Source organism: Lysinibacter sp. HNR (assembly GCF_029760935.1).
Classification (GTDB): domain Bacteria; phylum Actinomycetota; class Actinomycetes; order Actinomycetales; family Microbacteriaceae; genus HNR.
The window spans coordinates 2,246,145-2,361,487 of the sequence record NZ_CP121684.1; the positions used below are offsets into that span (position 1 = coordinate 2,246,145).

The window sequence follows — 115,343 nt, forward strand, 5'->3', positions numbered from 1 at the left end:
CCAAATGCAAAAAATGTCGCGGTCGGTAAGCCGCAAGCTAAAGGTGCGATCTTCGTAGCCCCCGACGGAACAGCTGTTCCCACTGACGCGATAGCCCCCCTGAGCCCATCATTCGCGGGCCTGGGGTATATCCATACTGACGGGCTAAACAACTCCATTACCACTGAAAACACGAGTGTGCTCGCCTGGGGAGGTGACGAAGTTCTCAATGAACGCACTAGTCGATCTGAGACGTTCTCTTTCCAGGCAATCGAGAACAGCGTGGAGGTCATGAAACAGGTTTTCGGCCCTGAAAACGTGACCGGAACCGGCAACACAATCACGGTCAGGCACAACAACAAAGAATTCCCCGAGCATGTTTACGTGTTTGAGCTTGGTCTTGGCCCCGACCGCGTGCGTCGCATCGTCGTGCCTCGCGCAAAAGTCACCGAGGTGGGCGAAATGATCTACATCGATGGCGAGCCGATTGGGTACCCGATCACGCTGTCAGCTCTTCCCGATGCGAATGGAGACACGGCCATTGTGTACGATGCCGCCGTAATCGCAGTCGCCCCCGAGGGCGAAAGCTCCTAACCCACTGACCGGTGGGGTGAGGCAATACCGCCGTGCCCACCTCACCCCACCACCCTTTCCTGTTATCACTGGGCGCGGCACCCACGTCACACTATTGAGAGGCACAGCCATGACATTCGTCGTACCAAAGCACGCACCGACCGCAGCGCCGTTTGAGGTTAAACTCCCCTCCCGCAAGACACCGATCGCTATCGCATCCGCTGAGGACGTGCTGACCGGAGAAACCATGGCCCAGATGAGCGCCGGTGATTTCTCGTTTTTCTACGATCTTTTTGACGAAAAAGACAGGGCCGCGGTACGCGCTCTTCACATCAAAACCCAACTTGTACCCTTGGTTAAGGCGTGGAGCGGTGACGAGGGAAAATCAGACAGCTAGCCTACCTCCTAGCAACATACCCCACAGAGGTAGAGTACGAACTCATAAAAGCCCGGGGACGCATCCGATATATTGGAACCCCCGGTTTCTCGTGGCATGATGCCTGGGTAATATGCGTCATGTGCTCTGAGGAGTCTGCGCTGTATAGCAAGCTCGCTGACAGTGAGGGGTGGACGCGCAGCCAACATCTGCTGGCTCTCATTTTCGATGCGATCCAGTACAACACCTTCTCGCGCCATGCTAAACGCGGTGCGCGCAAACCCGACCCGATGCCACGCCCGGGCGTTACAAGCCCTCACGAAAAAACTACGGTGCGCTCAGTAGCAATGACCTCCGAGGACTATGACAATTTCCTCGCGAGACCGCGCCACACACTCACTACCTAGCCCCACCCCGAGTGGGGCTCTTTTACACCCACGGGGGATGATCGATGTCTACAAAAATCGCAGCGGCCTATATTCCTGTGGTCCCCTCTATGAAGGGTGTCGCATCCACAGTCACCCGTGAGCTGAGTCGTATCAATACCACTGCAATCGGCCGCAAAATGGGTAAACAACTCAGTCGGGGTATTGGACAATCACTGAAAGGTGTTGGGAAGATTCTCTCAGACACCGGCAGTGAGGTCACCAGCAAGATAACAAAACCTGCGCTTGCGGCAGGGAAGGCAGTGGCCACGATCGCTGAAGGACTCAGCCTCAAAAGCCTCGTTGACATTGATAACGCCCGGGAAAAGCTCACCGGTCTTGGACATGATGCTGCCACTGTACAGCGCATCATGGACAACGCTCTTGCTTCTGTCCAAGGGACCAGCTTCGGAGTCGGAGAGGCGGCTAGTGCTGCGGCTGGCGCTGTGGCCGCAGGAATTACGCCGGGACAAGACCTCGCTCGAATTTTGATGCTTACCGCGGATGCGGCAATTATCGCCGGAACCGACCTGGCATCGATGGGATTGGTCTTCAACCAGGTTGCAGCCTCGAGCGCTCTTCTGGGCAATGCAATGAGTCAACTACAGGACGAGGGTATCCCAGTCCTACAATTTGTGGCGAAAGAAATGGGAGTTACCGCTGGGGAAGCTCGAAGGCTCGCATCTGAGGGTGCGGTCTCCTTCGAAATTTTTGCTAGCGCAATGGAGAATGGGCTTGGTGGTGCAGCCCTCGCAGCGGGCGATACCTTTATCAGTGCCTTCACAAGCATGATTGCCGCTGTTGATCAGATTGGAGTAGCCCTTCTCTCAGGAGTATTCCCACAAATTCGCGATGGCTTTACAACTATCGCCTCCGCGATGGAGCAACCCGAAGCTCAGGCAAAAGTCTGGGGTGGTTCGCTTGGCGAAACCCTCTTCACAGTGATAGGTCATATCCAAACTGTCATTTCATGGTGGAAAACCCTGTTCACCGTGATCGGTGATATCCAAACTGTCATTTCGTGGTGGCAAACCCTCTCCGCTGGAATACAGGACTCAATCGGCAAAACCACCGCAGCACTGGGAACAGTGGCTGGAGCCATCGGACCGGTTGTGAACGAGACCGGAGCGCTTACCAGCGGCCTCGGGGCTGCCTCTACCGCGTTCAAACCGGGACCAACCACGGGCGCGCTCTCAATGCTCCTCAGCCCTATCGGGCTTGCAGTGGGTGCCTTTGCGGGTCTCATTGCGCTCTCACCAGAGCTTCAATCCTCCTTGGGAGTGGTCTTTGGCATGCTCGGGGAAGTTTTTGCAGAAATTGGGCAGTATCTGGGGCCCATTATTGCTGATATTGGCTCAACCCTGATGCCCATAATAAATCAACTCGGCAAGGCCGTGGGGGATCTCATTGTGGCTTTTATGCCCTTGATTGTCGAAGTTTTTGCTGCGCTCGGCCCGATTATCGGGGTGATCGTGCAGGTTCTCGGAGAACTGCTGGCAGCCCTGATTCCGGTAGCAACCGAAATCGTAGCTTCGGTCACACCCATCGTGACGCAGCTTGTCGGAGCTTTTCTGCCTCTGATCCCGGTTATTGGCGACCTCGCAGTACAGCTCGTTGGCGCACTCGTGCCCATCATTCAGCAACTCGCGCCCGTCATCATGCAAGTAATCGAAGCGTTTCTGCCCCTTCTCGGGGTAATTATGGAGCCGCTCATTGAGCTGGTGGCAGCGCTGATCCCAGCTATCGTACCTCTCATTGGTGTCTTTATGGAATTACTGGATCCCATTCTGGCGCTCCTGACACCACTGCTTGATTTGGTCGGTCCTGTTCTGGGGGTTCTCGCCCCGTTAATCACGGCACTCATCGGTACTGCGCTCGGACCTCTCCAGACTGCGTTTCAAGCCATCGTGCCGATCATTGACGCGGTTGTGAACATGTTTGGCACTAACCTCAAAACCGCAGTGGAAAGCATCACAAAGGTTTTGGGCGGCATTATCGAGTTCATCACCGGGGTTTTCACCGGTGATTGGGCGCGTGCGTGGGGCGGGATTGTCGGTATCGTCACAGGACTGTGGGAGGGGGTCACCGGCATCATCAAGAATGTCATCAATGGGATCATCGACGCTGTTAACGGGATGATCGGTGGCATTAACGACATGATCGGTGGCATCGGCGATGTGATCGGCATCAAAGTGAAAATCGGAAAAATCCCACGCATGGCCCAGGGCGGAACGGTACTACCAACACCGGGCGGAACACTAGCTGTTTTGGCTGAGGCAGGACGAGCCGAGACAGTGGTTGATACCGGAAAAATGAACGCACTGATGGATATGGTGCTACAGCGCAGAGGAGACCCCGGGGAGCAATCCGTTGTGGTCAATCAGCATATTACGACAGTGCAGGATGACCCACGTATTCAAATGCGTATGTGGGGCAGAGAGGCAGGACGGGCGGTGAGAAGCATATGACCACAATCATTGAGCTTGATAATCTGATATTCCCGGAAAAACCCGTGGACAATCACGGATGGTTTTTCAACAACCTGATTGATTGGTACAGCCTATCCTCAGATAAAAACGACCTGGTGGAACGCAAGCGGAGGCATGGAGCATTTCGCACATCGAAATCTTTTCGTGCCTCTGCCGCTCCCAGTTTCCAGGCGGGGTATCGGGGTAAGAACGAGGCGGAGCTTTTAGCCGCCACCGAGAAGATCACCGGGATCGGGGCTGAGGGTCCGGTAGTGATGCGTGTCACTAACGCCCTCGGAACCACAGAGCGGATCGTCTCGGTACGCGTTGTGGACGTGCAAGACCATCACGGGAAGACCTGGAACTATTTTTCGGTCGATTGTCTCGCCCGTGATCCGCGCCGCTACTCTGTGGGTGACGACTGGGTGGCCACTCGCCCCGCACGGGACGGCACCGGCCTGGTGTGGCCCGCTGTATGGCCTGCACAGTGGCCCGGGGATGGCGGATCAGACGGGCGCATTGTACTCACCAACCGGGGCACGAAACCCTCTAGTCCCGTTTTTCGGGTGTATGGTGCGGTGACCGCTGCCACTCTGGTTCATGTCGAGTCTCAGAGCCGCGTAGGGCTGGAATTTCCCATTGACGCGGGGCGATATGTGGAGTTTGATTTCGCGCGACGTACCGCCCATCTGGACGGCGAAGCGGATATCTCCCGGTACCTGACCGATCGCGAATGGTGGGAAATCGGCGGTGGAGAAACCGTTTCTATTCAGTTTGAAGTCGAGGGCGGCGCAGGCGATCCCTGGGCAGCAGGCTTAGTCAGGAGCGCATGGTGACAACCTGGTACATTTTTGAAACCCTCACGGGCCGTATTCTCGCAGAGTTTGAGCCGGTTACTGGTTCCTGGTCGGCGCGTATTAACGAGCCGGAGACGGTCGACGTCACAATCGATTTGTCATCGCCGGACGAGGCGGGAAGAGACTGGCGAAATCTCGCGACTCCCTGGAAACACGCGTTAGCGATGGAAGAGTCTGGCAGGTGGTTTGGAGGGCCGATCCAGCCCCATGATTACGAAGCTGACGAAGCTCGACTCTCGGTCACTGCACGAGGAATTCGATCAATTTTTAAAAAACGTTATGCACTGCCACCAGCAGCACTCACCCAACCCCTCGTAGGGTCGGATGGTGTGCCGAATGCTGCAATGGACACAAATCTTGCCGGGCTGGACCTAGGGTCTATCGGCATGCGGATCGTGCAGCAGGCGTGTGAATGGCCCGCATCGAATTTCCCGATAGTATTTCCGCCCGCTCGAAAAGGAACGCGCGTGAGAAACTATACGGCCGTGAAATTCCCGAACATCAGTGACACCCTCGATAGCCTTTCTGACGTAATCAACGGCCCAGATTTTTCTTTTGGGTTACGTCGCAAATCGTCCACTCATCTCGAGTGGGTTTTTGAATCCGGCACTGAGGAAAATCCCCGCCTGATTTCACCCGAGGTTTTCACCTGGGATATCTCGGCAGAGGACTCGGCAGGGTCGGCCCCCACCATACTCACCGACCCCACTAACATGGCCTCACTGTCCTGGGCGACCGGAGGGAAAGGCTCGAATGAAGATAACAGCGTTTTAGTGTCGCGGCAGTACGACCCAGCCCTCATTGACGCAGGGATGCCACTCCTAGAAACTCTAGACACCTCTCGCACAAGCGTATCTGAACAAGAAACGCTCGACGGTTGGGCCGCTGAACCGCTACGCACAGGCAAGACACCAGCCCAGTTTTGGGCTTTTAAAGCCTCCCTGCTGCTGCCTCCGTTTTTATCGGAGTACCGAATAGGGGATATGTGCGAGATCGTGCTTCAGGATGATCTTTTTATCCCGGATGGGATCTATCGCCGCCGCATCGTAGAGATGTCTGGAGACGAAGCTGGGGAATGGGTTACGATCACCTGCGGGGAGGCGTACGATGGCTGATCCAAGACCACCGAGAGAAGACTACCAATTTTTGGCGGATCAGCTCGCCGGATTGCGACGTGAAATCGCGTCAGGTCAGGAAGCGGACGGGCAGCAGCTTGCTCAGAGCTTGAAAAAGCTCCGTGAGCAGGTTGCGGCACAGGCCACGGTTATTGAGACGCTGACCGCCATCGCCGATTCGAAATACGCTGAATTTACCACCCATGTAGGGGGGTTTGTAGGGTGGGCAGACTCGGTATCTGTTGCTCTGACCTCTCCCACGGGCCGTATTGAAATCCACTGGGGTGGGGCGCTCAATGGCGGGGAAGGCTATTTTTGCTACAGCGTGAGAGGTGACCGGTCGGGCACGATTGTCTCACGTGAGAGTCTCCTACAAAACCCCGCGCGGCGTGTAGCGGTGACAGGTGGCGCGAGCTTTGCGCCGTCAGGGTCGGCAGCGGCGATAGTGGATGTTCCACGGGGTGAGTCTCTCACTGTCCAGCTACATTTGTGCTCAAGTCTTAGCTTTACAACATTTTTTGGCGGCTGGGTTTTAGCCCGTGTCGCACCCTAATGAGGAGGTAAAAATTGGTAATTAGGAATTCTTTTCCGACGGGACTCCCCACCGGATTACCGGTGCTGGATACCCGGCAGGCTCTCGCTGGTCTGATCGCGCGAGACACACAGGGCAGAGTCCGTGCCGGGGTGCTCCCGGTGCACCTCAATGCCTTGGTAACGGGGCGATCGACGATGGCCTACAGTGTCGCTGATATGACCCTAGTGACCTCCCGTGTTGCGGGCGGGTCGGAGCTATGGCGGGTAGACGGCACCGAAGTTGTCACTACAACCGCAGCCCCGACCGCAAACGCGCGGCTGGATGTTATCTATGCCCGCGCAAGGTTTTCGTCCAGTGCCGATACGTCAAACGCCCCGGAATTGGGGGTAGCACAGGGCACGGTTGCACCGATAAATTCCCTAGTAAAACCTGCGATCCCACCGGGTGCGGTAGAACTGGCGATGGCTCAGGTGTCAGCAGGGGCTACCTCGACACAGGGTACAGGTGTCGTGATCACTCAAAGCGCTCCGTATACATCTACGGCGGGTGGCGTAGTGATTGTGCGTACAGCTATGGAACTAGCGGCGTGGTCACCCCCGGAGGGGTCGCTAGCGTACTGTATCGCTGATACGAGCACCTATCGGCGCGCATCTGGGGTATGGAACCCAGTATTTCATGAGCGCGAGATCACGATCACGCCCCACGCCTACTACAACCTCCACGAGGGGGTATACCGGGCATCTGCCTACACAGACGGGCCACGCGTGTACCTGGAAGGTTTGGTACGAAACTCAATTGTTCTCACCGTAAATGCTGGTGCGCGGTATGCGCTCGCTACGATCCCAGCGGCTGATGCTCCCGCAAGAACCTTGCGATTTGGCACATCATCCCGAGAAACCGCGTTCGCTATGATCGAGGTGACTACCACAGGCGAGATTTCATACTGGCTTGAGACGGGATTTACAACAGCCTCAGTAGGGGTTTTTCACATCAGTCTATCCGGCATTAGTTGGAGACGAAAGCGATAGTAATCTAAATAATATTATCTAGCGCAATCTATAAAACTGTGACATAGGCAAACGCTCGGAGCCGCAGAGGCACAAAGCCCACCACGCTTATACTTCACGTCGCGTGCCTGATTCTGCCAGTCTACACTCGTTCTTAATAACCCGGCGGACGGGGTGTGCTCACACTTCATTTTGACGGTGACGCACGGCCTGAGTGAGGTGTCTGAGTGGGGTCAGGTGACTCTCTGGCAGCAGGTCGGAGAACCCCAAAATCTTGAGTACAGGATGATTATTTGGGCGATGACCCCCACGACGGTAACAGCGTGACTTTATCGCACAGGCGCTACAGGATATCGCAGAAACCACCCGCTAAATTTTTATCTCTTAATCGGCAAAAGAATGGAAATATTATGGTTTTTTCGCATCTCGCTACACGAACCGCACCCTCGCAGAAACATAGTACTCGCACAAAATCCATATCACGGATGATTGTACATCACACGGCGGGCGGCACAAACGAGGGCAACATCGCACTACTATCCACGGACGCGCGCCAGGTGTCCGCAAATTACTGTTTACTCACCACGGGCCAACTCGTTGGTATCGTACCCGAGGAGCGCAGAGCCTGGACGAGCGGATCGGATGCCGCCGATTCACCGTCAATCACCATCGAGACGGTCAACACGGGCGGGGAAGCCGCTGGGTGGCCGGTATCAGACGTGCAGATCGAGATGTTGGCGCACCTCGCAGCAGACCTCTCTACCCGCTACCAGTGGGGGCCACTGGATCGAAACCGCATTATCGGGCACCGCCAAGTGGCAGCGACAGCATGCCCGGGACCGTATCTATATCCGCGTTTAGAGCAGATTGTGACACGAGCAAATTACATTTTACACAACACTGGCACAACGCCAGCTATACCGGGAATAGGAGACAGAGAAATGATACGAATTCAGTCACCAGGCCGCGGCTTCGCGATTATCGGCGCAGGCTATGTCCGACAGCTCACCACACAGGAGGAGGTCGAGAACGCCGAGGCGCTTGTAACACGGAGACTAGTAGGCAGCGATCGCGAGTTTGACCTCTGGGTTAGCATAGCGAACGGCGGCAAGAGTGCGGCCTCATAGGGGAAGGTCTGATGGTTGATTCTCAGTCTGGTTTTGGTCACGTCGTCACGCTCGGAGATATCTACCAACAAGGCCAGCAAACCGAGCGTCGCCTCGATCGTCTAGAGGCTGCGGTCGAGGCTCTAGCACGGGTCGATGAGCGAATGGATGCCCATAGTGCACGCATCCGCATATTGGAAACCCGCATCACCGAGCAGGCTCGTGACACCGAGGATATCGGGCACCTGCGCCAAGCCCTGACGGATCAGGCCGAGGAAACCCGCCGCCTCTCCGTCCTCGTACACCGCATGGCCTGGATGCCTGTAGCAGGCATGGCCATAATCACCTCCGTAGGCGGCGTGGTCATCACACGCGTACTCGGCTAACAATGAGGAAGAAAAATATGTGGATCAAGTCAGAAGCAACCCGCCTTTGGATATACGGCATCACCGCTGCACTCCTACCGCTTCTCATCGCAATCGGTGTGTTAACAGCCGAGCACGGGGGACTGTGGCTCAACCTCGTCGCCGCCGTGCTTGGTACAGGGGCGCCAGCACTCGCAGGAGCAAACACGCCGCGTGGGAAATGATCACTGCTCCTAATTGGAGTGCGTTTGCCCTGTCTCGCGCTGAGGCATGGCAGTGCACCTAGTAGTAGCGAAGGCCAACACAACCATCCCTTCAATTGGAGCTATCTCAAATGTCACTTACATCTATATATCCGTTTCCTCAGTCCCGTATTACTTCCTGTTACGGACCACGTCCCCTCAACCACGGCAGTGGCTGGAAGCAATTTCCATCAGGGTATCGACTTCTCGGCCACACGGGGTGAAGCTGTTCCGGCTGTAGTCGAGGGTAAGGTTTCTTATGCCGGTCGCGATGCCATCAGCGGTGCACTATATGTCCGCATCTATCATGGAATCAATTTGCAGACATACTATTTCCATCTAGCTAGTCTCACTGTGCGTGTTGGCCAGCACGTTACGACCGGTCAAACGCTTGGCGGTGCGGGTACTACTGGTTGGTCAACTGGCGTGCATCTGCACCTTGAAGTGCGCCTTTCCGGACGCCACGTTGATCCAACCCCATATCTCTCTACGACCACGCATCAACCCAACCGTCCCTAATAGGAAGATGACAAAATGATACGCATACAGAAAATCGCCGATCCCAGTAAAACTGATCAATATTGGATTTTTGGCCCGCGCGGTCGAGTTCATATCACGACCGCTGCCGACCTTGCTCTCGTAAACCGGTTCATTGCGAATGATCGGCTGCTCTTGCAGGAGTACGACATTGTGATCAACCATTACATCTCACAGGTTTCGTAAAGGTTAGTTCCTATAGAAGATTAACCATGCAGACGGGTTGCTTTGTCCACATTTTCCCGCAAGATTGCAAAAACCAGCCCTAGACAACCTGTGCTCACTTGAAGCAAATAATGCATAAGCCCCTGGAATCTCGGTAAATACCCGAGATTCCAGGGGCTTTTTGGCGAGTACGGCGGGCTCAAACCCATTTTCTCACTCATAATCCAGACTGCCTGAGAGGCCTTTTAACCTTGTACATTTGATAGTTCTCGGGGTTTACTCGGGCCTCGGTAGCTAGACTGTTGGAGGCCGCATCTATCCGCAACACGAAATGAGATAACTACGTGCTTCCCTTCCTCTTCGGAATCGATTGGCTCGACCCCGACTGGCTTATTCACTGGCTTGGACCCTTCGTTCTCATCGGAGTTTGCGCCATCGTCTTCCTTGAGACGGCAGTACTTGTCCTCTCTTTTCTTCCCGGCGACTCGCTCCTCTTCACGGTGGGTCTCCTCACCGCCACAGGTTTTATCCAATACCCCATATGGGTCACCGCACCCGCGATCTTTATCGCGGCTTTCCTTGGTGACCAGGTAGCGTACACTCTCGGGCGCAAAATCGGCCCCTCCATCTTTAACCGCGAGAAAAGTCGCTTTTTCAATCCCGAAAATGTTGCTCGAACCCACGCCTTTTTTGACAAATACGGGGGCAAAGCAATCATTATTGCCCGGTTCCTGCCCGTCTTCCGCGCGTTCGTTCCAGCGGCCGCCGGCGTGGGGAAAATGCCGCGTCGACGCTTCGCCCTGTTTAACGTTATCGGCGCCCTTCTCTGGGGTGTCGGCGTCACACTACTGGGATATTTCCTGGGCCAGGTTGAGTTTGTCGCAAACTATGCGGAATACTTCATTATCGGCATTGTCCTCATCTCGGGCATTCCACTGCTTGTCGAGATTTCTAAGGCCTTTCTCCGCAGTCGAGCAAAGGGCAAAGAGCCTGTGACGAACGTGGGGGTCGAGTCTTCGGACCCGACAAAGACCGATATCCACTCCTGATCACCGTTAGACCCTATCCCGACGCGTGACGGTGCCGGGGTTCGGAACGAACACCCCGATGCGCACTGTTCATCCGCCCAGGCCCTGAACGAGTGTCCCTTCGCACACCGTTGGTTCGCTCGGTCTCGGGCGGGACACTAACATCCCTACGCGTGCAGTTGATCCTCGTGGCTCGCGTGGGAGTTCGGTTCAAGCTGGAACGTCGAGTGCGCAACGTCAAAATGGTCTGACAGACACCTATCAAGAGTATCTAAAAGACCCCCGGCCCGACCCTCTTCCAGAATATGAGGCTCCACAACAATATGAGCGGTAAAAACAGGCAGTCCCGATGTAATTGACCACACGTGGACATCGTGCACGTCAACAACCCCGGGAACCTCCAGTACGTGTTTTCTGATCTCGGCCACGCTCGTATCCTGTGGCGCAGATTCAGAGAGTACCCTAAACACGTCTCGCAGCAGCAAATACGCTCGCGGAGCGATCATGGCCGCAATCACAAACGACGCGATTGTGTCAGCCAGGGGGAAACCTGTCACAAGGATCACAAGACCCGCAATAACAACCGCGACAGAACCCAACAGATCGCCCATAACCTCCAGGTAAGCCCCGCGCATATTGATCGTCTGCTTTGCTGCGGGCCGGAGGATTCGCAGCGAAATAAAGTTTGCAAGTAAACCAATTGTTGCCACGACCAACATCAAGACGCTCTGAATCTCGACCTCGCTGGGTGTGATGAGCCGCCTTATCCCCTCAATGGTGATGGTGACGGCGATCACCATCAGAATAACGCTGTTGATCAAGGCTCCAAAAACCTCAAACCGTCTAAACCCGAAGGTGTGCCGATCGCTGGCTGGACGCGCCGCGATAATCGATGCAACTAGCGCCACACACAAGCCCATCAGATCTGAGAACATATGACCCGAATCCGCTAACAGGGCGAGCGATCCACTGAAGATCGCACCCACTACCTGAGTGATCATAACTGTACTCGTTATACAGATAACAATAATGAGTTTCTTGCGTCCCGCTTGAGCTGCTGAGTGTGAGTGATCATGTCCCATAACACTCGACAATACGCACATTTTTTTCGCAAATCCAGCGATTTTCCCTATAACAAATGATGGCGGTTATCACTTAGTTTCTTGAGAGGTCGCCCCAATAGATGGCTCCTACTAGCGCAACCTCTAAGCTCAGCTTTGTCCGTCTCAACAACAAAGACGCACGAAGATAGGTGAAAGTATTGAGAGCAAACAGCCAAAGCTACATCCGGGGATCAACCCAAAGTTCTGCGGTAGAAAAATTACAAGAGAATTCCCGCTGAAAACGCTTAAGAGAGTGGTACCAGAGAGCGTTACTCTTCGAGGCGGGCAATCAATCCGGGAACCAGAGTACGAAAAGCTCGCGCGCGATGTGAGGTCAGGTTTTTCTCCCCGGAACTGAGCCCGGCCGACGAGCGTTCCTCCCCCTCGGGCGCAAAGATCGGATCGTAGCCAAACCCGTTCTCACCGTCGGGCTCGGTCAATACTCGACCCGGCCACACACCCAGTTCGGCGTGTTCGCTACCATCGGGGAGAACATATGCTGCCGCACACACAAATTGGGCCGCCCGATGTGCCGGTGCAACATCTTTGAGCTGCCACAGGAGCAGCTCAAGATTTTGCCTATCGTCCCGGGCGGGGCCACCCCAGCGCGCAGAAAAGATGCCCGGTGATCCGCCAAGAATATCCACCGCGATACCCGAGTCATCGGCCAGTGCCGGCAGCCCGGTGTGGGCAGCCGCGGCTCGAGCCTTGATCAAGGCGTTCTCGGCGAACGTGGTTCCATCTTCAACCGGCGCAGGACCGTCGTAGCCGATTAACTGGTGAACGCCAAGCTCCGAGCCAATAATCGCGCGCAATTCTTGGAGCTTATGGGAGTTATGACTCGCCAAAACGATCCGGGCCACGAGCGTCACGCCCCGTCCAGTCGACCCACAGCCAGCGCAGTCGCCTGCACGACACTCAGCTCAGACGCACCGGTAACCGCCAGGTCAAGAAGAGCATCCAACTCTTGGCGATCAAACGGTGCCCCCTCTGCCGTTCCCTGCACCTCAATAAAACGGCCCTGACCCGTGACAACAACGTTCATGTCCGTCTCAGCCCGAGAGTCTTCCCTGTACTCAAGATCAAGCCGAGGTTCGCCATCCACGATTCCCACAGACACCGCCGCAACGCTGTCTGCCAGGGGGACCGCTTTTTTCCCGATGAATCCTTTGCCGCGTGCCCACTCAATCGCATCAAACATTGCAACGTAGGCTCCCGTAATAGCGGCGGTTCGTGTTCCCCCGTCTGCCTGAAGCACATCACAGTCAATCACGATAGTGTTCTCTCCCAGCGCCTTCATATCAACCACCGCGCGCAAACTGCGCCCGATGAGGCGTGAAATCTCGTGGGTGCGACCACCTATTTTTCCCTTAACTGATTCGCGAGCCATGCGTTCGTTTGTGGAGCGAGGTAGCATGGAGTACTCTGCCGTGACCCAACCTTTGCCCTCGCCCATCATCCATCGCGGAACCCCGTTAGTAAAGGATGCCGTACACAGAACGCGGGTACGCCCGAAAGAGATGAGCGCGGAGCCCTCAGCCTGTTCACTCCATCCTCGCTCAATGGTCACTGCACGCAATTGAGATGCGGTGCGTCCGTCTGGACGGGTACCGTGGCGAGGCGTACTGGCGTTTTTGGTCATGAAGCTTCTTTCTCTCAAAGGTTTCTTGTGTGATTATGGATCATCTTGGCGCTACATCAGTCCTGAATAATATCTATTCCCCGAGTTCCCGTCGTAATCAAATCTACCGATGGCACACCACTTCCCAACAACCTCTCAGCCAGCAGCAGAAAGGTATCAGCGTTATCTCCTGTGGCCTTGTATCGATACTCGGCGGGGTGAGAGTCACCGCGCATCAGGCCGTGCTCGGCGAGGACACGGTAGACGTCGTTGGCGGTTTCAATATCACTGGACACCAGGCGAACACCGGAACCCATCACACGGGAAATAGCTCCACGAAGAAATGGATAGTGTGTGCACCCCAGCACGAGAGTATCGATGTTAGCCTCTTTAAGCTCTGTAAGATATTCGATGGCAACTCGATGAAGCTCCGGCCCCGCTGTCACGCCTTCCTCAACAAACTCAACAAATCGCGGGCAAGCCCGGGTAAAAAGAGTAATGTCATCGCGAATGCTAAAGAGATCATCGTAGGCACGAGACTTAATCGTTCCCACCGTTCCGATCAGACCAACCCGCCCGTTCTTAGTGATCGAAACCGCACTGCGAACCGCGGGCTGAATAACCTCTAACACGGGGACATCATAGCGTTCGTGTGCGTCACGGAGCATTGCCGCGGAAGCGGTGTTACAGGCGATGACCAACATTTTTACGCCCTGCTCGACCATATCATCGAGCACGGAGAGAGCATACTCTCGAACCCGCGCGATCGGTTTGGGTCCGTACGGAGTGTGTGCGGTATCGCCGACATAGGTAATGGACTCGTGCGGCAATTGGTCACGCACCGCCCGCGCAACGGTCAGTCCCCCAACACCCGAGTCGAAGATTCCAATTGGCAAATTATTCATCCCCACTAGCCTAACCCGCATCGGGCTCCCACAAAGAAGAGATAAACTTTCGCTGTGAACACGTCTTCAGCTTTCCTGACCGACCGGTACGAACTCACAATGGTGGATGCCGCACTCACCGCAGGCACAGCCCACCGCCGCTGCTCCTTTGAACTCTTTTCTCGTAGGCTCTCGGGAGCACGACGATACGGTGTGGTAGCGGGGATGGGCAGGCTGCTCGACCTGATCGATAATTTTCACTTCGGCACCGCAGAGCTCAACTGGCTCAGCGATAATCGTGTGGTGAGTGATCACACCCTCGAGTGGCTATCCCGCTTCCGCTTCAGCGGTAATATTCTGGGTTATCCCGAGGGTGAGGTTTTCTTTCCGGGTTCACCGGTACTCGTGGTCGAGGCGACTTTTGCGGAGGCCGTCCTGCTCGAAACCCTCGCCCTCAGTGTTCTCAACTATGATTCAGCGGTGGCCACCGCGGCCTCACGTATGGTCTCGGCCGCGGGGAATCGCCCCCTCGCGGAAATGGGTTCCCGTCGCACCCATGAGGAATCTGCCGTTGCAGCCGCCCGCGCCGCCTATATCGCGGGCTTCTCTGCAACATCAAACCTTGAGGCCGGTCGTCGCTGGGGGGTCCCCACGATGGGAACAGCGGCGCACGCATTCACCCTCCTGCACGACACCGAAGACGATGCTTTTCACGCGCAGATCACAACCCTCGGGACAGGAACAACCCTGCTCGTAGACACCTATGACATTGCAGAAGCCGTGAGGAAAGCCGTTGCCATCGCCGGACCCGAGCTGGGTGCAGTGCGCATCGATTCGGGTGACCTCCCCGTTGTTGTAGCCCAGGTGCGTGCCCAGCTAGATTCGCTAGGGGCACACAATACTCGTATCACGGTAACTAACGATCTGGATGAACACGCTGTGGCCTCGCTCGCGGCGTCCCCCGTGGATTCCTACGGAGTAGGTACCTCTGTGGTGGTTGGTTCGGGTTCACCAACAATGGGTATGGTGTATAAGCTTGTTGCGCGTCAAGACGATAGCGGGTCGTGGATATCTACCGCAAAAAAGTCGCAGGACAAAGCGTCTATTGGCGGTCGCAAACAGGCGTTTCGCCAATTTGATAGCTGCGATACGGCCAGCGCAGAGATCCTGGTTGTTGCGAATGAGGATACGGAGGCCTCTCCCGAAACCCCCGAAAACACACGGGAAATCCTGGTGCCCCTGGTTCTCGCGGGGAGCATCGATACGCAGTATCGAGGAACGGAGGGGGTTTCTCTCGCTCGTCACCGCCACTCGGCAAGCGTTGCCGAGCTGCCGGCCGAGGCTATGCGCCTCACCCGCGGAGACCCGGTCATCCCCACCCTCTACCGGTAACGCCCGCAATCCGCTAGCACCCGCATCCCGCTCTCAGTGCCCGCAGACCCACGGCCCACGGCCCTGTGTCCGCCGTCCGGAAGCAAACCTAATCCGTTCTTTCTAACCGTCAGGCCGCGTCGGAGGAGCGATAGGGTTGGAGGTGTTAAACTGGACCGCCCTGATCTTCGGGGCCCGCAAAGAGAAAGCACCCCCGTGAACAGAAACATTCTCACAGCCGCAACGTTGACAATTGCCGTTTCCCTCACTCTCGCGGGGTGCACAGCCGGCACCGAGCCACAGAGCGTCACGCAGGCGTGTGATGCTATCGCCCAGAAAATTGAGCCGCTCAATGAACAGGTGGCAGAGGCTATGAACGAGGTCGCGACCGATCCGGCTGCTGCGGTATCAGCCCTGAGCGACCTCGAGAGCAGTCTCAAGGATGCTGCTAATAACGTCGAAAACGAGGAGGTGAAGAAGGCCGTTGGCTCTCTTGCCGCGAGCTTTTCCACGGTACGCTCTCTCTTCGAAGAGAGCGGAAACAACGTCTCAGCCGTGGATATCACCGCGCTCACCTCGGCAAGCACCACCCTGAGTGCGGCAAGCACCGATCTTCTTGAGCTGTGCGGTTAAAACCAGAGAATCTGTTGACCAGCGCGCGACCGACGACGCTGAACACTACCGGAATATTACGCAAAAAACTGATAGAATTCAACGATTTTTATTATCGGCATTCTCCAACGGCTTATGGTGGGTGCGGGTGGGTATCCTGATTCAGGCACCCTGAAAAGTTCAGGACGTTCAAACAAGAAAGCACCCCCCTCTCGTGAACAAAAACATTCTAAAAACCGCAACGCTGGCAGCTGCACTCTCCCTCACTCTCGTGGGCTGCGGAACCACTAACGCGGGAGACTCCTCTGCTGCCGGATCGCAGAGCGTAAGGGAGGCGTGTGACTCCGTTACCAAGGAAATCGAGCCTATGGGCTCGCGTATGACGGAGGCTATGTCTGAGCTGGCGACAAATCCCGAGCTTGCACTATCGGTTTTGCTGGAGTTAGAAACCGGCCTGGTTGATGCCGCAAACGGTGTTAAGAACGAAGAGGTTAAGACCCAGGTGAACGCCCTGGCCTCGGGTCTCGGCACAATACGTGAACTCACCGAGCAGGCCGGAGACGACCTCACCTCGATAGACGTTGATGCATTTACCACGGCAAGCACCGAGATTGCCGCGGTCAGCACCGAAATCTCCGCGCTGTGCAGCTAACACTCTAAGAAATTAGGGCCACTACTCGCAGAATCTTTGGATGCGGGTTATCTGTCTCACCCATCCGTTACGCGCGCTGTATTGCTGGGAGGGCACGATGAGATAACCCGCATCAATCCGATCTATTTCTTTTTCTCGGTGGTCTCCTCGATCGAATGATGGCCTCTCGAACGGAAGCAATCGAAACGGATGAGTATGCTGGGTGAAATGTTCTAAAAGCTCAGAACCCGCAAAGAAGAAAGTACCCCCCCTTGAAGAAAAACATTTTTACAATGGCGACACTGGCAGTTGCCATTTCTCTTACGCTCATGGGCTGCGCAACCGTCACTGCTATCGATACTGCGGATTCACCCACAAGCACCCCACGTACCGCCCCGTCCACTCAGGCTCCTGCAGGGTCGCAAAGCGTGGCGGAAGCGTGTGACGCAGTGAACCAGGAATTTGAAGCGGTGAGCGCGGGCATGCTGGAGATGCTCTCCACACTGGCGGAAGACCCCGAGAGCGCAATGACGCTCCTGGACGATTTTAATAACACCCTGACAACCATTGCCGACGGTGTCGAGAATGAAGAGGTCAAGACAGAGTTGAGCACTTTTGCTTTGAGCTTCGGCACACTCATGAGCCTCTCCCAGCAGATGGAAGAAGACATCGCCTCGATAGATATCGAAGCTCTCACCACGGCAAACTACAACCTCGAGACGGCAAGCGCCAACCTTGAGGAGCTGTGTGGTTTCTAATCCTGCCGGGTCCCTATATCGCCGCACCGAGATAGGCTGTCGCAAAGGTTGCGTGAGCCGACTCGTCGTCTGACGGATGATACAGTCCGGCCAGCACATCCCGGTAGAGTCGGGTGAGTTCGCTCTCTTTCTGGTACGCGCGCCCGCCGCTCACACGAATCGCGGCCTCTACCGACTCTCTGGCAATCTCGGTGGCCCGGATCTTGGGGCCCACCAGCTTGGGGAACCAGGCCGTTCCGTGATCAATCAGGTCGTCTACGTCTTGAGCTACGGAGAGGATGTGTGGTTGCACCGACTCCTGGCTAATCGCGGCGTGCGCAATGCGCCAGCGGATGTCCGGGTCGTTTGCGTAGCTCTCCCCCGTTTTCTTGGACATTCGCGACAGCGCAGCGCTGCTAGCAAGCTCAAGGGCTCGATTACCTATTCCCGCGTATACGGAAGCAAGCAGCAACTCAAAGTTTGCAAATATGGCAAAGATGAGTGGGTCGGCGTTGGGGCCAACAGGAATTTTACGAACTATACGGTCTGTGGGAACAAAGACTTTATCGAGCACGGTGCTCCGACTCTGCGTTGCGCGCATCCCCAGCGGATCCCAATCATCCGCGATGGAATATCCCTCCGTCTGCCTGGTAATAAAGCCAAAAACGAGCGTGGGATTGTCCGGGTCGCTATCGTCACGACCAAAAATTCCCAGGCGAGTCCAGACGGGTGAGAGCGATGTAAAGATTTTGGTGCCGCTAAATTGATACCCTTCCGCAGTTGGAACAGCGCTTGTGCTCGAGTCAAAAAGCACCTGATCGTTACCGGCCTCACTAATACCAAAAGCAAATATCTCTCCCGCCGCGGCCTCGTGAAGCAGCCAGTCGAGGTCGGTAATGCCCCGCTCGCTTAAAGCCCTCGCCACCCCCGCCCAAACCAGGTGCATGTTAATACCGAGTGCCGTGGCGGGCGCGGCCTGAGCCAATCGAGTTTGGAGCCTCGAAACCTGCTCCAAGCTCAGATTTTTGCCGCCTTCTTGCTCGCGGGAAAACAGGGAGAGGTAACCCGCCTGGCGAAGATCCTCTAGATCCTCGGTAAAGAACGCGTTGCGCCTGTCGTAATCGGCGGCGCGTCCACGAAACCGTTCAAGAAGATCATTCGGAAGTATGCTGTCGACAATGCTGTCCTGTATATTGCTCACGCATCCACCATACGCCTCAATATCGAGCAGGTCGAGACTCACTCAGCACCCCACAAAAACACGACACCCCACAGCACAGCAGCACCCCACAATCCGATAAGCAACGGCACCCCAAACGGCACTCCGCGTGCCCTCAGGGCTGCTCCCCCGGTTGCTGCCTCCCGCCGACCCGCCGAACGCCACAGGACAGTGTATCCGGCAACTCCGCCTACGGCCCCTGCAAGAGTTATTGCCACGAATGCAGCCCACCAAGAAAGCAATCCGAGAGACATCACTATAAGAGTGGCAAGTTTCACATCGCCCATGCCAAAACCTCCCAAAGCCGCACCGCAGTAGAAGATAAGCACCACCACCAACCCACCGAGCAAGGAGGCAATCGGCGGTGCAGAATCGTGAATCCAACAAACAGCAATTGCCCAAAAAACGATCACAAACCCCGGTAAAACGTAGGAATTAGGTAGCCTACGCTCTCTGACATCACTATAGGCCAGCGGAATCGTGACGCACGCCAAATACCCAAAGAGTACCCAAATAACGAGAGAACCCATTATGTTTTTGTCTTCTGCATCACGCCCACCGTCTTTCGTCTCGTCACGAGACTATTGATAATCTCCGGCACGCGTTACTAATCGTCCACAGACGAAGCCCGAGTGTCATTGCCAAGGATCAAAGGCGATGACAACCCCGGCAATCGCCCTCGGAGCAGGGCCACATCAACTCAACACCGCACGGGGAGCTAGCAGGGTCTTTACTCGGGCCCGGGATCGCATCGGCTCAACCCTGTTGATCCGTGGCCTATAGTTATGATCCTCTGGGCTCCACGCCTACATCGGTTCGACATCCTCAAGAAGTTCCGTGACCAAAGCGGCAATCTTACTGCGCTCCGATCGGGTAAGAGTGATGTGGCCAAAGAGCCGGTGTCCTTTGAGCGTCTCAATAACGGATGCAACACCGTCGTGCCGCCCCACCCGAAGATTATCTCGCTGCGCGATATCGTGGGTGAGAACCACTCTTGAGTGTTGCCCAATACGGCTCAGGACCGTGAGTAAAACGTTTCTTTCCAGAGACTGCGCCTCATCCACAATCACAAAAGCATCGTGCAGGGAACGCCCTCGAATATGAGTCAGAGGCAAAACCTCAATGAGCCCCCTGGCCTCGATCTCATCAAGCACATTCTGCGAAATAACGGATCCAAGCACATCGTAAACCGCCTGGCCCCAGGGGTTCATCTTCTCACCCTGGTCCCCCGGCAGGTAGCCGAGTTCCTGTCCTCCTACCGCATAGAGGGGGCGAAACACCATAATCTTCTTGTGTTGCTTCCTCTCCAACACGGCCTCAAGACCCGCGGCCAACGCAAGAGCAGACTTACCCGTACCGGCTCGACCTCCCAGGGAGACAATGCCAACCTCGGAATCAAGCAGCAGATCTATCGCTAGCCTCTGCTCCGCCGAGCGCCCATTCACACCAAAAACGTCACGATCCCCCCGAACCAGTCGGAACTCCCCGGGTTCGTCCACCCGCCCAAGAGCGGAACCGCGATCTGAGTGCACAATGAGACCCGTGTTCAACGGCACATCAAGAACCTGGGCCGTAGCGAGCCGTTCACGGTCATAAAGCTCACTCATCTGTTCGCCGGAAAGATGAATCTCCACCAAGCCCGTATAACTCGTATCAACAGCCTGTTCGGCACGGTATTCTTCGGCCGCCAACCCGATCGAAGCGGCCTTGACCCGCATCGGCAAATCTTTGGAAACAACCGTCACAGCAAGCCCCTCACTCGCCAGGTTCTGCGCTACGGCAAGAATCCGAGAGTCGTTGTCCCCCAGTTGTATCCCGCTCGGCAGGGTAGAGGTGTTGGAGTGGTTGAGCTCCACCCGGAGGGACCCTCCTTCACCTACGGGGATGGGAAAGTCTAAGCGCTCGTGACGGGTTCTGAGATCGTCCAGGGTTCGTAGCGCCGATCGCGCAAAATATCCTAGCTCGGGGTCGTGACGTTTACGCTCTAGCTCACTAATAACCACGATGGGCAGCACAACCGCGTGTTCAGCAAAACGGAAGATGGCCCGGGGGTCGGAGAGCAGCACCGAGGTGTCCAGCACATAGGTTCGCTCTGCCTGTTTCAGAGGTGTATTGAGATTTTTGGTCTCGTTGAGCGCGTTGCTCGGTGCCTGATCTGAGTATTGATTGTTCACAACCACTCCTGTCGCGAGCGACTTACCGCTCGACTAGTCAAGCGATTCAACCACGCTGGCTCTCGTGTGCGATAAGCCGTAAGTGGCCGCCTCGATCGAACTTTGATGTCCGATACAACACAACATATGGTGCAGCACTGAGATTAATCTAGAGCGACACGCAAAAAAATCTGAGGTTCACTCAAAACCAAACAGTCATGCACCAAAGCCAATCTCGCACAGGCCGTCCAGCAAACTTCCTCTCGGCTACTCGCCGTAGCGGCGTTGCCGTCGCGAGTAGTCACGTAGGGCCCGCAAGAAATCTACCTCCCGCAGATCCGGATAGAGAGCCTCCACAAAATAAAATTCGCTGTAGGCACTCTGCCACAGCATGAAGTCACTGATACGCTGCTCTCCCGACGTCCTAATCACCAGATCGGGATCAGCCTGCCCCCGGGTATAAAGATGCTCTTCGATGAGCTCCGGGGTAAGAGTGTCTGCAAGCTCGTCAAGCCCCCGACCAGCAGCCTGATGCTGATCAATGATGCTACGAACCGCGGCCGCAATCTCGCTCCGCCCGCCGTATCCTACGGCCAGGTTGACGTGCATCCCAGTGTTGTGCGCCGTCTTCTTTTCGGCGGTGCGCAAAGCATCAGCAAGCTCGGAGGGTAACCCTTCGCATGTCCCCACGTGCCTCACCCGCCACCCTCCATGACTCGAAAGATCTTCTGCTAAGGTCGCAATGATGTCGCAGAGTTCGTCAAGTTCTGACCCCTGCCTCCCAGTGAGATTGTCTGTCGAAAGCAGGTACAGGGTGACCACGCTGATTCCACGCTGTTCGCACCAACCCAGAAATTCTGGAATCTTGCGGGCCCCGGCGCGGTGTCCCTGAGCAGCACTTTCCAGAAGCCGCTGCTTCGCCCAGCGTCGATTACCGTCGACAATGATAGCGACGTGATGGGGCATCTGCGCAGCATCAATCTCGCGTCGAAGACGATGCTCATACAGGCGGTAGAGAAATTTCACCCCGCCGCGCGAATCTTGGTTAGTCACTTCACACACGATATCCGATGTTTATGCCGCTGGGGTACAGATCAATGTTCTACCATGGGCTGTATGGGTAACTCACAGCCAAAAAACCATCAAAAAGTTTCTTCGTTGCCCCACAATACCAAAACAACACAGGAACCAAACGAGGATGATCCGGGCGTTTCCCTCCCCAACATTCCGTTTCTGGCCGCCTCCAAAAAAAGCCGCTCACAACCCCCCTCAGATATAAAGCCCTCGTGGCGCGGCTGGATTCACGCGGGCATGTTTCCCGTGACGGTCGCCGCGGGCACCGTGCTCATTGTGCTGGCACACGGAACGACAGCCCGCTGGGCCACCGCTATCTTCACTCTGACAAGCATGCTGCTCTTTGGTAATTCTGCCCTGTATCACCGGTTTAACTGGCGCCCCACCGTAAAGATGCTGTTTAAGCGGATTGATCACGCCAACATTTTTTTGCTCATCGCGGGAACCTACACACCTCTCGCTCTTTTAGCGCTGCCCCCCGATAAGGGAATTGTGCTGCTTATTCTCGTGTGGTCAGGAGCCACTCTGGGAATCGGCTTCCGCGTTTTCTGGGTGGGTGCACCCCGCTGGCTCTACGTGGCCATCTACATCCTTCTCGGATGGGTTGCCGTTATGTATATGCCCGACCTCTACCGGGCAAGTCCCGCCATGATGATCCTGGTGATTGTGGGCGGTCTCTGCTACACGGCTGGGGCTGTATTTTACGGGCTCAAAAAGCCCAATCCCTGGCCCGGTCACTTTGGGTTTCACGAGATCTTTCACACGCTGACAGTATTGGCGTTCCTCTGCCACTGGACCGCAACCCTCCTTATCGCACTCAACCCGGTGTATAACTCGATCTAGTCTTCTAGCGACGACGATATCTCGGGGTTCCGCCCCGCCAATACACTCAGCACCGCCTCCCCATAGCGCGCCAGCTTTTGGTCTCCCACCCCGCTGATACCACGAAGCTCGGTAAGCGTCTGCGGGGCCTCCGTAGCACAGGCGCGAAGAGTCGCGTCGTTAAAAACGATATACGCGGGTAAGCCCTGTGCTCGAGCCTCCGCGGCTCGCCACGCTCGAAGCGACTCAAACATCACCCGCTGCTCCTCATTGAGATCTGCAACCACAGGTGCCTGGGTGGGCGCACGGCGCTCCGGTCGAGTAACCCGCAGCGGGTCGTGGCGAAGCGGCACGGATAAACGCCCGGACAGCACCTCAACGCTTCCCTCTGTAAGAATAAGCACGCCGTAGTCACCGTGTGCAGCGAGAAGCTGACGGGCCAGCAATTGACGTACAATGCTGCGCCACTGTTGATCGCTGAGATCCGCGCCGATGCCCCAGGTGCTGAGCTCTTGATGCCGAGACTGGGCGCTTCGCGCGTTTTCTTTCCCACGCAGAATATCGATAATTTGGCCCGCACCAAACCTCTGATTACGCTCGTTCTTCAAACGGTGCACGGTGGATAACAGTTTCTGGGCGGGGACGGTTCCGTCCCACACCTCTGGCGGGCTTGTACAGGTGTCGCAGTTACCGCACGGCTTGTCTTGCCTCTCGCCAAAATACGCCAGGAGTCCCCTGCGACGGCACTCCGTTGTTTCGCAGAGCGCAAGCATGGCATCCAGATGCAGGGTCTGCGCCCGCTTGTGGGCGAAGTCCCCCGTGGACTGCTCAATCATACGCCTCTGTTGCACAACATCCTGCAGACCGTACGCGAGCCAGGCCTCCGAGGGCAGTCCGTCACGACCCGCACGTCCGGTCTCCTGGTAGTAGCCCTCAACCGACTTGGGAAGGTCTATGTGCGCCACAAAACGGACATCGGGTTTGTCGATACCCATGCCAAATGCAATCGTTGCCACAATCACGATTCCCTCCTCTCGAAGAAATTGTGATTGCACGCGCGAGCGCTCGCGAGGATCCATGCCCGCGTGGTAGGCAAGCGCATTAACACCGGCGCCCCTCAGGTATTCCGCTGTTTTCTCCACCGTGTTTCGGCTCAGCCCGTAAACAATTCCCGCCTCGCCCGGGTGCTCTTTTGTGATAAAGGAGACCAATTGGGTGCGCACGGAAGATTTATTCACAATGCGGTAGGTAATATTAGGCCGATCAAAACTCGAGACAAAAACCTCGGCTTTTTCCAGAGATAATCGCTCAATGATCTCAGATCGGGTGGCCTCGGTTGCGGTTGCGGTAAGAGCTATTCGTGGCACCCCTGGCCACTCATCGACTAAAGAATTGAGAGTCAGATAGTCCGGGCGAAAGTCGTGTCCCCACTGCGACACACAGTGCGCCTCGTCTATGGCAAAGAGCGAGATTTTCGCCCGCTGGAGCGTCTCGAGAGTATTTCCCGAGTTGAGCCGCTCGGGCGCGATATAGAGCAGGTCTAATTCACCCCGAAGAAAATCTCTCTCCACGACACGACGCTCGGGTGGGCTCTGGGTGGAGTTGAGGAAACCCGCCCGTATACCCACGGCCTGCAAAGCGTCTACCTGATCGTGCATCAGCGCAATCAGCGGCGAGATAACCACACCCACACCATCACGTAGGAGAGCCGGGATCTGAAAACACAGTGACTTTCCACCACCCGTGGGCATGAGAACCACCGCGTCGCCGCCAGAGACGACTCGATCAATGATTTCGGCCTGTTCTCCACGAAAATCAGGGTAACCAAATACCCGATTCAAAATGTTCAACGCCCGTTCCCGACGTTTTTCGGTCGGAAGCTCCGTAATATTCTGGGTATTGGGCTGAGACACGATGTTCTCATCCGCACCCCGGCTTCTGGTGTCATCGCCCGTAGCCCAAGACTCGGTACCGTCACTCACCTCCTGAAGCGGGTAAATCTCGGACGGAGGCTCGGCAAACTCCGGATACAGAGCTAAATCTGGCCCCTCTGCGAGGAGGGCTTCGATGGGAAAATCGTCACCCGCTCCGCCTGGCCATTCACCGCGCGACCCACCCACAAAAATTACGCTTCGTCTCGGGGATTCCGCCCGTTTGCGGTATCGGAAGTTCCCGTGTTATCGCTGGAACCCACCGCATTTTCTTGCGCAGAACCCCCACCCGTGGCGGCTTTTCTGGCAGATGGCGCACCGGGATCGGCGGAACTTTCCGCGTCAAGCATCGCATCGATCTCGGCCCGGTAGCGAACCCGACGGACTCGTCGAGCCATGTCGATCGCAAGCAGAATTGCCATCACCGCAATAAATGCGGTTGCGACAAAGCCCACAACCCCGGGAGTAACGTTGTCACTATCAAACCCGGGATCCTGCGTGGCCGGAATCTCGGCAACAACACTTATAGCGTAAGGAAGCAAAGATACGCTAGCACTCATCTAATCCGCCTCGATTCCCTGAAAGAGGTCAACCTCGGGAGTTGCCGTGGCAACGCGCGATGCCGCCAATTGATAATCTTCGTAGGGCCAGGCCCGCTGCTGAAGATCGATTGGCCAAAAGAAGAACGAGCTATCGGGGGAAACCTGACTAGCGTGCGCCTTCAGGGCCCTGTCGCGCAGCTCAAATAGCTCGCCCACTTCTATCTGAGTGGTGGCACGATAGGGGCGCTCACGCATCCACTCCATCATCTCGGCAAACTGGGCAAGCAGCGGTGAGCCGGGCTGTTGCTGTTGCATGAGCTCGTAGACGCTCTTAACACGCGACGAGTTAAATATGGCCTCGTAGTAGAGCTTCGACACGGCCCAGGGCTCGCCCGTACCGGGGTAGGCCTCGGGGTCGGCTGCAGCCTTGTACGCGAGAGTGCTGATAACGTGGGTGCGAATGTGGTCCGGGTGCGGGTAACCGCCGTTCTCGTCATAGGTGATCATGACGTGCGGCTTAAACTCACGAATCAAGCGCACCAGATGCTCGGCCTCAATCTCTACCGGAATATCGGCAAAGCTCCCCGGAGGTACGCTACCGTCTTCACTGGCCATGCCGGAATCGACGTAGCCCAGCCAGCGGTGTTGGAACCCCACGATCTCCTGGGCAGCGGCCATCTCTAAGCGCCGCAGTCCTGGAAGGTCTCGACGTGCCAGGGCGTCACGCTCGAGGTTATCGTTGAGAATATCGCCCCTCTCCCCGCCCGTGCAGGAGACAATCATGACATCTGCGCCCTGTCTCAGGTAGTGGGCATACGTGGCTGCCCCCTTGCTTGACTCGTCGTCGGGGTGAGCGTGTACAGCCATTAGTCGCAGTGACACCGGCGCCTCTTTCTCTGCAGGATCGGGACCGTCCACGCCCGAGCACCGGAGTGATCCGGGCGGGCAAGGGAGGGTTCTTAAAGTTTGGGTGTGCACAGCTAAACCGCACACATACTCAATGGTACGTCACATAGGCTGTATGTAGACGACATTACGGTAGCACACTGAGAGAAGAGAGATGACCGACAAGGCACCCCCTGTGAATGACTACCTCGAGGAGCGCTACGGTAAGTCCGGTTCGCGTCGCCTCGACAAGAAACTCTTTATAGTCCTCGGGGCCGTGTTTGCGGTGGTACTCGTCTCCTGGGTTGTGTGGGCGGGACTCAACGGGGACAACGGCAGCCTTGAGTTTCGTAACGTTGGGCACAGCGTTGAGGATAAACAATCGGTGAGTATCACCTTCGAGGTGAACACAGCGCCTAACACGCGAGTGGCCTGTGCCTTGCAAGCGCTTTCCCCCTCCTACTCCGTTCTGGGCTGGAAAGTGGTGGAACTCCCGGAGAGTACCGAGCGAACCCGACAGGTCACCGAGAGTCTCCGCACCCTGGGCGAGGCGACAACAGGCTTGGCGGAGCAGTGTTGGATATTGCGATAGTTCCTGTATCTTTCCTCTAGAACAACACACTATTCATGTAATAAATCCACATACGGCACGCTGTCCTGGTATGCTAATGCTTATTCCACGCCCTAACGACCCACGTCGCTAGGGCGTCACTTTTAGCGAGAACTGAAACTCAGTTTCTTTAGCGCAAGGAGTTCCTATGTCAAACGAAGTACGTGAGACCTGGCTTACTCAGGATGCTTACAACCGTTTGAAAGATGAGCTGGAGCACCTCAGCGGCCCTGCCCGCGTTGACATCGCTCATAAAATTGAGGCCGCTCGTGAAGAGGGCGACCTGAAAGAAAACGGCGGCTACCACGCGGCAAAAGACGAGCAGGGAAAGATGGAGGCTCGCATTCGCGATCTCACCCATCTCCTCAAAACAGCTACCGTGGGCGAGGCCCCCGAGAGCACCGGGCAGGTTGTGATCGGCACGGTTATCACCGCCACAGTTTTTGGCGACGAAGAGGTTTTCCTCCTGGGAAATCGCGAAATTGCCGGAGACAGCGACCTTAACGTTTATAGCGAGAAAAGCCCCTTGGGAGAGGCCATTTTGGGGCTTCGAGTGGGAGATTCAACCAGCTACATCGCGCCCAATGGCAAAGAAATCCCCGTCTCAATACTCAAGGTTGAAACCTACACCGGGGAGTAAGCCTTCTCACACGAGTGCGGGTTTACTCGCGGGGGGGACACCACGCCCTCGAAAATTCACTGCTCCGATTCCCCGGACTACGCGACCCCTCAAACCCCTGTGTGATGGTTGAGCCTCTCGAACCCAGCAATCCCGTGGAGTGACTTGGCGTCGCTAAAAACCCTCGAGCCTAATACGGTATCCCGCCTCGCGCAGCTTGGCGATTACCTGGTCTCGATGATCCGGCCCTCGGGTTTCGATGTGGAGCTCAAGTTCCACATCGCTGATCTGCAACCCTCCCCCGTGCCGGGTGTGTAATACCTCAACAACATTGGCATTGGCCTCGGCCACCAGCTCAGCGGTGCGTGCAAGCTGCCCCGGCAGATCGGGCAGCATCACACGCAGCTTAAGATAACGGTCTGAAGCGGCTAGGCCGTGGCTAATCACACGCTGCATTAAAAGCGGATCAATGTTGCCGCCGGAGAGCACCGTTGCAACGGGACCTTTTGAACGAATCAGACCGGCAATCATGGCCGCAACCCCAACCGCTCCAGCGGGTTCCACAACAAGCTTGGCCCGTTCAAGGAGCACCAGAATTCCGCGCGCTATGTCGTCGTCACTCACCGAGACGATTTCATCCACGTGGTCTTGCACAATCTGAAAGTTAAGCTCACCGGGTCGGCTCACAGCAATGCCATCGGCAATTGTTGGCGTGATCTCTATGTCGAGGGGATGTCCCGCCGCAAGCGAGGGGGCAAACGCCGAAGAGTTAGCCGCCTGCACCCCCACAACGCGGATTTTTTTCCCCCGGGCCGCTGCAAATTGCTTAGCCGCGAGTGCCAGGCCAGAGACAAGGCCACCGCCACCAATGGGTACCACAAGGGTCTCGATATCTGGGGCCTCCTCAAGAACCTCAAGCGCGAGAGTTCCCTGACCCACAACCACATCAAAGTGATCAAATGGGGGAATGAGTACAGCACCAGCTTGTTCAGCAAACTCGGCAGCCGCGCGAAGAGATTCGCCCACGGTATGCCCCACCAAAACCACCTCGGCACCGTAGTTCTTTGTTGCCTGCAATTTGGGCAGGGCAACACCCAAGGGCATAAATATGGTAGCCCCTATGCCCAGTTCTCGAGCGGCAAACGCGACACCCTGAGCGTGGTTCCCCGCGGAGGCCGCAACAACGCCCCGATCTTTTTCGGCTTGACTGAGTTGAGCCATTCGATTGTAGGCTCCCCGAATTTTGAAGGATCCCGTTCGCTGCAGGTTTTCACACTTCATATACACCTGCGGAACCCCAACAATCTCAGCCAGGTAACGCGAGGTCTCGAGCGGTGTGTGCTGAACGATCTTAGACACCACGCTACGTGCCGCCTGAAAGTTCTCCAGGGTGGGTTGAGGGTGAGTCATTCTTCGGCTTTCTGAGGGGTTTTATGAGGTTGCGAGGGAGGCAGAGATGAAACCGTTGGAGGACCCTTATCAATAAGCGGGTCGGGCATACCTTTCCAGGTGTTTGACGTGAGGTACTTGACCATGCTGTTGAGCGCGGCCACCAGGGGAACAGCAAAGAGCGCGCCGGGTATCCCCGCAAGCAGGGTACCTCCACTCACCGCAAGAACAACCCCGAGAGGATGGACCCGAACTGCCGTTCCCATCACCAGGGGTTGCAGGACATGCCCCTCGATTTGATTGACCAAGATAACGATTCCAAGCATGATCAATGCATTCACAGGGCCGTTGTATACCAGGGCAACAAAGGCAGCGAGAATTCCTGTTGCAATCGCTCCCAAAAACGGAATGAAAGATCCTAAAAACACCAACACGGCAATGGGAATGGCAAGTGGGACCTGAAGGATCAACGCACCAAGACCGATACCGATAGCATCAACAAACGCAACAAATATCTGCACTCGAACGTATTGCCCCACGGATACCCACCCCGCGCGACCGGCACCGTCAACCGCAGCTCGGGCCCTCGTGGGCATAAAACCGACAAACCATCGCCAGATCTGTCCTCCGTCGATGAGAAAGAAAAGGGTGCTGAAAAGGGCGAGCAAAAGGCCCGCAACAACGTGTGAAACCGTTGTTGTCACGGAGAGCGCCCCGCTCACTAAAATACCCCTGTCATCACTCACGCTACTGAAAAGAGTATTAATAAAGTCTTCCGCCTGACGATGATCCAGGTTAAAGGGAAGGGTTGTCAACCACGTGTTAAAGTGACCGTAAGCCTCAATACTACGCAAGCTGAGCTCATCAAAACCGCTGCGGAACTGGGTAATGATCAAAAAAATTAGGAGGGCAAGCCCCACCAGAAGACTCAAAAAGGCAATAATAACTGCGGCCCACTTGGGAAATCGCCACGAAATAAGCCGCATTTGAAAAGGCCGCAGGAGAGCAGCCAAAAGAATCGCGATAATCACCGGAATAACAATTATCCGCAATTGCACAATTGCCCATAAAATGAGAGCCAGCGCGGCCGCAATCACCAGCAATCTCCAGGCCCAAGCCGCCGCCACTTTCATTCCCATCGGAACCACTTCGGGCACCTCATTATGGCTTTCCACCGCGGGGGGTAACTGGTTTTTCTCCATTAAGACAGTCTAGGGGTAACCGCATACCCCACCAACAATTCACGGGCACCATGCCGCGGGAAAACGGATATGGTCCAGCAAACGTTAGCGTAATGTTCGAAGAAGTCACACCGCCCAGGCGAATCCAATATCTCATGGCAGATTCCAGGGGCTCCGGCCACGTGCAACAAGGCGATATGGCCCGGGGATACGATGAGCTACAGCTTTCCGTAACGTTTTTACAGTCTCACGAGTTGCCGCACCTAAGACAGCTTGTTCAGCAGCTTTCGGATAATGGTCTGTTTTGTCTCGGTGAAGGGGGGCATCACCGAGGATCGCAGTGTATCGGGCTTGAGCGGCTTGGTCAGAACCGCCTTCTCGTGGCTGAAGGTGAGGAACGATCGCGCCCCGTGATAGTTTCCCGTGCCGCTCTCGCCCACACCCCCGAAGGGAAGCCCCGGGGCCATGAGATGGGCTGCGGGCACGTCAAACCCAATCGCACCGGAGCTTGTTTCTGCGATCCAGCGAGAACGAATGCTCCGATCGTTTGAGAAAACGTAGAGCGCAAGCGGCTTATCCCGACCGTTGACAAAGGCAATAGCCTCGTCGAGGTTACTCACCGGAATCAGCGGAAGAATGGGTCCGAATATCTCCTGAGTCATCAGGTCGGAGTCTAAATCGACATCGGTTATTATTGTGGGTTCCACAAAAAGGTCGTCAATATCAACCCGCCCGCCAAACACCACGGTGCCGCCCTCGAGCAGCGCGCTCAGCCGCTTTGTGTGACGCTCGTTAATGATGCGTCCGTAATCGGGGTTCTGTTGAACGGCCGTACCGTAGAGGTCTCGCACAGCGTCAGCCAGCAGGGGAATCAGTTTTGTGATGATGGAGGGTGTGGCCAGCAAATAGTCGGGGGCAACGCAGGTTTGTCCGCTGTTCATAAGTTTTCCCCACACAATACGCTGTGCCGCGGCCCGGAGGTTCACGCTGTCGTCAACGTAGACGGGAGATTTCCCCCCGAGTTCCAGCGTTGTGGGGGTGAGATTCTTCGCCGCGGCCGCCTGCACTATACGGCCAACGGTGCCGTTGCCCGTGTAGAAAATGTAGTCCCACTTCTGCCCAAGAAGCTCGGTGGTCTCCTCCACCCCACCCTCCACCACCGCAAAGGCACGGGGATCGAGATACAGCGGAATCAGGGAGGCAACCGCAGCAGAGGTGTGCGGAGCCAACTCACTCGGTTTTATAACACCCGTGTTACCGGCAGCAATCACACCGATGAGGGGCGAAAGGGCCAGCATCAAAGGGTAGTTCCAGGGGGCAATAACCAGAACCGTTCCGTAGGGTTCGGGAACAACTCGCGCACTAGCCGGTAAAAGTGCGAGTGGGACGGTGAGGTGTTTGCCGCGAGTCCACGATTTAAGGTGCGAGCGAGCATAGCGGATCTCACTGAGCAGAAAGCCGATCTCGGTCAGCACACCCTCAACGGGGCTCTTGCCCAGATCGCTCTGGAGCGCACTCTCGAAGGCCTCCGAGTTCTCCCTGAGCATCTCTGCCAGCCCGGCCAATTGCTGATCTCGCCACGCCACCGACCGGGTGACACCGTTCGCAAAGGAATCGCGCAGAAGACCAATAATTTCGGAGGTGTCCCGCTTCACACTGTGCTGCTTCGTCATAGCGCCATACTACGCGCACCCACCGGTGCAAAAAAAGCGCGGCTTATAAACCGTCTAAATCGGCCCGCCGTGAAGCACCGGAATGATTAGGTAAATGCCAAAAAGAACGGCACAAACACACAGTGCGAAGCAAATATTGGCGCCCCAAGTTGCCCAGCGGGGGCGACCCTGCGCCTCCACCCCATCGTCTTCGGCGTCACGAGCATCACCCAGAGGCTCTAGCGTGCCGTCCTCCCGGCGGACACGCGGCCCGGGCATCGCCGAAAAACGAAGCCCCAGAGAATAGAGGCTCACAACAACGGCCGTAGAGACAAGCGAGGTGACAAAAACAACAAGAAATGCTCCCCAGTCGATCATGAGTTATCACCCTCTTTTGACGTGTCGGATCCGACTGATGTCTGCTGAGCGGACGCCTTAGCTTTGGCCTTTGCCTTCTTTTCTTCGGCACGAAGCTCTGCGGCAGCAATGGCAAGGGCCTTATCGTGCATCACCGCCGATTGAGCCACCGGGGTGAGCGGAGGGATTGTTCCCGTCTCGGTGGGAACGCTGCGAATCTTACGCTTGCGGATCCGCACGGCGTAACCGGACTCCGCCACGTCACTCACCGCGTTGCTGGAGGTCACCCGATTGCGCCGCGACAGGGCATAAATAAGCCCGATTACCGCAACGCCCGCAAGGGCATCAACAATAATTCCAACCGGCCCCAGATGAGCGACCCAGGCGGCAAGCGCACCCACAGCACCCGCCGCGGGCAGGGTCATCAACCATCCCACAGCGATTCGGCCAACCGTGCGCCAGCGCACCGTTGAACCCCTGCGTCCGAGCCCCGACCCGATCACGGACCCCGAAGCCACCTGGGTGGTGGACAGCGCAAAGCCCAGGTTAGTGGAGGCCAAAATAGTTGCGGCAGTGCTGGTTTCCGCCGCAAAACCCTGAGCGGGCTTCACCTCGGTGAGACCCGCGCCGAGCGTACGGATAATGCGCCACCCACCCGAGTAGGTACCCAGAGCAATGGCAAAAGCACACGACACGATGACCCAGAACTGAGGGCCGGTATTGGCATCCTGCACGCCCGCGGCCACCAGGGTGAGGGTAATAACACCCATGGTCTTTTGTGCGTCGTTTGTTCCGTGCGCGAGCGCCACCAGGGAGGAGGACGCAATCTGCGCGTAACGGAAACGACCCCGACCATCGGGCTTTCCATCGTGCCGACGCGTAATGGTGTAGGCAAGTTTTGTTGCGGTAAAAGCGATAATACCGGCGGTTACGGGGGCGACAACCGCGGGCAGGATGACCTTGGAGAGCAGCACACCACCGTCGATTGAGTTGATACCCGCCCCCACAATCGCCGCGCCAATCAGACCCCCAAAAAGAGCGTGAGAGGAACTGGATGGGAGACCCAGGAGCCAGGTCACCATATTCCAGATAATGGCACCTATCAACCCGGCAAAGATCATCTCCGGAGAAATCAAAACACCGCCCTCACCCTCTCGGATGATCCCCTGAGAAATCGTCTTGGCGACCTCCGTGGAGAGAAAGGCTCCCACCAGGTTGAGGACGGCCGCCAGGAGAACAGCGGTTTTTGCTTTCAGCGCCCCCGTTGCGATGGGTGTCGCCATCGCATTGGCGGTATCGTGAAAACCGTTCGTAAAATCAAAGAAGAGAGCCAGTACGATAACCAGCAGCACTATGAGTGCGAGTTCCACCGAAATCTTTCTGTTGAGACGAATTTTTCTCGCGAGCGTGAAAGTATGAAGCGTGCCGTTTACGCACTTAACGATGCTCGCACTAGGCATGTCCCCAGGTCAAGTCGACAGGCGACATCCGATCACTAATTTTTAAGTATCTCTTCACGTTCATAAGCACTGTGAACGGGAGAATCAGCCACAGCTTCCCAACTCGCGCTGGGCGGAGTCTGAGATAAAGTTGGGAGCCACCGTAAAGTTAAATGTGTACTCGTTTGCGGATTGCTCAAGCGAGGTGAGGGTGAGCCCCCGTGGAAAGAACTGCGCCACACACACCGATCGCGGCTCAAGACCCAGTGCGGCCACTCCTCCAAATCGCGCCACTGCGTCTTCGCTCGAGATCTCCGAACCGTTAACCGCGATGCGCACCGGGGCCAAAACCAGGTTATTGTCCTGAGCCGATACCGAGAGCCACACGTCAATCTGGATCTCGGAGCGGAGGACGCTCTGTGTTCTGCTCACCCGGAGAAGACCGTCCTCAACAGTGACCTCCCCGATCGCGGCGGTATCCATCTTGCCAATGACATCTGCTATGGCCGAAGAATCCATAGTGACCGACATTGTGCCGCTCTCAAAGGGGGCGGTGGGTACCGCCGGAAGCCCCTTGAGCGTCAGAGTCACATCACCCCGACCCTCACCAACCGTAGCGCCTTCTAGCGACACCGTCACATCGTCGAGTTTGCCACTGAGAACTTGAGGAATCATCATAAAGCCACCGGTTGTGACCTCAATCTGACCGCCCGAGGCACCCCCCAGCTGCGACACAATCGCGTCACCAACCGCATCCTCAACCCGATCACGAACCCAGGGGTCAATGACGGCAAGAGCGCCAGCCAAAATGCCTCCCAGCACGGCCACAACTCCCAGTGAGATGAGTAAGCGCTTTACACCCCGGTTCATATCAGAATCCTTATCTTAATGTTCCAGCCCACTAGCGGGTCGCCATAAAACCCTACATGCGCTCCGGTGCCTCAACCCCCAAAAGGTCGAGCCCGTTGCGGATCACGATACCCACCGAGTTATTCAGCCACAGGCGAGTTTGATGCAGGGGGGACACGCTCTCGTCGCCAAGCGGGGTGACTCGACATGCGTCGTACCAGCGGTGGTAATACCCGGCCAGATCCTCCAGGTAACGGGCAATACGGTGAGGTTCACGCAATTCGGCGGAGTGTCCCACCACGCGCGGATACTCCTGCAGGGCCCCGATCAGATCGGTTTCGGTGCCGTGCGTCAACAAATCCGGAGCAAACACCGAGGTATCAACACCGGCAGCGGCGGCATTACGAGCCACCGCGGATGTGCGGGCATGCGCGTACTGCACATAAAACACGGGATTTTCGTTGGAGCGACTGCGCAGCTTCTCACCCTCGAGTGAGAGCGGAGAATCCGCCGGATACCGCGCCAACCAGTAGCGTAGGGCATCCGCGCCCAGCCACTCAAGCAGGTCATCAAGCTCAACGATGTTTCCCGCGCGCTTCGAGAGCTTGGCCCCGTTGAGGTTCACCAGTTGCCCGATCATCACCTTAATATTGGTGTCGGGATCTTCTCCCGCGGCCCCCGCAATCGCCTTTAATCGATTCACATAACCGTGGTGATCGGCGCCCAGCAGATAGATCTTCTCGGTAAAACCTCGATCCTTCTTGCTCAGATAGTAGGCGGCGTCCGCGGCAAAATAGGTGTACACACCGTTACCCCGTGTAATCACGCGGTCTTTGTCGTCGGTAAAATCCGTGGTGCGCACCCACACCGCGCCGTCTTCTTCATAGACGTGGCCCTGTTCACGCAGACGCTCGACGGAGGCCTCAATCGGGCTTCGTCCCGCCCTGGGGTCGGTCTCGTGCAGGCTCCTCTCCGAGAAAAACACATCGAAGTAGACCCGAAAGTGTTCGAGTGACCGTTTGATCTCGGCCATTTGTAGCTGGTAGGCGCGCTCTCGCACCGCGACCAGAGCCTCTTCCTCGGGAAGATCAACCACCTCGGGGATCTCCGCGAGAATCTGACGGGCAAGCTCGGCAATGTACTCCCCCGGATATCCACCCTCGGGTGTGGGCTCACCCCGCACCGCCGCGAGCACGGAGTAACCAAATTTATCCATCTGCGAACCGGCATCGTTAATGTAGTACTCAGCAGTGAGATCCGCCCCGGCGGCCCGCAGCACACGCGACAGGGAGTCCCCCAGCGCGGCCCAGCGGGTGTGCCCCAGGTGAAGGGGTCCTGTGGGGTTCGCGGAGACAAACTCCATATTGATGCGACGTCCGCTCAGCGAATTATTACGCCCGTACTCGTATCCCCGCTCAACGATCTCCCGAATAACCTGACCCGCAGCACCGGCCGTGAGGCGGATATTAATAAACCCGGGGCCCGCAATATCAACGCTGGCAACACCGTCAACCTCACGCAGGGCATCCGCGATTTCGGTCGCGAACTCCCGGGGGTTTGCACCAATGCGCTTGGCAAACCTCATTGCAACGTTGGAGGCCCAATCGCCATGCTCTTTATTGCGGGGGCGCTCAACCGCGGCATCCTCAAGGGTTGCGGTGGTGCTCTGATCACCGCGCTGCGCCAGGATATTGTTGGTAATGGCAAGGATGGCTTGCGATAGTTGTTCAGGTGTCACGGGTCAATTCTAGCCCTGCGCCGTGCGCCTCTCATGACAAATTGGGTGTCCAATGCGACATTTTGCTCAAGAAATGCTAGTCTAGTTCACGTTCTGAGCCCCCTTAGCTCAGGGGATAGAGCGTCTGCCTCCGGAGCAGAAGGCCGCTGGTTCGAATCCAGCAGGGGGCACGGTAAATGGGCGCATAAGACCCACAAAAAGGGAAATGAAGCGAAAATCCGGTTCATATTTACCTTGACATGATGTCCCAACCCTGACTAAAAGAGTTGGAGCTTATCCTCAAGCGAGGCCTTTCCTGCGGTTGTCTTGATGCGGCAAGCTCTCAGAAAAAACCTCGCTTTTATCAGGTTTTTCTCTCCAAGAAATTAGTTATTCCAGTTACCACTACCACCAAAGACACCGGCACCGAGGCCTATATTGCCACCAATAAAGGTTCCCAAGAGCTGGGTTCCCGGTCCGAAAAAAAGAACGTTTACGACACCACCAACATTATTTATTTGGAAAGAATCTGTTTTTTCAAACAGGGCATTAAACCCGCAGTGCGCTATTACTTTGCCAACGGTAACTCCAGCACCTGCTCCGAACCCACCACTATGTCCAATAAAAGTTCTACCTTGCACCTCTATTTTGGCTCGGGCATAAAAAAGTATAAGCTGAATTTGACCGGAAGCGCTCGCAGATTCCTCGCTACAAGAGTACGGTGCACCGATGTTCGTTGTAGCTGTTGCAGAGACTGATGTTGCTGGTGCAGCTACCGCCGGCGAAGCCATACCAATACTGCAGATGAGCGCAATTCCAGCGATTGCGGACCGTAGTGTTTTTTTCATTCTTTCTCCATTTTTGATATCAGTAACTTATATCAGCGTGTTTAAGCGAATAAAATAAACAGGTTATAGAAAATAATCTGCGTTTTACTAAAATTTTTCTAATATTTTATATATGCATCTACTTAGTAAAATTGCAATAATAATCAATAGAAAATATATAAGCAAACTATATATTTTCTATTCCAAATTAATATAATTTAGTATATTGAAGAGACGCAAGATTTCCAATAATTTTCATTAAAAAGAATGCAAGGCATATCGTTACTATTTTGGATACAGATAAACTGCCCCGTTTTAGCTCCAACCCTCATGTGAACCCATAAACGCCTCGCTTCAGGGGGTGCGTAATACATGAGTTGACCGGATTAGTGACAACTACCCGGGAGTCTAAGTTTCTTGAGTATCATTGCTACTTCATCGGGTATCACCGCCGGTACCCGATGCTCATTCCCCTCGATTTTCTCTCTCATCCGATGGAAGATCGGCCTCACTCGAAGATCAGTCTTCGCCACCTGGAAAGACGCCTCCGCATTGAACAGCTGATGACACGCATCAATCATCGTCAGTGCCGGTGCTGTCAGTACCGATAGATTCGCGACACACCCCTTGATCCCGGCCCGCTGCCGGGCAGACGCTGTTGATACTCAGCAATATCTTAGGTAGTCTTCGCGATACGGGAGCCGACGATGAACCCGTACCCAGCTTCTTCCAGCGCGATCAGGCTCGTAGCCGATGCCATACCCGCATCACACACCACACTCACCGTCACATTCTGGGCCCCCTTAGCTCAGGGAATGGAGCGTCTACCTCCGGAGCAGAAGGCCGCCCGTTCGAATCCAGCAGGGGGCACTTCTTGAACGGTTGCTCCAGATCAAGAAGACGCTTCGGATTTTGGCGGGGTGTGATGAAGCCCCCTCAAACGCTTCATCACACGCGAAGTGTTCCACGACTTGGCAGCCGACCTCGAAATACTTTGACAGCTATAGGACCGTCCCAGGGCGCTTCACTACCTATGACTATTCATACGTGAAGGAGGAATCTACATTCACACTGACTTTCCCATCAACTATTCGTGTCACTGCAACGGGTACAGTACCTGCTCGAGAGAACGCCGGTGTAAAAATCAACCATTTTCCGCGTGATATCTGCATAGTACTTTTAGGGTCAGCAGCGGCTTCACTTGCACCAAAAATAACCGAGTTTAAAGCGAGTTTCGAAAATGGTACAACTCCTGGTGTCGATGAGTAATCACCCTGGTCATAACCCAATTGACCCATCTGGTTACCTCCCCAGGTATATACCAACCCGTCAGAACCCAATGCCACGTTGTGCACACCCCCTGCTGCAACCGAGCTAAAAGAGACCGAATCGGGCGTAAGCGACTGCACCGGACGATGGCTTTCGATGTCATTGCCAGTAGTACCCAGTTGACCCCTGAAGTTACCTCCCCACGTATACACCGAAGAGGCACCCAAGCTTTTTCCCAGGGTGTGAACCCACCCCGTTGATATGGGAGCAAAGTGCAAGCCTTGTGGAGCAGCAACCCGAGTAGGGGTATTGCGGTCTTGGGTCGTCCCATCACCCAGGTTACCAGCTACATTGCCCCCCCAGGCGTAGTGGTGCCCGTCAGAGCCTAACGCTACAGAGTGTGCGCCCGCCGCTCCACTCGACACGGAGACGAAGTGCGTCACCCCTTCGGGGAGCTTCACCTCAACCGGGCTATGTCGTCTTATTTTTGTCCCATCGCCCAGGTTACCCCGGTAATTGCTCCCCCAGGCGAACGTTTTTCTTTCGGGAGCTTTTGTTGTGGGGTTCTCCACGGTTCCTAGCGCCAAAACATGATTCGACTGTACACCGATCGAGGTAAACTTTATCCCCGGGGCGTGCACCCGGACGGGCGAGTCGGCATTCTTCGTATCTGTACTGTTGTTACCTAATTGGCCCCTCGAATTATTTCCCCAGCTATAGATATCTCCCTGGGAATCTAATGCGACAGAAAAATATTGCCCTGCTCCAATCGCGGTAAATTGTCCTCCGGTGGGATGTTTGATCTCAACAAATTCCTCAGTGTATGGTTTTCCGTTGCCCAGCTCACCATCATTATTCTTTCCCCAGCCGTATACGCTTCCGTTGTTCGCTAATGCTAAAACGTGTTGGTGTCCTGCTGTAATTGCGGTGAATCTTACTCCGGAAGGAGCTTGTTTCAGGGTGGGAGTCTTCGGCGCGGGTAGCTGATCATTGATTTTGCCCCAGAAGTAGATGTTCCCGCTAGCTTCCAGCGCCGCAGAAAAAGAAAGTCCAGCGGCAACCTGAGTAATGTCTTCGGGTAGTTGGACGACAAGAGGGGTACCACCGGATACCGGTCCCTTTACGGCGCTGTCCGGGGTAATCGCAGCCCAGGTGGGGGAAGAACTGAGCGCAAGTCCAGCCACGAGGGCTATGCCCAGCCCTGCCCTCACGCGTCGGGATAATCTCTTAACTTTCATCAATACATGCCTTTCTAATACATTGCATTAATTAATATCGACTTTAGTGTTAATTAGGCCCCTATTATATCTGAGGGTTGTGTTTTCTTGCTCGCTCCTACTGTGCCGGTCTGAGCAAGCCTTCCGTCACCGTTCAACTCGGGATATGCCCGGGCGAACGTGTTATTGGCATGATCGCCGAATCAAAGTTTGGGTTGGTGGTAGTTTGTTTATATCCCGGACTGAGAAACGCCCCAGGTCCTGCCTCGTTCATAAGCCTGAGGAGCCCCCAGAACTCGCGAATTGCCGTTGTTGGCTCGCTCAACGCCGACCTGGTTGTTCATACCGAGCGTTTTCCCTAGCCGGGCGAGACCCTACAGGATTCAGAACTCGCGATTGTATCCGGCGGTAAGGGCGCAAACCAGGCGGTTGCAGCGGGGCAAGCTCGGCGGCAACGTTGCTCTCATCGAAGCGGTGGGTGCCGACGACCACGGTGACTTCCTGAAGCAGAGCATTGCGCGCTCCAGGGTAGACCACACTCACGTGAGCACGCTTGAGGGCGTGGCCACGGGAACCGCCGTGATCACGGTTGACGGGCACGGAGAAAACACCATCATCGTATCGCCAGGAGCCAACGGTCGGTTGGGTCAGCAGCACCTGGATGAGGCCGGTGCCGCGTTTGACGGTGCCGCGCTGGTGTGCCTGTGCCTGTGCCTCGAAATCAACACACAAACAGTGCTGGATGCGGCCGGGCGCGCACGGGCGGCCAGGGCACGGGTGCTGTTTAACCTGCCCCCACACGGAGGTTCCCGGTGAGATGCTGCGGCTCACCGACATCCTTCTGGTGAACGAGCACGAGGCCCACAGCCTCACAGGAATATCACCAAGCGATGCGGGTGGTTTGCGATAGCGGATGCCCTCCATCAACACGGTTTCGGCGCGTCCGTCAGTGTTGTCATCACGGAAAACCATGAGATCCCCTCACCCCGAGAATTAGGGGGAATCATATCAATTCATTAAAATTCTACTCTTATATAGCATATATTTTAGAGAAATACATTCAGTAGATTTACATGTTAGTGGGTATTTAATTAGGAATTCACGTTTATTTTTAACTAAACAATCGTGGGTCATTGGACGGTTTTACCCAGGTGTTAAAAATTCAACCTTATTCTTTTACGATGTTATATCAGCGAGAAACGACATTTAAATGAAATCACAAACTACACAAGACCCTCTAATTTTCCCCTCCGTGTCGAAGCTTCGTAAGGCTTCTTCGAGGGATGACACTCATCGCCGTACGCGCGTATCACTTCTGTCCGCGTGTACTCTAGTTTTTGCAACGGTGCTAGGGGGCGGTATTGCGATCGCCAATGAAAGAAAACCATCAATGACCGTTGTTAACATGCTGAATGAGACAATCACCGTACCCGTTCCTGATGATGGACGCTCGTACTTCGCGGAAGAGAGCAAAAGCATTACTGACACTGAGGAACATCCTGCTCTTCCTCACGATAGTGACACGGAGTTCCCCAACAATGGAACCCCAATAGAACCGCGTGGTATTGTCGGTAAAGATCAAAGGAAGAAAGTAGTCTCCCCCCAGATAGCTAGCCAGGCTCATAGGTCCGTGGTGTTTCTCCAACTCAAAATTGGCGATGGGTATGGCTCTTGTTCCGGTGGCATAGCTGGCCCACACCTCGTTTTCACTGCGGCACACTGCCTTTACAATAAAGACGCTCCTGAGAAAAATCGTTGGGCGCAGGACGTGAAAGTAATTGTAGGCAAGGAGGGGGACACCCAGGTGCGAACTTGTAAAATAGACCGTAAGCGCACTGTGGTACCTAAGGCCTGGTACGTGGACCATAACTACGACCGGGACTGGGCTATTATTAAGCATGATTGCGATCTATCGATGAACTTCCTAGGTTTCAACAGGCGTGTTATCACTGATAAAGATTTTGAAAGTGGTAAATACTATGCTTTTATTAGTGGCTATCCCCGGGATAAAATGATAGAAAATGCTAATTTCTTCATGTATGAGGAGTATGGGGAAATTGAGAAGCATCCTCAAAGCCCTCTGCGCTTCAGGTACCGTATCAGTACGGACGAGGGACAGAGCGGTTCTCCCATTTGGTTCGACGGAGAGCGTGGCCCCGTCATGATTGGCATACACTCACGGGGATTTATGAACCAGACAGAGGATAAATACAATTATGGAGTCCGACTTGGGCCAGGAATGCTTGCCGTGCTACATCAGTTTATGAATGAATAGGTTGAGGATAACGCTTCTTAGCAAGTCTATTTCATAATGTGTAATGTCTCAGGACTTCGGTGACGAATCTGCATCAAGACTTCGGTGACGTTCCGGCTATAGGAGTTCACTATAGATCTGTGGGGTCGTTTGGTCTGACTCCTCGATGGATGTGACAGGCGCAGCCAACCGGATACACAATGGTCTGGTAAGCGGGTCTAACTCACGGCTCTTCTGACACCACCTCCTTGACGGCTGTCCTTAATACGACGTGTCGACCGGCTCGGCTCACTTTCACAGTGCAGCCGGGTCTGTCAGATTAACGGTGGGTAGGCCGGTCTGAACCATAAGGAATAAAGACTATGACCCGATTACCGATACCGTGTCGGATAACGAGATGACCCTTCTATGTCTTTTGTCAAGCCATGATGGTGTTAAGTTGTCTGTAGAGTTGACGGGCAATGTAGCGTTTGAGGCATCGACGAATTTCTCGTGGGGTTTTTCCTTCAGTAGTGCGCTTTTGGACATAAGCACGAGTATCAGGGTCATGGACCATCCGGACTCGAGATATCACGTCCAAGGCTTGGTTAAGTTGTCGATCACCGTGGCGATTGAGTCGATGGCGAGTAGTGTTTCCGCTGGACGCTGGTAACGGTGCGGCTCCTGCCAGGGCTGCGAAAGCAGCCTCGGAACGAATTCTGCCGGTGTGGGAGTAAACAGTAAGGATAATACTGACAGTCACCGCTCCAACACCGTAGATATCCTGAAGGCCCAGGGCCAGAGTGCTCACGTGCTGGGATAGTGCTGCGAGGTTGTCCCGAAGTTGCTGGGTATGTTCTTGAACTGAGCGGGCTAAACGTATAGCTTCGTGACGGATCGTGCGGGTCGTGTCATCATCGGTGGGGTGTGTGCGCCAGGATGCGATTGTGCGGATGTGCGTATCGGTGAGTGGCTTACGGGGCATCAAGGCCCAGCTCAAAGCTACGCACTAAAGCGGTGAGGGCGTTTCGGTCTGCGGTACGACGAATGTCCAAAGAGCGTCGCGCAGCAAGCAAAACCCTCAATGCTGATCGGAGACCATCGTTCCGTGGTATCGCCAACTCGTCTACCCGGGAAGCTAATGCTGTTCGGGCCGCAGCAATGGCATCAATGGTGTCGGATTTTCGTTTCCTGACACGTGCGTGACGACGGGGTGGACGCACCTCACATACTGTGATTCCTGCGGATTCAAGGGTCCGTGTGAGGTTTGCTCCGTAGTATCCTGTGCCTTCTACCGCGACGAGTACCTGTCCTGAGGTGTGGCGGTTTATCCAAGCTAGAGCACGAGATAAACCAGCTGGGGAGACCGGGAAAGTATTGCTGTGGACGAGTGCTCCTGTTGGTGCGTCTAAGAGCGTCTAGGTGTGAGTTCTTGCGTGGTTGTCCACGCCGATGACCTGGTCATAGTGTTCTGCCACAATAGTCATTGCGGTGTTTCCTTCCATTATCGAGGGTGACTCCGTTTGGTATCGGTCTGGAAAGAAAACGTGACGAGGCAGATCTCTAATGAGTCACACGATCAGAAGCTCCTGATTGTGGACGGCCTTATATTAAGCCATCGAAACGGGCCAGACCGGTACCGACCCTGATAACGTGGACAAGTCATCTAAAAGGCACGGTGATATACCGGCCAGATTGATTGAGAGTCACACGATATCTGGGTCAGTCACCAGTCTGCCAGCCAGTCCCAGACCAGCTATTACTAATTAGAGATTGATCCAGTGACCGGAGAAATCATTGATCAGAAAGAACTCGCAGCCCAGCTTTTAGCGCAGGCCCAGGAACAAGGCGTCAGCCTGGTAGGTCCCGGCGGGTTACTCTCGAGCTTAACGAAAACCGTGTTGGAATCCGCGTTCGAAGCAGAACTGACTGAACACCTCGGTCACGAACCTGGTGATACCCCCACCAGGACAAATCACCGCAACGGAACCCGAGCAAAAACCGTGCTCACCGAGATCGGTCCAGTCAAGATTGACGTTCCCAGGGATCGGGAAGCATCATTTAAACCCATGATCGCACCCAAGCGTAAACGCCGGTTGGGTGGGATCGATGAGATGGTGCTCTCGTTAACCGTGCGAGGATTAACCACCGAGGAGATACAAGGGTATTTCGAAGAGATCTACGGAACGAAAGTCTCTAAAGACACTATCTCCCGGATCACCGATAAAGTTCTCGGAGAGCTTGCTGAGTGGTCCTCCCGCCCACTGAATGCGCTCTACCCGGTGATCTTTACAGGCCCCGTGCAGAACTCGTGATCGAGCTTGCCCACGTGAACCCGGTATGCCCGTCGTGCAACACTCGTGGGCGTATCAAAGACCGCCCTATTGTGCGTTACACCGATCTACCCGCGTTCGGAACAAACATCACACTCGCGTGGCGTAAACACCGACTCCGATGCCCGTCCCTGACCTGTCCACGACACACCTGGACACTCACCGATCACCGGATCGCGGCCAAGAGCTGTCGGGCCTTTGCCCCGTTTTATGGACACGCTGATTTCGGTATAAGCCGTTAGAAAGCGAGAAAATAAGAACATGACCTTGAAGAATTACCCGGAGGAGTTCAAGCGTCAAGCTGTGGAGCTTTACGAAACAACCCCCGGAGCAACTATTGGCTCTATCTCACACGATCTTGGAGTCTCTAGAAGCACACTATCGATCTGGAAAAAACGGTACGGCACCACTGCCCAGTACCGGACTGTTGCTGTTGGCGAACAGAGTGTTTCTGACAGTGATGATTCCCGTGTACGAGAACTCCAAACCGAGAATCGAGTGCTGCGGCTAGAGAAAGCGAAGCTGGAAACTGAACGTGAGATCCCCAGGCAGGCCGCTAAATATTCGTAAGGAGAGACAAATTGGTGAGCCGCTTCCAGTTTGTTGAAGACCACCGTGACACCTATGAGGTGAAGTGGCTCTGTGCGATCCTTGAGATCGCGAAATCATCCTTCTACGCGTGGAGGAAAGGCTTCCCCGCCAGGGCTGCCCGTAAACACGCAGATGAAGAGCTTTCAGGGCGTATCCGTCACGCACAATCTCCTACCAAGGGTGGAGACCCAGCCTACGCCCCCCCCCGGGTGACCGCGCATCTGAACGATGGGGTACCTGCGTGTAGGCGGGTGAATCATAAACGAGTTGCGCGGGTCATGCGTGAACGGGGTCTGGCCGGTTTACGGTTACGTCGTCGGGTGAAAGCCACTATTCCTGACCAGTCCACACAGAAGATACCTGATGCACTCCAACGAGATTTCACCGCCCAGAGGGTGAACCCAAAATATGTGGGTGATATCACCTACCTGCCTCTTGCCTCGGGTGGGAATCTGTACCTGGCAACCATGATTGATTGTTACTCACGAAAGCTCGTGGGATGGGCGGTAGCTGATCACATGCGAGTTTCTCTGGTTATTGACGCGCTGAAAGATGCGGCTCATATCCGGGGAAGCTTGGTTGGTACAGTTTTCCACTCGGATCGCGGGTCTGTTTACACCTCTGAGAGCTACGCGACAGTATGTCAGAGTTTGGGTGTGACCCAGTCAATGGGAGCGGTGGGTAGCAGCGCGGATAACGCTCTCGCGGAATCCTTTAACGCAACCCTGAAGAGAGAAGTCCTGGCTGGGAACTCGATGTTCCGGGACGAAGTCGAGTGCCGTAGGTCCGTGTTTCAGTGGGCAACTCAGTATAACACGGTGAGGCAGCATTCGTATTGCGGGTTAATCTCCCCAGATAGGTACGAGAGCACTACTCTGAGAAGAACAGCCTAATCATACAAGCCGTGTCCACACTTCGGGGTAAAGGCCCCATGCTTTTCCCGGTACTGGTACACCATCCGACGCTCCCTTCGGATATCACCCCGCCCGAACCGCTGCGTCGAGTCGCATGTTTGCCCGTCCTGGAGCTCATCACCATCGTGTTGATACTCAGCAATATCGTAGGGAGTCTTCGCGATACGGGAGCCGACGATGAACCCATACCCAGCTTCTTCCAGCACGATCAGGCTGGTACACCATCCGACGCTCCCTTCGGATATCACCCCGCCCGAACCGCTGCGTCGAGTCGCATGTTTGCCCGTCCTGGAGCTCATCACCATCGTGTTGATACTCAGCAATATCGTAGGGAGTCTTCGCGATACGGGAGCCGACGATGAACCCATACCCAGCTTCTTCCAGCACGATCAGGCTCGTAGCCGATAACATACCCGCATCACACACCACACTCACCGTCACATGAGGGTGCGCAGCCTTGAACGCGTCCAACACGGGCACAACGGTCACGGTCTCAGCCGTGTTCCCCTCGAAAGAATGTGTAGCTGCAGTGGAACCCTCGTTCGTCTACGAGGAGCCCGACCACGATCTGTAGTTCGAGGCGGCGTTCTTTCGATAGTCCGGGTTTACGGTAGTCGTCTTCTTTCTGAACGTGGAAAAACAACGTCGTGGCCTCATACAAGACGCGGATAAGTTGCGTGCTTCCACGAAACTAAACACACGCACCCGAAAAGTGGTCACGGTATTTCACTCAAGAAATGCTAGTCTAGTTTCACATTCTGGGCCCCCTTAGCTCAGGGAATGAAGCGTCTACCTCCGGAGCAGAGGGCCGCCCGTTCGAATCCAGCGGGGCACTCTCAGGAGCCCGCTACACGCGTTTAATCAGATTGCTCAAGGCCCCTGTCGGGCCGTTGCTCTGCCAACGAAAGTAATCGCGAATGCGTTCGACACAGCTTTCAACCGCCGCACCCGGCAGTGCCCCACCGCCCTCGGTGGAGTCAAGCGCCCGAGTCATTAGGTACAGCATTGTGAGTGCAGCCTGCCCAATCGGAAAATACCCGCAATCTTCACCATTCGCAAGACATAATGTAATAATTCATATTTTTATGAACCTAAAACTATGGCTGAGTAAATTTAAGGACTAGAAGCGTACGATTTGATCCTGTAGTGTTAGGTACTGTTCTACTGAAAAAGATTATCAATTACCAAGGAAGCTCATTGAAACTAACTTTTCTTCTTCATGCCGTTTTGTCCGTTGGGTTAGTATCGTCAGTCACCCTCTCGGCCCTGCCCACTCATGCTCAGACACCACAAAACAGCCCTACCTCGCTTGAGATCAGCACCGATACTCACGAAAGCTTCTCCCTCACCATTCCCCCACTGGGCAGCACGAGCAACGCCCAACAACGCGAAAATCGTCTCATGAGCCACAGCGAACTCAACCCCACGGGACGTTTCGTGAAAACAGGAACACAACTCACTATAGAAGTCACCTCCGAACCCAATACCGAGCTCTTCCTCGGCATTGGTATGAAGGGAGTATATACCGACCTGAACACCGGGAAAGACACAGGAATTACCACCCACCCACTGAACCCTGGAAAGAACCTCGTCACTTCCTCCGTCGACGGAATGGTCTACCTCATCAACAGATCCGACTCCCTCACAAGTAAAGCAACCATCACCGGAGGAACTCCGGCCCCGTTCTTCCGACTGCATGAAACATCCGAGAACGACTGGCAAACCATGCTTAACACCCGAGGAAACTCGCTGTTTACAGAAATACAAGGAGATCGCACATTTCTCACGATTCGCACTGATCTTGTCAAAAAACACCTGAAAAAACCCGCGGCCGAGTTAGTGTCTTATTTCGATACTGTTGTGAAACTCACCAACGAGGTCTACGGCTTACAGGACAATGCGACAGGAGTCGCCCATAAACAAAAACACCGCATTCATCTAGCAACCCCAGACACTGGAGGAGGCTACGCCCATGCCACTAACGGCCATTTAGGGTTCATGACTTCTACCGGAGCCGCAACAGACCTACTCAGAGGCAATATCGCCGATCAATGGGGACTCTGGCACGAAATTGGTCACACCTACCAAACACCGCAGTACAGATGGGATGGCCTCGGAGAAGTAACTGTCAATATTTCATCACTGTATGTGCAAGAAAAGCTAGGATACCCCAACCGTCTTTCCTCACGTAAAGCAGATATCAAAAACTTTCTTTCTCAGGTTCAAAACGGTCGAACCTACGACGAGGAAAACGACCTCTTCGTGAAACTAGGACTGTTCGAACAACTGCGAATTGCCTACGGCGATAACTTTTTCCCGCGGTTATCACAAGAATATCGAGTCCACAACGCACTCCATCAATCAGAAAGCAACACCTCAACACAGCAGCAACAGCTTATTCTGAACGCCTCCCGCGTGGCACAGCGAGACCTCTCAACGTACTTTAAAAACTGGGGCTTAACCGTCTCAGCAGAAACCGCTCAAAAACTCGCGGAGTTCCCCCTGTCGCAGTTCCCATTTGGAACAATATCGTTTCAGATCAAAAGATTATTGACCGCCTTGTCCCCGAATATACACTTCCACGAGGATCCCTCCACACCCCACCACACACTGTCCTCTTAGGAACAAAGGGACCCTACACAGGCAAATATTCACTATCCGACCTCGGAACCTCACACGTCGAAGGACTCTATGTCCGAGCACCTATCGCGGGCCCCAGCCAAGGAACAGTGATAGCACATGTGAAAAACACACAGGGTATTCCTAACGCCCTCACCTCAAAAATTGATGTAGAAAGAGGAACCACCCTAGACCTCTTAGGCATCAGCGACCACTCAGTAGCCACAATAACCCTAAACCCCACACAAAAAACAATCCAGACACAAAGCAACACAGACGCCTGGAGCCACGACTACTTTAAAGACAAAGACTACATCCGTTTTTCCCTCTTTGACGTCGACGCATCACCCATAAAAAACATCACCATTCAAGGACAAAACTCGGGCCGAGAACTACAAAAAATCCTTGACGGCCACACTTACTCCGACGGACAATTCATCCAGATATTCCACGCCGAACCAAGAACCAGACTCGCCCGCTACGACAACAACACCCCCACCCAACCCAGCACCGCCCAAGCCCAAGCCCAAAACTTCATCATCCGCAAAGATCGACTCATCCCCACCACAGAAATCAAACCGTTTGGCGGGACAAGTGCTGCTGTAAACCTTTTAGGCAGCGGCGACCGTTCAGTAGCCACAGTTATATTAAATCCCTCAACAGGAAAGATTCAAGCAAAAAACAACACACATACGTGGAGTAACATCTATTTTAAAGACCAAGACTACATCCGTTTTTCCCTCTTTGACGTCGACGCATCACCCATAAAAAACATCACCATTCAAGGACAAAACTCGGGTCAGGAACTACAAAAAATCCTTGACGGCCAGGCCTATTCCGACGGACAATTCATCCAGATATTCCACGCTGAACCACAGACCAGGCTCATGCGTTACGACAACGGCACTCCAACGGAATACACTCCAGCCCAAACCCAAAACTTCGTCATCCGTGAAGATCGACTCATCCCCACCACAGAAATCGATATACTCCCATGACGGATGCAGGATAATAAAATTTTCCGGCTTAGACACCGCCAAAGTGGGGCAGGGCACTGAAAGCAGGCGTGATCACTGAGTCTTTAGCAGCACTTGGTAATGTTGGGCCTGAACTAACTCGACGGTGATAAGGGCGACACTTCAGCATCCGGATAATTGCAGTGAAATTTGGTGAGGAAACAGACAAAGGCTCTGACTCCCCCCTTCCCGATCTAGGACCACCGGAAACGAGACGGTCAAGTTCTAAGCCGACATCCCCCAACACACAATACGGTCGGCTCGGAGCCTAACGCAGTATGCCACTCTCACGAGCGGCGGCAACGGCGGCGGTACGGGAGGAAACGCCAAGCTTGGTATAGACATGCACCAGGTGAGACTTCACGGTCGCGTCGCTGATGTGCAAACGTGCCGCAATCTCGCTGTTTGTAGCACCACCGGCCACCAGGCGAAGAACTTCGACCTCACGGGTGCTGAGGCCGGGCTGCGGGGAACGCATCCGTTCGAGTAGGCGACCCGCTATCGCCGGGGCCAGAGCCGTTTCACCCTCGGCTGCGGCGCGGATCGCAGCAATGAGCTCATCGGGCGGGGTATCTTTGAGAAGGTATCCGCTAGCCCCAGCTTCGATCGCACTAAGAATATCGCTGTCCGTATCATAATTTGTGAGCACCAGCACCGCCGGCGGCTTGGATAGGGATCGGACACTCCGGGTTGCATCAGCTCCCGTCTGAGCCGTGCCAAATTGCAAGTCCATCAAAACCACATCGGGCTCAAGCTCGGCGGCAAGGGCGACCGCGTCGTCGGGAGTTGCTGCTTCTCCAACAACATCGAGTTTCGGATCGTCGAGGAGCAGTGCGCGCAACCCGGCTCGCACCACGGGATGGTCATCGGCAAGCACGATTCGAATCATGATTCCATCTCATCTCTCACAGGCAACGGTAACCGAGCAATAACAGTTGTGCCCTGACCCGGTGTTGAGGTGATATCGAGGGTACCGTCGAACTGTTCGATGCGCTCCTGCATGGCCCGCAGCCCAAAGGAGTTAACGTTGTTCGGGTTCGTAACAGCACTGGACACGTCGAAACCCCGCCCATCGTCTTGCACTGTCAATATTGCTGATCCCTCCGCAGAGGTGAGTTCAACAGAGATACGCGAAGCCGCCGCATGACGAACGGTATTGGAGAGTGTACCCTGGGCAATGCGTAAGAGAGCCGTCTGGATGGCCATCGGCAAATCGATATCTTCCACCGTTACCCTCACGGGTATCGATGCCTGCTTCTCCTGTTCCTGACCGAGCCTGCGAAGGGCCGCGGCTAGACCATTGTTGAGGCGGCTCGGGGTGAGCTCACGAATGATCTGACGGGTGTCGATGAGACTGTTGGCAGCTGTTTCGCGCGCCAATTTCAGATAACCAGCACCGGGCTCCGGTGTATCGCGTTCAGCCGCGCGCAGCAGCATCTGAATCGAGGAGAGACCCTGGGCTACGGTGTCGTGGATCTCGCGGGCAAGTCTGGCTCGCTCCGCTAGCGCACCCTGTTTACGTTCCGTCTCGGCGAGCTGTTCACGGGTACGAACCAACTCTGCCAGGAGCCGTTCGCGCTCTGCTGCCTCTCGCATAAGCGCACGGTAAGCAAATCCGATAAGAAGAGCGACACCCGCCCCCACAAGCGGGCCAATCACTCCGCCAACACTAAATCCAATGTGTAGGCCAATCGCGCAGATCGCAAAACCTGTCGTAACCAGGATCGCAGCTACACCACCCGCAACGGGAAGCACATGAAGATAGAGAAAAAACAGTGGGAAGACAAGATAGGCACCCTCGGGGCTCAACCACATCAGTACAACCCAGAGCAGGGTGAGTAGTGCCACCCAGGCAGCAACAAAGCTGTGCGGGAGCCTCCTATCGTCAGCCGTGCGAGCCGCCCACGCACCCGCAAGATAGACCGCAACAAACGCAACCCCCGCGATCAATACCCACATAGCGTCGGGGGATGACACAATAAATGCGCGCGCAACCGCAAAGACCGTGAGCCCCATGAGGAGGGAGTGGAGGCCGATGCGGAGCCCGATGAAAACCGGGGCAAGGATTGAATGTGGCATTACTCTCCCAGTCTAAGCGAGCGATCATGAGTAGCCATCAACCAAAAGTTTGAGTCCGATTCCAACGGTTTAGGCGATGCCCAAAGAACCACACAAGACAAACATTAAAGGGTGGCTCGCACAGAAGGTGCGGGCAGAAAGGTTCCTATCATGTTTGTTGCGTGGAGAGAGCTGCGATTCGCCCGTGGCCGGTTCCTGCTCATCGGGACGGTCATCGCCCTCATAACTCTGCTTGTCGGTTTCCTCTCCGGCCTCACCGGAGGCCTCGCCGCCCAAAATATCTCGGCGGTGTTACAGCTGCCCGGTGACCGTCTTGTGCTGCAGCAACCCGAGAACAGTACTCCCAGCTTTGCAACCTCGTCCCTCAGTCAAGACACTGTTCAGACCTGGAAAAAAGCTGGCGGTGTGGAGGCTGTAACCCCGGTCGGTATTGCCCAGTCACGTGCCTCAATCACGGGCTCCAACGAACCCACCGGAGTTGCCCTCTTTGGACTTCCAGCACAAGCCGCGCAGGAGGCTGCAAACCCTCTGTCCGACCTTGTCCCATCGTCCGATACCGAGGTTGGGCTCTCCAAGGGTGCCGCTAATCTCCTGGATGCAAAGATCGGTGACAGCGTCACAATCACCGGAAATAACTACACCGTTACCTCTATCGGTGAAGATCTCTGGTACAGCCATACCCCGGTTCTTGGACTCACCCAGAACGCGTGGAGCGAGGCGAGTAAACGCATCGGCGGCACCGGTGAACCCACCGTACTTGCGGTCACGGGAACCCCGAACTGGAATGTCGTAGCGCACCAAACCGGCACAATCTCCGAGACTCCTCTTTCGAGCCTCGGAGCACTCGAAGCCTTTAGATCCGAGATCGGCTCGTTGGGATTGATGATCGCGATGCTGTTTGGTATCTCGGCACTTGTTGTCGGCGCGTTCTTCACCGTCTGGACTATGCAGCGCGCCGGAGACATCGCCGTTCTCAAAGCCCTCGGGGCCACCACGGGTTCGCTCGTGCGCGACGCCCTCGGCCAGGCACTCATCGTGCTTGCCGCGGGTATAAGCGTCGGTCTCCTTGCAGTCATCGGCTTCGGCACTCTGGCGGGCCAGGTACTACCCTTCGTGATTAACCCACTCACCACCCTCGCCCCGGCCATCGTCCTGGCCATTATGGGCATTGCGGGGGCAGTATTTGCGCTGCGCTCCGTAACCAAAGCAGACCCCCTCACCGCACTCGGGAGCAATCGATGATACAGCTACAGAATGTCACCCTCACCTTCCCCGATGGGGAGAACCGTATCACCGCCGTCGATCGGGTGACCCTCCGCGGCGAAAACGGTACCCTCACCGGCATTACTGGCCCATCCGGGTCGGGCAAATCCAGCATTCTCGCGGTCGCTGCGACCCTGATCCGCCCAGACTCCGGTGGTGTGCTCATTGGTCACGGAGCTAACATCATTGATGCGGCACAGCTCTCGAAAAAAGACGCCACTCAACTGCGTCGTGAGTGCATCGGTATCGTCTTTCAGCAGTCGAACCTGCTCCCCGCTCTCACCGCCCGCGAGCAGTTGCAGGTCATGGCTAGGTTGGGTAACACCACCCGTACCCGGCAGGCGGAACTCGACGGTCGGGTTGCAGAGCTGTTGGACGCGGTTGGCCTCACCGCACACGCTAATAAACGCCCACATCAGCTCTCCGGTGGACAGCGTCAACGAGTTGCGATTGCACGTGGGCTCATTCACAGGCCCGAAGTGCTACTGGTGGACGAACCAACCAGCGCACTCGACCAAGAACGCGGCGCAGAGATCATGCAGCTCATTGCCCGTCTGACCCACGAGCGAGATATAGCCACACTGCTTGTTACTCATGATCTTGTTCACCGCGACAGTATCGACACGCTTGTTACCGTTGTTGATGGCCGTCTCTCGGATTCATCGCTGACCCAAATCCAGAGCTGATTTGCCTCATGCTTGATAGGTTTTAGTGAATCTCAGCATACGTAGGAGGAGCCTAAGCTGCGCAACTTATTATCGGGGGTTGGCCTCGAGCCAGGTAAGCACCTGCTGTGCGTGAGTATTGGGCGGAAAGATCGGGTAAAAAACGTGCTCTATCATGCCGCGTGAGACGATAAGCGTGAGGCGCGCGTAGAGGCGGTCATGGTCGGGAGCCGCAAACGTGGGTAGCCGCAGTTGCTCTGCCAGGGCGAAGGCACCGTCAGAGATCATGGTGAAGGGTAATCGCAGTCGAGACACAAGCTCAGCCTGGTAGGAGGGTTCCTGACTGGAAAACCCGAATACTCTGCTGATCCCGGCCTCCCGCAGCACCTCGAAGTGATCGCGGAAATCGCAGGCTTCGGTTGAACAACCCCGCGCACCGGGGATAGCGTCCCACCCCTCCGGCAGGTCAACCCCGGGACGTCCCGTGAGCGGGTACAGGTAGATCACGGTTCGTCCCGGCCCAAGACGCGACAGGTCTACGGAACCGCCGTCACTCGTCGCGAGCGTCAGCTCGGGCATCCTCGTGCCCGGCAGATGATCGGCAGCCCCGTCGTCCTCTGGAATCGGTAGGCCCTGTGGAAGGGGCACGGGATCGGTCACGGAATCCTCCTTTTTAAAAGTTTTATTCGCTCCCAGGTGGAGCCGTTCTTGTAGCACGGTACGACGCTCGCTCAGAGCATCAATGATGCGGTTAAGCTCGGCAATTGCGTCTCGGTAAACCGCCAGTGAGCTCACACACTCGTCGCCGTGTTGGTGTCCGTTATCCAGACACTCGATGAAGGGTGCCGCACGCAGCGGCGAGATGCCAACCGTATTCAATCTACGGATCTCCACCACGGCACGAAGATGATCTTGGCTAAAACTCCGGTAGCCGTTGGCCTCTCGGGACGGCTCGATTAATCCCAGTTGTTCGTAGTAGCGAACAGCCTTTACCGACACTCCGGCCCGTTGGGCGAGTTCTCCGATGCGCATTTTACCTCCCACAAGAACCATAAACCCTGTCCCTGGGGGCAGGGTCAAGTCCGGTGTCTTGTCTCAACACTGGATGACCCGCCACCAGCCGAGCGGGACGAGGCGTAATTTCTCACCGACGGTCAGCAGCGGGTGATCACGCTGTCAGTGGGATCGGAAGTATCCATCGGTCTCAATATCTTCCAACAGGGAAGGGTATGTTGGTTCCCATCCGAGTTCCGCCCGTGTTTGCACTGAGCTTGCGGGCTGATCCACACCCATCAGTACCCCCGGAAAACCGTAGGGTTCCGGCCCGACAGCCGCTACGGGCAAGCCGTATTGTCGGCCTATGGCCTCGGCCATCTCGCGCAGGGTCACACCCTCATCGTCGACCGCGTGGTAACGGCGACCGGCGACCCCCTCCTCAAGGGCCAGACGGAAGAGGGAGGCTGCATCTCTCACGTGGACAGCAGGCCAGCGCTGCGCACCATCGTCGATAAATCCCGACACTCCCTGGCGCTGCGAGACAGCGGCCATCTGAGGAACAAAGCCCTTGTCCCCCAACCCGTGTACACTGCGGGGCAGGCGAACAACCGAGGTTCGGATGTCCCTCTCTGCCAGCGAGAGCGCAAGTGTTGCGTTAGCCTCGCGCGCGGCGGTAGGGCCAAACGCGCTAAGGTCGTCCTCCGTTGCGGCACGTCCCGGCACGGCTGGTGTTACACCGGCGGTCACAAAGGGTCGGTCTGACCCGGCCAGGGCGTCTCCAATCGCGGTGATCGCCGCGGCGTCTGCGGCTATCGCGGCGTCAAAGTCGCTGAAGTTGTGTTGGAATGCCAGATGCACAACCCCTCGGCTTGCGCGACAGCGGCCTGCAGACCGTGAAGGTCGTCGAGACTACCGGTTCTGGTAGTTGCCCCCAGTCTTTCAGCAGCCTCGGCAGAGGACACCGAACGCACCAGCGCGGTGACCTCGTGCCCGTGATCAATAAGTTCGGGGACAACGGCACGGCCCACCCACCCTGTGGCTCCAGTAACAAGGATCTTCATAATAAACCTCCATGATGTCAGTGACTGCCATCATGGGTATAATGAGAAGCATGGGACGATGGAAGGATGATCCACAGGGCCGACTAGGCGCGGCAGCCTTCACCCTCTTCACTACTCAGGGCTTTCAAGAGACAACCGCGGCTCAGATCGCAGCCTCCGCGGGCCTGCACGAGCGGTCATTCTTTCGCCATTTCAAAGACAAACGCGACGTGGTGTTTCTGGGATGGGACGGGGTCGTGGCCAAGGTGCTTGATGCCATGGTCACGACCCCGAGCGACGTCACCGCACTGGATACCGTGGTCTCGGCGATGAAAGACCACTGCCGCCGCATCGACGCCACGCCCGATCTCGCACGAACACGCTTCCACCTGATTATGGAAAATCCAGTGCTGGATGATTACAACACGGTCAAGCACCTCGGACTTGCAACCGAAATGGCGGAAATCCTTGCCAAGCGCGGCGAAAATCTGGCCTCTGCTGAACTGCTGTGCCAGGCCGTTGTCCTCACCTTCCGCCAAACGGTTCGTGCCTGGACCAAAAACGAGGAACCCGGACCACTGGCAGAACTCCTGGAGCACCGGTTTACTGCCCTACGTCAACTCATGGTCTTTTCCGAACCGTGTCCCGATCAAGCGGGTCACGTTCTCCGCTCACATATCTGACATATCACCCACACCGGGAACACCCGGAACAGGAGCGTAGCGCTGCCTTACCACCCCTGCGGGCGAGGTCTCAGCGGATTCAAGAAGCCTGAGGCTGGTGGGGACTGTCCCGCTGCCAAAAACCTTTTTCCCTCCTCCCAGGAGGATCGGGTGTACCCAGAGAGTGAGCCGGTCAAAAAGCTGCTCCGCCAGCAGGGTTTGCACAAAATCGAGACTGCCGATGACATGGATATTCGCGTGACGGTCGCGCAATTCACGAACGGATGCAGCGATGTCGGGGCCAAGCACCGTGGAATGGGCCCAGTTGAGGTCACGCTGCTGCCGCGAGGCAACGTATTTGGGGAGGCGATTGAAGAGATCGGCAATACCTCCCTGCTCGTGCGGCCAGTATGCGGCAAAAATATCGTAGGTTCGGCGCCCGAGCAGCAGGGCGTCCATACCGTCCATCCCGGCAATAACCTGCTGCCCAACAACCTCGTCAATAAGGGGAGCCTGCCAACCCCCAAACGCAAACCCGTTGTCGGTGTCTTCACCCGGGCCGCCGGGGGCCTGCGCAACACCGTCAAGCGTGGTAAACAGATCAATGTGGATGACTCCCATGGCGCGTTCCACTCCTCCCGGCGATTCGAGACTTATTTCATGTTAAGGGTGTCACACTTTTTCAGTCCCCGAAAGCTTGACTTTCTTCTGGCGCTGGCAAAACAGAATACCGCCGCCGGCAAGGAAACACACACAGGCCCAGAGCCACAACGCGGCAGGATTTTCTCCCGTGTGAGCAAGAGACTTTCCTCCCCTCTCGGACGGATCCGCAGGCCCGGAGTGAGGGATGACCTCTACTGTAATCTCGGGTTGCCCGGCGGTCGTGGTGAGGAAAAAACTCTGGGTATCCTCCCCCGCCAGGTTACTCACCCGCACGGTAATCTCTCTCGTTCCCACTTCGCGTGGCACACCGGAGATAACGCCGGAACTGTCGATACTCAGCCCCACGGGAAGAGTACCAAGATCGGTAAATGTGTTGTAGTTTTGAGCGTTGACAACTCCCCCGGCAACGGCAATCTGCGAGGAGTAGTCCGCCCCGGTAACAGCGGAAGGCAGAGCATTGGTGATAATGCTCGGGGGCGCAACGTAGGTAAACGCCTCCACCGCGGTCGCTGTTATCGTTGTCTGCGTATCCACGCTCCCGGCAAAAACCCCGGCACCAACGGTAATATCGACTATCCCCTCGGGGTTTACCGGTGACGTAACGGTAATAATCCCGTTCTCGTTGGTGAAACTAAATCCTTGAGTGCTCCCAAAAAATACGCTCTCCACGACCGTGTGAACACCAAGCACAGGAACCAGGGAACTCGTAAAGGCCTCCCCATTACCGAGCTGTCCCAGGTCGCCCCTTCCCCAGCCGTAGACGGCGCCGCTGCTGCCAAGCGCATACAGGGTGGCATGCCCCCCGGCAAGCTGAGTAACGGCTTCCCCGATGGCTGAGGTCTGTACGGGAGTACTGCAAGAACACGGAGTACCCGGTCCGGTCGTATTATTGCCCAACAGTCCGTCCCCTCCTTCGCCCCAGGTGTAGACGATACCGTCGCCTGATAACCCGGCCGCGGCATTCAGACCCGTTCCGATATCAACAAAGGTTGTTCCGTTGGGAATTGCGCCGTTTGTCAGCGGTGTGGGGGTTCCCGAACCCATGGGGTCCCCGGGGAGATTTCCCGCACCGGTTCCAAGCTGTCCCGCGCTGTTACTCCCCCAAACATACACGTTGCCATCGCTACCCAGGGCGAGCGTGTACTGGTAGCCAGCAAAAACGGCGGTCGCGGTTATTCCCTGACCCAAGGAGAGCGTCAATACGGGTATTGGCGACACAATGCCTCCACCCAGGGGAATCGTGCCGTCACCGAGCTGGCCATAAGTATTGTCTCCCCAGGCATAAATAGCTCCCTCGCTACTCACGGCAAACGAAGAGTTCCACCCCGCGCTAATCGAGGTAAAACTTATTCCGAGAGGAAGATTCACGGAAACGGGGGTCGTGCTGGGGGTGTTAGAGACGGCACCGTTCCCGAGCTGGCCAGAAATATTGCTTCCCCAGCTATATACCCATCCATCACTGCCGAGCGCAAGGGTGTGCTCCGAACCTGCGGCAAGATCAACAATCTGCACGCCGGGAGGAATCTCCGTGGTGCTCGTAGAGAAGGGCACAGGAGTATCAATCACATTATCTATGGTGCCAATGCCGAGCTGCCCACTACTGTTATTACCCCAGACGTACGCGATGCCATCATCGCCCAGAGCCGTCATGTGGTTGTCTCCAGCGGCAATCGCTATAAAAGCTACCCCGCCCGGTATGTTATCGGTGCGGATCGTCCCGGGGATTTCACTGAACCATTCGCTTGATCCGTTGCCCAGTTCTCCAGATGGATTACCTCCCCAGGTAAAAATTTCTCCCTCGGAGGTGAGCGCAAGTGCTGATGCGAGCGAGGCCTCAACAGCAGCAAATCCCGGGGCTGCTACCCCCGTGACAATCGTTCCGCCCGCCGTCGTGCCCCCTGGCGGTGCTATCTCTGGGACAGAGTGAGCGGACGCGACACCACCCATCGTCAAGAAAATTGCGGATCCTACCCCAACAATACCCCGGAGAAGGCTACGCATTTTAATGTGGCGCACGCAAGAAACAGGGGGGTGATTCAACATAGTAAGTATCGTTCCTAAAAAATAGCCCACCTTTTACACACACCAACGTTGGTTGTTGCAGATGGGTTAAATATCAAGATTACATTATGAGCAACACTACCCTGTCAAAATTTTATTGGTAAGCAGTTTTGAACAAAATTCATAAAGCCCCGCATCGCCAAATCTCGCTAGCGCAGCCCTCGAGCGGCGAGGGCATCACCCAGTTCATCGGCATGCTTCAGCACAAGAACCACATAGGGAACAACAAAAACACGGAGGCCACCCCGGGCACCGCGAGCGCGTTGAGCGTCGCGCACCTCGCCCGCTAAACCTACAAGCACCGGGATACACCCCAGGGCAACCGTGAGCAGCAGGGCGGCACGCTGCGGGTCTATGCGCAACACCCGGAGCGGGATCAATCCACGCTCTACGGTGTTCAGCAGGGTGCTCACCCGGGTGGTGAGCACAAGCAATCCGGCCAATACAATCGCCACGGTCACCCTCGCCGTATTGGCAATGGCAGGTTCCGGCCCGAGAAAAACGAGCTGGCTGATGAGGGTGGCCAGGATTATCCAGCGCACCGTCCACACCTGGCGCACCAGTTCACACATGCCAAGAAATCCGTCGCGGAGGCCCGCCACCGCGTATGCCACGATACCCGCCAGGCTCGCGGCGAGGGTGGCACCCCAGGAAACGGGCAGCGCAGAGACCCCGAGCACCGCTAGGAGAAGGAACACAAGCTTGGGTCCGGCAGGCATTCGGTGCAACCAGCCATCGCCGGGACGGTAGAGGGTCAACATATCAGGCTCTCTTCGTATCGGGCAATGACGTCGGCGGGTTCCCCTACGGCAGCAACGTGACCGCGGGCAAAAAGCACCGCCCGCTCACACCGCTGAGCAAGGCTAAGGTCGTGGGTCACCAGGATCAAGCGGTGTCCTGCAGGGGCAAAGAGATGGTCGGACACGCGACGAGAATTACGCGCGTCGAGGTAGGCGGTTGGCTCATCGGCAATAACCAGTTGCGGACGGCGAACAAAAGCACCGCAAAGCGCGAGTAGCTGTTTCTGTCCGCCGGAGAGATCGTGAGAGGGCCGCTCAGCGAGCGCGGAAAGCTCAAAATGTTTCAGTGCCTCGCTGACTCGCCGGTCGGTTTCGTCGGTTTCTAAACGCTCCGTACGCAGTGAGAACGCGACGTCTTCCGCCACTGTGGGCATGACGATCTGCGCATCGGGATTACTGAACACGAGAGCTATCCGGCGTCGCAGCTCGTCAGCTTGCCGCTGCGGGTCAAACCCGAGAATACGGATATCTCCCCCGTTTGGCTTGATCAGGCCACCGATGAGACGCGCGAACGTTGATTTTCCGGAACCGTTCTCCCCCACAATCGCAATCGTTCGAGCGTCCAGATCAAGGCTTATCTCACGAAGAACGTTGGTCTCTCCCAGAGACACGGATACCCGCCTCAAACCGATTGTACTCATCGGACAACCTCTACAAGGGCTGCTATACCCATTCCTCCGCCAATTGATGCGGCGGCTATTCCGAGTGTTCCTGAGGGTGCCCCAGACCGCACCAGGCGGCTAAACAGTCGAACCACCACAACGGCTCCGCTGGCTCCCCACGGATGCCCCAGCGCGAGTGCACCACCGTCGGCGCAGACGCGTGGGTCGTCCTCCGCAAGACCGAGTCGATCGAGCACGGCCAAGCTCTGAGAGGCAAACGCCTCGACGATTTCATAGGCGGCGATCTCGGTAGTGTCCACACCGGCCGATCGCAGCACGGAGCTCACCGCGGGTGCCGCGCCAATGCCGGGCAGTGCGGGGTCGCAGCCCACCACGGTAGCACATCGCACCGCTAATCCCGGAGCGATGCCCGACGGTGCCACCGCAACCACCGCGGCACCATCGCTGGTTCGTGTGGAGGTTCCCGCGGTGAGAGTCCCGCCGGGAAAGAGCGGAGGTAGCCTGGGAAGCAGTGGCTCGGCGCGTCCGATTGTGTCATCGTGGTTCAGCCCGGCGAGGGGAACCATCTCCGCTGCAAACCGGTTCTCCCTCAGTGCCTCACGGGCCCGGACATGGCTACGGGCGGCGTGTGTGTCCTGTCGAGCACGTGAGATACCGTCAACAACGGCCAGATCCTCTGCGGCACGCGTCATCTCGGGATCGGGAAACCCCTCGGGGGCAAACGGTGCCCGCGTATAGGCCTCACCATTCGCTAGACGAGTTGGGGCCGTTGACGGGCTCTCTACACCACCGGCCAGGCGCAGCCCCTGATCGCCGGAGCGGATCGCGGTGACCGCATCGAGCACCGCGGCTAAGCCGCTTCCGCACTGCCGATCGATTGTCGCGCCCGGAACCTGAGCCCCGAGGTGCGCGGCCAGGGCCGACACTCGGGCGAGGTTACCACCCGGCCCCGTGCAGTTTCCCAGCAAAACATCGGCCACCCGGGAATCGTCAGCTCCTACTTGCGCAGCGTCATCGAGCACTGCGCGCAGCACAGGCGCAGCAAGCTCGTGGGCTCGGAGTCCCGCAAGTGCCCTACCGCGAGTAGAGATGGGGGTTCGCCTAGCCGCGATAATCACCGGGTCAGGTTGCACGGACAAGGGGCTTCACCTCCCCCGCAAGAACGCTCCTCACGGCTTCGGCCCGTGCCGGTTTTCCCGACACCGTACGGGGAAGCATTCCAACATACCAGAGCCGAGGTCGGTACATAGGGGCCAGGATATGGCGAGCGGCCTGGCGCAAATATACAGGCGAGGGCGCCAAATCCGTCGGCTCGATGAGAGCAGCTACCAGAAAGCCAACGCGACCCCGCGGGACTCCAAACACAATCGCGTCACGAACCCCGGAAATGGTTCGCAGTGCGGCCTCCACCTCGTGCGGCACAATGGTGGCGGAGGCACTGAGGATCGCGTTGTCGACACGGCCCAGCAGCCTCAGGCGCCCCGAGACAAGTTCAGCTCGGTCTCCCACCGTTACCCAATCGACCTCACGACGCAGTGATCCCTGGCCAAGGGGATGAGCGGAATCGGTGACGGCAGCAACCTGAGGGGAGGCATCAGCCGTGGCACCGGTGGCGTACCCGGACGCTACAAACGGCGACCGCACCCACAGCTCACCACCGCGCACGCGCAACTCAACCCCCGGAAACGGATGTAGCCCATCCCCCTCGTCAACCGCAACAAACGACAGTTCGGCGGCACCGTAGTAGGCGATGACCCGGATACCGGCCTCCTCAGCATGCTTTCGTAGGTTGGCATCAAGTGGTGAACCACCGATAAGCGCGACACGCAGATGCGGAGGGATCCCACGCTCCAGCAGGGAACGAAACGTTTCCGGGGTGCCGTGAAAGCAGGTCACTCGATCGAGATCCACGGTTTTGCGACCCCCGTAGGGAGGGGCCAGGATCGGGAGTGGGCCCCCGTGAAACGAGTGTGCGATGGAAAAAAGCGTGAGTGAGGATGAGGCGGGAGAGGGCAGTAGAATCGCATCGGAGGGTTGCGCCCCAAAGTACCGGGTGATGGTCGCAAACGAGTCGAGCCATGATGATTCACTGCGTAGCACGATCTTGCAGAAGCCACTGCTCCCCGAGGTGAGAGTGGCCCAGGCGATTCCCTCGGGAACGGTTGTCGCAGCAGCAACCGCGGCAACCTGCTCCCGCTGAGCGCGGGACCACCTTCCGTCAATGACCAGCGGGACGTGGCCGCCATGCCGCATCTCGCGGATGCGTTTGAGGAGCGAGTCCGCACGATCCAAAACGGGAACGATCACGAGACCCTCACCGTGCTCTGCGACGCGGGAACCGACCCCGCCGGATTCCTCCATACTCGCCGAAATGCGCGCGGGTAGGCCCGCACGAGTGTCATAACAATCGCGGTCGCCAGGGCAGCCTTCATCAGATCACCGGGGATAAAAACAAGGCTTGTCAGAGCCGTCTCAACCAGCGGAAGCCTCGTCATTGCACTCTGCACGGGGATTCCAATCGCATAAATCACCAGGACTCCGCCAACAAACATACCCAAAACGGTGCGCCACAAAACCGGTTTGCGCCCCGCTGCGTGCACAATAAGACCGACAACCAAAGCACCAAGAATCCAACCCACCAGATACCCTGCCGAGGGTCCCACAAAAACGCCTAGGCCTCCGCGCCCACCGGCAAGCAGCGGCAGGCCAACCGCAACAAGCGCGAGCAAAACGGTTATCGAGAGGGCTCCCAGTCGGGGGCCAAGGATCGCTCCCGCCAACATCACCCCCAGCGTCTGGGCTGTGATGGGCACGGAGCCCACAACAGTGAAGCTCCCCGGGAGTCCCAGCACGGCAATAGTGGCGACAAAAACCGCAATACGCGCGAGATCCGTGGCATCAAGCCTGCGTCCGGTTTGACTGGTCAAGCGGTTCATTATGGCCTTCACCCCTGATCATAAGCACTGCATCGCAACATAAAAATGTTCACCTGAACACCGTTCACCTGAACACCGTTCAACTATAGTGGTAGTGTGACCGAAATGGAAAATGGACGCCGCCACACCCGCGATGACGTAGCCCGCGCCGCCCTGCGAGTACTCGACAACTACGGTCTACCCGACCTCACAATGCGCAGGCTCGCGTCCGACCTGAGCGTACAGCCGAGCGCTCTCTACTGGCACTTTCCTAATAAGCAAACCCTCCTGGCTGAGCTCGCCGACCGCATAGTCTCCCGAGTAAACACAATCCCACCCGACCCCACGCTCGGGTGGGCCGCCAGCGTTCGCCTCGAAGCACTATCCCTTCGCAACGCTCTACTCGCATATCGCGACGGTGCCGAAGTGGTAGCCAGCACACTCGCGCTCGGCCTCGGTTCATCCCTGGCTCTCGATCGCCTCACAGCGGCGATCACCGCGGGTAACTTCGATAGGAACACCGCCCGACGCGCCGCAACAACCCTGCTCCACTTTGCGCTCGGACACGTCTCACACGAGCAACAGCAGATGCACTACGACAGCCTCGGAGTTCTTATAGGAAACCCCCGCACTCTAGATTCAGAGAACGGGGACCCCTCCACCGATTTTGAATTTGGTGTTAACCTCCTGATCGATGGCCTCAGGTTAAGAGAGTCGGCTAGTCGCGCACCTTCTCCGCAGCGGGGGTAGGTACCGGAAGCATCTGTCTGGTCATGCGGCTCACCAGGGGCCCAAGAATAACGGAGAGGGGAACCGAAACGATAAAAGCAACAATCGAGCTGCGGATAAAGAAGAACATAAAGGTATCACCAAAACCCAGATTAACCGCGGTAAGAACAAAAGCTATCGGGAAGGTAATGAGAAGTGAGAAAAGGGTGGCGTGTACCCACGCAGCGCGGTTAAACATGTCTTGCATCCTCGTAAATTAGGGGGTTTATATCTTCATCTATTCGAAACAGTGCCTCCGCAAGAAATATTCCGCACGCCCGTGCGAGGTGTCTCCTCCGTCGCGAAAAGACACCCCACACAAATGATCCATTGAACGATATCCCGCCTCTACAACACCAAGGTGCGGGAAGTGACCCAGCCCCTCCGTTATTGCTCGGGGAGAGAGGAGAGACTGGGTCACCGAGGTTACTAGTCGGACGCGAGGTCTCGCACCGGGGAACGCCGGGAGGCGGCATACGCGGGTAGAAGAGCAGCCGCAACTCCGGCGACCACTGCAACAACACCAACCAGAACAAGCTGACCCCACGGCGGGGAAAGGAAAACCCTAAACTTGTCCGCATCCACACCCAGTGCGGACACCCCTGCCCAGGCAAAGAGAATACCCAAGACAAGACCAATAATGGCCGCCACAGCCGCGCTCAAAGCGGCTTCAATCACCACCATTGAGACAAGCTGCCTACGCTCAAGCCCAACCGCGCGAAGCAGAGCAGATTCACGTTTGCGCTCCAGAATCGACAGGGCAGTGGTGTTACCAATACCCACAAGAGCGATGATGATTGCCACCGCAAGTAAAGCGAGGGTCACAAGGAAAATCGTGTCAAATATCTGGGTAAGCATCAGGCGCTCCTGAACCCCACCGCTCACAACGATCTCCTCGCTCAGCGACGTCATATCGGTGATGACGCTTTGCGTCTCTTGCACGCCTAAGTCGGGCAGGAGCTTTATTTGTATTTTGCCGACAACAGGATCTCCCAGCAGGCTCACCAGGTCTTGCGGCGCAAGAAGCGCACGCCCCCAGTTCAGGTCGTCTACAAGATGCACCTTTAACGAGACCTCGTCGATGCCTCCCTTCTCATCGGAAACAGAAACCCAGCTTCCCTCCAATGAGGGGTCAACCGCTCCGGAACCGAGCCATATACTACCCGGTTCGGGAAGCTCAATCGGAGAGTGGGAAATCGCCTGGGTCTCCGCCGGGTTCATTCCCTCGGCCGTAACCAAAACTTCTTCTCCGTCGGGCAGAGTAACGGTAACTTTTCCCGTTTTCACAGGGGCAACGGCGGCAATGTTTTCATTCCCCGTTACAGCCGATATAACTCCCTCGGTAAGCCCGGTGTCGTTCTGTGCACTCACGATAAGGTCGACCGGCTTACCCTCGTCAATCTGTTTTGTAAACGATTCACGAGCCGAAGAGACACCGGTGGCCATCATTGTGACGAGGGTAACACCGATCAGCAAAGCGGTAGCGGTAGCGGTAGTTCTGAGCGGATTACGCGTTGAATTTGCAACGGCAAGTTGAGCCGGAGTGGATATCCAAGAGATCGCCCGCCCCGCGAGTCGAAGCGCGGGAGGAAAATACACAACGCCAAGAAGAAGCACACCGATCGCGCTCACAGCCCCAGCCCCCAGCGCTAGAGTAATCCCAGAGGTGGCTCCCAGGATCAAACCACAAACACCTACAAGGGTGAGCACGGATCCCAGGATCACTCTCACCGCCGGGACACGTCCCTGAGCGACCGCTTCAACCGGCCGCATTGCGGCAACCGGGTGAACACGAGTTGCCCGGCGCGCGGGGCCAAGAGCCGCAAAAACGGTGACGACGATGCCAACTACTAATCCAATAATAAGCGTGAGAGGTGAGACGATCAGTGGTTCCAGTGCTCCGCTCGGCCCCGCACCCTGACTCAACGCCACCATCAGGTGCGCCGCGACAATCCCAAGAACGGCCCCCAGAACCGACGCGATAAGACCGACCAGAACCGCCTCAACCAGAACCAGCCTGCGCACCTGCGCACTACTCGCACCAACACAACGCAATAGGGCCAGGTCACGGGTGCGTTGTGCAACCAGCACCTGAAACGTATTAGCAATAACAAACCCTGAAACGAGAAGCGCAATCGCAGCAAAAGAAAGGAGCACCAGAGTGAGCACATCAGCACCGCCGGATACTTCCTCTAAGGTTTTTGCCACAACTGCGTCTCGGGTCTCAACGGAAAGGCCCGGTTGCCCCGCGAGGGCGGCACTCACCTTTTCCGCAAGTTGTTCCGGATTGGTGAAGTCGGTCCCACGCACAAGAATCCCACCAAAGGAAACGGAAGACTCCTCGGCCTGGGTTAGCGCTTCCTGGGTAACGGTCACCAGCGGCGCGCCGGTAAAGACTCCAATATTCTGAGCCCCAGACAGCCCAACAATCGTTAATTCTGCGTCGTCACCGTCGCTCCAGGTGAACTTGAGTTGATCGCCGATGTTAACCCCCAGGGTATCGGCGCTGAGAGCGTCTATTACAGCTTCATCGGTGGCCGTAGGCCACCCGCCCGACTCAAGCTCCTGCCAACGAACCCCCTCCTCAAGGAGGCCCTCAACCTTAGCGAATGAACGTTGACCCTCTTTGTCCACCGGCACAAATGTAAAGGCCTCGATGTCAGCAGCGGCAACATCACTCAGATCCCTCACCGTTTCCAGGGCACCGTCGAGGGGGCGATTTTTACGCTCACCGTCCTCGTCAAGCACGGCATCCGCACCCACCTGAATCACCAGGTCGGCATTCTTGAGGTTTGTCGTCATTTTATTTGCTGACGTCTCCGTGAACGTTGCCGAGAGCAGCAGGGTGGCCACAACAAACGCTACCGATAAGACAATAGCTACCGCCGTGGCAATAAGTCGTCCCGAATGGGATCGCAGTGTCGACAATAAGATCGATCTCATGAAGCGGCCTCGGCCTTCGGGGTCTCTAGGCGACGCAGAGCGTCAATCACGCTATCTACAGTGGGGGAAGCAATATGACCCCTCACCTTTCCATCAGCCAAAACAACCACCTCGTCCGCGTGCGCTGCGGCACCCGGATCGTGGGTCACCATAATCACCGTCTGACCGAAACGATCAACAGAGTCACGAAGGATCCGAAGAACCTCAGCACCCGATGACGAATCAAGGTTGCCCGTTGGTTCATCAGCAAAAACAACCGCAGGCTTAGTGATGAGCGCCCGAACAATCGCAACACGCTGCTGCTGCCCACCGGACAACTCGTGAGGCTTATGCGTAAGACGCTCCGAAATGCCCAGAGCACCGACAATCTGCTTCATCCACTCTTTGTCCACCCGACGACGGGCAAGATTAAGCGGAAGAAGAATGTTTTGCTCGGCAGTAAGCGTTGCGATCAGATTAAAAGATTGGAAAACAAAACCCACACGATCTCGTCGCAGGCGAGTAAGGGCCGCATCCCGCATCGTGGTGATCTCGGTTCCATCAATCCAAATATTCCCCTCGTCAACGCTATCCAATCCGGCCAATGCTTGCATCAGGGTTGATTTACCCGATCCCGACGGCCCCATGATCGCGATGAACTTTCCGCTCGGTACACTCACGCTGACACCGTCAAGCGCCGCAACCGCAGAAACACCCTCCCCATAAGACTTCCGGAGCCCCCGGGCCACCACAGCTAACTGAGCTTCAGCATTCATAATCTATTACCACGTTCACTTTCTGCGGGTTTACCGCGATTATCCTTATTTATAATCGCTGAACCCCCACGAGCACGCGTCCACCTCTGGTACCTAATAGGTAGACCCTCGGTAGTCCTCGGGTCCCAGACGCTTTGAGCGGAAGAACGAAGTTTCCGCCTCACGACGACTCTGGCAATACATAGGGCAAAAAGTATTATTATTTGTATTATGGATTCAGGTGTTCTCGCGGGGTGGTCGCTTTTCTACACGGCAACGGCCACGGCGGCTGCCGCACTCGTGGGACTCTTAATCGTGGCCATCTCTGTGAACATCACACAAATACTAAGCAGCGATGTACTTCCCTCCCGTGCCCTGTCAACTGTTTCTGCGCTGACACTGGCACTCATCATTTCGCTGCTCGCTCTCATCCCCCACGAGCGGCTAGACACGTTATCGATAATGATACTTGTCGTATCCTCAGTAGTTCTTGTCAGCATGATCGCATCGACAAAGAAGATACTCGCCCAGATCCCACGGCGCCCCCTCGGAGAAAATCTCCTCAAGGTACTCAATAACCTGGCACAGATCACCCCCGTTATCGTCGGCGCGATTCTCCTCTTCGCCCAGGTTGAAGCGGGTCTCCTCTGGGTTTCCACGGGAATCTTACTGATATTTATCGGCTCAATATTCAACTCGTGGGTGCTACTCGTTGAAATTCTACGATAGTGATTCGAGACCCTACTCTGCGGTTATGGGAACAACCGCAAACGTCTGAACCAAAGGCCGGGAGAGAGGCGTCAGGCGAATTTCACAACGCAGCTGTCCTCTCTCTCCCCGCACATACCACACCAGGTGGTCCGCCGAGGACGACTCAGCACGGGACAGCTCACCCGGATCCTGAGTAAGCCCACCGATCTTGTGAATCGCTGTCTCGTGGAGCTCTCGACGCTCAGCAGCGGGGATATCGTCCAGGACGTTCATGGCGAACCACTGCGCAGCAACCGCATCATCCCACGATTGGATTAGCTTTGCCAGGGCGCGTGCCGCCCGCACGGTATCCGGCCACACATCAAAAACACCGTTCACCGCGAGAAAGGGCAGGGGGTTCCGCGGTGCCGCAAGTTCGGGAGAGGCCGCAAGTGTTCTCTGCAGTGTCTCATCCACCGGCTGGGATCGGGCAATGTCGTACACTCTTCGCGGTGCTCGAACCTTTTTCTCCCCCGCGACTGGGTCTCTTTTATCGCCGTGATCACTGGGCACATCGGAAAGGGAATATCCCACAAGGGTAGGATGCTCCGCCACAAATTCAATCGCGTGCCGCAGGGCAGTGATGGCCGCAGAAGGAACACCCGACCGCTTTGCGTTTTCAGCCGCCGTGATCCCCAGCCCCAGGCTCGGCACCCACCTCATGTGTGCGTTATAACCGGGGTAACCACCGGAGTGGGACACCTGTGTTCCCCACACAGGATCGTGCTCCACCAGCACACCAAAACCGTATCCCACGGAGTGCTGCACCCCACCCCTAATGGCGTGCAAGGGCTGAATGATACGGGAGATCTGCTGCATCTCACGTCGGCTCTCGAGGGAGAGCGGAGATGTCAATTCGTCGGTATTATCCCAAGGCGAAAAAGCACCGCTGAGCCACGAACACCACCGCGCAAGCTCTGTGGGGGAGGCAAAGAGGCCTCCAATGGGGGAAAAGACCCCGGCATCTGTAAACGGCTGAGGCTCCCAGCCGGAGGGAGCCAGTCGATAGCCGATTGCGTCGGGGGCACTTTCCGTCTCGGGCCCACCGGTCGAAAAGCCCAAAGAGAGCGTGAGAGGAGCAAATATCTGCTCCTCCACATAGTCAATATACGATCGGCGGGTCACCCCCTCTATCACCTGACCCAGCAGCGCGTACCCCAGATTGGAGTATTCAAACGCCGTGCCGGGAATAGAGATCAAGCGCACAGGGTCCTCAAACATCTGCTTAAGCTCCGCGTGGGTCCGAGGCTCCTGCCTGTCTGCCCAGGGGTCGTCGGTGGGCAGGCCACCCGACATTGTCATCAGCATACGAACGGTGGGAACGTAGCGATGGCCATCACCGGTGTGAGCCGAGAACTCGGGGAAGAAATCGGTAATCGGTTGATCAAGAACAAGCTCTCCGGTGTCCCGAAGACGGAGAATCGCAACCGCGGTAACACTCTTCGTGCAGGAGGCAACCCGGAATCGGGTGTCGACAGAGGTTGTGCTGCCCGGCACCGCCTCACCAAACCCGTTTGCGAAAAGAACCCCGCGGGAGTCAAAGAGCGCGTAGGACGAAGCTAACGCAAGATTGGAATCCACCCGCCGCGAGAATTGATCATCTAAGCGTTCCTTTAACGAGTTCCACGCACTGTCGCTCAATTTATTACCTCTTGCCGTCTCGACGATACCGAACATTGTTTTAGCGCCCAAAGACACACGCTATCACGACCGGTTCTTGCGGGACGCCAGGAGGCCGATCACAGACCAGATGCTCCTCCAGCCCAGCAAGAAAAGAGCGGTAAAAAGCGCGCCAACAATGACAAAACTGAGCTGAACTCCCTGATCACTCACGACCCGCAGCAGCATCCCCACCACGATTGTTGCAATCCACACGGGAATACCGGGGCTTACCACGCGAGTCGGAAAACGCCAAGCCCTCACCGCCACCCAGCCCACGATGAGTCCCGTGGCAAACGGCCACACCGCGTTGAGCGTCCCGAGCGTAAACACACCCGCCTCGTGATTTCGCCGCCCGATCATGACAAAAATAACAACGCAGAGTATGTCAAGAAGAAGGGCCAGGATAATGACGCGGGGAGAAGTCCGGGGTCTTACCGCCCCGTCTGAATGCGCGCGTGAGCGCGCCGCCGAAGAAGTATGCACCCCACCAGCTTACGCACGCCCCGCCACAAGTTTCTATCACTTTACAAACGGGACGGTGTGCCCTCACCCGCGTTTGCACCCCACCGCTCTATCCTCAAGAAATGATTGATGATAGATACGGCCGTGACGTGCTCTCCGGTGATTGGAAGAACACAGCCGTGAGCACGCCCGAGACCGTCGAGGCAGTACTGGGCCTCACGGTAGAGCACACCGTCTCCGAGTGGTGCGGAGCCGTGGTGGGTTACTCCGGCGGTTATGTTGAGCTCGAGGACAGACTTCTCAAGGTGAGATCCTTTCCCCTCACTGACGGATTTCTCATCGATGGCAAGCCGGTAATACTTACCGTTCCTAGTGTCTCTCAAACGACAAACCCGGGGTCGGGCAGCAGAGCTAAAACCGCATCCGGCTCGTTTGCCGTTGCCCACGAACGAGCCAAAACCGCCCTTCCCAGTCGCATATTTGTGGAGGGAAGGCACGATGCCGAGCTCGTCGAAAAAATCTGGGGTGACGATCTCCGTGTTGAGGGGGTCGTGGTGGAGTACATTGAGGGGGTCGACAACCTAGAGGATATCCTCACGGAATTTGCACCGCACCGGGGACGACGCGCGGGGGTGCTTGTTGATCACCTAGTACCCGGCAGCAAAGAGAGCAGAGTGGCAGAGAAGATTATGACCGGGCCACACGGTAAAAACGTGCTGATCGTGGGACATCCCTTTGTTGACGTGTGGCAGTCGGTTAAACCGCAACGTCTTGGCCTAGACACGTGGCCGGTAATTCCCCGCACCGTCGAGTGGAAGAAGGGAATCTGCGCCGCCTTCGGCTGGCCCCACGAGACCCAAGCAGACATTGCCCACGCCTGGAAGAGGATTCTCGGCCGGGTGAGCTCATACAGTGATCTTGAACCCGACATCCTGGGACGCGTAGAACAGCTCATCGATTTTGTGACCGAACCCGAGTAAGGCTCTGCGGAGTATCATGGTAAAGGATGCCAAAACTGGAAGGGCGAGTCACCATGACCGTTGAATTTCTTGTGTTTCCCCAGTGGCAAGGGTCTAGCGCCTCTCGCGCGATGCTGCTGAGCGAGGGGGCACACCGCATAGCCGAAGAGTTGCCTCCGCTACAAAGCCGCTTTGTTGATGTTCTTCCCGAAGCGGGAGACAGCATCGGCACCCCCGTCAAACGGGTCTCGAGCCTGCAGTACGCACGCACCAGTGCCCAAAATATCCTCTCCAAAATAACAAGCACAGTAATCACCGTGGGGGGTGACCTCGCATCCGACCTCGCCGGAGCAGAATACGCCCTCTCAAAACACGGAGCGGAAAACGTGGCCGTGATCTGGTTCTCTGCGCGCGGCAATTTTGACACCCCGGAGACTGCACCCTCGGGAGCTTTCTCGGAGATGGCCCTGCGTGCGCTCCTCGGGGAGGGTTTAGAGCAGCTACTCCCCCGCGTCCCGGCGGTGAGTCGCAACGTAATCATTGCGGGGGTACGAGACTGCAGCGACAGCGAGCTTGCGAATCTCACGCGCGCGGGAGTCCAGATTCTCAGTCCCGTTGATCTTGAAGACCCGGAAACCCTGGCCCAAGCCGTCGCGGAAACCGGTGCGAGCCACGCTTATGTTCACATTGATCTGGCGGTTCTTGACCCTTCCGAGTATGTCTCCGTGCACTCTCCCGTTCCGTTTGGCCTCAGCGTTTCTCAGCTCAGCGGGGCGGTTCGAAGCATCTGGTCTGTGGCGGAACTTGCCGGCGGAGGGATCTATGAGTATGCCCCCGCGGGCTCCGAAAATTCGGAGGATGATCTCACCACAGTGTTGCGGCTCATTGCCGCGCTCACCGCATAGCTGCACACACGTGCCGCTCCACCCGCGCCCGTACAACCGCGCTATCACCCAATCTCATATCACACCCCAAGGATCACATCCGTGAGATCAATTCTTTTTAACTCTCTCCTCAGCCGCCTGGGATACTGGTACGCAACACTCGTTGGTTTTGTGTGGGGAAGCATCTGGAGCACCGGCCGAGTTGAAAGGCACAACGGACTCTTTGTGTTCCGCGGAATGCCCCGCTGGACCTTTAAACGGGGCGGAAGCTGTGTGGGGGCCTGCTATCTCACCGCTCACAATGTGAGTGCCGATGTACTCGAACACGAGGCCGTACACAAACAACAGTGGCAGAGATACGGAATCATTCTCCCTCTGCTTTACTGGGCGGAAGGGTCTAATCCCCTCCACAATAGGTTTGAGATCGAAGCCGGACTGCAAAAAGGCGGCTACCTCCGCTAGCCCAAATCCCTTGTGGATCGGCAGGAGAGCAAGGAGTGGGCCGCCCGGCAGCGCACGCTCGGTGTGATTCGGGAGCTGATCGCCGGGCTTTTGGTTGGAGAGCGGGAGCAGGTTCTCGGCGACACGGCCACTACCGCGTACAGGTTGGATGGGTGATCGGGCGAGTTTCTGCCCGAACTCTTTCGGGAGCAGCCCTCCCTTGGAACCCGATAAACATATGATGTCTATTGACCCTCCGGGCGCCTATCGATATTGACAATCGAAATTTTGGCTAATAATATCGGCTAAACACTAAAATCTCAGAGAAGAGGTAACGTGCTCATTAAAATACATCCGACCTTAACGAGTAAAGTTCTGATGCATTTAGGTCAGATGAGCCACTCCGATGCGGTTGTCATCGCAAACAATACGTTCTTCGTCGACCGCTTCGAACGCGACGACCTGGCGGAAGAGACCTACATCATGATCCGCACGGAGGAAACCCAAGCCCACGCGAATGCGCTGCTGCGCAAGGGACTCGCGCGACCAGACGATAACGAAGGGGTCGGGGGATGATGGCCGGGCATCCCCTTCTTGAGGTCACCGGGGCAAGCAAAAGCTTCCCCGGAGTCCTGGCCCTACAAGACGTTCACTTCGACCTGAGGCACAACGAAGTGCTGGCGCTCGTCGGCGAAAACGGTGCGGGAAAATCGACCCTGATGAAGCTCCTCTCGGGAATCTACACCCCCGATCGCGGCGAATTCTTCCTCAACGGAAAGCGCATCACCCCGGCACACCCGAGGCACGCCCAAGAACTCGGCATCAGCATTATCCACCAGGAGTTCAATCTCATGAACGACCTCACGGTGGCACAAAACATTTATATCGGCAGGGAACCGCGCGGTGCCGGATTCTTCGTGTCGGAAAAACGCCTGAACGAACAGGCCTCGCAGCTCTTCGGCCGCCTCCACCTCGACCTTGACCCCCGGCACCGCGTGGGAGAACTCACCGTTGCTCTCCAACAGATGGTCGAGATCGCCAAAGCGCTCTCGTTCAACGCTCGAATCCTCATCATGGACGAACCCACCGCCGCGCTCAACGACGCAGAGGTCAAAACGCTTTTCGAGCTTATCGCGCGTTTCAAAAGCCCCGAAACCGGGGTGATCTACATCTCTCACCGAATGGATGAGTTGAGCGAAATTTCCGACCGCATCACGGTTCTGCGAGACGGCAGCTACATTGACACGGTCAACACCGCCGAAACCGGGATGAAAACCGTGATCTCGCTCATGGTGGGCCGAGAGATCACGGGCGAGGTGCGGCCAGACCAGGCGGGGGAGGGGGCGACAACCCCCGAACCCGTTCTCGCCGTCAGCGGGCTCAGCACTAAGGCCCTTCTTCGAAACGTTAGCTTCGACCTGCGCCGGGGTGAAATACTTGGCCTGGCGGGGCTTATGGGGTCGGGTCGCACCGAGGTGGCCCGGGCCATCGTCGGGGCTGACCCGATCAAATCGGGCACGATCACCCTGCACGGAAAACCCGTTCGGATCGGAAACCCCGCGATCGCGGCCTCTCTCGGGATCGGCTACCTGTCTGAGGATCGCAAGGCCTTCGGCCTCCTCCTGGAACGAGACGTCTCCGAAAATATTGCGCTCAGCTCCCTCTCTTCGTTCAGCCGGATGGGCCTTGTGCGTTCCCGGGAGATCCGCCGGGCCGCAAGGGAATTGGTGGGCTCGCTCGCGATCAAAACACCGTCGATCACCCAGCAGGTGAAGAACCTCTCCGGGGGCAACCAGCAGAAGGTCGTGATCGCCAAGTGGCTGACAAAAGACTGCGACATTCTCATTTTTGATGAGCCAACGCGCGGTATCGATGTGGGCGCTAAAGAAGAAATCTATGCGCTACTGAACGAGCTGGTCGCGGGAGGAAAGTCGATCATCATGATCTCGTCTGAGCTGCCAGAGGTGCTGCGAATGTCGCACCGGATAGCGGTGATGAGCGAGGGAAGACTCACGGGCATCCTCGACAATCGAGAGGCAACGCAGGAAAACATTATGGAACTCGCCACGCGCGTCAGCGATGACAGGGGTGCGGGTTCACCGACAAACGACGAAGGAGTCCGCAGATGACAGCCGTAGAAACCCCTGCCCCGTCGGCCCTCGGAGGCCGATTCGCACACAAAATCCGCGGACAATTGCAGCAGCTTTTGGCCTTTGCCAGCCTGATTGCCATCGTGGTGTTTTTTGCGATTGCGAGCCCGCACTTTTTTACCACGTCTAATATCGTGAGCATCCTGGTCGCGGCTACCGTGACGGGAATCCTGGCGCTCGGCACCACGTTTGTGATCATCACCGGGGGAATCGACCTCTCCATCGGCACGGGCATGGTGCTCAGCGGTGTGATGACGGGGGTCTTTCTCACCTATTGGGGGTGGCCGCTGTGGGCCGGGGTGCTCGGGGCCGTCATGTTTGGCGCGCTGATCGGGTTTGTCAACGGGGTAAACGTGTCGATCCTGAAGATTCCGCCCTTCATCGCCACGCTCGCCATGATGCTTGTGGCAGCCGGTCTCTCGCTGGTGATCAGCGGAACCAAGCCGATCTACTTCACCGATACGCCCGGCTTCTCCTCCATCATGAACCTCTCGATCATTCCGGGTGCGCGCCTTCCCCTCGGTGTGGTCATCTTTCTCGGCATGATCGCGATCGCCGCGGTGCTACTCTCGTATACCGTGTTTGGGCGCTACACCTTCTCGATCGGAAGCAACGAGGCAGCCACAGCCCTCTCGGGTGTCAGCGTGGTTCGGTGGAAGGTGCTGATCTACACGGTTTCTGGCCTGTTCGTGGGTGTCGCCGGGGTGCTTTCCGCGTCGCGGTTGAGTTCGGCACAGCCCACGGGGGGAATGGGGCTCGAATTGGAGGCGATCGCGGCCGTCGTGATCGGCGGAACCTCGCTCCAGGGCGGAAAGGGTTCAATCGTGGGAACCGTGATCGGTGCCCTGATCATGGCCGTACTCACCAATGGTTTGCGCATCATGTCGATTCCGCAGGAATGGCAATCGGTTGCGGTTGGCGTGGTGATCTTGCTCGCGGTATACCTCGATATTTTGCGGCGGCGGGGTGCCTAGCGAGTTCCTCGCGGCGGATACCCAAAGACGGGGTGAGCCTTCGGTCTCATCACAAAACAACAGGAGAGTTCAGATGAAAATAACAAAGAAGTTTTTGACTCCGATAGCGCTGGCGGGAGCACTATTGGTTTCAACCGTGGGATGCACTGACGACGACGGTTCGGCCGGCGGCGGCAAGCCAACCATTGCCATCGTATCAAAGGGGTTTCAGCATCAATTTTGGCAAGCGGTGAAGCAGGGAGCGGAGCAGGCCGCGGCAGAGTTTAACGTCACCATCACGTTTGAGGGCCCGGACACGGAGTCGGATATTGACCAACAGATTCAGATGCTCCAGACCGCGCTCGATCGCAGACCTGCCGCCATCGGCTTTGCGGCGCTCGACAGCAGGGCCGCCGAACCGTTTTTGCAACAGGCAAAAGACGCCGGCATTCCGGTGATCGCCTTTGATTCTGGGGTAGACAGCAATATCCCCCTCACCACCGCATCGACCGATAACAGGGTGGCCGCGGCGGAGGCTGCGAAGCATATGGCCGATCTCATCGGCAACGAGGGCAAGGTGGCTCTTGTGATTCATGACCAAACCTCACTCACCGGAGTTGATAGGCGCGAGGGTTTTGTCGAGTACATCAAGAAGAATCATCCCAATATTGAGATTGTCGATATCCAATACGGCGGTGGCGATCAGGCCAAGTCTGCCGATCTAGCCAAAGCGATTCTCTCCGCAAACCCTGACCTCACGGGGATCTACGCGGGCAACGAGGGTTCCGCCGTCGGCGTGGTTCAGGCGGTAAGCGAGCTGGGCCGGGAGGGCGAGGTTTCCATCATCGGCTTTGACTCCGGGCACGCTCAGGTGAACACCATCAAGAGCGGCATCATGGCGGGAGCGGTCACGCAGAACCCGGTCGGTATCGGCTACGAAACGGTGAAGGCCGCGGTTGAGGCAATGAATGGCAAGACCCTACCCAAAAACATCGACACCGGGTTCTATTGGTATGACAAAACCAATCTGAGCGACCCAAAGATCGCCGCGGTTCTTTACGAATAGTTCTTGACGAATAACATAGTGCGTGTGGTAAGGGCCCCACGGTTACTTTCCGCTTTAGCCTCAGGGGGCGGGAGAAGGGAGCCACTGCGCTTTGCCGGTCACGAGGCGCGGTCGGATAAACCGGTGCCATTCCCGATTGTACGTGAAAAATTCGGGTTCCCGATTAGCTGGTGAGGTGGCGCGCACCAGACTGGTATGCTGCTTGCCGACAAAGCCTATGCCGCTGGTGTGAATCGTGACGACGTGTCGGCGCGATCGTCCCAGAGAAGACGCACAAACGAAAAGGCAACCGTGGCGGGAGGCTGTCACGAATCCCTATTCTGAGCAATACAGGGATTGGAATGGGTTGAGCGGGGGTTATGAGGAGACGCGCCCTAGAGGCTAAAAACGCTACCGGACATGATCGCTATCTCGGAGGTACAGTTACGAGACAGAGTATCGCGGAGTCTTGACACCAGATTGTCATCACCCATCAGCCATGCCTGCACGCGGGGCGCATCATCGCAGATCATCTCGCTAGCCCAGGCGGAGACCGCACGAGCAGTTTTATCTCCCGCCGCGCTCGTGATATGCGGATGCTGGCGGACAAGCCAGGTGACCACCATACGTGCGGGAACATCCAGATGGACAATCTGTTCTGATCGTTCAACCTCAATAAAGATTCTGCCGCTGGCGCACAGAGGAAGGGTTGCGATTCCCCACTCGACCTGAGTCAGAGAATTTTCGTCACCAACGATGAGGTACTGGGGAAGATCCAGTACTCTCTTACGGTGTGAACGACGAAGAGGTGACGACATAGTTTCCAAGTATAGGCCAGCCTCACCTTAGTTGGCTAGCCCCGATTAGGTAATTTTTTATGAGGCCCGCATCGTGGTGACGTATCTTTCAATGAGATGCAGAGCGCAGACAAAACAGTCAATCTTGTGAGGAGGCCGAAGCGTTTCGGCGCACACCGAAGGGGTGGGCGGTATAACCCGCCCACCCCTTCGGTCTCGCTAGAGTGCCTCTCCGCTTTCGAGCTCTTGTCTCGCGCCGGAGGTAACCCTACGGCGAGCAAGAAGCAGGGTACCCGCTGCAAGCAACGCAAGGGTTAAGAGGACAAACGGAAGCGTCTGAGATCCTGTTCGCGAAAGCTCCGACTGCGGTCGTGAGAGCGGCACTCCCGAGTTATCAGGATCAATTGAGGGACCCGGGTCTGCTATGGGCGGTAAAGCGACGACAAACCCCAAGGAGTAGTTGCTTCCACGCAGATCGGGCAGTCTATCGGGGGTGATGGAGTCAACCGTTGCTCGCGCCTCCAGCAACTCGTCGTCCTCGGGAAGCGTTTTAGTGCTGACCATAATATCGGTTGCCCAGGTCTCACCCGCGCTCAGCTCCCCAATCACACAGGCAAGCTCCAGATCATTCACCGTGCAGAGCGGATGATCCAGTACCATCTCAACCGCACCCGCATCCAGGTTAAACGTCGCGACAACACCCTCGGCGTCGTCTCCCTCGTTCCGTACGCCCAGCTCAAGATCAACAGGTGTTCCGGGCTCCACCGCCTCGGTGGGACCCGTGATCGAGGTGTACAGATCCGTCATCTGCAACTGGGCAACCCGCGCGGAGTTCGATGCCTGATTGTTACTCAGATCGGTGTCCGTTTCGGTTGATCCAACAATTCCCTCAATCGTGACCAGGGAACGTTCATCCCTATCATCGAGAGTCGCTGTAATTGAGCCGCTCAGCGTCTCATCAGTAAAGAGATTATTGGCATAGCAGTTCACGGTGAGACCCTCGACTACACAACCGGGAATATCCGTTGTCAGCGATTGGACCGGACCGTTTACCGTGTAGCTCGTACGAACATTACTCGCAAAATCGGTGGCGGAAAGCAGTGACACCTCTGTGGGAAACGTTACCGTCTCGTCACGGTTAAATACTCCTGAGGGGTCCGCAGCAGCCGGGTCGGGATCGTTAATCTCGATTGCAAGATCCACCAGCGGACCGGTGTCAGATCCCACCACATCAAGCCAGAACGGGGCAAAAACCACCTCGGCCTCCCACACGTTCTTCTGAGCGTCAGCTGGTTCTATCGGGTTGGTGTAGGTCACAACCGGTTCCGGGAGATCGATCCGGTATCCGGTTTCAAGTCCGCCAACTACCCCAACGTGAATTCCGATGTTGCTGATTGTTTGGCGCCGTGAATCATACGTGCACTGCACTTTCTGACCTGAAGCATCGGCAGGCCCGTCCAGGCGGCAGGAGGACGGCATTCCCCTCACGATAAGCTCCGGTGGAATCAGAATATCGGCGACCGTCCCGGGGAAGTCCGCGGGTCCTGCCTGTGAAACCCGATAGGTGAGTATGGTTGAGCCCAGAGAAGTTACCTGCTGGGAAGCGTATCGAATGGTGGTCTGCATAGACCCGTAGGTGTACATAAACATGTCGACGCTGGGGGCCGCAACCCCACTCAGATCAATGTTTCCGCCCACCAGGCTCGCGGTGAGAGTAACCGTGTTCGTGTCAAAAAGCCTGTAGTAATCCGCGGGAATGCCCATCACAAATTGCGGGCTGCGCACAACACTACCGGGATTAACCGTCAGCGGACCACAAATAACATGCCCACCCCTTCCATCGGGTTGTGTACAGTTTCCGCCCAGAACCGTCTGGAGAAGAAAATTCGACCCGTTGTTGCTGATGTCGTAGCGGATATATGCGTCGGTGATGGTCTCGGAACTCGTATTACGGATGCTGGCGGACAGTCCTCCCGTGTCCAGTCCCACCGATCGATCGTGCCCCCAGTTTTCCCACCGGAGCGTTGCGGGCGACGAGTCGTCCGCCTGTGCCGCCGCGGGGGCCGCAAATGTCATGGCGCTCCCCACGAGGACAAAGGCAAGTGTTCCCCCCAGCACTCTCGAAATTTTTCCCAACCTATTACTTATAAAATTCACGCGTCATTCTCCCCTAACAGTGTCATGCTTTTTCAAAGACCGAGTAGAACTCGAAATATTACTTAAAACCGCCAAAGCTTTCGGCCCGGGCGCAAACCACACCTAGGCTGGAGGGTATGGCACAATCACCGCAGGAACCCACGGAATTCTCTTTTCTCGCCGAAGACGCCGAGCGGTACGGTGTTACCCACCTGCCAGCGGTAACCCGGGTGACGGGTGCGGAGGGGCGCGTCAGCGCTCTCCTCTACGGGCGCGTAAAACCACGCGTGACGTTTCTGCACGGTGCGGGACTCAACGCCCACACCTTTGACCCGACTATTCTTATTCTGGAGGAGCCCGCGCTCAGCATAGACCTCCCCGGTCACGGCGATTCCGAGTGGCGGGCCGACGCCGACTACCGTCCACAAACGATAGCCGACGATGTGGCATTGATGATCGCAGAACGCACCGATCCCCACACCCCCCAGGTGCTGGTGGGACACTCCCTCGGTGGATTGGTGGCCACCGTTATAGCCGCCAACCGACCAGAGCTGATTACCGCCCTCGTCCTGGTTGATATTACTCCCGGGCTCACCCCCGAGAGCGGCTCGGAAGCGGTTCGCGAGTTCATCGCGGGTAAAGAAAGTTTTGCCTCGCGCGACGAGATTGTCGACCGTGCCATAGCTTTTGGGATCGGACACAACCGGGAAGTTCTCGCCCGCGGTGTTTTTCTTAATACCCGTCGGCGCACGGACGGGAGATTCGAATTCAAGCATCACCTCGCCAGGCTCGCCGCACTCACGGAGGTAGAGCCTTCGGAGTCAAGTAGCGCATTTTCTCAGAAGTACAGCGCTCTCTGGGAAACGCTCTCCTCGATTCGGATTCCCCTCACGCTGATTAGAGCATCAAACGGGTTTATTAGCGAGGAGGCCGCGAAGGAGTGGCGCACGCGCCTTCCCGAATCCCGCATCATCACGCTCACGGCAGGACACAACATCCAGGAACACGCCCCCGCAGAGCTTGCTGCGGCGATCCGCACAACACTCACGGAGTAAAGGTGCCCCGCACGCCCGCTACCCCACGAGAACGGACACCAGGCGTTCCAGATCAGCATCCGACATTCCTGCGGAACGTAGATAACTTTCAACGGAACCAAAACGCTTTTCAACGTGCAGCAGAGTACTCTCCATCGCCTCCGGCGGGCTACCGCCAAGAATCTTAAGCAGGTTGGGGGTCACCGGAATCCCAAAGGACTCCACCAATCGCACGTGTCGATCCAACCACTCGCCCTCCAGGTTTTTCTCCGTGAGGGAGTAGTCGTGGACTATATCGTCACGATCCACGCCCGCCACGGTCAGGGCAAACGCAATCAGGGTTCCCGTTCGATCCTTACCGGCGGTACAGTGCACCAGAACGGTATCGTCTCCCGTATCCGCGATCGCGGTGAGGGTGGAGGCGTAACTTACCGCGTAGTTATCAACCATGTCGCGATAAAAATCCTCGATACGCATGTTTGGACCCGTAAGCACCTCCTCCGAACCCTGGAAAATCGGAGAGGGAACGGTCGCCACGGAAAGACCCTGGATTTTATTAGGTGCGGCCGCGCGTTCCTTATTATCGCGCAGGTCAAAAATCGTTTTTATGCCCAGCTGAGAAAGGGTTTTTAAACCGGTGTCGGTGAGGTGGTGCAGACCGTCAGAACGCAGAAGCTTGCGTGACCTGATGCGCGCATCGCCCGCCCGCAACCCTCCCGAGTCCCTCATGTTGTAGAGGCCATCAACATCAATTGCACGATCAAGATCCTGGGTCATGACTCAATGATGCCAGGTTTTCATGCGGAGAGAGACATTGTTAGGCGGCAACCGCGTAGCATCGATACATGACCAAAATCCATGAGTTAGGTGCCGTCGAGCTACGAGACAGGCTTGCACGAGGAGAGCTTTCCCCCGTAACCGTGACCGAGCATTTTCTGGACAGAATCGCACAGCACAATCGCACAATCGAGGCGTTTGTAACGGTCACGGCGGACCGTGCCCTCGCCCGTGCTGCTCAGCTAGAGAGCGCCAGATCGCACACCTCGGAGTCTCGCTCCGCGCGGCTCCCCCTACTCTGGGGAATGCCGCTTGCCGACAAAGACCTCTCTGACCGCGAGGGCGTTCCCACTGGACTCGGGTCGCGCATTGGCGGCTCCATTCCCGCATCCTCCGACTATCTCACCCGCTCCATCGACACGGCGGGAGCCGTCAGCCTAGGGAAAACCGCTACCCCCGAGTTTGGGCTCTACGGCTACACCGAAACCGAAGACGGGGCTGCCGCACGGCACCCTCAGGCACCGGAGCTGGGGGCGGGAGGGTCAAGCGGCGGCGCAGCGGCAGCCGTTGCGGCCGGGCTTCTTCCCTTTGCCCCCGGAAGCGATGGCGGAGGCTCCATCCGTATCCCCGCGGCAACAACGGGTCTGGTGGGAATCAAGCCCAGTCGCGGGCTCGTCCCCGCCGACGCGGCCTCCCCACACACCCTCACGGGCGTTGTCTCAGGCCCCATAGCTCATACCGTGGCAGACGCCACACTCCTACTCGACGGGATGTTGCACCCCACCAGAGCCCGTTTTCTTCCGCTTCTCCCCCGCGCCCCGCACACCCTCACAATCGGCACCACCCTCGCGTCTCCGTGGGACAACCACTTCCCCGTTCAGGTCGAACCAGGCGCCCAGGCAGCCTTTCACCGGGCACTCACGGTGCTTGCCGGCCTGGGTCACCGTGTGTTGCCCGATAGCGCGCGCTACCCCGACTTCGACTACTCGTCCATGTTTACAATTGCGTGGCAGCGAGCCGCCGCCTCCATCCCGGTGAGTGATACGCAGGAGGATCTCCTGGGGCCTGTCACCCGCGAGCTCATACACCGCGGGCGGGCGCTCAGCGATGAGCAAAGCCAGCTCAACGACCACAACCTGGGCTACTACGGGGCGGAACTTCGAAGGTTATTTGCGGAGTTTGACGTTGTGATCACACCGGCGCTCGCACAGGGACCGCGCCCCGTGGGGTCATACTCAAGGGACACAGACACAAACTTTTCCCAGCAGGTGTGTTATTCCCCACACACCTCGGCTATTAACGTGGCCGGGCTGCCCGCCGTGGTTGTTCCCGTGGGACGGTTCTCGGTTCCCCACTCCGAGCTCCCCCTCCCCGTGGGGGTTCAGCTTATCGGACGCTTTGGCGACGAAGCCCTCCTGCTTCGTCTGGCGTCCCAGCTAGAATCCGCACTGGGAGAGTAGCCTGTCCCACGAGCCAGGGTGTATTGTCACGTTTGATTACCCCAGCCGGACGGTACGCGTCAGGCACCCACCGCGCGCAGCTCGGTCACAATCGTAAATCCCGCGGTTCCATACGCTACCCGAATCGCGGAGAATCCGGGAAATAGTGTGCGCATAACGACCTGCATATCCACCAAAACTCTCAGCGAAACTCCCCTCTTTTGCGCAGCGTCGGACGGGAGGATCACCAGTTCCGCGGCGGTCTCTAACCCGTTTTCCCGCAGGGCGTTCACAAGCACAACCCGCACCTGTTTGAGGACCTCATCCGCCGGAATATGAACGGTCTTCACCGTAACCGTCGCCGCTAGACGTGGGGCAACACCATCACGCCGATCAGCCTCCGGGTCAGTTGTGAGCCTCACAGCAAGGGTCACCGTCTTAAACAGCGCCGCCGCAAGCTTAAGGGCGGGCCCTTCTGCGGGAACCCTGGCTAAGACGAGGTCTAGGAGGTATTCTCCCTCGGCCTCGCGTATATTATCGATAAAATCGGGCGCCCACTGCGAGGCCAGCGCCACAACCTCCGGGGGAGAGAGTTCGATCTGCATAGTCTCTGATACTAGCGGTAAATGTGTCACAGAAGGTGACGATGCGCTACTGATCGAGCGCGGGTACAGATTCGAGCAGTCTGATCGTGTAGGGATGATCCGGGTTACTCAGGACGCGCGCGACGGGTCCGTGCTCCACGATACGCCCCTCCGTCATCACGTGAACGGTGTCGCTCATGCCCTGCACCATCCCGATGTCGTGTGACACGATCACCAGGGTAAGGCTGAGCTCTGTGCGGAGCTCCCGGAATAGGTCGAGAACCTGGGTTCTCACCGTCACGTCAAGAGCGCTCACAGGCTCGTCTCCCACGAGGAGGCGCGGCTTGTGTGCAATGGCTCGAGCCAGGGCGATACGCTGCCGCTGTCCCCCCGAGAACTCGTTTGGGTACCGCTCCGCGCTGCTCCCGGAAAGTCCCACCTGGTCGAGCACCTCTGCAACGCGTGCGCTGTGGCTGCCGGGAATGTCCAGGGCGCGAAGCGGCTCGGCAATGATATCGAAGGCCGTCATCCGGGGATCAAGCGAGGCGTATGGGTCCTGAAACACAATTCCGCTCTGCCTGCGAAGCCACAGCATCCGGTCTTTTCTGTTGTTCACAACCGCGCGTCCATCAAACGTCACGGTTCCTGACGTCGGTGTACCCAGCCCCAGAAGGATTCGAACGAGGGTACTCTTACCCGAACCCGACTCACCTATTACGGCCACCGACTCCCCCTCGTGCACGGTGAGCGAAACGTCGCAGAGGGCGTGCCTGATCGGGGTGGGACCAAGAAGTTTTGAGCGCGGAAGCCGGTAGTCGCGCACGATGTTTTTTGCCACGATGAGCGGAGTTTTTTCAGCCATCCATGCCTCCCCGTGATTTGTCCACCGCTTCGCCCAGCTGTTTTTCCGATGCTTCGCCTACCACCCCGCCCGGCAGGGTTGCCGCGGCTCTATTCGACGGTTTCTTCCACGACAGTTCCCTGGCCGCAGACACCAGAGCCTGAGTCACCGAGTGACGAGGAGAACGTAACACCGTGGAAGCGGTACCCCTTTCAATAACCCGCCCCTCGTGGAGCACGATCATCTGGTCTGCAACCTGCGAGAGAACGGCCAGATCATGGGTGATAAAGACCAGGCTCATTTCTGTGCTGTCTGTGAGCCTGCGAAACAGGGCCAGTATCTCTTTTTGCACGGTAACGTCGAGGGCGGTTGTGGGTTCGTCCGCGATGAGTATTCTCGGGTTTGTTGCGATCGCCGCCGCGATGGCCGCGCGCTGTCGCTGCCCTCCCGACACCTGGTGCGGATAGGCGCGAACAATCGAATCCGGGTTTGGCAAGCCAACGCGGGTGGCCAGTTCGATAGCGGTGGCCCTCTCCTCAGCCCGGGTTAGAGAATAGTGGATACGCAGGGCCTCCGTCATCTGTTTACCCAGGCGACGAAGCGGGCTCAGCGCGGTTTGTGGTTCCTGGAAAACGATACCGATCTGGTCACCGCGGATCTGGGCAAGCTCGCGGTCAGCAAGACCAACAAGCTCACGATCGCCGTAGCGGATACTTCCGGTCACGGACGCCCCCTCGGGCAGTAGACCCAGAATCGCCAGAACCGTGAGCGACTTGCCAGACCCGGACTCACCGATAATGCCAAATGATTGCCCAGCGGGAATGCTAAAACTCACGGAGTCGACCACCCGCCTGCCGCGCAGCTCGATGGTGAGATCGGTAACCTCGAGGTTCATCGCGGTCCGCCCAGGGTTCGAAGCTGACGCAGGGTTCGATTCGTCCCGGCGTAGCGGGTGAGCTTGGGATCGGTAACTTCGCGCAGGGCATCACCAATCAGGTGAAAAGCCAAAACCGTCACGGTGATAGCTAGGCCCGGCCAGACCACCGCGAAGGGATGCTCTATCACAAAGGACTGGGTTTCCTGAAGCATCCGACCCCACGAGGGGGTCGCGGCTGGCGCCCCAAAACCCAGGTAGCTGAGCCCCGCCTCGGCCAGCAGGGACACGGCCGCCGTGAGCGAGAGCTGCACGATCAAAACCGGGGTAACCCCCGGGAGAACGTGCCTCCGCAGAATCCCGCCTCGGGTCACCCCCGCTGCCCTCGCCGCCAGAATAAAGTCGGCACCCGCAACCTGCCGCAGCTCCGGTCGCAAAACCCGGGCGATGTTTACACCGTTGCTGATTCCCACGGCCACGATGACCACGCCGATCGATCCCCCCAGGCTTGCCACCATCATCATGGCGAGGAGCAGCGTGGGAAACGCGATGAGAACATCAATAAGAACGGCGATGGGCTCACGCACCCACCGCGAGGAAAAAGCGCCAAGAACACCAAAAATGCTTCCCACAACCGCCGCGAGAAGAGTAGAACCGGCCACCACCAGCACGGCAACTTGAGCACCGACCATGAGGCGCGAGAAAATATCCCGACCCACGTTGTCGGTACCCAAAAGATGCTCAAACGATGGGGGTTGCCAGCGGGCAAAGGCGTCTGCGCTATTGGGGTTGTAGGGGGTCCAAAACAGCGACACAATCGCGGTGACCACGATAAGGGCGATCACTACCAGGGCGGCGACCCCCGTACGGTGCCGAATCAACCGAGCGAACCAGGATTTTCGGGGCTTTGCGGTGTGCACGTTCATCGCCCCCTCCCCTCCCAGCTATTGTCAAGCTGCCGGGGATCAATTATACGGTGCAAAATATCGACCAGAGTTCCAATGATGAGGATCATCGCGGTGATCACCAACACCTCACTCTGCACCTTTGACAGATCTCGATTACCCACGTCAACAACCAGCATTCGCCCCACACCCGGCAGGTTGTAGAGCTGCTCAACAACCACCGCACCCACCACGAGGGCGGCAATCTGAAGCCCCAGAACCGACACGAGGGAGAGGCCCACAACGGGAAGTCCCCGGGTAATAAGTGCGCGCGTGTGGGTGAGACCCCGGGCAGCGGCCGTGCGCACGTGGTCGGCGCCGAGCGCCGAGAGCGTTGCGCTGCGCACAAAACGCAGCAGCACCGCCCCCTCAATCAGACCGATCGTGAGGGCTGGAAGAATCAGAGAACGCAGCGCGGTGCCCGGCTCTGCCCACCCTCGCAACGGGAACCCCTGTGCGGGAAACAACCCCAGGCCCCCCGAAAAAATCGCGATCAGCATGAGGCCCGCCCACACCACGGGCACCGCGGCGGCGGTAATTGATAGAACCGTGATCGCACGGCCTACAAAACGTCGGTGCCACACCGCCGCAAGAATACCCAGCGGAAAGGCGATCACTCCCCCGATAAAGAGCGCGAGTAAGGCAAGCGGCCCCGTCACCTGAAGTCTTTGTAGGAGTTCCTCGGCAACAGGGGTGTTTGTGACCACGGAATTGCCCAGGTCGAGACGCAGGAGTCCCCAGACCCACTCACCGTATTGGGTCCAAAGCGGCTGACTCAACCCCAAAGATTCACGGATGGCCTCCACCCGTTCGGGGGTCGCCTCAGTTCCCGCTATCGTCTGCGCAACATCACCCGGCAAGACTCGCAGGGCAACAAAAATGACCACGCTGGCTACAAACAGCCCCCCAAGCAGATTGAGGAACCGAACAATTATAAATCGGGTCACTTCATTACTGTAACGCCGGCAACGTTCAAGCGTGCGTTGGTGCCCTGCACGGGAAAGTTCTTTACCCGCTCGTTAACCGCCGTGATCGGGGTGAGGTTATAGACCCACTTAGCCGGGGCGTCCTCGGCCACAATCTGTGCGGCACTCGCCAGGAGATCATCAACCTGACGTTCGTCTGTTGCCCGGAGCGCCTGATTGTACAGACTGGTGACCTCGGGGTTGCTGTATCCAAAGTAGTAGTCAGGATTGGTGTAATTGACAAGGTCACGCTCTTCAACGTGGTTCACGTAGCTCAGGTCAAAATCGTGGTTGGTGTATACATCCTGCAGCCACGTTGCAAACTCAACCTGTCGGAGTTGGAGTGTGATTCCCACATCTGCCAGCTGTGAGACCAGCAGGTTGGGAACCGTCAACTCGTAGGTGTTTGAGAGCGTAAGCGTCAATGTGATGTTTTGTTGCCCCGTCTCTTGAAGAAGTTTTCTGGCGTTTTCGGGATCGTAGGCGTTGATCTTTGTGAGGTCACGATACCCGGGATCCGTCGGGGGTATCGGCCCGCCCAGGGCCCTGCCGGTGCCGTCAAGCGCCTCAATAATTGCTTCCTGATCAATCGCCTGGCTGATGGCGGTACGCACGCGCTCATCGGTAAAGGGAGCCTTGGCGTTGTTGTACGCGAGGGTAAACACATCGGAACTATCACCCGTGTGAAGCGTGAACTCCGGACCGTTTTCATACCGGCCCTTGAGCGTTCCCGGAACGGCGGTCTGTACATCAATATCGCCGCTCAGGGCAGCATTGATCGCCGCGTTGGGGTCGGTTATGTAGAGAAAATCAACCGTCTTCACCCCCGCGCTTTTACCGTAATAGTCATCAAAACGGGTGAGGGAGAGGGAGTCTCCCTGCCTCCAAGTACCCAGAGTGAAGGGTCCCGTCCCGTTGGTAGAGTCCCTGTAATTAATGGTTGCAGCCTGTTCATAAATGAGACCGGCACGACCGGTAAGCGACCACAGGAGCATGGAGTTGGACTCATCCAGGGTGAGCACCACCGTGTTATCATCACTCGCGGTGATCGCAGTCACTCCCGCAAGCGCAGCACTACCCTTGAAGGAGACATCGTCACGCGTTGTGGTGAGAGACCCGACGACATCGTCGATTGTCATGTGAGCCCCGCTGTGAAAGACAACATCGTCGCGCACTTCAAAGGTGTAGGTAAGCCCATCATCCGACACCGAATACTTGCTGGCGAGCGCGGGAACAATCTCGGACTCCGGGGTGAGGGCGATCAGCCCCTGATAGACGTTGCCAATAAGGGCCTGGTCCAGCGCAGCACCCGATGTTTTTTGGATGTCGAGGTTGGTGGGACCTAAGACTAAGCCAACACGGAGCGTACCGTCCACGTCGACAGTATCCGAGGGCGGAGCCGCCTGTTCGGAGGAGAGCTGGTTCCACAGGAGTGCTCCGCCCACAACGGCTAACACGGCAACAATCGCAATGACAGCGTAGAGGGGTCCCCTCTTTTTGCGTGATTTCTTCTCAAATGTGAGATTTCCCGGGCCTGTTGGTTCTGCTGGAGTCGGTGCCTGAGACATTCGTGTGCTTTCGTAAAAGGGCGCGTGCTGTTTACACGCTGGGGTTAATATTATTCGACTTCAGTCCCAAAAGGTATGTCTGGGTGGGTTTGTCATGCCTGTCGTTTTGCGTCAAGTGCGGCTTGGTAGAGATCACGTTTACCGTGGCCGGTGTGTTCCGAGACCTCAGCCGCAGCATCTTTGAGCCGCGTCCCCTCCGCAACCAGCTCACGCACACGGGCAACAGCCTCGTCAAAACCGACCGACCTGCGCCTCGCACCCTCAACAACCAGGCAGATCTCTCCGCGTACCCCACCCGCCGCCCACTCGGCAAGCTCCTCGGCCGTACCCCGAACGACTTCTTCGTACATCTTGGTGAGTTCCCGGCACACGGCAACGCGCCTAGACCCGCCAAAAGTCGCGGCAATATCGGTAAGGGAGGAGGCCAGACGGGCGGGCGACTCGAAGAAGACCATGGTTCGGTTCTCCGCAGCAAGCTCGGTGAGCAGAGCAAGACGCTCACCCTGCTTGCGGGGTAAAAAACCCTCAAAAGAGAAACGGTCCGTGGGCAGCCCAGAAACCGCGAGCGCCGTGATGACCGCGGAGGGGCCGGGGAGAGCTGTGACTCGCACCCCCTTCTCGGCGGCCAGGGTAACCAGGTGGTAGCCGGGGTCTGAAACGGTGGGCATTCCGGCGTCGCTCAGCACAACGATGTCGATATCCGCAGCCTCTGCCACCAGCGTAACCGCACGCTCCCTCTCGTTGTGGTCGTGCAGGCTGACGATTCGGGGGTGATTGGTGATGCCCAGCGAGCGCAGGAGGTGCGCTGCGGTTCGGGTATCCTCAGCCGCAAGCACGGTTGCCCCCTCCAGCGTCTCCACAAGACGACGAGAGGCATCACCAAGATTACCGATTGGTGTGGCGGCAAGAATTATCATCCTCCCAGATTACTTCCTCCACGGACGAGTATCACCCTGTGCTGACCTCTAAAGAGGGAACGCTAACATAAGGTTCGTGACTATCCCACAATCCCTGCCGGAACACCGCGCACCACAGACGTCGCAGATTTCGCGACGGGTACCACACACGCGGCGGTTCGCACGGCTTCAGGGAACCGTGGCAAGATGGTTGCTGAGCTGGCGCTGGCTTGTGAGGCGCTGGACCACGAACCCGGTGAAACGGAGAAGGCTGGGCTGGTATGCCATCTGGGGTGTCACGCTTTTAGCGGCGATTGCACGCCTGTGGAATCTGGGGCACCCCAATTTTCTGGTTTTTGATGAGATCTACTATGTACGCGACGCGTACAGTCAACTTCTTTTTGGCTATCCCACCCGCTGGCCGGAAGGTCTGGGGGAACTTTTTGGCTCGGCGGAGCTTGCTCGGGTTCTTCCCGACGCGTCGTATGTGGTGCATCCCCCGCTGGGTAAGTCGCTGATCGGTCTGGGGATGCTCGTTCTTGGGGCCGACAACGGTTGGGGCTGGCGCATCAGCACGGCGCTGATAGGTGTGGCCGCCGTCTTTGTCCTCATGATGCTGGCACGACGATTGTTTCGCTCCACCCTGATCGCCGTTTTTGCCGGTTTTCTCATGGCGATCGACGGCCTCGCAATCGTGATGTCGCGGATCAGCCTGCTCGATAACTTCCTGATGTTCTTTGGCCTTCTGGGCGCGTGGCTTGTTGTGCTCGACAGGGAAAGATATCTTCGCCGCTGGCAGTCCTGGCTCCGTCAACATCCCACCCCGGGGTCACGCGGTGAGTGGGGACCGGTCCTGTGGAACAGGCCGTGGTTGATTGCCGCGGGGGTCGCGTTTGGGCTGGCCACCGGGGTCAAGTGGTCGGGACTATATTTTCTTGCCGCCTTTGGTCTGTACGTCGTGATATACGATCTGGTGCTGCGCCGTCGAGCGGGCCTCAGCATGTGGTTTAGCGCCACCGTGGTACGACAGGGTATTCCAGCGTTTATTGCGATGGTTCCCGTGGCGTTTATCACCTATCTCACCACGTGGACGGGGTGGATCCTCACCTCCGAAGGGTGGAACCGCGGGTGGGCTGGTCAGCCGGGTAACGCCGCAACCGGCTTCTTCTCCTGGGTGCCACACTGGGCACAGAGCCTCTGGAACTATCACGTGACCATGTTTGGGTGGCACTCGAATCTGCAGCAGGAGCATCCCTATCAGGCGCATCCGCTCACCTGGCCTCTCGCGCTTCGCCCCACCAGCATGTACTTTGAGTCCTTTGAACCGGGTAAAGACGGGTGTGTGGGATCCACCTGCAGCGAGGCAATCAGCTCACTTCCCAATCCGCTTCTGTGGTGGGCGGGGCTCGCCGCCATCGTCTATCTGGTCTATCGACTGCTGCGCTATCGAGACGGCATCTCCTTTTTTATTCTTGTTGGGGCCGCCAGCGGATACCTGCCGTGGCTGCTCACCTGGGATCGCACGGCGGTGTTCCAGTTCTACACGATTGCCTACGCACCCTTTGTGTATCTTGCCCTCGCCTACACTCTGGGTTGCATTCTCGGGCGTTTCCGCCCCCTCCGCCCGCACACCGGGGGAAACCGGCTTGGGCCGTCCTCAATCGAGACATCGTTGACTGTCGAACCGAGCCCGCTGGCACACCAAAAAACCGCGGGGAAAAACACCGCAGGACGCTACTGGGTCATCATGATTCTGCTGGTGTTCACGCTCGTGAGCATCTATTTTTACCCGGTGTGGACGGGACAGCGCACCAGTTTCTTCTTCTGGCAGATGCACATCTGGATCCCCCGTTTCCCACTGCCCGGCGGCGGATCGATCGGTTGGAACTAGGCCGTCTGAGGTGCCGTGTCGCTCATCCCTCAGCAGTCCCAACCGTTAGCGCAGACGAAATGCACGATGCGTACCACGGCGCCCGTGATTGCTGTCACACAGAGTCGTTAAATGCGGCGAGCTTCACAAGATCGCGGCGGACCTGCTCCGGTGTATGAGGAACGGTGTCGAGAGTGTGGTGCGTGGATGCGCCTTCGATATAGGTATTGATTGCCCGGGCAGCCTCATCGTCAAAATGGTCACGGAGCGCGGTATAACCGGCATCAATCATCTCGTGTACGAGGGGACGAAACTCGGCACGGCGAGCGGAGATCGCGTAGAGCTCGTAGGTGAGAGGATAAATGTTCTGGTCGGCTCCAAAATCATCGTATATCAGGGAGACGACGGCTTCGATGGCTTCTTCGGCTCCCGTCACGTTACGTAGCCTGGTCTCAACGAGGGCCAGTATCTGCAGGGCAAAGCGATGAAAAGCTTCGTAGATAAGCTGGTCGATGCCGGTGAAGTGGTAGGTCATTGATCCCAGGGGGACACCACAGCGTTTGGCTACCACTCGGTGCGACGTTCCCGCGACCCCAAACTCGGCGATGCACTCCATAGCGGCATCAATGATTCGATCGCGGCGACCCTCGTCGACCTGGTTGACCATATTCCTCGACTCTCCCGGCTACGTCATTCTCTGGGTCCAGATAGTGCGAGCCTACACGATCCTCTGCGGCGGAGGTGGCTCCGTCAGGGCGGCCACCTCCGTCACGTCACGACAGCGCCAGCCAAGCGGCGCTGTCCGGTGGGAGTGTGTCGGAGACACCCTCGACACTCGCGATAAGAACCTGCGCTTCAGAGGCAATGGGCCTGGGAACGGTGCCGAGATTGAGCATAACTCGTGTACGCCCGTGATCGTTGATGAGATCAAACGCGAGCAGATCCGCACCAAGATCGACAAACTCAAACGTCGCGCTCCCGAGCTCGTACTGTCGACGGATGCTGAGCAGCATGCGGTAAAGCTCGAGGGTAGAGTCGTCGCGTCCGAGTTGCTGATCGACCGCATAATCTCCAAAATCGATCGGCTGCGGGAGCCAGGAAGCACCGGTGTTATTAAAACCAAATGCCGCTGAGCCCTTCTCCCAGGGTACCGGTACGCGGCATCCGTCACGGCCGAGGCGGTGGCCACCACCGCGGATAAAGTCCGGGTCGGTGCGGGCCTCGGCGGGGAGTTCGATCACCTCACGCAGGCCCAGTTCTTCACCCTGGTACACGTAGGAGCTGCCGGGAAGGGCCAGCATCAGTGTTGCGGCTGCTCGGGCTCGTCGCAGACCGAGTTCGAGGTCGGGCTCGGGCTCGGTGGCTTCGAGTATCCACGGGGCCATCGTCTGGTCTACTCGGACAAGGCGCGTAGCGGGGCGAATCACATCGTGGTTTGATATCACCCAGGTTGCGACCGCTCCCACGGAGTCCGCGTTACGGAGTGTGGCGAGAATTTGGGTGCGGAGCGAGTCAACATCCCACGTCGCGCGCATGAAGTCAAAATTGAACGCCTGCTGGAACTCATCCTCGCGGATGTACATGGCAAGCCTGTCATGCGGGGTAACCCAGGCCTCGGCGACCATCGCCCGATCCCCCGGGTAGCTGTCCAGAATCGTTCGCCACTCCCGGTAGATCTCGTGTACCCGATCCTGGTCGGCAAACGGCATCGCGTTGGTGGGGAGAACACCCCTATTATAGGCGTCCCAGTCAACCTTGTGATCGGGATACCCCGGAGCTTTGATCAGGTGATGGGCAACGTCAATACGGAACCCATCGACACCGCGGTCAAGCCAGAAGCGGAGAGTGTCGGCAAACATCTCGCGTACCTCGGGGTTTTCCCAGTTCAGGTCAGGTTGTTTGCGATCGAAGAGGTGGAGATACCACTGCCCGTCCTCGACCTGCGTCCATGCCGGCCCACCAAACTCGCTGGGCCAGTTGTTGGGGAGTCCGTGATGGTCGACAAAACAGTACCGGTCGCGTTCGGGCGACCCCGGGCCGGCCACGAGTGCCGCTTGAAACCACGGGTGCTCATCACTGGTGTGGTTCGGGACGATGTCAATGATCACGCGTAACCCTAGATCGTGGGCGGTGGCGATAAGGTCGTCGGCGTCGGCAAGCGTTCCGTACATCGGATCGACGTCGCGATAGTCGGCAACATCGTACCCGCCGTCGGCTTGGGGGGAGGGGTAGAACGGGGAGATCCAAATCGCGTCTACACCCAGATCACGGAGGTAACTGAGGCGGCTGGTAATACCGGGAAGGTCACCGTTCCCATCGCCGTTTGAGTCGGCAAACGATCGTGGGTAAACCTGGTAAACCACCGCGGTCCGCCACCATTCCGCGCCGGCGGAGGGAACATACATCAATCCTCCGCTCGGGGCGATGATTTCCGATTGAGTGGGGCTGGTCATGCGTTTGCCTCCGTAGTAGTGTAGGCGGACTCGGCGCGGCGCTGCCGCAGGTCTTCAAGAATCTGCGGGTATTCCTTGTCGAGGCGGTAGAACCACAACAGGCCCGCCATCGCAATTGCAAAGATGAGTGGCAACCAGATGAAAACGAAGCTGATTGCGGTGATCGCGGATGTCGGCTGTGTCGCCTCACCTCCCTCGATGAATCCACCAAACCCGAGCGTCCAACCGATGGCAACACCACCGACAGCTCCGCCAATCTTCTGCCCGATAGTCGCTCCGGCAAAAACCAATCCTTCCGCGCGAATACCGCTGCGCCATTCTTCGTACTCGATCGTGTCGCCAATCATCCCAAACAGAACGGCAAACATCGCACCGACGCCCACCCCGCCGATGGAGAGCCCGATCAGCACGACCGAAAGCGAGGATGGAGCAACGGCGATTATCAGTTGACCGGCCACTATGGCTATGGCCCCAAACATTGATATATTCCGTTTCCCGATCAACCGCACCAGCGGAATCGCAAGAAATACACCGGCGATTTCAACGACTGTACGGAATGTGAACAGCATCGTTGACAGGTCCTCGTCACCGAGCCTGTATTGAGAATAGTAGGGGTAAATCCCCACCAGGCCGTACGTGGTTAGCAACAGAACACCGTACAGGGTAAGTTGCAACCAGTACTTGTTGCGCAGGATCGATTTTAATCCCTCACGGATCGTAAATGGCCGCCCAGCTATCATCACGGCAGTATCGGAGCCCTCTTCTCGAGCCCGAGCATCCGCCGAAACAATACGCTCTTTAGAGAAGACGAACACGATGAAGAACAGTAGAACCGCGAGCCCGCCGTACAGGGAGAACGTCATCGTCCACGCACCGGCACCACCGCCGAAGGTCTCCACGAGCGGCAGCGTGAGCGCCGCAACAATGAGAGCTCCCGCGTATGCACCCACCATACGGTAGGTGCTCAAGAGGCCGCGGTCGGCGGCGTCCTCGGTCATCAGCGCGCTCAGCGCGCCGTAGGGGATATTCATTGCGGTGTACACAATGACGCCGGAGAGCATATAGGTTACAAAGGCATAGACAATTTTGCCGGTCTCACCCAGATCCGGGGCGGTAAACAGCAGCGCCGCGCTTACCCCGTAAGGAAGCGCAAGGAACAGTATCCAGGGGCGCGCCTTGCCGAACCGCGACTTGAGCTTCTCCATCAGCACTCCGACCACAAGATCCCACACCCCGTCCAGCAAACGGGCAACGAGGAACATTGTTCCGACGATGGCTGCCGGGATACCGACGATCTCCGTGTAGAAGAACATAAGGTACGTGCCGGTCGCAACGTATACGAGGTTGAAAGCGAGATCTCCGCCAGAATAGGCAATCTTCTCGAAGAAGGGCACACGGGTAGTCGCCGTGCCTCCGAATCTGGACATCACAAACGATCCTTTCGAGGTTTTCAAGGGTACCTCGTTATTAACAGATGAAACAGTACGCCGCGCACTCGTTACAACGTCGCGGACATTCAATTCAGTGAATGCAAGGTCGAGACCGGCACCGAGAAACAACCCAACGTACATGTCTGCGGTGTACACTCGTACACTGCAGACATGTACGACTGTACACTATTGGCAGTGCATCAGCAATGCCCTATATTTTCGCTTCAAAACAACCTCCTCAACCACCAGCATGGGACGAGTGGCGAAAGATGACATAAAGCTCGCCCGATTTATCACCGGGCACGGGAGGGGTTGAGGATCACCTCACGATTGTGCTCGCGGGGATCGTCATGTTTCAGTATGTCCGAGAATACACAGGGGGCACCAACCAAACTGTTCATACGGATACTCGAGCCGATCAGGGCCGGAATGATCCTGAGACACGGTCGAGCATCATGTACCCGCGATCGTGACAGGCGATATTACGGTCCTGCCTGAGACCGACCTTTTAGCTGTTTTCGCGACGACAAATCGTGCGCGTGGCGAGGATAAACACACCACCCACGAGAAGGGCAATCGCAACCAACACTCCTGAAGAACCAATACCGGTTTGCGCCAGAGCACCCGACCCCGAGACGTTTTGTGTCGAGACAACGGAGCCCGAGACGGTCTCTACCACGGTGAAGGTCACCGCAACGGCCTCGGACACGTGCTCACCCCCCACAGTCTGGAATACCTCAATGTCATATGCCCCGGGAGAAAGATTAGTCGAGAGAAGGATACTCCACTCGCTTTCGTCTTCTTCGCCGAGGAGTAGAATATCTGTGGCCGGGGCTTCAGCATTCAAGCTGGCCACCGTACCAACGCCGCTGGATGAAGCAGGGGGTGTTCCAACCACGGCATTTTCCGCGAGTTCTTCACCGTTCATCCTAAGCGACACGGTAGCACCCGTGAGTCCGACACCGGTGATCTCCAAAAACTGCCCAACACGGGAAGTAAGCGGGGTCTTCACCGTCGGAGACTTGGGAATCACCTTGAACACAGTTGTGTTTGGCGCGGATGTTCTAGCGTTGAGAGTTTGGGTGGCAGTAATCGAGTAGGAGGTTCCGTAACCGAGAGAGGCCGGAACACGCCAGGTGCCGTTAGCCGCTACGGTAGCACTTCCACGCACGGAACCGGTGAGGTTGACCCGGGCCCCGGGAGCCCCGGTACCGGTGACACTCGTGAGCGATGTTACAACAGAGGAACCGTTGGCGGGAGAGGTTATGACGGGCGCAGCGGGACCCGCAACGGTCAGGCTATAGGTGGTGACGCTTGACTTGTTGAACCCGTTTTCTGTATGTACTCCAAAGGTGTAGGTCTGCGGGGTCTGGGGGGCCGCAAAGCTCCATACACCCTGGGAGTTAGTCGTCGCGGAGAATGCCGCGTGTCCACTGGGGGTTACAACAACTTTTGAGCCAGCGGGGGCGGTACCGGAAATAGTACCTGAGTTGACCGGTTTAGTGCCCCGCGCCCGAGTCACCGAGCCGGGTCAATAGCTCACGTACTTCTGCCGGTATCGCGGCTGGAACAATATGCTCCACACCCTCGATCCTGATCACCCCGTCTTGTACCCGGGCAAGTTGCTGCACGAACTTCTTCACCGATACCCCGGTTGCTTCTTGAATATGCCGTGAGACCGCGATCGCGCAGAACACAACCGTGAGATGCGCCTCGATCTTCTCCCGATGCCGGTGATAGATCGGCCTGGCTTTGAGGTCAGTCTTCGCCATCCGAAATGACGCCTCAACATTGAAGAGCTGATGGTATGCATCAATCACCCTCAGCGCGCTCACCGTTAAGACAGGTAGATTCGTGACATACCCCTTGATCCCCGCCCGCTGCCTAGCCGATTCCACCAAAACCTGATCAATGCTCTTGGCTGCGCCACTGATCTTCACGAACCGACTCTTTTTCACAGGCGTGGTCCCGGCAACGACCTTTTTCGCTTTCTCGAGTTGTTTCTCGATATTACGCAGATCCAGACGGGCACGTTTCTCACGGTACTGATACACCACCCGCCGTTCACGCCGCCTTTCACCTTGACCAAACCACTGTCGACACTCAAATACCTGCCCGTCACAGAGTTCAGAACCATCGTGTTGATACTCGGTAACCTCAGGTGGAGTCTTCGCGATCCGGGACCCCACAATGAACGAGTAACCAGCCGTCTCTAACGCGAGAAGATTCGCTGCGGAGAGCATACCTGCGTCACACACAACACTCACCGTCACCTCGGGATGCTGCGCCCGAAACCTGTCGAGCACGGGCACGAGAGTGAGCGTTTCAGCTGTGTTCCCCTCGAACGAATGTAACTGCAGCGGGAACCCGTGTTCGTCAACGAGAAGCCCCAGCACGATCTGGGGTTCGAGCCTGCGTTCTTTGGAGAGACCAGGCTTGCGATACTCATCCTCTTGCTCGACGTAGAAGAACAGTGTGGTGACGTCGTAGAGCACCAACGTGAGGTGCTCAGTCCCCCGGAACGCGACGCAGGCAGCAGAGAACTTATCACGATAGTTGCCCTTCGCGGCCTGGTTCAATGACCGGTGAATGCCACTATACGAGGGCGCTTTGAGTCCGAGATTATCAAGGATACGGATCGTATCGAGTTTGGAAGAGGGCTCGATGATACGCGCGATCACGAGGTCACGAAATACCCGATCGTTCACAGCATCAGTGAAACCAAGCCGGTCGTAAACGCTGACGAGAGTGTCGTAGAGCACACGCGAGTAAGAGTGCTGCATCGTGATACGCGGCCCGGCAGGATCGGCTGGGGTATCGATCTGGAGTTCTGTCTGACCGGTAGCCTGAGCGCGTTCCCTGATGCGAGTTTTCGCGGTCTGGACCATGAACTCGAGTTCCAGATCAGTGTGCGCGGAACCGATATGTTCAATAATGCTGCGCACCCCGCGCGTTTTCGACACGATCTGCACCGCGGTCGCACCTGACCCGGTTTTCACACGGCGTACGTATTCACCCATGAAACCAGGGTACAGACACCCCCCTTAGTGCCCCGACCGTGCTGCTACTCTCGCGTAAACAAGCCATTCCCCGAGCCAAAATAGGCAAGACCACCAAAAAACGGTCAACTCAGGTGACGGGCGCAGCGGGACCCGCAACGGTCAGGCTATAGGTGGTGACGCTTGACTTGTTGAACCCGTTTTCTGTATGTACTCCAAAGGTGTAGGTCTGCGGGGTCTGGGGGGCCGCAAAGCTCCATACACCCTGGGAGTTAGTCGTCGCGGAGAATGCCGCGTGTCCACTGGGGGTTACAACAACTTTTGAGCCAGCGGGGGCGGTACCGGAAATAGTAGCACCACCGTTGATCTGGGCGTGATTCGCAAACGAGGTCATAACCGGTGCGCTGAGCGCCAGCCGAAGAGTGTAGCCGCCCGTGTATTGCAACGCGTTCGACAGGTCGCTTCCCCACACGAAAGAGGGCGAGGTCAAGGTAGCTGCGGCACCCCCGCTCACCACACCAACGGCGGTCGTGCCCTGGAACATGGCACCACCGGAGTCCCCTGGAATTGACTTGAGACCCTCGACCCCAAAGCCATAAACGATATGTCCGGACACGTTGGCCCAACCATCAACATAGGTCACGGCGCTCGCGCCGGTGAGCCCGGAGGAGCGACCCGACTTAGAGATGGGTCGACCTACCTGAGCCTCACCAAGAGCCGTGATATGTGTTCCCGCAAGAGAAAGGTTATTTTGTCCGGCCGTGCTCCAATTGGTCACAAAAGGCTCCAGCGTGAGAGCGTTATTGGTCACGTTGACAACGGAAATATCGATACTCGATTTGGTTTCGGAGCCTATTCCGTCGCTAGGAGACCCGAATCGCGAGAAGCCATAGGTGCCTAGAACCGCGTAGGGCTCAACCGGGCCCCTGAGGTTGCCCGTGTAGGCACTGTCCCCGGAAGGCAGCGTCAGCCACACCTCTTTGTTCTGAAAAAGATTGGTGCAGTGCCCCGCAGAGATCACGGCGGGTCCGCCCGTCGGAGTATACGCGGTAAACCCTACCGAACAGGCATCTCCCGTAGTGGAGGTTGATCCCGGAGCGGTAAAGTAGCCGGCTCCCCCAACCACAACATTGCTTGAGTGATGGCCAAAACCCTCGTTAATGGTCTTGACATTTAGGGAGGCAAGGTGTGCGACCGGGTCTGGTGTACACAAGATCACATTGGCACGTTCGAAGAGTCTGCCTACTCTCCCATTAAAACAATTCTTACGGACCGATCCAGTGCTGCAGTACACTGAGTAGCCGCGCTATCAGGAACAAAACAGATTAAACACGGCGGGGAAAGAACACCCGCGTGTGCACTGGTTTTGCCAGGTGAATGAGATCGGGTTGGTGTTTGTTCAGCCGCGATAGCCCACCCGGCAGATCGAGCGAAAGCGATGTGGCTCGGGCAGGGCGCAGGTCCCACGGCTCGTGCTCAACGGGAAAACGCCAAACACGACCAAACCGGATTGCAAACATGTTCCACCTGGCCGTTAGCCATTCCTCCAGAGGCGAATCCCGAAGCGTCGCCTCCTCCGATTCTTCGAGTGTTGCTCGAAAGGTCATGGGAAGGGGATCGGTAGACCGCTCAAACACATAGTCAGCCGTGCGTTGAGACACGGCCGATGACCCGATCATGTGAGAATAGGGCAACCCAACGGCTCGTCCTTCGAACGTGAACGCCAGGCTCGAACACCATATCTTCACAAACCAGACCCCTTGATTTCCCTGACGATCTACAACATACACGCGCACATTCAGCTCATGAAAATGAGGGTGTTTCAAGCGCTGCGGCAGCGGCGTTGTACGCACCTCCGCCATCACAAACGGCACAACACTCACCCAGGTTTTCCCCTGGAAAGTATCGACTTCAAGGCCCGGAGGCAGCATTTTCGAAACCAGGTCAACGGGCACTTGCCAGTGGAGAAAAGTGAGATCCTGCCAGGTCTGGCGACTTACTACCAGACCGTTAAAACCCTTACCCCTTGAATATTCATGACCGTCAGACTGTGACATAAATCAATTCTGCCTGCAAATACTCGGCGGAGTCTGTATTAAAGCGGATATTCTTGTGTACGGGAAGACGAGAAGTTTTCATCCAGCAATTGATACTGACCGCCGACGACCCAGAAGCTCTCACACACAAGCTCCTGGCTACCATTTTGTCGCTTTAACCCGACGCCGCACAGCGCATGAGGCGCGACCCCTCCTAGCGTGAAAGATGCCGCTCCTCGTGCCCGTTGTACTCGGAGATCGGTCTAATCAGCGAGTTGTGTTTCTGCTGCTCCATGAAGTGCGCGGTCCACCCCACAACCCGCGAGGCGGCAAATAGTGGGGTAAACGCCTCCGTCGCAAAGCCCATGAGATGGTAGGCGGGGCCCGAAGGGTAGTCTAGGTTGGGCTTGATGTTTTTGCGCGAGGCCATCGCCGTCTCAAGGGAGGTGTAGAGCTCAAGAATATCGGGACGGCCGTAGTATTCAACCAGGTTATCGAGCGACGCCTTCATGGTGGGAACTCGTGAGTCGCCGTTTTTATAGACCCGATGGCCAAATCCCATGATTTTATTTCCGTGATCCAGGCAATCGGCAAGCCACTGCTCGGTCCGATCGGCGCTCCCAATCTCATCAAAGGCGTGCATCACGGCCTCGTTGGCGCCGCCATGCAGGGGACCCTTCAGAGCGCCGATAGCCCCAACAACCGCCGAGTAGATATCGCTGAGAGTTGAGGCGATAACCCGCGTGGTGAAGGTGGAGGCGTTAAAGGAGTGCTCCGCATAAAGAATCAGCGAGACACGAAACGCATCCACAACGGGAGCCTCGGGCACCGCGCCAAACGTCATATACAAAAAATTCTCGGAGTAGTTCAGGTCTTTGCGGGGTTCTATGAGAGGCTCCCCCCGGCGACGACGCTGATCGTAGGCGACGATCGAGGGAAGTTGAGCCAATAGGTACACCGCCCTTCCCTGATTAAAATCGACGTCCGAGTTTACACTCGATCCAGGGTCCACACCCGGATTCGCACCCGCACCCCCCTCATGCTCATGCTCATGCTCATGCTCATGCTCATGCCCGAGGGTGGGATCAAGTGCCCCTATATGGCTCACTGCGGTGCGCAGCACATCCATAGGATGATCTGTAACAGGCAGTTCATCAATCATGCGCTTAGTGCGATCATCAAGCGCTCGCAGGGAGCGCTCAAACTTTTCAAACTCGGCAAGCTCCTCCGGCTGCGGGAGCTCACCGTGCCAGATGAGCCACGCTACCTCCTCAAAGGAGCAGTGAGCGGCCAGTTCTTGAACCGGATACCCTCGATACAGCAGCGAATTACTCTCGGGATTAACCTTTGAGATGGCGGTGTAGTCTGCAACCACCCCGGCAAGCCCTTTGCGCACCTGCGAGATGCTCTCGTTTTCGCTCATGTTACACTCCTTCGGAAGTTGCGTATCCGATCAGAAACAACGGCTCTCAGGGGGGTGATAGTTAGTACGTTTCCGCCCGCGTCAGCTAGCCGCTATTGATAATCCTGCGCGTGTGGGTTTAACGTGAAGTTGAAAATATTATCGTCAAATGCATTATATGCGGAATAGTCTAGAAGGTCATAAAGCTCTGAGCGGTGCTGCATCTCACCCAACAGCGGATTGAGGCTCCCGGTGTCCGTAATGGTATCGAGTCCACGCTCCGCGGCGCCCATAGCCAGCCGCAGTAGAGACACGGGATAGATCACTATATTGACCCCCACATCCGCAAGCTGACCGGTTGTAAAAAGATCGCTCTTCCCAAACTCGGTCATGTTGGCAAGGATAGGAACGTCAACTGCCGCACGAATCGCCTCGAACTCGCGAAGGTCACGCATTGCCTCGGGAAATATCGCATCCGCTCCGGCATCCACCATCGCCTGAGCCCGCGCAATAGCGGCGTCCACTCCCTCAACTGCACGGATATCCGTGCGAGCCATGATCACCAGGTTGGGGTCACGGCGTCCCTGCACGGCCGCACGAATGCGTTTAAGCACAGTTTCTTCGTCCACAACCTGCTTGCCGTCGAGGTGTCCACAACGCTTAGGATTCACCTGGTCCTCGATATGGAGACCGGCCACCCCCGCATCCTCCAGGGTCTGCACAGTGCGAGCCACGTTCATGGGCTCGCCAAAGCCGGTATCGGCATCCACCAGCGCGGGCAGATTGGTCATCCGGGCGATCTGCTGGCTGCGCCCCGCAACCTCGGTGAGGGTCGTCAGGCCAATATCCGGCAGGCCCAAATCGGCGGAGAGCACCGCCCCCGAGATGTATACCCCCTCAAACCCCTTCTGCTCGATCAAGCGTGCGCTCAGTGGGTTAAAGGCTCCCGGTACGCGCAAGAGCTTGCCCGAAGCCAGGGCCTCGCGGAAATGCACCCGTTTCTGGTCGGGTGTTACCTCTGTGTACAGCACTAGAAAAGCCCCTTCGAAGCGGAGTGGGCGGAAAGCAGCCCCGACGTACCGGTGATAGTGAGCCCCTCAAGCTCTTCTCCCCGAAGCTCAGGAAGACGCTGAGCAGTGTTCAGAAAACGTTCGATCTCTGCGGACTCCAAAACGCCCTCGGAGAGCGTGCGGAACTTAGCCACGTAGTGCTCCCGGGCAAAAGGCCGGGCACCCAGCGGGTGTGCGTCGGCCACGGCAATCTCGTCGGTGATGACCGTGCCATCGAATAGAACAATCTCAACCGAGCCGCCAAACGCTTTCTCCTGCGGGTCAAGGGAGTGATAGCGCCTGGTCCATTCGGGATCCTCCTCCGTCACAACCCGCTGCCAGAGCGCAACCGTGTCCGGCCGTGCCGCACGCTCGGGGGTGTAGGAGTCCACGTGATGCCAGAAACCATCCTGCAGCGCGACGGTAAAAATATAGGGAATCGAGTGATCAAGGGTCTCACGGGAGGCCGTGGGATCGTACTTTTGAGGGTCCTGTGCACCCGACCCGATGACGTAGTGCGTGTGGTGACTGGTGCGGATGACCACCCGTTGCACGGATTTCTCGGCCAACGCTCCGGCAAGCTCAGGATACTCGCGGTGAAGCTTGCGCGCGAGGTCGATCCAGGCCTGCGCCTGGTACTCAGCCGAGTGTTCCTTAGTGTAGGTGTCGAGGATGGCGCGTTTAGCCTCCCCCAGGGCCGGAAGCGGAACCTCGTAGCGGGCGTCGAGACCGTCAAGCAGCCACGCAATCACACCGTCCTCCCCCTCGTAGATGGGGGTGGGGCTGGTTTCTCCCCGCATGGCACGATCCACGGCCTCAACGGCCATCTTTCCCGCAAAAGCCGGAGCGTAGGCTTTCCACGTGCTGATCTGCCCCTTGCGCGATTGCCGAGTGGCCGTTGTGGTGTGTAGAGCCTGCCCCACAGCCTGATAGATGGTCTCGGCATCAAGCCCGAGGAGGGTCCCTATCCCGGCCGCCGCGCTGGGACCCAGATGGGCCACGTGATCAATCTTGTGTCTGTGTAAACAGATAGCTTTCACCAGGTCAACCTGGATCTCGTAACCGGTTGCAATTCCGCGAACTAGGTCGTGACCGGTGAGGTTTTTACCGATCGCAAGGTGCTGGGCCACCGCGGTTATCGGAGGAATATTGTCACCCGGGTGCGAGTAATCCGCAGCCAGGAAGGTGTCATGATAGTCGAGCTCACGCACCGCCACACCGTTGGCCCAGGCAGCCCACTCGGGAGAAACCCGGGTGCGGGGAGACTCGCCAAAAACGGTGGCTCCCGCACCACCACTGCTCGACGGGTGGCTCAGCGCCTGCGCACGGGCAGTAGCCACGGGGGCACGCACGAGGGAAGCCGCCGCCACCGCGGCGTTATCGATAACCCGGTTAATGATCATTTCCGTAACCTCGGCGGTCACCTCTACCGGGTCCGCTGCCACCAGGGCTATCTTCCAGGCAAGCTGCTCCTCGCGGGGCAGAGATTCTTCGCTCTTGTAGACACGAACGGAGTGCATCGTGGTCATCGGGTTCCTTTCGTGCTGAAACACGGACAGTCGGGCTGTGCACGAGATAAACGATGTCTTTCCGTTGACCTCATCTTATAAACGCATAAACAGCATTTCACAGCCCGACCGCCTACGGCAACCGGGACAACAAACGATAATCAGCAGATCGCTGACGCACCCACCCGGTTCTCTCGCATCAAACATACTGAGGATTACACAACTTGCAACCCAACCGCACCCGCAACGTTTAAGGGTTTACCGGACCACCAAGAAGGTCGTCCACCACACGAGAGTCAAAAAACACACCGTAGGAGATATCAAGATCAGATTCGGGCCCAGCGCTAAGCACACTTCTTATATATCCAAGGCCTGTGCTGGGGTCGTATTTGTGAAGAAAAGGAGAGCCAGAGGCACCAAGCCCAAAGCCTTTACAGTAAACCGTCGGATAAAAGTATGCGAGGAAGGACCACGTCAAATAGGTGCCCTTTTTGCATACGCGCATCCGATTACCGTTATCAAGCTTTTGAGGGTATCCAAACACAGTGGCATTAAATGGGTAAGATCCGCCATTCCACAGTCCATGTCCCCCGACCTCATCCACCAATCGAGAACCGTGAGGGTTGAGATGAGTTGTCATAAAAGCCACATCGTAATGTGTCAATCTACTAGCCCCCTCCTCCATTTTCAGCCACTCCTCAAAGATCAGAGCAGATACCCCGTTATAGACTCCGTAGGGAGCGGTGTCATCGCCCGTGCCAGGGCCCTGATAACCAGGAAAAAACGCCCAGTTCTCATGCCAGTCTCTCCCTGCACCACCGTGCACACAGTGCGCAGCAGTGGCCACAAGACGCTTTGAGAGGCTGTTCATAGCCGATGCCGAGCAAGAATAATTTTTTTAGTCTTGGGGTCCCTGAAGAACACTTTCCCGTTTGTCCGTGAGAAGTCCGCGGAGGGCGCTGTTCCCGGCTTGACCGCCGCCTTTCCGATAAGCGGCTCGATAGCCGCATCCCCGTCAGAAGCCCTCGGTGCAGCATAGTCGTTCTCTGGGACTTTCGCTTCCTCGCCCACGGTCTCGACACTCACCGGGGACTCTAGCGGTATAGCACTGTCCATACGTTCCGGAGTCCAATACTCAAGAACACGGGGATCACCCCCCATCTGATCGAGTTCTTCCGGGCTGTACTCATGCGCAGAAAGACCGTCCTGCCCCTCAGAGGTCACCGGCATTCGCGCCGAAATTAAACCCTCAGCGGGCTGAGGTTGAGAGTCACCAACCTTTGCACTCGTCGGCGCCGCACCAAAAATACTTGTGGACGCTATGATGCCCACAATCAAACTACCGAGAACCATTTTGCGCTTGTAACCACTCATTAAAGACTTCCTTATCGTTATTACCAAAAGGGATACCGCGGTCTTTTTTGCAATGACCGCAATGAATTGGCAGCGCTACCTCAGGTCACATAGATAACCATACTCAATATCAATATACACTCAAATAATAACCATTGTCACTAAACAAATACAAGCTAATCAACGAAACCTTTTTAGTGAGATACACAAAGAATCTTCTCCAGTAAGTTCGCCTCGCAATAGCTGCGAAGCGGACATATCTTCAGCCTCCAGGCTGCGCTATCCTTGAGGAGTCCAGATTTCCGCGTACGTGAAAGAGAATCCGTGACAGGCCTGAGTATCCAGACCCACACACTCGGGGTCACCTACGGCTCACGGTACAGCACCAAGATTGCGCTCACCGACGCCACCCTCGACCTCAGCCCAAATACCATCTGTGGAGTTGTTGGCCACGCCGGAACGGGTAAGAGCACGCTACTCTCGGTACTGGCCGGGTTTCAGCGCCCCACGCACGGGCAGGTCAAGATTCACGGGGAAGACCCTTTTGATAGCTCACGTCTCGCCCCACGCATTCACCTGGTACGCGGCCCGGAAGATCTCGTGCGCGAGAAAAGGACGCTCGACAGTGTTCGCCTCATGGCGCAGCTGCGCCCCTCATTTGACTCACACTATGCGCTTGCGCTCATGGATAGTTTTGGCATCGACGCACGCAAAAAGATGATGCGGCTGACCCTCAAACAGCGCTTTACCGCCTCGCTCCTCCTCGGGCTTGCCAGCAGGGCACCCGTGACTCTCTTCGACGAGGTTTACCGGGGGCTGGACACCTCCACAGGCGACCTCTTCTACACCGAACTTCAGCGGGACTACGCCGCGCACCCCAGAACCGTTGTACTTGCGGGCGCCCTCGATAACAGGGCCGAACAGCTCTGCACCAGCATTACCCTCCTGCATAAAAACCGCATACTCCTCAGCGAAGACATCGGCACACTACGGGAAAGGGCAAGCACCTTTGTAGGGTCAAGAACCGCCGTTAACGAGATCACCGAGCGGATTCCTCAGGAAGCCATCATGGCCCGTCAGCACAAGGGAGATTCATACTCCGTCACCGTTCTTGGCTCTATCAGCGTTGAGACGAGCATCCGCGCAAAGCGAATAGGACTCACCCGCACAGCGGTGCCGCTCTCTCGCATCATCACCCGTCTCACTGACCAGCCCACTCCCACGAACCAGCGCACCCACCAGGCCAAAACTCGGGGAGAGAAGCCGTGAACACAACCTCCCGACACTCCACTCCAACACCAACACCCGTGAGCGTCGCCCGCCGCCTCACACTGGGCGCAAGCTGGCCACTCCTCGCCGGGTTCTGGCTTACCTATGCCCTCCTCATCATTGTTCTGGAGGTTATGTCCATCGATCAGTTGAGCGGTGAATACTCGCTCGTCTCCCTCACCCGCAGTGCAACCGTCTGGTTTCCCCTTGTTCTGAGCCTCATCACGAGCATCCGAGCTTTTGTGCCCCTCCTGGTTGCAGGGGGCACACGCAAGTCTTATATCAGGGCGACTCTTTTGACCCTCGCCACTACAACCCTGGTGAACACCGCCGCGCTGCTCACACTGCTTGCGCTCGAAGTCGCGCTCGTGTCGAGTAGGTCGGGCATCGTTCCGCATCTCAACGACCAGCCCCTCAACATTTCCCCGGATCAGATGAGTTCCTACCTGATCACGGGATTTATGACATTCCCCGGCTTCCTCGGCGCGGGGGTGAGCGGCCTTCTCCTGGGAGCCATCATCCTGCGGTGGGGGAGAACCTGGCAAACCTGGCTCAGCGCACCCCTCTGTCTCCTGCCGGTCATCCTAAGCTTTCTCTTGAATACAGGCTTTGCGCAAAACTACTGGATTATTGCGGTTATCCTTGCATTTCTGGTCTCCGGGCTCGGAATGCTCCGCTACGCCAAGATCATCGGCAATACACCGATCAGGCCCCTCGCGATTCGCCCAAAAAACGAGAGATTCCCTCCCGCTTAGGCACCGCCACCGGCCTAATCGTCACTCAGCGCCCAGTTCACCGGGTCCACCCCCAACGCCTCAAGATGGGCGTTAACCCGACTAAAAGGTTTGGACCCGAAGAACCCTCGCGAGGCGGATAACGGCGACGGGTGGGCACTCTCGATCACTGGGGTGTTACCCAGCATCGGGATAAGAGAGGCCGCATCCCGCCCCCAGAGTAGCGCCACAAGCGGCCGGTTACGCTGCACCAGAACACGGATGGCGTGCTCGGTTACGGCCTCCCACCCCTTCTTGCGATGCGAGGCTGCCTGCCCCGGCTGCACGGTGAGAACCCTGTTGAGGAGCATCACTCCGGACTCACTCCACTCGGTGAGGTCGCCGTGAGCGGGGGTGCTAATCCCCAGGTCATCTCGCATTTCTTGATAAATGTTGTTGAGGCTGCGCGGCACCGGCCTCACATGACGATCCACCGCAAAGGAAAGACCGATCGGATGTCCCGGCGTGGGGTAGGGATCCTGCCCCACGATCAGAACCTTCACCTCGGAAAGCGGATAGCTAAACGCCCGCAAAATCTTGTCACCCGCCGGAAGATAGTCACGCCCCTGCGCCCTCTCCCGACGCAGAAAATCGCCCATAGCAGCAATCTGTGAGCCAACGGGTTCGAGCGCCTGCGCCCAATCGGGCGTAATAAATCCGGCATCCGCTAGTTGGGGAAGCGTCATGGGCATTGACTACACTCCTAAGCTTGAGACGAGAACGCCCCTGTCACTCTGCTGTACACGCCACACGCTACCATCACCGATAACACGCAGGGCACCCTGACCCACCACCAGCGCGGTATTTTCATCAATCGCGATTCCCGTCTCCATCAGACCGGCTTCCACCGAGGCAATCAGGCGGGTGAGAGTCCCCCACTGCGCGGCGTGAACGTCAACCGTAATATCGATCAGCCCGATGCCCTGAGCCACGCTCACCTCATCAAGACCCTCCGCAAAACGCTGTGACACAACGGGAACACCACCGATTCGCCAGCCCCCAATCATCGCGGCCTCTGCAGCCAATTGGGCACCGGCGGAAAATCCCAGGTACGGTACACCGTCGGAGACCAGCGCACGTATCTGTTCCACCCCCGAATGAAGCGCCTTTCGGTACGCGGGAGTGAGCCCTCCGGCCACAACAACCGCATCAACATCTTCTAAAAGGTCAACCGCTACGGCCTCGCCCTCGGCGACCAAAACAGAGATGAAACGGGCATCGGGCAACTTCGCATCAGACACCGCTTGACGAAGGATGCCCTCCAGGTGCCGCACCCGATTCTCGGCATCACCCTCGTGCACGATAATCATGGCTATGCGGGGACCCAGAGCCCGCTCCCGGAAGGCGGCAACCTGCGCAGCCTCCCCCACAAACTCCGCGACAGCGTCGGAGGCACCTCCGAACTCTCTCATCTCGCTGCTACCCACCAAGAAAATGCTCACCCGATCACCTTACTATTGTTGCCCGTGCCATCCGACTTTGTTTTCCCGCGTGAGCCGCCATAGTATCCCTACCCGCTCCCGGACATTCGCCACCGGGAACCCCAAGCGCGCACCACCACAAACGCACCAGTCTCACCTCTGCGTGTGCCGTATCCCCTGTCGAAGCCGGGCACGATACTCGTACAAACGGCTCAAGCCGGTGCGCTCCACACCGCCCAAACCCTCACGCATGAGCTGAGGCAGCACGGATTTCCGCACCACAACCCCCGCGGGATTCAGTCCCCGGGTGGCTTCGGCGGCAACACCGGGCAGAGCCGAGTCGGGTACCACAACAACCACAGCGGTAAACGTTATCCCCAACTCCCGGGCGAGACGCCGCGTGTTTTTTGCAAGCGACGCCACAACCCTTTCGTTATCGTCAAGTCCCTCACCCCGCAACTCGTCACGCACCAGCCGCACCTCACTCCCCCAGTCCCGCGAGTCCATCGCAAAAATACCGGAAGGACCCAACACCACGTGATCAATCACGCCACTACCCGCGGCAACGTCGTGCCAGACGGTAAATCCCATTCCCAAAGCGGACAGCACCTGTGCGGTGCCCTCGGCCGCCTGAGCGCTCGCGAAGAGGCGGCGCGCACGCAGCGGTGCCGACCGGATCACCTGCGACTCATAGACAGACTCCTCGGTAAGCTCATACCCTAGGCGACGGGCCAGCAGGTTTCCCTCCTCCGTTTCCGCCCACCGAAGCATCCACGAGGTGTATCGAAAGTAACCCTCCCCAGCGGGGAAACCGAATGAGCGTGCGCGTAACCCCTCCGCCCCGCCGGACTCCCGTGACGCGGCACGCTCCGTAGCGAAGCCAAGACCGCTATCGTAAGCCCTGCGACTCTGCTCGTCCCCCACCAGCCGCCACGCCGCCTGAACCGCGCGAAACCGTTCTGCCGAGCCCCCAACATCCGGATGCGTTGTCCTGAGAGCCACACGATAGGCGCGCCGCAATTCCTCGGCTGAGGCCGTGGCCAGAACCCCCAGCACCTCGTACGGTGTTGCGGAAGCGGCATCGGTTATCGTGTTCCGATGCTCTTCCATAGCTTCCTTTCCGGGCTCAGTTGCGTGTATCCCTATCTATCGTTTCACACCATCGTTCAAAATTTTGGAGTAGCATCCACCTCGTTAGCGCAAAACGGCACTGTTTCCTTATTACCCCGTGTGTCTTTAGCTTTTGCAACGATCGAGGGGAAAACATAAGCTCAACACGAAACACCACCTAATATTTACCGCAAGGACCTGAACATGACCGATCAGCCCAACTGGAACTTTGAGACCAAACAGATACACTCCGGCGCAAAGCCCGACCCCACCACCAATGCACGGGCGACACCGATCTATCAGACCACCTCGTACGTCTTTAACGACTCGGATCACGCAAAGAACCTCTTTGCGCTCGCCGAAGCGGGAAATATCTACACCCGCATTCAAAACCCCACACAAAACGTCGTGGAGGAGCGAGTCACCGCACTTGAGGGTGGCAGCGGGGCTCTGCTTGTAGCTTCGGGGCAGGCCGCCGAAACCTATGCGGTTCTGAATATCGCCCGGGCGGGTGACCACATCGTCTCCTCCAGTTCAATCTACGGTGGTACCTACAACCTTTTTAAATACACTCTTGCCCGGCTGGGTATCGAGGCCACTTTTGTGGAGAACCAGGATGATGCAGACGAGTGGCGTCGAGCAATCCGCCCCAACACCAAGCTTTTCTTTGCAGAAACAATCGGAAACCCCAAGATCAATATTCTTGATATCGAGAAGGTCGCTCGGGTGGCACACTCTGCGGGCCTTCCCCTCATCGTAGACAACACCATCGCAACCCCCTACCTCATTCGCCCGCTTGAGCACGGCGCCGACATCGTGGTCCATTCCGCCACCAAGTTCCTCGGCGGTCATGGAACCACCGTGGGTGGTGTTATTGTCGACGGTGGAAAGTTCGAGTGGTCCAAACACGTTTCACGATTCCCCGAACTCACCGAACCAGATCCCTCCTATCACGGCGTAAGCTACACGGGGGTTCACGGCGATAGTGTGGCCTACATCATCAAGGCGCGCGTACAGCTACTCCGCGACCTGGGGGCGGCAATCGCACCGACCAGCGCCTGGCAGCTCATCCAGGGAATCGAAACCCTCTCGCTCCGTATCGAGCGACACGTTCAAAACGCGCAGGAGATAGCCGAGTGGTTGGATGAGCACCCCGACATCGCCAGCGTCAACTACTCGGGACTGCCCGGAAGCCCCTGGTACGAGGCCGCTGGCAAGTACGCGCCCAAGGGAGTCGGAGCCGTGCTGAGCTTCGAGCTTAAGGGGGGTGTTAACGCCGGTCGCGCCCTGGTCGATAACCTCAGCCTTTTCAGCCACCTGGCAAACATTGGTGATGTGCGCAGCCTCGTCATACACCCGGCCTCCACCACGCACTCCCAGCTCACCCCAGAGCAGCAGCTCACCACCGGTGTCACACCCGGATTGGTGCGACTCTCGGTCGGCATCGAAAACGTCGCCGATCTTAAGGCCGACCTGGAACACGGCCTCGCGGCAGCCCGAAAGGTGGTAGCGGCAGAACGCTCTAACATCTAGATACTCCAGCGACTTAGTATTAGTGTGTTATCCAACGGAACCAACTTTAAAAGGGTGTGAGCATCATGGAAACACAGTTGCGAAGAGGAGAACGGTGGAACGGACTTCCGCTTGTAGCCACAGTTTTTACCGGAATTAACGCTCTTATCCTCCTGCTCGTTGCCTTCGGCAATATCACCGACTACAACACAAACTGGAGTTTTGTTCACGGCGTCTTGGGAATGGAAACCACAAATTTCGGGCAGAACCCCGGTGTTGACCTGGATCCGAATGTGATGTGGCACGCGATTAACTACCAGCCCCTGCAGGTTGCCGCATACGTTGGAATTATTGTGGCTGAAACTACCGCAGCCGTGATTCTTATTATTGCAACCCTCAAGTGGTTACGCGGATTCGGAAAAGACACGTTCCGTTCAGCGCGTAATTGGTCAAACGTAGGACTCCTGCTAGTTATCCTTATCTTTGGTGCCGGCTTTATTGCGATTGGCGGCGAATGGTTCCAGATGTGGCGCTCCACGACCGAAAACGGACTCGACTCAGCCCTGCGCTACCTGACCGTGGCGTCCTTTGCCCTGGTCTTTGTCAACCTACCTTCGGAACGCTGGGGGCAAACACCGCAGGGATAGCCGGAACGGACCACACCGCCTTAGTACCAGGGTAGGATTTCTTTTTAAGCGCGCTCAGGTGTAATTGAGAGCATGAAAAAGTTAGTCACCGCATCCTTGGGAACCGGTTTAGTATTATTCCTATCCGTTTGCACCCAGGGGATATCTATCGCTGCCCAGGGGTCTTCTCCAGAAAGGTCTCAGACTGTTTGGAACGATTGTTCGGCACTCAAGAAAGATGTACAGGACATGTTTCAGCTTATCGGCCTCCCCTCGCCGCTCGAGAACGTCTCTGATCGTTTTCAATGCGCTGAGGTAGAGGTTCCCCTAAACTATGAGGATCCAAACGGTAAGAAAGTCTCGATTGCGATAAGCAGGATTCAAGCGCAGGGCCCCGAGCAGGGTGTTATCTTTACCAACCCCGGCGGCCCGGGCTTGGAGGGACGTACACTACCACGAGCTATCGAAGCGAGCGCAATGGCTGACATTACGCGCACGCACACCCTCGTGGGAATAGACGTGCGGGGCACAGGCGGTAGCACTTCGGTGACCTGTAATTCGCTTCATAACCTTGACATCCCTGAGATTGCCGATTTTGATCAGGCCGCCGCCTCTGCATTTAGTGAGACTATTGCACGGGCCAATATCGACTGTGTTGCTGAGGATCCCGATTTTTTTAGCGCGTTGACCACTCAGAACGCTGCGCGGGATATGAACACGATCCGCGAGGCGATGGGATTAGATAAGGTGAGTTATTTCGGAGTCTCGTGGGGAACTGAGTTAGGCATTGAGTTCCGTTCTCAATTTCCGCAACACATCGAGCGGATGCTTCTGGACAGTGTTACCGACATCTCAGGGGACGCTCGATCGTCGCTGGACGATATTGCTCAAGCACGGGAAGCCTTTGAAGCCCATAAAACTAACGATTCTCCCGGGTTTGCACTACCAGACTATAAGATCTTTGATCCGGTGACCCGGTCGACGATCACCTGCAATGCCTATTCCGATGCTTCAGACGCGCAACAACAGTGGAGAGACTATTTAAGGCGCGCTCAAGAATTTCCCCGCACCGGATCATCCCGTCCTCCACACCCTCTGAGCTCAGCCGTTGCCGGGGTGTCAGCGTGCACCGGATGGCCGCATAAACCCCGTAATATCTCTGCCCGCTACTCTCACGGTTCGCTCCAGCTTGTGGGCCACCTAAAAGAAACGGTCACCCCGGCAGTGTGGACGCAGCGGGCCCAGCAGAAAATTGGTGGTCATCTTTTTATGATCGATAACGGGGCACACGGGTCACTCAGCTCGGGGCCTCACGCGCAGAAAGCGGTGGAGTATCTGCAAACGGGAAAAATCTTCGTGAATCCATAGCGTAACTCCAACAGGCAGCGCATTCGTAACAATCCACTCCGACGCGGAGGAATCTGCAAGAATCAAGACATGGATTGGCAAACTCACGAAGACTCCTCCCCCTCGGAGATTATTACGAATGCGCAGATCCGTTCACTACTTGGCAAGCCGGCACCATCGGGAGCCTGGCGCGACGGTGATCCGATTGGGAACCGACAATTTGTTGATATTGGCGATATCGTCACCGAACACGGCGATACCATTCCCCACACACGCATCAGCTACGAAACTTTTGGCACACTCACCCCGAGCAGGGACAACGCAATTTTGGTGCTCCACGCGCTCACCGGCGATAGTCACCTGAGCGGTCCTGCCGGTGCGGGCCACCACACCAACGGCTGGTGGAACAACCTGGTCGGGCCGGGCCGGGCCCTCGACACCAATAAATGGTTTATCGTTGCCCCCAACATTCTTGGGGGCTGTCAGGGAAGCACCGGGCCGGCATCTCTCGCACCCGATAGTGCTGAATGGGGCGCCCGATTCCCCTACCTCACAATACGCGACCAGGTGGCCGCTCAACTCGCCTTTACCCAAGCTATAAAGATTGATACGTGGGCCGCCGTCATCGGGGGTTCCATGGGCGGAATGCACGCCCTTGAGTGGGGCGCACAGCATGCTTCTCTCGTGCAGCGCCTAGCCGTCATCGCCGCGCCTCCCGCTACTACGGCGGATCAGATCGCTGTGAACCTGGTACAGCTGGAGGCCATCACCTCTGACCCCGCTTTTCGAGACGGCCGTTACTATAATGCGGGCGACGGTAACGGTCCACACCAGGGACTCGCCCTCGCTCGCAGGATAGCGCTGCTCAATTATCGGAGTCCCACGGAGCTTAACGACCGTTTCAGTCGTTCCTGGCAGAGCACTCTGAGCCCTCTCGGCGAAGGCGGACGGTTTGCCGTAGAGTCTTACCTTGACTTTCACGGCAATAAATTTACTCGACGCTTTGACGCTAACAGCTACATCACGCTGGTAAACGCCATGAACTCCCACGACGTGGGGCGAGGGCGGGGTGGTGTTGCGCGGGCCCTCTCCCAGATCACTATGCCCACCCTCGTCTTGGGGATTCCAAGCGATAGACTCTTCCCCATTGAGGGGCAGCAGACCATCGCGTCGGGGGTGCCCGGAAATATTGACGGTAAGGTGCCCGCCCTGCTCAACTCCGAGTTTGGTCACGACGGTTTCCTCATCGAGTCCGAGCCCGTGTCTGGCCACCTATCTAGACTTCTCGATCTCTAGGGCATGTTTTAGCTAAACCTCAGGTAGCTCACACCCTCCTTTCACCTGTTGTGAGTACGCTGAGGCTCAAGGGTTCGTCACCGGATCCCCGCACGACAAGAACCATGAAATTTTAGAGCCACTGGAGGAACAGCATGGCAAAGCGCCTACGTGTCTCTCTTTTTATGATTCTTACTATGGTGGGGGCAGTGCTGATCGCGTTTATCGTTGGATCAGTGATCTTTATCTCAAACCTCACCCTCTTCTCTGATGACGGCTCTCCGTCAGTTCAGAGCCCCGGCCCACAAATTGTTGCCGAGGGCCAGAAGACCCTGAGGGTCC

The 115,343-nt window shown here is 57.0% G+C and carries 112 protein-coding genes, 1 tRNA gene and 1 pseudogene (2 of these 114 cut by a window edge); 48 read left to right on the top strand and 66 right to left on the bottom strand.

Annotation, left to right across the window (positions count from 1 at the left end; translation table 11 throughout):
- The 10 genes from FrondiHNR_RS10245 to FrondiHNR_RS10290 all read left to right on the top strand — a co-directional run.
- On the top strand, window positions 1–573 hold the 3' portion of the coding sequence (locus FrondiHNR_RS10245; RefSeq protein WP_279352671.1) for a phage tail protein. Its footprint begins 9 nt before the window's first position; only the last 573 of its 582 coding nucleotides appear in the window; its start codon lies beyond the left edge, outside the window; the stop codon is at window positions 571–573.
- A 109-nt stretch (window positions 574–682) separates the two neighbouring features.
- Entirely contained in the window at window positions 683–949 is a 267-nt protein-coding gene (locus tag FrondiHNR_RS10250) for a hypothetical protein (protein ID WP_279352672.1), read from the top strand.
- Between the two features lie 430 nt (window positions 950–1,379).
- Complete coding sequence (locus FrondiHNR_RS10255) at window positions 1,380–3,821, top strand: tape measure protein (protein ID WP_279352673.1); 2,442 nt, start codon at window positions 1,380–1,382, stop codon at window positions 3,819–3,821.
- Window positions 3,818–4,657, top strand: coding sequence for a hypothetical protein (locus FrondiHNR_RS10260; protein WP_279352674.1), 840 nt, complete (start codon window positions 3,818–3,820; stop codon window positions 4,655–4,657). Before FrondiHNR_RS10255 ends, FrondiHNR_RS10260 begins: the two co-directional genes overlap by 4 nt.
- The gene (locus FrondiHNR_RS10265) at window positions 4,654–5,793 is read left to right on the top strand and encodes a hypothetical protein (protein WP_279352675.1); all 1,140 of its coding nucleotides are present in this window, start codon (window positions 4,654–4,656) and stop codon (window positions 5,791–5,793) included. The genes FrondiHNR_RS10260 and FrondiHNR_RS10265 overlap by 4 nt, the downstream gene beginning before the upstream one ends.
- On the top strand, window positions 5,786–6,346 hold the full coding sequence (locus tag FrondiHNR_RS10270) for a hypothetical protein (RefSeq protein WP_279352676.1): 561 nt from the start codon (window positions 5,786–5,788) through the stop codon (window positions 6,344–6,346). The genes FrondiHNR_RS10265 and FrondiHNR_RS10270 overlap by 8 nt, the downstream gene beginning before the upstream one ends.
- Window positions 6,347–6,360: 14 nt before the next feature.
- Window positions 6,361–7,356, top strand: a complete 996-nt coding sequence (locus tag FrondiHNR_RS10275) for a hypothetical protein (RefSeq protein ID WP_279352677.1) — start codon at window positions 6,361–6,363, stop codon at window positions 7,354–7,356.
- A 389-nt stretch (window positions 7,357–7,745) separates the two neighbouring features.
- Window positions 7,746–8,462: a peptidoglycan recognition family protein gene (locus FrondiHNR_RS10280; RefSeq protein ID WP_279352678.1), complete on the top strand. Its 717-nt coding sequence runs from the start codon at window positions 7,746–7,748 to the stop codon at window positions 8,460–8,462.
- A gap of 11 nt (window positions 8,463–8,473) precedes the next feature.
- Entirely contained in the window at window positions 8,474–8,827 is a 354-nt protein-coding gene (locus FrondiHNR_RS10285; protein ID WP_279352679.1) for a hypothetical protein, read from the top strand.
- Window positions 8,828–8,844: 17 nt separating this feature from the next.
- Window positions 8,845–9,030 (top strand): hypothetical protein, encoded by a 186-nt coding sequence (locus tag FrondiHNR_RS10290; protein ID WP_279352680.1) that lies wholly within the window; start codon window positions 8,845–8,847, stop codon window positions 9,028–9,030.
- Between the two features lie 435 nt (window positions 9,031–9,465).
- On the opposite strand, the gene FrondiHNR_RS10295 is transcribed toward FrondiHNR_RS10290, so the two are convergent.
- On the bottom strand, window positions 9,466–9,750 hold the full coding sequence (locus tag FrondiHNR_RS10295) for a hypothetical protein (protein ID WP_279352681.1): 285 nt from the start codon (window positions 9,748–9,750) through the stop codon (window positions 9,466–9,468).
- Window positions 9,751–10,094: 344 nt separating this feature from the next.
- Between FrondiHNR_RS10295 and FrondiHNR_RS10300 the strand changes: the two genes are divergently transcribed.
- The gene (locus tag FrondiHNR_RS10300) at window positions 10,095–10,799 is read left to right on the top strand and encodes a VTT domain-containing protein (protein WP_279352682.1); all 705 of its coding nucleotides are present in this window, start codon (window positions 10,095–10,097) and stop codon (window positions 10,797–10,799) included.
- Between the two features lie 146 nt (window positions 10,800–10,945).
- On the opposite strand, the gene FrondiHNR_RS10305 is transcribed toward FrondiHNR_RS10300, so the two are convergent.
- The 4 genes from FrondiHNR_RS10305 to murI form a co-directional block, all read right to left on the bottom strand.
- Entirely contained in the window at window positions 10,946–11,860 is a 915-nt protein-coding gene (locus FrondiHNR_RS10305) for a cation diffusion facilitator family transporter (protein WP_279352683.1), read from the bottom strand.
- Between the two features lie 290 nt (window positions 11,861–12,150).
- Window positions 12,151–12,744 carry an RdgB/HAM1 family non-canonical purine NTP pyrophosphatase gene (gene rdgB / locus FrondiHNR_RS10310; RefSeq protein WP_279354533.1) on the bottom strand — a complete coding sequence of 198 codons (594 nt, stop codon included), beginning with the start codon at window positions 12,742–12,744 and terminating at the stop codon, window positions 12,151–12,153.
- A 5-nt stretch (window positions 12,745–12,749) separates the two neighbouring features.
- Window positions 12,750–13,523, bottom strand: coding sequence for a ribonuclease PH (gene rph / locus FrondiHNR_RS10315; protein ID WP_279352684.1), 774 nt, complete (start codon window positions 13,521–13,523; stop codon window positions 12,750–12,752).
- 56 nt (window positions 13,524–13,579) lie between these two features.
- On the bottom strand, window positions 13,580–14,407 hold the full coding sequence (gene murI, locus FrondiHNR_RS10320; RefSeq protein ID WP_279352685.1) for a glutamate racemase: 828 nt from the start codon (window positions 14,405–14,407) through the stop codon (window positions 13,580–13,582).
- A gap of 54 nt (window positions 14,408–14,461) precedes the next feature.
- Here murI and FrondiHNR_RS10325 point away from each other — a divergent pair, with 54 nt between their 5' ends.
- From FrondiHNR_RS10325 to FrondiHNR_RS10340, 4 genes are all read left to right on the top strand, one after another.
- Window positions 14,462–15,778, top strand: a complete 1,317-nt coding sequence (locus FrondiHNR_RS10325) for a nicotinate phosphoribosyltransferase (protein ID WP_279352686.1) — start codon at window positions 14,462–14,464, stop codon at window positions 15,776–15,778.
- Window positions 15,779–15,973: 195 nt separating this feature from the next.
- Complete coding sequence (locus tag FrondiHNR_RS10330; protein ID WP_279352687.1) at window positions 15,974–16,390, top strand: hypothetical protein; 417 nt, start codon at window positions 15,974–15,976, stop codon at window positions 16,388–16,390.
- A gap of 193 nt (window positions 16,391–16,583) precedes the next feature.
- Window positions 16,584–17,021: a hypothetical protein gene (locus FrondiHNR_RS10335; RefSeq protein ID WP_279352688.1), complete on the top strand. Its 438-nt coding sequence runs from the start codon at window positions 16,584–16,586 to the stop codon at window positions 17,019–17,021.
- A gap of 272 nt (window positions 17,022–17,293) precedes the next feature.
- Entirely contained in the window at window positions 17,294–17,758 is a 465-nt protein-coding gene (locus FrondiHNR_RS10340) for a hypothetical protein (RefSeq protein WP_279352689.1), read from the top strand.
- Window positions 17,759–17,771: 13 nt separating this feature from the next.
- Here FrondiHNR_RS10340 and FrondiHNR_RS10345 read toward each other — a convergent pair whose 3' ends face one another.
- Both FrondiHNR_RS10345 and FrondiHNR_RS10350 read right to left on the bottom strand, forming a co-directional pair.
- The gene (locus FrondiHNR_RS10345; protein ID WP_279354534.1) at window positions 17,772–18,917 is read right to left on the bottom strand and encodes an acyl-CoA dehydrogenase family protein; all 1,146 of its coding nucleotides are present in this window, start codon (window positions 18,915–18,917) and stop codon (window positions 17,772–17,774) included.
- 59 nt (window positions 18,918–18,976) lie between these two features.
- Window positions 18,977–19,486: an A24 family peptidase gene (locus tag FrondiHNR_RS10350; protein ID WP_279352690.1), complete on the bottom strand. Its 510-nt coding sequence runs from the start codon at window positions 19,484–19,486 to the stop codon at window positions 18,977–18,979.
- A 127-nt stretch (window positions 19,487–19,613) separates the two neighbouring features.
- On the opposite strand from FrondiHNR_RS10350, the gene FrondiHNR_RS10355 reads away from it, so the two are divergent.
- Complete coding sequence (locus tag FrondiHNR_RS10355; protein WP_279352691.1) at window positions 19,614–19,739, top strand: hypothetical protein; 126 nt, start codon at window positions 19,614–19,616, stop codon at window positions 19,737–19,739.
- Window positions 19,740–19,762: 23 nt separating this feature from the next.
- On the opposite strand, the gene FrondiHNR_RS10360 is transcribed toward FrondiHNR_RS10355, so the two are convergent.
- Both FrondiHNR_RS10360 and FrondiHNR_RS10365 read right to left on the bottom strand, forming a co-directional pair.
- The gene (locus tag FrondiHNR_RS10360; protein ID WP_279354535.1) at window positions 19,763–21,061 is read right to left on the bottom strand and encodes a PhoH family protein; all 1,299 of its coding nucleotides are present in this window, start codon (window positions 21,059–21,061) and stop codon (window positions 19,763–19,765) included.
- Window positions 21,062–21,376: 315 nt separating this feature from the next.
- Window positions 21,377–22,162, bottom strand: a complete 786-nt coding sequence (locus FrondiHNR_RS10365; protein WP_279352692.1) for an isoprenyl transferase — start codon at window positions 22,160–22,162, stop codon at window positions 21,377–21,379.
- 180 nt (window positions 22,163–22,342) lie between these two features.
- On the opposite strand from FrondiHNR_RS10365, the gene FrondiHNR_RS10370 reads away from it, so the two are divergent.
- Window positions 22,343–23,026 (top strand): hemolysin III family protein, encoded by a 684-nt coding sequence (locus tag FrondiHNR_RS10370; RefSeq protein ID WP_279354536.1) that lies wholly within the window; start codon window positions 22,343–22,345, stop codon window positions 23,024–23,026.
- Here FrondiHNR_RS10370 and recQ read toward each other — a convergent pair.
- From recQ to mca, 3 genes are all read right to left on the bottom strand, one after another.
- Window positions 23,023–24,894 (bottom strand): DNA helicase RecQ, encoded by a 1,872-nt coding sequence (recQ, locus tag FrondiHNR_RS10375; protein WP_279354537.1) that lies wholly within the window; start codon window positions 24,892–24,894, stop codon window positions 23,023–23,025. The genes FrondiHNR_RS10370 and recQ overlap by 4 nt on opposite strands.
- A gap of 236 nt (window positions 24,895–25,130) precedes the next feature.
- Window positions 25,131–25,496 carry a hypothetical protein gene (locus tag FrondiHNR_RS10380; protein WP_279352693.1) on the bottom strand — a complete coding sequence of 122 codons (366 nt, stop codon included), beginning with the start codon at window positions 25,494–25,496 and terminating at the stop codon, window positions 25,131–25,133.
- Window positions 25,497–26,360: a mycothiol conjugate amidase Mca gene (gene mca / locus FrondiHNR_RS10385; protein ID WP_279352694.1), complete on the bottom strand. Its 864-nt coding sequence runs from the start codon at window positions 26,358–26,360 to the stop codon at window positions 25,497–25,499.
- A 199-nt stretch (window positions 26,361–26,559) separates the two neighbouring features.
- Between mca and FrondiHNR_RS10390 the strand changes: the two genes are divergently transcribed.
- Both FrondiHNR_RS10390 and greA read left to right on the top strand, forming a co-directional pair.
- Window positions 26,560–26,955 carry a DUF4307 domain-containing protein gene (locus FrondiHNR_RS10390; protein ID WP_279352695.1) on the top strand — a complete coding sequence of 132 codons (396 nt, stop codon included), beginning with the start codon at window positions 26,560–26,562 and terminating at the stop codon, window positions 26,953–26,955.
- 166 nt (window positions 26,956–27,121) lie between these two features.
- Window positions 27,122–27,613 carry a transcription elongation factor GreA gene (gene greA / locus FrondiHNR_RS10395; RefSeq protein ID WP_279352696.1) on the top strand — a complete coding sequence of 164 codons (492 nt, stop codon included), beginning with the start codon at window positions 27,122–27,124 and terminating at the stop codon, window positions 27,611–27,613.
- 153 nt (window positions 27,614–27,766) lie between these two features.
- Here greA and ilvA read toward each other — a convergent pair whose 3' ends face one another.
- From ilvA to argS, 7 genes are all read right to left on the bottom strand, one after another.
- Window positions 27,767–29,002: a threonine ammonia-lyase gene (gene ilvA, locus FrondiHNR_RS10400; protein ID WP_279352697.1), complete on the bottom strand. Its 1,236-nt coding sequence runs from the start codon at window positions 29,000–29,002 to the stop codon at window positions 27,767–27,769.
- Window positions 28,999–30,183 carry an AI-2E family transporter gene (locus tag FrondiHNR_RS10405; protein WP_279352698.1) on the bottom strand — a complete coding sequence of 395 codons (1,185 nt, stop codon included), beginning with the start codon at window positions 30,181–30,183 and terminating at the stop codon, window positions 28,999–29,001. Before FrondiHNR_RS10405 ends, ilvA begins: the two co-directional genes overlap by 4 nt.
- Window positions 30,184–30,425: 242 nt before the next feature.
- Entirely contained in the window at window positions 30,426–31,835 is a 1,410-nt protein-coding gene (locus tag FrondiHNR_RS10410; protein ID WP_279352699.1) for an aldehyde dehydrogenase family protein, read from the bottom strand.
- Between the two features lie 54 nt (window positions 31,836–31,889).
- Entirely contained in the window at window positions 31,890–32,192 is a 303-nt protein-coding gene (locus FrondiHNR_RS10415) for a hypothetical protein (RefSeq protein WP_279352700.1), read from the bottom strand.
- Window positions 32,189–33,541 carry an inorganic phosphate transporter gene (locus tag FrondiHNR_RS10420; RefSeq protein ID WP_279352701.1) on the bottom strand — a complete coding sequence of 451 codons (1,353 nt, stop codon included), beginning with the start codon at window positions 33,539–33,541 and terminating at the stop codon, window positions 32,189–32,191. The genes FrondiHNR_RS10415 and FrondiHNR_RS10420 overlap by 4 nt, the downstream gene beginning before the upstream one ends.
- Before the next feature lie 174 nt (window positions 33,542–33,715).
- A complete protein-coding gene (locus FrondiHNR_RS10425) occupies window positions 33,716–34,480 on the bottom strand; it encodes a DUF2993 domain-containing protein (RefSeq protein WP_279352702.1) in 765 nt (254 codons plus the stop codon).
- Window positions 34,481–34,532: 52 nt separating this feature from the next.
- Window positions 34,533–36,197: an arginine--tRNA ligase gene (gene argS, locus FrondiHNR_RS10430; protein WP_279352703.1), complete on the bottom strand. Its 1,665-nt coding sequence runs from the start codon at window positions 36,195–36,197 to the stop codon at window positions 34,533–34,535.
- A gap of 97 nt (window positions 36,198–36,294) precedes the next feature.
- Here argS and FrondiHNR_RS10435 point away from each other — a divergent pair.
- Window positions 36,295–36,367 (top strand) — tRNA-Arg (locus tag FrondiHNR_RS10435).
- Window positions 36,368–36,562: 195 nt separating this feature from the next.
- On the opposite strand, the gene FrondiHNR_RS10440 is transcribed toward FrondiHNR_RS10435, so the two are convergent.
- Both FrondiHNR_RS10440 and FrondiHNR_RS10445 read right to left on the bottom strand, forming a co-directional pair.
- Window positions 36,563–37,024 carry a VapA/VapB family virulence-associated protein gene (locus FrondiHNR_RS10440; RefSeq protein WP_279352704.1) on the bottom strand — a complete coding sequence of 154 codons (462 nt, stop codon included), beginning with the start codon at window positions 37,022–37,024 and terminating at the stop codon, window positions 36,563–36,565.
- A 1,016-nt stretch (window positions 37,025–38,040) separates the two neighbouring features.
- Window positions 38,041–39,510, bottom strand: coding sequence for a hypothetical protein (locus tag FrondiHNR_RS10445; protein WP_279352705.1), 1,470 nt, complete (start codon window positions 39,508–39,510; stop codon window positions 38,041–38,043).
- Between the two features lie 408 nt (window positions 39,511–39,918).
- Here FrondiHNR_RS10445 and FrondiHNR_RS10450 point away from each other — a divergent pair, with 408 nt between their 5' ends.
- Together FrondiHNR_RS10450 and FrondiHNR_RS10455 are read left to right on the top strand one after the other, a co-directional pair.
- Window positions 39,919–40,305, top strand: coding sequence for a PfkB family carbohydrate kinase (locus FrondiHNR_RS10450; RefSeq protein WP_279352706.1), 387 nt, complete (start codon window positions 39,919–39,921; stop codon window positions 40,303–40,305).
- 574 nt (window positions 40,306–40,879) lie between these two features.
- On the top strand, window positions 40,880–41,764 hold the full coding sequence (locus tag FrondiHNR_RS10455) for a trypsin-like serine protease (RefSeq protein WP_279352707.1): 885 nt from the start codon (window positions 40,880–40,882) through the stop codon (window positions 41,762–41,764).
- A 397-nt stretch (window positions 41,765–42,161) separates the two neighbouring features.
- Here FrondiHNR_RS10455 and FrondiHNR_RS10460 read toward each other — a convergent pair.
- Window positions 42,162–43,209: pseudogene (locus FrondiHNR_RS10460) on the bottom strand (IS110 family transposase).
- A gap of 294 nt (window positions 43,210–43,503) precedes the next feature.
- Here FrondiHNR_RS10460 and FrondiHNR_RS10465 point away from each other — a divergent pair.
- Together FrondiHNR_RS10465 and FrondiHNR_RS10470 are read left to right on the top strand one after the other, a co-directional pair.
- Complete coding sequence (locus tag FrondiHNR_RS10465; RefSeq protein WP_279352708.1) at window positions 43,504–44,037, top strand: transposase; 534 nt, start codon at window positions 43,504–43,506, stop codon at window positions 44,035–44,037.
- 279 nt (window positions 44,038–44,316) lie between these two features.
- Window positions 44,317–45,539 (top strand): IS3 family transposase gene (locus FrondiHNR_RS10470; protein ID WP_279352709.1). Its coding sequence is split into 2 segments (ribosomal slippage): window positions 44,317–44,623 and window positions 44,623–45,539, totalling 1,224 coding nucleotides; the frame shifts between segments, so codons are not numbered across the junction.
- Between the two features lie 156 nt (window positions 45,540–45,695).
- On the opposite strand, the gene FrondiHNR_RS10475 is transcribed toward FrondiHNR_RS10470, so the two are convergent.
- Window positions 45,696–46,049 carry a hypothetical protein gene (locus FrondiHNR_RS10475; protein WP_279352710.1) on the bottom strand — a complete coding sequence of 118 codons (354 nt, stop codon included), beginning with the start codon at window positions 46,047–46,049 and terminating at the stop codon, window positions 45,696–45,698.
- Between the two features lie 358 nt (window positions 46,050–46,407).
- On the bottom strand, window positions 46,408–46,554 hold the full coding sequence (locus tag FrondiHNR_RS10480) for a hypothetical protein (protein WP_279352711.1): 147 nt from the start codon (window positions 46,552–46,554) through the stop codon (window positions 46,408–46,410).
- A 203-nt stretch (window positions 46,555–46,757) separates the two neighbouring features.
- Here FrondiHNR_RS10480 and FrondiHNR_RS10485 point away from each other — a divergent pair, with 203 nt between their 5' ends.
- Window positions 46,758–48,182 carry a M60 family metallopeptidase gene (locus FrondiHNR_RS10485; RefSeq protein ID WP_279352712.1) on the top strand — a complete coding sequence of 475 codons (1,425 nt, stop codon included), beginning with the start codon at window positions 46,758–46,760 and terminating at the stop codon, window positions 48,180–48,182.
- Between the two features lie 119 nt (window positions 48,183–48,301).
- Complete coding sequence (locus FrondiHNR_RS10490) at window positions 48,302–49,177, top strand: putative mucin/carbohydrate-binding domain-containing protein (RefSeq protein ID WP_279352713.1); 876 nt, start codon at window positions 48,302–48,304, stop codon at window positions 49,175–49,177.
- 286 nt (window positions 49,178–49,463) lie between these two features.
- Here the strand turns inward: FrondiHNR_RS10490 and FrondiHNR_RS10495 are convergent, their stop codons facing one another.
- Together FrondiHNR_RS10495 and FrondiHNR_RS10500 are read right to left on the bottom strand one after the other, a co-directional pair.
- Window positions 49,464–50,084 carry a response regulator transcription factor gene (locus tag FrondiHNR_RS10495; RefSeq protein WP_279352714.1) on the bottom strand — a complete coding sequence of 207 codons (621 nt, stop codon included), beginning with the start codon at window positions 50,082–50,084 and terminating at the stop codon, window positions 49,464–49,466.
- Window positions 50,081–51,274 carry a sensor histidine kinase gene (locus FrondiHNR_RS10500; RefSeq protein WP_279352715.1) on the bottom strand — a complete coding sequence of 398 codons (1,194 nt, stop codon included), beginning with the start codon at window positions 51,272–51,274 and terminating at the stop codon, window positions 50,081–50,083. The genes FrondiHNR_RS10495 and FrondiHNR_RS10500 overlap by 4 nt, the downstream gene beginning before the upstream one ends.
- 150 nt (window positions 51,275–51,424) lie before the next feature.
- On the opposite strand from FrondiHNR_RS10500, the gene FrondiHNR_RS10505 reads away from it, so the two are divergent.
- Together FrondiHNR_RS10505 and FrondiHNR_RS10510 are read left to right on the top strand one after the other, a co-directional pair.
- Complete coding sequence (locus FrondiHNR_RS10505) at window positions 51,425–52,516, top strand: ABC transporter permease (RefSeq protein ID WP_279354538.1); 1,092 nt, start codon at window positions 51,425–51,427, stop codon at window positions 52,514–52,516.
- Window positions 52,513–53,223, top strand: coding sequence for an ATP-binding cassette domain-containing protein (locus tag FrondiHNR_RS10510; RefSeq protein ID WP_279352717.1), 711 nt, complete (start codon window positions 52,513–52,515; stop codon window positions 53,221–53,223). The genes FrondiHNR_RS10505 and FrondiHNR_RS10510 overlap by 4 nt, the downstream gene beginning before the upstream one ends.
- A gap of 69 nt (window positions 53,224–53,292) precedes the next feature.
- Here FrondiHNR_RS10510 and FrondiHNR_RS10515 read toward each other — a convergent pair whose 3' ends face one another.
- The 3 genes from FrondiHNR_RS10515 to FrondiHNR_RS10525 form a co-directional block, all read right to left on the bottom strand.
- Window positions 53,293–54,282 carry a MerR family DNA-binding transcriptional regulator gene (locus FrondiHNR_RS10515; RefSeq protein WP_279352718.1) on the bottom strand — a complete coding sequence of 330 codons (990 nt, stop codon included), beginning with the start codon at window positions 54,280–54,282 and terminating at the stop codon, window positions 53,293–53,295.
- Window positions 54,283–54,378: 96 nt separating this feature from the next.
- Window positions 54,379–55,056 (bottom strand): 3-beta hydroxysteroid dehydrogenase, encoded by a 678-nt coding sequence (locus FrondiHNR_RS10520; protein WP_279352719.1) that lies wholly within the window; start codon window positions 55,054–55,056, stop codon window positions 54,379–54,381.
- Window positions 55,008–55,259 carry an NAD(P)H-binding protein gene (locus tag FrondiHNR_RS10525; protein ID WP_279352720.1) on the bottom strand — a complete coding sequence of 84 codons (252 nt, stop codon included), beginning with the start codon at window positions 55,257–55,259 and terminating at the stop codon, window positions 55,008–55,010. The genes FrondiHNR_RS10520 and FrondiHNR_RS10525 overlap by 49 nt, the downstream gene beginning before the upstream one ends.
- Window positions 55,260–55,309: 50 nt before the next feature.
- Between FrondiHNR_RS10525 and FrondiHNR_RS10530 the strand changes: the two genes are divergently transcribed.
- On the top strand, window positions 55,310–55,921 hold the full coding sequence (locus FrondiHNR_RS10530; protein ID WP_279352721.1) for a TetR/AcrR family transcriptional regulator: 612 nt from the start codon (window positions 55,310–55,312) through the stop codon (window positions 55,919–55,921).
- Here the strand turns inward: FrondiHNR_RS10530 and FrondiHNR_RS10535 are convergent.
- The 7 genes from FrondiHNR_RS10535 to FrondiHNR_RS10565 all read right to left on the bottom strand — a co-directional run bounded on the left by FrondiHNR_RS10535 (window position 55,910) and on the right by FrondiHNR_RS10565 (window position 62,983).
- Window positions 55,910–56,521, bottom strand: coding sequence for a dihydrofolate reductase family protein (locus FrondiHNR_RS10535; protein ID WP_279352722.1), 612 nt, complete (start codon window positions 56,519–56,521; stop codon window positions 55,910–55,912). The two genes, FrondiHNR_RS10530 and FrondiHNR_RS10535, sit on opposite strands and share 12 nt — an antisense overlap.
- A 51-nt stretch (window positions 56,522–56,572) precedes the next feature.
- On the bottom strand, window positions 56,573–58,564 hold the full coding sequence (locus tag FrondiHNR_RS10540; RefSeq protein ID WP_279352723.1) for a hypothetical protein: 1,992 nt from the start codon (window positions 58,562–58,564) through the stop codon (window positions 56,573–56,575).
- A gap of 209 nt (window positions 58,565–58,773) precedes the next feature.
- On the bottom strand, window positions 58,774–59,385 hold the full coding sequence (locus FrondiHNR_RS10545; protein ID WP_279352724.1) for an energy-coupling factor transporter transmembrane protein EcfT: 612 nt from the start codon (window positions 59,383–59,385) through the stop codon (window positions 58,774–58,776).
- A complete protein-coding gene (locus FrondiHNR_RS10550) occupies window positions 59,379–60,065 on the bottom strand; it encodes an ABC transporter ATP-binding protein (RefSeq protein ID WP_279352725.1) in 687 nt (228 codons plus the stop codon). Before FrondiHNR_RS10550 ends, FrondiHNR_RS10545 begins: the two co-directional genes overlap by 7 nt.
- Window positions 60,062–61,186 (bottom strand): thiolase family protein, encoded by a 1,125-nt coding sequence (locus FrondiHNR_RS10555; protein ID WP_279352726.1) that lies wholly within the window; start codon window positions 61,184–61,186, stop codon window positions 60,062–60,064. Before FrondiHNR_RS10555 ends, FrondiHNR_RS10550 begins: the two co-directional genes overlap by 4 nt.
- Window positions 61,170–62,408: a class I adenylate-forming enzyme family protein gene (locus FrondiHNR_RS10560; protein ID WP_279352727.1), complete on the bottom strand. Its 1,239-nt coding sequence runs from the start codon at window positions 62,406–62,408 to the stop codon at window positions 61,170–61,172. The genes FrondiHNR_RS10555 and FrondiHNR_RS10560 overlap by 17 nt, the downstream gene beginning before the upstream one ends.
- A complete protein-coding gene (locus tag FrondiHNR_RS10565; RefSeq protein WP_279352728.1) occupies window positions 62,351–62,983 on the bottom strand; it encodes a biotin transporter BioY in 633 nt (210 codons plus the stop codon). The genes FrondiHNR_RS10560 and FrondiHNR_RS10565 overlap by 58 nt, the downstream gene beginning before the upstream one ends.
- A gap of 105 nt (window positions 62,984–63,088) precedes the next feature.
- On the opposite strand from FrondiHNR_RS10565, the gene FrondiHNR_RS10570 reads away from it, so the two are divergent.
- Window positions 63,089–63,712: a TetR/AcrR family transcriptional regulator C-terminal domain-containing protein gene (locus tag FrondiHNR_RS10570; protein ID WP_279354539.1), complete on the top strand. Its 624-nt coding sequence runs from the start codon at window positions 63,089–63,091 to the stop codon at window positions 63,710–63,712.
- Here the strand turns inward: FrondiHNR_RS10570 and FrondiHNR_RS10575 are convergent.
- The 3 genes from FrondiHNR_RS10575 to FrondiHNR_RS10585 all read right to left on the bottom strand — a co-directional run bounded on the left by FrondiHNR_RS10575 (window position 63,681) and on the right by FrondiHNR_RS10585 (window position 67,428).
- Entirely contained in the window at window positions 63,681–63,929 is a 249-nt protein-coding gene (locus FrondiHNR_RS10575) for a DUF2798 domain-containing protein (protein WP_279352729.1), read from the bottom strand. The genes FrondiHNR_RS10570 and FrondiHNR_RS10575 overlap by 32 nt on opposite strands.
- Before the next feature lie 230 nt (window positions 63,930–64,159).
- The gene (locus FrondiHNR_RS10580; RefSeq protein ID WP_279352730.1) at window positions 64,160–66,673 is read right to left on the bottom strand and encodes an FtsX-like permease family protein; all 2,514 of its coding nucleotides are present in this window, start codon (window positions 66,671–66,673) and stop codon (window positions 64,160–64,162) included.
- A complete protein-coding gene (locus FrondiHNR_RS10585) occupies window positions 66,670–67,428 on the bottom strand; it encodes an ABC transporter ATP-binding protein (protein WP_279352731.1) in 759 nt (252 codons plus the stop codon). Before FrondiHNR_RS10585 ends, FrondiHNR_RS10580 begins: the two co-directional genes overlap by 4 nt.
- Before the next feature lie 210 nt (window positions 67,429–67,638).
- Between FrondiHNR_RS10585 and FrondiHNR_RS10590 the strand changes: the two genes are divergently transcribed.
- Window positions 67,639–68,136 carry a hypothetical protein gene (locus tag FrondiHNR_RS10590; protein ID WP_279352732.1) on the top strand — a complete coding sequence of 166 codons (498 nt, stop codon included), beginning with the start codon at window positions 67,639–67,641 and terminating at the stop codon, window positions 68,134–68,136.
- A gap of 12 nt (window positions 68,137–68,148) precedes the next feature.
- Here the strand turns inward: FrondiHNR_RS10590 and FrondiHNR_RS10595 are convergent, their stop codons facing one another.
- On the bottom strand, window positions 68,149–69,798 hold the full coding sequence (locus FrondiHNR_RS10595; RefSeq protein ID WP_279352733.1) for a serine hydrolase domain-containing protein: 1,650 nt from the start codon (window positions 69,796–69,798) through the stop codon (window positions 68,149–68,151).
- A gap of 63 nt (window positions 69,799–69,861) precedes the next feature.
- The gene (locus FrondiHNR_RS10600; RefSeq protein ID WP_279352734.1) at window positions 69,862–70,302 is read right to left on the bottom strand and encodes a DUF3054 domain-containing protein; all 441 of its coding nucleotides are present in this window, start codon (window positions 70,300–70,302) and stop codon (window positions 69,862–69,864) included.
- 101 nt (window positions 70,303–70,403) lie between these two features.
- On the opposite strand from FrondiHNR_RS10600, the gene FrondiHNR_RS10605 reads away from it, so the two are divergent.
- The 7 genes from FrondiHNR_RS10605 (at window position 70,404) to FrondiHNR_RS10635 (ending at window position 76,734) form a co-directional block, all read left to right on the top strand.
- Complete coding sequence (locus FrondiHNR_RS10605; RefSeq protein ID WP_279352735.1) at window positions 70,404–71,261, top strand: DUF3097 domain-containing protein; 858 nt, start codon at window positions 70,404–70,406, stop codon at window positions 71,259–71,261.
- Between the two features lie 53 nt (window positions 71,262–71,314).
- Window positions 71,315–72,145: an arginase family protein gene (locus tag FrondiHNR_RS10610; protein ID WP_279352736.1), complete on the top strand. Its 831-nt coding sequence runs from the start codon at window positions 71,315–71,317 to the stop codon at window positions 72,143–72,145.
- Window positions 72,146–72,226: 81 nt separating this feature from the next.
- Window positions 72,227–72,586, top strand: coding sequence for a Fe-S oxidoreductase (locus FrondiHNR_RS10615; RefSeq protein ID WP_279352737.1), 360 nt, complete (start codon window positions 72,227–72,229; stop codon window positions 72,584–72,586).
- Between the two features lie 315 nt (window positions 72,587–72,901).
- Entirely contained in the window at window positions 72,902–73,141 is a 240-nt protein-coding gene (locus FrondiHNR_RS10620) for a hypothetical protein (RefSeq protein ID WP_279352738.1), read from the top strand.
- Window positions 73,138–74,694 (top strand): sugar ABC transporter ATP-binding protein, encoded by a 1,557-nt coding sequence (locus tag FrondiHNR_RS10625; protein WP_279352739.1) that lies wholly within the window; start codon window positions 73,138–73,140, stop codon window positions 74,692–74,694. The genes FrondiHNR_RS10620 and FrondiHNR_RS10625 overlap by 4 nt, the downstream gene beginning before the upstream one ends.
- Entirely contained in the window at window positions 74,691–75,689 is a 999-nt protein-coding gene (locus tag FrondiHNR_RS10630) for an ABC transporter permease (protein WP_279352740.1), read from the top strand. Before FrondiHNR_RS10625 ends, FrondiHNR_RS10630 begins: the two co-directional genes overlap by 4 nt.
- Window positions 75,690–75,762: 73 nt before the next feature.
- Window positions 75,763–76,734, top strand: coding sequence for an ABC transporter substrate-binding protein (locus FrondiHNR_RS10635; RefSeq protein ID WP_279352741.1), 972 nt, complete (start codon window positions 75,763–75,765; stop codon window positions 76,732–76,734).
- Between the two features lie 374 nt (window positions 76,735–77,108).
- Here the strand turns inward: FrondiHNR_RS10635 and FrondiHNR_RS10640 are convergent, their stop codons facing one another.
- Both FrondiHNR_RS10640 and FrondiHNR_RS10645 read right to left on the bottom strand, forming a co-directional pair.
- Window positions 77,109–77,531, bottom strand: coding sequence for an SIP domain-containing protein (locus FrondiHNR_RS10640; RefSeq protein ID WP_279352742.1), 423 nt, complete (start codon window positions 77,529–77,531; stop codon window positions 77,109–77,111).
- Between the two features lie 198 nt (window positions 77,532–77,729).
- A complete protein-coding gene (locus FrondiHNR_RS10645) occupies window positions 77,730–79,667 on the bottom strand; it encodes a hypothetical protein (RefSeq protein ID WP_279352743.1) in 1,938 nt (645 codons plus the stop codon).
- Between the two features lie 116 nt (window positions 79,668–79,783).
- Between FrondiHNR_RS10645 and FrondiHNR_RS10650 the strand changes: the two genes are divergently transcribed.
- The gene (locus FrondiHNR_RS10650) at window positions 79,784–80,701 is read left to right on the top strand and encodes an alpha/beta hydrolase (RefSeq protein ID WP_279352744.1); all 918 of its coding nucleotides are present in this window, start codon (window positions 79,784–79,786) and stop codon (window positions 80,699–80,701) included.
- Window positions 80,702–80,719: 18 nt separating this feature from the next.
- Here FrondiHNR_RS10650 and FrondiHNR_RS10655 read toward each other — a convergent pair whose 3' ends face one another.
- Window positions 80,720–81,457 carry a tyrosine-protein phosphatase gene (locus FrondiHNR_RS10655; protein ID WP_279352745.1) on the bottom strand — a complete coding sequence of 246 codons (738 nt, stop codon included), beginning with the start codon at window positions 81,455–81,457 and terminating at the stop codon, window positions 80,720–80,722.
- A 68-nt stretch (window positions 81,458–81,525) separates the two neighbouring features.
- Here FrondiHNR_RS10655 and FrondiHNR_RS10660 point away from each other — a divergent pair, with 68 nt between their 5' ends.
- The gene (locus tag FrondiHNR_RS10660) at window positions 81,526–82,917 is read left to right on the top strand and encodes an amidase (RefSeq protein WP_279352746.1); all 1,392 of its coding nucleotides are present in this window, start codon (window positions 81,526–81,528) and stop codon (window positions 82,915–82,917) included.
- Window positions 82,918–82,976: 59 nt separating this feature from the next.
- Here the strand turns inward: FrondiHNR_RS10660 and FrondiHNR_RS10665 are convergent, their stop codons facing one another.
- The 7 genes from FrondiHNR_RS10665 to rsmI form a co-directional block, all read right to left on the bottom strand.
- Window positions 82,977–83,501, bottom strand: a complete 525-nt coding sequence (locus tag FrondiHNR_RS10665) for a hypothetical protein (protein WP_279352747.1) — start codon at window positions 83,499–83,501, stop codon at window positions 82,977–82,979.
- 46 nt (window positions 83,502–83,547) lie between these two features.
- Window positions 83,548–84,342 carry an ATP-binding cassette domain-containing protein gene (locus FrondiHNR_RS10670; protein ID WP_279352748.1) on the bottom strand — a complete coding sequence of 265 codons (795 nt, stop codon included), beginning with the start codon at window positions 84,340–84,342 and terminating at the stop codon, window positions 83,548–83,550.
- Window positions 84,335–85,216 carry an ABC transporter ATP-binding protein gene (locus tag FrondiHNR_RS10675; protein WP_279352749.1) on the bottom strand — a complete coding sequence of 294 codons (882 nt, stop codon included), beginning with the start codon at window positions 85,214–85,216 and terminating at the stop codon, window positions 84,335–84,337. The genes FrondiHNR_RS10670 and FrondiHNR_RS10675 overlap by 8 nt, the downstream gene beginning before the upstream one ends.
- Window positions 85,213–86,121 carry an ABC transporter permease gene (locus FrondiHNR_RS10680; protein WP_279352750.1) on the bottom strand — a complete coding sequence of 303 codons (909 nt, stop codon included), beginning with the start codon at window positions 86,119–86,121 and terminating at the stop codon, window positions 85,213–85,215. Before FrondiHNR_RS10680 ends, FrondiHNR_RS10675 begins: the two co-directional genes overlap by 4 nt.
- Window positions 86,118–87,086 carry an ABC transporter permease gene (locus FrondiHNR_RS10685; RefSeq protein ID WP_279352751.1) on the bottom strand — a complete coding sequence of 323 codons (969 nt, stop codon included), beginning with the start codon at window positions 87,084–87,086 and terminating at the stop codon, window positions 86,118–86,120. The genes FrondiHNR_RS10680 and FrondiHNR_RS10685 overlap by 4 nt, the downstream gene beginning before the upstream one ends.
- Entirely contained in the window at window positions 87,083–88,672 is a 1,590-nt protein-coding gene (locus tag FrondiHNR_RS10690) for an ABC transporter substrate-binding protein (protein ID WP_279352752.1), read from the bottom strand. Before FrondiHNR_RS10690 ends, FrondiHNR_RS10685 begins: the two co-directional genes overlap by 4 nt.
- Before the next feature lie 92 nt (window positions 88,673–88,764).
- Entirely contained in the window at window positions 88,765–89,589 is an 825-nt protein-coding gene (gene rsmI / locus FrondiHNR_RS10695) for a 16S rRNA (cytidine(1402)-2'-O)-methyltransferase (RefSeq protein ID WP_279352753.1), read from the bottom strand.
- 76 nt (window positions 89,590–89,665) lie between these two features.
- Here rsmI and FrondiHNR_RS10700 point away from each other — a divergent pair, with 76 nt between their 5' ends.
- Window positions 89,666–91,459, top strand: coding sequence for a phospholipid carrier-dependent glycosyltransferase (locus FrondiHNR_RS10700; protein ID WP_279352754.1), 1,794 nt, complete (start codon window positions 89,666–89,668; stop codon window positions 91,457–91,459).
- A 94-nt stretch (window positions 91,460–91,553) separates the two neighbouring features.
- Here the strand turns inward: FrondiHNR_RS10700 and FrondiHNR_RS10705 are convergent, their stop codons facing one another.
- The 12 genes from FrondiHNR_RS10705 to FrondiHNR_RS10760 form a co-directional block, all read right to left on the bottom strand.
- Window positions 91,554–92,105 (bottom strand): TetR family transcriptional regulator, encoded by a 552-nt coding sequence (locus FrondiHNR_RS10705; protein ID WP_279352755.1) that lies wholly within the window; start codon window positions 92,103–92,105, stop codon window positions 91,554–91,556.
- A 106-nt stretch (window positions 92,106–92,211) separates the two neighbouring features.
- A complete protein-coding gene (locus tag FrondiHNR_RS10710; protein WP_279352756.1) occupies window positions 92,212–93,891 on the bottom strand; it encodes a glycoside hydrolase family 13 protein in 1,680 nt (559 codons plus the stop codon).
- On the bottom strand, window positions 93,888–95,318 hold the full coding sequence (locus FrondiHNR_RS10715) for a glycoside-pentoside-hexuronide (GPH):cation symporter (RefSeq protein WP_279352757.1): 1,431 nt from the start codon (window positions 95,316–95,318) through the stop codon (window positions 93,888–93,890). The genes FrondiHNR_RS10710 and FrondiHNR_RS10715 overlap by 4 nt, the downstream gene beginning before the upstream one ends.
- A 511-nt stretch (window positions 95,319–95,829) precedes the next feature.
- Window positions 95,830–96,843 (bottom strand): hypothetical protein, encoded by a 1,014-nt coding sequence (locus FrondiHNR_RS10720; protein ID WP_279352758.1) that lies wholly within the window; start codon window positions 96,841–96,843, stop codon window positions 95,830–95,832.
- A complete protein-coding gene (locus tag FrondiHNR_RS10725) occupies window positions 96,821–98,341 on the bottom strand; it encodes an IS1634 family transposase (RefSeq protein ID WP_279352517.1) in 1,521 nt (506 codons plus the stop codon). The genes FrondiHNR_RS10720 and FrondiHNR_RS10725 overlap by 23 nt, the downstream gene beginning before the upstream one ends.
- Window positions 98,342–98,450: 109 nt before the next feature.
- A complete protein-coding gene (locus tag FrondiHNR_RS10730; protein ID WP_279352759.1) occupies window positions 98,451–99,446 on the bottom strand; it encodes a S1 family peptidase in 996 nt (331 codons plus the stop codon).
- 199 nt (window positions 99,447–99,645) lie between these two features.
- Window positions 99,646–100,377 carry a DUF2071 domain-containing protein gene (locus FrondiHNR_RS10735; protein WP_279352760.1) on the bottom strand — a complete coding sequence of 244 codons (732 nt, stop codon included), beginning with the start codon at window positions 100,375–100,377 and terminating at the stop codon, window positions 99,646–99,648.
- 193 nt (window positions 100,378–100,570) lie between these two features.
- Window positions 100,571–101,779 carry a bifunctional 2-methylcitrate synthase/citrate synthase gene (locus FrondiHNR_RS10740; RefSeq protein ID WP_279352761.1) on the bottom strand — a complete coding sequence of 403 codons (1,209 nt, stop codon included), beginning with the start codon at window positions 101,777–101,779 and terminating at the stop codon, window positions 100,571–100,573.
- Between the two features lie 92 nt (window positions 101,780–101,871).
- Window positions 101,872–102,789: a methylisocitrate lyase gene (prpB, locus tag FrondiHNR_RS10745; RefSeq protein WP_279352762.1), complete on the bottom strand. Its 918-nt coding sequence runs from the start codon at window positions 102,787–102,789 to the stop codon at window positions 101,872–101,874.
- Window positions 102,789–104,336 carry an MmgE/PrpD family protein gene (locus FrondiHNR_RS10750; RefSeq protein WP_279352763.1) on the bottom strand — a complete coding sequence of 516 codons (1,548 nt, stop codon included), beginning with the start codon at window positions 104,334–104,336 and terminating at the stop codon, window positions 102,789–102,791. Before FrondiHNR_RS10750 ends, prpB begins: the two co-directional genes overlap by 1 nt.
- A 229-nt stretch (window positions 104,337–104,565) precedes the next feature.
- Window positions 104,566–105,186 (bottom strand): hypothetical protein, encoded by a 621-nt coding sequence (locus FrondiHNR_RS10755; RefSeq protein ID WP_279352764.1) that lies wholly within the window; start codon window positions 105,184–105,186, stop codon window positions 104,566–104,568.
- Window positions 105,183–105,689 carry a hypothetical protein gene (locus tag FrondiHNR_RS10760; RefSeq protein WP_279352765.1) on the bottom strand — a complete coding sequence of 169 codons (507 nt, stop codon included), beginning with the start codon at window positions 105,687–105,689 and terminating at the stop codon, window positions 105,183–105,185. Before FrondiHNR_RS10760 ends, FrondiHNR_RS10755 begins: the two co-directional genes overlap by 4 nt.
- A 303-nt stretch (window positions 105,690–105,992) precedes the next feature.
- Here FrondiHNR_RS10760 and FrondiHNR_RS10765 point away from each other — a divergent pair, with 303 nt between their 5' ends.
- Window positions 105,993–106,937 carry an ATP-binding cassette domain-containing protein gene (locus tag FrondiHNR_RS10765; protein ID WP_279352766.1) on the top strand — a complete coding sequence of 315 codons (945 nt, stop codon included), beginning with the start codon at window positions 105,993–105,995 and terminating at the stop codon, window positions 106,935–106,937.
- Complete coding sequence (locus tag FrondiHNR_RS10770; protein ID WP_279352767.1) at window positions 106,934–107,692, top strand: hypothetical protein; 759 nt, start codon at window positions 106,934–106,936, stop codon at window positions 107,690–107,692. The genes FrondiHNR_RS10765 and FrondiHNR_RS10770 overlap by 4 nt, the downstream gene beginning before the upstream one ends.
- A 14-nt stretch (window positions 107,693–107,706) precedes the next feature.
- Here FrondiHNR_RS10770 and FrondiHNR_RS10775 read toward each other — a convergent pair whose 3' ends face one another.
- The 3 genes from FrondiHNR_RS10775 to FrondiHNR_RS10785 all read right to left on the bottom strand — a co-directional run bounded on the left by FrondiHNR_RS10775 (window position 107,707) and on the right by FrondiHNR_RS10785 (window position 110,241).
- Window positions 107,707–108,402, bottom strand: a complete 696-nt coding sequence (locus FrondiHNR_RS10775) for a uracil-DNA glycosylase (protein ID WP_279352768.1) — start codon at window positions 108,400–108,402, stop codon at window positions 107,707–107,709.
- A 3-nt stretch (window positions 108,403–108,405) separates the two neighbouring features.
- Window positions 108,406–109,152 carry a Type 1 glutamine amidotransferase-like domain-containing protein gene (locus FrondiHNR_RS10780; RefSeq protein WP_279352769.1) on the bottom strand — a complete coding sequence of 249 codons (747 nt, stop codon included), beginning with the start codon at window positions 109,150–109,152 and terminating at the stop codon, window positions 108,406–108,408.
- A gap of 132 nt (window positions 109,153–109,284) precedes the next feature.
- Window positions 109,285–110,241, bottom strand: a complete 957-nt coding sequence (locus FrondiHNR_RS10785; protein WP_279352770.1) for a DnaJ domain-containing protein — start codon at window positions 110,239–110,241, stop codon at window positions 109,285–109,287.
- Window positions 110,242–110,445: 204 nt separating this feature from the next.
- On the opposite strand from FrondiHNR_RS10785, the gene FrondiHNR_RS10790 reads away from it, so the two are divergent.
- From FrondiHNR_RS10790 to FrondiHNR_RS10810, 5 genes are all read left to right on the top strand, one after another.
- On the top strand, window positions 110,446–111,774 hold the full coding sequence (locus tag FrondiHNR_RS10790) for a bifunctional o-acetylhomoserine/o-acetylserine sulfhydrylase (RefSeq protein WP_279352771.1): 1,329 nt from the start codon (window positions 110,446–110,448) through the stop codon (window positions 111,772–111,774).
- A 65-nt stretch (window positions 111,775–111,839) separates the two neighbouring features.
- The gene (locus tag FrondiHNR_RS10795; protein WP_279352772.1) at window positions 111,840–112,400 is read left to right on the top strand and encodes a DUF2165 domain-containing protein; all 561 of its coding nucleotides are present in this window, start codon (window positions 111,840–111,842) and stop codon (window positions 112,398–112,400) included.
- A gap of 228 nt (window positions 112,401–112,628) precedes the next feature.
- Entirely contained in the window at window positions 112,629–113,747 is a 1,119-nt protein-coding gene (locus tag FrondiHNR_RS10800) for an alpha/beta fold hydrolase (RefSeq protein ID WP_279352773.1), read from the top strand.
- A 69-nt stretch (window positions 113,748–113,816) separates the two neighbouring features.
- Entirely contained in the window at window positions 113,817–115,022 is a 1,206-nt protein-coding gene (locus FrondiHNR_RS10805; RefSeq protein ID WP_279352774.1) for a homoserine O-acetyltransferase, read from the top strand.
- Window positions 115,023–115,156: 134 nt separating this feature from the next.
- A protein-coding gene (locus tag FrondiHNR_RS10810; protein WP_279352775.1) for a hypothetical protein crosses the window boundary here: on the top strand, window positions 115,157–115,343 show its start. The gene runs 455 nt beyond the window's last position; 187 of the gene's 642 nt are visible here — the first part of the coding sequence; it begins with the start codon at window positions 115,157–115,159; its stop codon lies beyond the right edge, outside the window.

Bases quoted from the DNA above. Each gene is read 5' to 3' on its own strand.
- FrondiHNR_RS10635 (WP_279352741.1), top strand. From the start codon at position 75,763: ATGAAAATAACAAAGAAGTTTTTGACTCCGATAGCGCTGGCGGGAGCA.
- FrondiHNR_RS10735 (WP_279352760.1), bottom strand. From the start codon at position 100,377: ATGTCACAGTCTGACGGTCATGAATATTCAAGGGGTAAGGGTTTTAAC.
- FrondiHNR_RS10560 (WP_279352727.1), bottom strand. From the start codon at position 62,408: ATGGAGGAATCCGGCGGGGTCGGTTCCCGCGTCGCAGAGCACGGTGAG.
- FrondiHNR_RS10495 (WP_279352714.1), bottom strand. From the start codon at position 50,084: ATGATTCGAATCGTGCTTGCCGATGACCATCCCGTGGTGCGAGCCGGG.
- FrondiHNR_RS10480 (WP_279352711.1), bottom strand. From the start codon at position 46,554: ATGACTCGGGCGCTTGACTCCACCGAGGGCGGTGGGGCACTGCCGGGT.
- FrondiHNR_RS10350 (WP_279352690.1), bottom strand. From the start codon at position 19,486: ATGGGTTCTCTCGTTATTTGGGTACTCTTTGGGTATTTGGCGTGCGTC.
- FrondiHNR_RS10760 (WP_279352765.1), bottom strand. From the start codon at position 105,689: ATGAGTGGTTACAAGCGCAAAATGGTTCTCGGTAGTTTGATTGTGGGC.
- FrondiHNR_RS10445 (WP_279352705.1), bottom strand. From the start codon at position 39,510: ATGAAAGTTAAGAGATTATCCCGACGCGTGAGGGCAGGGCTGGGCATA.
- FrondiHNR_RS10380 (WP_279352693.1), bottom strand. From the start codon at position 25,496: ATGAGTGCTAGCGTATCTTTGCTTCCTTACGCTATAAGTGTTGTTGCC.
- FrondiHNR_RS10415 (WP_279352700.1), bottom strand. From the start codon at position 32,192: ATGATCGACTGGGGAGCATTTCTTGTTGTTTTTGTCACCTCGCTTGTC.
- FrondiHNR_RS10260 (WP_279352674.1), top strand. From the start codon at position 3,818: ATGACCACAATCATTGAGCTTGATAATCTGATATTCCCGGAAAAACCC.
- FrondiHNR_RS10785 (WP_279352770.1), bottom strand. From the start codon at position 110,241: ATGGAAGAGCATCGGAACACGATAACCGATGCCGCTTCCGCAACACCG.
- FrondiHNR_RS10675 (WP_279352749.1), bottom strand. From the start codon at position 85,216: ATGAACCTCGAGGTTACCGATCTCACCATCGAGCTGCGCGGCAGGCGG.
- FrondiHNR_RS10750 (WP_279352763.1), bottom strand. From the start codon at position 104,336: ATGACCACGATGCACTCCGTTCGTGTCTACAAGAGCGAAGAATCTCTG.
- FrondiHNR_RS10540 (WP_279352723.1), bottom strand. From the start codon at position 58,564: ATGCGTAGCCTTCTCCGGGGTATTGTTGGGGTAGGATCCGCAATTTTC.
- FrondiHNR_RS10610 (WP_279352736.1), top strand. From the start codon at position 71,315: ATGACCGTTGAATTTCTTGTGTTTCCCCAGTGGCAAGGGTCTAGCGCC.
- FrondiHNR_RS10805 (WP_279352774.1), top strand. From the start codon at position 113,817: ATGGATTGGCAAACTCACGAAGACTCCTCCCCCTCGGAGATTATTACG.
- FrondiHNR_RS10710 (WP_279352756.1), bottom strand. From the start codon at position 93,891: ATGACCAGCCCCACTCAATCGGAAATCATCGCCCCGAGCGGAGGATTG.
- FrondiHNR_RS10740 (WP_279352761.1), bottom strand. From the start codon at position 101,779: ATGAGCGAAAACGAGAGCATCTCGCAGGTGCGCAAAGGGCTTGCCGGG.
- FrondiHNR_RS10665 (WP_279352747.1), bottom strand. From the start codon at position 83,501: ATGCAGATCGAACTCTCTCCCCCGGAGGTTGTGGCGCTGGCCTCGCAG.
- FrondiHNR_RS10280 (WP_279352678.1), top strand. From the start codon at position 7,746: ATGGTTTTTTCGCATCTCGCTACACGAACCGCACCCTCGCAGAAACAT.
- FrondiHNR_RS10655 (WP_279352745.1), bottom strand. From the start codon at position 81,457: ATGACCCAGGATCTTGATCGTGCAATTGATGTTGATGGCCTCTACAAC.
- FrondiHNR_RS10725 (WP_279352517.1), bottom strand. From the start codon at position 98,341: ATGGGTGAATACGTACGCCGTGTGAAAACCGGGTCAGGTGCGACCGCG.
- FrondiHNR_RS10425 (WP_279352702.1), bottom strand. From the start codon at position 34,480: ATGAACCGGGGTGTAAAGCGCTTACTCATCTCACTGGGAGTTGTGGCC.
- greA (WP_279352696.1), top strand. From the start codon at position 27,122: ATGTCAAACGAAGTACGTGAGACCTGGCTTACTCAGGATGCTTACAAC.
- FrondiHNR_RS10530 (WP_279352721.1), top strand. From the start codon at position 55,310: ATGGGACGATGGAAGGATGATCCACAGGGCCGACTAGGCGCGGCAGCC.
- FrondiHNR_RS10630 (WP_279352740.1), top strand. From the start codon at position 74,691: ATGACAGCCGTAGAAACCCCTGCCCCGTCGGCCCTCGGAGGCCGATTC.
- FrondiHNR_RS10590 (WP_279352732.1), top strand. From the start codon at position 67,639: ATGGATTCAGGTGTTCTCGCGGGGTGGTCGCTTTTCTACACGGCAACG.
- FrondiHNR_RS10650 (WP_279352744.1), top strand. From the start codon at position 79,784: ATGGCACAATCACCGCAGGAACCCACGGAATTCTCTTTTCTCGCCGAA.
- FrondiHNR_RS10250 (WP_279352672.1), top strand. From the start codon at position 683: ATGACATTCGTCGTACCAAAGCACGCACCGACCGCAGCGCCGTTTGAG.
- FrondiHNR_RS10690 (WP_279352752.1), bottom strand. From the start codon at position 88,672: ATGTCTCAGGCACCGACTCCAGCAGAACCAACAGGCCCGGGAAATCTC.
- FrondiHNR_RS10795 (WP_279352772.1), top strand. From the start codon at position 111,840: ATGGAAACACAGTTGCGAAGAGGAGAACGGTGGAACGGACTTCCGCTT.
- FrondiHNR_RS10410 (WP_279352699.1), bottom strand. From the start codon at position 31,835: ATGACGAAGCAGCACAGTGTGAAGCGGGACACCTCCGAAATTATTGGT.
- FrondiHNR_RS10545 (WP_279352724.1), bottom strand. From the start codon at position 59,385: ATGTTGACCCTCTACCGTCCCGGCGATGGCTGGTTGCACCGAATGCCT.
- FrondiHNR_RS10775 (WP_279352768.1), bottom strand. From the start codon at position 108,402: ATGCCCATGACGCTTCCCCAACTAGCGGATGCCGGATTTATTACGCCC.
- FrondiHNR_RS10605 (WP_279352735.1), top strand. From the start codon at position 70,404: ATGATTGATGATAGATACGGCCGTGACGTGCTCTCCGGTGATTGGAAG.
- rsmI (WP_279352753.1), bottom strand. From the start codon at position 89,589: ATGATAATTCTTGCCGCCACACCAATCGGTAATCTTGGTGATGCCTCT.
- FrondiHNR_RS10625 (WP_279352739.1), top strand. From the start codon at position 73,138: ATGATGGCCGGGCATCCCCTTCTTGAGGTCACCGGGGCAAGCAAAAGC.
- FrondiHNR_RS10355 (WP_279352691.1), top strand. From the start codon at position 19,614: ATGACAACCCCGGCAATCGCCCTCGGAGCAGGGCCACATCAACTCAAC.
- FrondiHNR_RS10800 (WP_279352773.1), top strand. From the start codon at position 112,629: ATGTTTCAGCTTATCGGCCTCCCCTCGCCGCTCGAGAACGTCTCTGAT.
- FrondiHNR_RS10440 (WP_279352704.1), bottom strand. From the start codon at position 37,024: ATGAAAAAAACACTACGGTCCGCAATCGCTGGAATTGCGCTCATCTGC.
- FrondiHNR_RS10640 (WP_279352742.1), bottom strand. From the start codon at position 77,531: ATGTCGTCACCTCTTCGTCGTTCACACCGTAAGAGAGTACTGGATCTT.
- FrondiHNR_RS10565 (WP_279352728.1), bottom strand. From the start codon at position 62,983: ATGAACCGCTTGACCAGTCAAACCGGACGCAGGCTTGATGCCACGGAT.
- FrondiHNR_RS10660 (WP_279352746.1), top strand. From the start codon at position 81,526: ATGACCAAAATCCATGAGTTAGGTGCCGTCGAGCTACGAGACAGGCTT.
- FrondiHNR_RS10570 (WP_279354539.1), top strand. From the start codon at position 63,089: ATGGAAAATGGACGCCGCCACACCCGCGATGACGTAGCCCGCGCCGCC.
- FrondiHNR_RS10550 (WP_279352725.1), bottom strand. From the start codon at position 60,065: ATGAGTACAATCGGTTTGAGGCGGGTATCCGTGTCTCTGGGAGAGACC.
- FrondiHNR_RS10270 (WP_279352676.1), top strand. From the start codon at position 5,786: ATGGCTGATCCAAGACCACCGAGAGAAGACTACCAATTTTTGGCGGAT.
- murI (WP_279352685.1), bottom strand. From the start codon at position 14,407: ATGAATAATTTGCCAATTGGAATCTTCGACTCGGGTGTTGGGGGACTG.
- FrondiHNR_RS10755 (WP_279352764.1), bottom strand. From the start codon at position 105,186: ATGAACAGCCTCTCAAAGCGTCTTGTGGCCACTGCTGCGCACTGTGTG.
- FrondiHNR_RS10580 (WP_279352730.1), bottom strand. From the start codon at position 66,673: ATGAGATCGATCTTATTGTCGACACTGCGATCCCATTCGGGACGACTT.
- FrondiHNR_RS10340 (WP_279352689.1), top strand. From the start codon at position 17,294: ATGGCGACACTGGCAGTTGCCATTTCTCTTACGCTCATGGGCTGCGCA.
- FrondiHNR_RS10535 (WP_279352722.1), bottom strand. From the start codon at position 56,521: ATGGGAGTCATCCACATTGATCTGTTTACCACGCTTGACGGTGTTGCG.
- FrondiHNR_RS10705 (WP_279352755.1), bottom strand. From the start codon at position 92,105: ATGGTCAACCAGGTCGACGAGGGTCGCCGCGATCGAATCATTGATGCC.
- FrondiHNR_RS10255 (WP_279352673.1), top strand. From the start codon at position 1,380: ATGTCTACAAAAATCGCAGCGGCCTATATTCCTGTGGTCCCCTCTATG.
- FrondiHNR_RS10715 (WP_279352757.1), bottom strand. From the start codon at position 95,318: ATGTCCAGATTCGGAGGCACGGCGACTACCCGTGTGCCCTTCTTCGAG.
- FrondiHNR_RS10670 (WP_279352748.1), bottom strand. From the start codon at position 84,342: ATGGCTGAAAAAACTCCGCTCATCGTGGCAAAAAACATCGTGCGCGAC.
- FrondiHNR_RS10510 (WP_279352717.1), top strand. From the start codon at position 52,513: ATGATACAGCTACAGAATGTCACCCTCACCTTCCCCGATGGGGAGAAC.
- FrondiHNR_RS10680 (WP_279352750.1), bottom strand. From the start codon at position 86,121: ATGAACGTGCACACCGCAAAGCCCCGAAAATCCTGGTTCGCTCGGTTG.
- FrondiHNR_RS10505 (WP_279354538.1), top strand. From the start codon at position 51,425: ATGTTTGTTGCGTGGAGAGAGCTGCGATTCGCCCGTGGCCGGTTCCTG.
- FrondiHNR_RS10295 (WP_279352681.1), bottom strand. From the start codon at position 9,750: ATGGTTGATCACAATGTCGTACTCCTGCAAGAGCAGCCGATCATTCGC.
- FrondiHNR_RS10455 (WP_279352707.1), top strand. From the start codon at position 40,880: ATGACCGTTGTTAACATGCTGAATGAGACAATCACCGTACCCGTTCCT.
- FrondiHNR_RS10285 (WP_279352679.1), top strand. From the start codon at position 8,474: ATGGTTGATTCTCAGTCTGGTTTTGGTCACGTCGTCACGCTCGGAGAT.
- FrondiHNR_RS10575 (WP_279352729.1), bottom strand. From the start codon at position 63,929: ATGTTTAACCGCGCTGCGTGGGTACACGCCACCCTTTTCTCACTTCTC.
- FrondiHNR_RS10290 (WP_279352680.1), top strand. From the start codon at position 8,845: ATGTGGATCAAGTCAGAAGCAACCCGCCTTTGGATATACGGCATCACC.
- FrondiHNR_RS10585 (WP_279352731.1), bottom strand. From the start codon at position 67,428: ATGAATGCTGAAGCTCAGTTAGCTGTGGTGGCCCGGGGGCTCCGGAAG.
- FrondiHNR_RS10405 (WP_279352698.1), bottom strand. From the start codon at position 30,183: ATGGAGAAAAACCAGTTACCCCCCGCGGTGGAAAGCCATAATGAGGTG.
- FrondiHNR_RS10525 (WP_279352720.1), bottom strand. From the start codon at position 55,259: ATGAAGATCCTTGTTACTGGAGCCACAGGGTGGGTGGGCCGTGCCGTT.
- rph (WP_279352684.1), bottom strand. From the start codon at position 13,523: ATGACCAAAAACGCCAGTACGCCTCGCCACGGTACCCGTCCAGACGGA.
- FrondiHNR_RS10305 (WP_279352683.1), bottom strand. From the start codon at position 11,860: ATGGGACATGATCACTCACACTCAGCAGCTCAAGCGGGACGCAAGAAA.
- FrondiHNR_RS10790 (WP_279352771.1), top strand. From the start codon at position 110,446: ATGACCGATCAGCCCAACTGGAACTTTGAGACCAAACAGATACACTCC.
- ilvA (WP_279352697.1), bottom strand. From the start codon at position 29,002: ATGACTCACCCTCAACCCACCCTGGAGAACTTTCAGGCGGCACGTAGC.
- FrondiHNR_RS10500 (WP_279352715.1), bottom strand. From the start codon at position 51,274: ATGCCACATTCAATCCTTGCCCCGGTTTTCATCGGGCTCCGCATCGGC.